General features: G+C 66.6%; 69 protein-coding genes (1 of these 69 cut by a window edge). 44 read left to right on the forward strand and 25 right to left on the reverse strand.

The genetic code is table 11. The features are described from left to right. Together V7778_RS10135 and V7778_RS10140 are read right to left on the reverse strand one after the other, a co-directional pair. Positions 1 to 305: the beginning of a TonB-dependent receptor gene (locus V7778_RS10135; RefSeq protein ID WP_442920713.1), read on the reverse strand. Its footprint begins 1,843 nt before the window's first position; the window shows 305 of its 2,148 coding nt (coding positions 1-305); its start codon is at positions 303 to 305; its stop codon lies off the left edge, out of view. Positions 306 to 404: 99 nt separating this feature from the next. After that, the gene (locus V7778_RS10140; protein ID WP_335554748.1) at positions 405 to 776 is read right to left on the reverse strand and encodes a DUF2946 domain-containing protein; all 372 of its coding nucleotides are present in this window, start codon (positions 774 to 776) and stop codon (positions 405 to 407) included. A 241-nt stretch (positions 777 to 1,017) separates the two neighbouring features. Between V7778_RS10140 and V7778_RS10145 the strand changes: the two genes are divergently transcribed. From V7778_RS10145 to V7778_RS10160, 4 genes are all read left to right on the forward strand, one after another. After that, a complete protein-coding gene (locus tag V7778_RS10145) occupies positions 1,018 to 2,625 on the forward strand; it encodes an ATP-binding cassette domain-containing protein (RefSeq protein WP_335554752.1) in 1,608 nt (535 codons plus the stop codon). Positions 2,626 to 2,664: 39 nt separating this feature from the next. Then, positions 2,665 to 3,708 carry a lipopolysaccharide heptosyltransferase II gene (waaF, locus tag V7778_RS10150; RefSeq protein WP_335554754.1) on the forward strand — a complete coding sequence of 348 codons (1,044 nt, stop codon included), beginning with the start codon at positions 2,665 to 2,667 and terminating at the stop codon, positions 3,706 to 3,708. 12 nt (positions 3,709 to 3,720) lie between these two features. Continuing rightward, positions 3,721 to 4,734: an ADP-glyceromanno-heptose 6-epimerase gene (rfaD, locus tag V7778_RS10155; protein ID WP_335554757.1), complete on the forward strand. Its 1,014-nt coding sequence runs from the start codon at positions 3,721 to 3,723 to the stop codon at positions 4,732 to 4,734. 265 nt (positions 4,735 to 4,999) lie between these two features. Continuing rightward, on the forward strand, positions 5,000 to 6,145 hold the full coding sequence (locus V7778_RS10160) for a sensor histidine kinase (RefSeq protein WP_335554760.1): 1,146 nt from the start codon (positions 5,000 to 5,002) through the stop codon (positions 6,143 to 6,145). Positions 6,146 to 6,155: 10 nt separating this feature from the next. On the opposite strand, the gene V7778_RS10165 is transcribed toward V7778_RS10160, so the two are convergent. Continuing rightward, a complete protein-coding gene (locus V7778_RS10165) occupies positions 6,156 to 6,572 on the reverse strand; it encodes a putative quinol monooxygenase (protein ID WP_335554763.1) in 417 nt (138 codons plus the stop codon). Positions 6,573 to 6,702: 130 nt separating this feature from the next. On the opposite strand from V7778_RS10165, the gene V7778_RS10170 reads away from it, so the two are divergent. Beyond that, positions 6,703 to 8,334: a M28 family peptidase gene (locus V7778_RS10170; RefSeq protein ID WP_335554766.1), complete on the forward strand. Its 1,632-nt coding sequence runs from the start codon at positions 6,703 to 6,705 to the stop codon at positions 8,332 to 8,334. 11 nt (positions 8,335 to 8,345) lie between these two features. Here V7778_RS10170 and V7778_RS10175 read toward each other — a convergent pair whose 3' ends face one another. Beyond that, entirely contained in the window at positions 8,346 to 10,283 is a 1,938-nt protein-coding gene (locus tag V7778_RS10175; protein ID WP_335554769.1) for a hybrid sensor histidine kinase/response regulator, read from the reverse strand. 107 nt (positions 10,284 to 10,390) lie between these two features. Here V7778_RS10175 and V7778_RS10180 point away from each other — a divergent pair, with 107 nt between their 5' ends. The 4 genes from V7778_RS10180 (at position 10,391) to V7778_RS10195 (ending at position 13,411) form a co-directional block, all read left to right on the forward strand. Further along, complete coding sequence (locus V7778_RS10180) at positions 10,391 to 10,558, forward strand: hypothetical protein (protein WP_335554771.1); 168 nt, start codon at positions 10,391 to 10,393, stop codon at positions 10,556 to 10,558. A gap of 135 nt (positions 10,559 to 10,693) precedes the next feature. Continuing rightward, positions 10,694 to 10,882, forward strand: coding sequence for a hypothetical protein (locus tag V7778_RS10185; protein ID WP_335554774.1), 189 nt, complete (start codon positions 10,694 to 10,696; stop codon positions 10,880 to 10,882). 320 nt (positions 10,883 to 11,202) lie between these two features. Further along, the gene (locus V7778_RS10190; protein WP_335554777.1) at positions 11,203 to 11,682 is read left to right on the forward strand and encodes a chemotaxis protein CheW; all 480 of its coding nucleotides are present in this window, start codon (positions 11,203 to 11,205) and stop codon (positions 11,680 to 11,682) included. 22 nt (positions 11,683 to 11,704) lie between these two features. Then, positions 11,705 to 13,411: a methyl-accepting chemotaxis protein gene (locus tag V7778_RS10195; protein ID WP_335554780.1), complete on the forward strand. Its 1,707-nt coding sequence runs from the start codon at positions 11,705 to 11,707 to the stop codon at positions 13,409 to 13,411. A 116-nt stretch (positions 13,412 to 13,527) separates the two neighbouring features. Here V7778_RS10195 and V7778_RS10200 read toward each other — a convergent pair whose 3' ends face one another. Then, entirely contained in the window at positions 13,528 to 14,544 is a 1,017-nt protein-coding gene (locus V7778_RS10200) for a porin (protein WP_335554783.1), read from the reverse strand. Positions 14,545 to 14,959: 415 nt separating this feature from the next. Here V7778_RS10200 and V7778_RS10205 point away from each other — a divergent pair, with 415 nt between their 5' ends. From V7778_RS10205 to V7778_RS10310, 22 genes are all read left to right on the forward strand, one after another. Further along, positions 14,960 to 17,851 carry a TonB-dependent receptor gene (locus tag V7778_RS10205; RefSeq protein ID WP_335554785.1) on the forward strand — a complete coding sequence of 964 codons (2,892 nt, stop codon included), beginning with the start codon at positions 14,960 to 14,962 and terminating at the stop codon, positions 17,849 to 17,851. A gap of 75 nt (positions 17,852 to 17,926) precedes the next feature. Continuing rightward, positions 17,927 to 19,279, forward strand: coding sequence for an MFS transporter (locus tag V7778_RS10210; protein WP_335554789.1), 1,353 nt, complete (start codon positions 17,927 to 17,929; stop codon positions 19,277 to 19,279). Between the two features lie 67 nt (positions 19,280 to 19,346). Further along, positions 19,347 to 20,297: a glycoside hydrolase family 43 protein gene (locus V7778_RS10215; RefSeq protein ID WP_335554794.1), complete on the forward strand. Its 951-nt coding sequence runs from the start codon at positions 19,347 to 19,349 to the stop codon at positions 20,295 to 20,297. Positions 20,298 to 20,313: 16 nt separating this feature from the next. Beyond that, positions 20,314 to 21,387 carry an aldose epimerase family protein gene (locus V7778_RS10220; RefSeq protein WP_335554797.1) on the forward strand — a complete coding sequence of 358 codons (1,074 nt, stop codon included), beginning with the start codon at positions 20,314 to 20,316 and terminating at the stop codon, positions 21,385 to 21,387. A 5-nt stretch (positions 21,388 to 21,392) separates the two neighbouring features. Then, positions 21,393 to 22,271 (forward strand): SMP-30/gluconolactonase/LRE family protein, encoded by an 879-nt coding sequence (locus V7778_RS10225; protein ID WP_335554800.1) that lies wholly within the window; start codon positions 21,393 to 21,395, stop codon positions 22,269 to 22,271. Between the two features lie 242 nt (positions 22,272 to 22,513). Then, positions 22,514 to 24,256, forward strand: a complete 1,743-nt coding sequence (locus tag V7778_RS10230) for an IlvD/Edd family dehydratase (protein ID WP_335554803.1) — start codon at positions 22,514 to 22,516, stop codon at positions 24,254 to 24,256. Between the two features lie 120 nt (positions 24,257 to 24,376). Continuing rightward, positions 24,377 to 25,369, forward strand: a complete 993-nt coding sequence (gene araD1, locus V7778_RS10235; RefSeq protein WP_335554806.1) for an AraD1 family protein — start codon at positions 24,377 to 24,379, stop codon at positions 25,367 to 25,369. Next, positions 25,366 to 26,937 carry an aldehyde dehydrogenase (NADP(+)) gene (locus tag V7778_RS10240; protein WP_335554809.1) on the forward strand — a complete coding sequence of 524 codons (1,572 nt, stop codon included), beginning with the start codon at positions 25,366 to 25,368 and terminating at the stop codon, positions 26,935 to 26,937. Before araD1 ends, V7778_RS10240 begins: the two co-directional genes overlap by 4 nt. A gap of 35 nt (positions 26,938 to 26,972) precedes the next feature. After that, positions 26,973 to 27,740 (forward strand): SDR family NAD(P)-dependent oxidoreductase, encoded by a 768-nt coding sequence (locus V7778_RS10245; protein ID WP_335554812.1) that lies wholly within the window; start codon positions 26,973 to 26,975, stop codon positions 27,738 to 27,740. A gap of 172 nt (positions 27,741 to 27,912) precedes the next feature. Next, the gene (locus tag V7778_RS10250) at positions 27,913 to 29,832 is read left to right on the forward strand and encodes a glycoside hydrolase family 97 protein (RefSeq protein ID WP_335554815.1); all 1,920 of its coding nucleotides are present in this window, start codon (positions 27,913 to 27,915) and stop codon (positions 29,830 to 29,832) included. Between the two features lie 17 nt (positions 29,833 to 29,849). Continuing rightward, on the forward strand, positions 29,850 to 31,391 hold the full coding sequence (locus V7778_RS10255) for an alpha-N-arabinofuranosidase (protein ID WP_335554818.1): 1,542 nt from the start codon (positions 29,850 to 29,852) through the stop codon (positions 31,389 to 31,391). Between the two features lie 143 nt (positions 31,392 to 31,534). Then, on the forward strand, positions 31,535 to 32,551 hold the full coding sequence (locus V7778_RS10260) for an arabinan endo-1,5-alpha-L-arabinosidase (RefSeq protein WP_335554821.1): 1,017 nt from the start codon (positions 31,535 to 31,537) through the stop codon (positions 32,549 to 32,551). Then, complete coding sequence (locus V7778_RS10265) at positions 32,548 to 34,893, forward strand: glycoside hydrolase family 127 protein (protein ID WP_335554823.1); 2,346 nt, start codon at positions 32,548 to 32,550, stop codon at positions 34,891 to 34,893. Before V7778_RS10260 ends, V7778_RS10265 begins: the two co-directional genes overlap by 4 nt. 346 nt (positions 34,894 to 35,239) lie before the next feature. After that, positions 35,240 to 36,202 (forward strand): ABC transporter substrate-binding protein, encoded by a 963-nt coding sequence (locus V7778_RS10270; RefSeq protein ID WP_335554826.1) that lies wholly within the window; start codon positions 35,240 to 35,242, stop codon positions 36,200 to 36,202. An 8-nt stretch (positions 36,203 to 36,210) separates the two neighbouring features. Beyond that, positions 36,211 to 37,749, forward strand: a complete 1,539-nt coding sequence (locus V7778_RS10275; RefSeq protein ID WP_335554829.1) for a sugar ABC transporter ATP-binding protein — start codon at positions 36,211 to 36,213, stop codon at positions 37,747 to 37,749. Further along, the gene (locus tag V7778_RS10280) at positions 37,746 to 38,834 is read left to right on the forward strand and encodes an ABC transporter permease (protein ID WP_335554832.1); all 1,089 of its coding nucleotides are present in this window, start codon (positions 37,746 to 37,748) and stop codon (positions 38,832 to 38,834) included. The genes V7778_RS10275 and V7778_RS10280 overlap by 4 nt, the downstream gene beginning before the upstream one ends. Next, the gene (gene yjfF / locus V7778_RS10285; protein WP_335554834.1) at positions 38,831 to 39,814 is read left to right on the forward strand and encodes a galactofuranose ABC transporter, permease protein YjfF; all 984 of its coding nucleotides are present in this window, start codon (positions 38,831 to 38,833) and stop codon (positions 39,812 to 39,814) included. Before V7778_RS10280 ends, yjfF begins: the two co-directional genes overlap by 4 nt. Before the next feature lie 47 nt (positions 39,815 to 39,861). Next, the gene (locus V7778_RS10290) at positions 39,862 to 40,812 is read left to right on the forward strand and encodes a glycoside hydrolase family 43 protein (RefSeq protein ID WP_335554837.1); all 951 of its coding nucleotides are present in this window, start codon (positions 39,862 to 39,864) and stop codon (positions 40,810 to 40,812) included. A gap of 55 nt (positions 40,813 to 40,867) precedes the next feature. Further along, on the forward strand, positions 40,868 to 41,809 hold the full coding sequence (locus tag V7778_RS10295) for a LysR family transcriptional regulator (RefSeq protein ID WP_335554840.1): 942 nt from the start codon (positions 40,868 to 40,870) through the stop codon (positions 41,807 to 41,809). A gap of 40 nt (positions 41,810 to 41,849) precedes the next feature. Further along, entirely contained in the window at positions 41,850 to 43,172 is a 1,323-nt protein-coding gene (locus V7778_RS10300; RefSeq protein WP_335554843.1) for a DUF3422 family protein, read from the forward strand. Between the two features lie 146 nt (positions 43,173 to 43,318). Continuing rightward, positions 43,319 to 46,015: a hybrid sensor histidine kinase/response regulator gene (locus V7778_RS10305; protein ID WP_335554845.1), complete on the forward strand. Its 2,697-nt coding sequence runs from the start codon at positions 43,319 to 43,321 to the stop codon at positions 46,013 to 46,015. A gap of 28 nt (positions 46,016 to 46,043) precedes the next feature. After that, positions 46,044 to 46,739, forward strand: coding sequence for a fumarylacetoacetate hydrolase family protein (locus V7778_RS10310; RefSeq protein WP_335554849.1), 696 nt, complete (start codon positions 46,044 to 46,046; stop codon positions 46,737 to 46,739). A gap of 245 nt (positions 46,740 to 46,984) precedes the next feature. Here V7778_RS10310 and V7778_RS10315 read toward each other — a convergent pair whose 3' ends face one another. Continuing rightward, positions 46,985 to 47,770: a hypothetical protein gene (locus V7778_RS10315; protein WP_335554852.1), complete on the reverse strand. Its 786-nt coding sequence runs from the start codon at positions 47,768 to 47,770 to the stop codon at positions 46,985 to 46,987. A 131-nt stretch (positions 47,771 to 47,901) separates the two neighbouring features. Between V7778_RS10315 and V7778_RS10320 the strand changes: the two genes are divergently transcribed. Next, positions 47,902 to 48,759 (forward strand): hypothetical protein, encoded by an 858-nt coding sequence (locus tag V7778_RS10320; RefSeq protein ID WP_335554855.1) that lies wholly within the window; start codon positions 47,902 to 47,904, stop codon positions 48,757 to 48,759. Between the two features lie 3 nt (positions 48,760 to 48,762). Here V7778_RS10320 and V7778_RS10325 read toward each other — a convergent pair whose 3' ends face one another. Continuing rightward, the gene (locus V7778_RS10325; RefSeq protein ID WP_335554858.1) at positions 48,763 to 49,788 is read right to left on the reverse strand and encodes an asparaginase; all 1,026 of its coding nucleotides are present in this window, start codon (positions 49,786 to 49,788) and stop codon (positions 48,763 to 48,765) included. Between the two features lie 550 nt (positions 49,789 to 50,338). Here V7778_RS10325 and V7778_RS10330 point away from each other — a divergent pair. Continuing rightward, positions 50,339 to 50,728 carry a hypothetical protein gene (locus V7778_RS10330; protein ID WP_335554859.1) on the forward strand — a complete coding sequence of 130 codons (390 nt, stop codon included), beginning with the start codon at positions 50,339 to 50,341 and terminating at the stop codon, positions 50,726 to 50,728. Here the strand turns inward: V7778_RS10330 and V7778_RS10335 are convergent. Further along, complete coding sequence (locus V7778_RS10335) at positions 50,714 to 51,580, reverse strand: pirin family protein (RefSeq protein ID WP_335554861.1); 867 nt, start codon at positions 51,578 to 51,580, stop codon at positions 50,714 to 50,716. The genes V7778_RS10330 and V7778_RS10335 overlap by 15 nt on opposite strands. Before the next feature lie 252 nt (positions 51,581 to 51,832). On the opposite strand from V7778_RS10335, the gene V7778_RS10340 reads away from it, so the two are divergent. From V7778_RS10340 to V7778_RS10360, 5 genes are all read left to right on the forward strand, one after another. Further along, on the forward strand, positions 51,833 to 53,347 hold the full coding sequence (locus V7778_RS10340) for a dipeptidase (protein ID WP_335554864.1): 1,515 nt from the start codon (positions 51,833 to 51,835) through the stop codon (positions 53,345 to 53,347). A gap of 557 nt (positions 53,348 to 53,904) precedes the next feature. Continuing rightward, positions 53,905 to 54,999, forward strand: a complete 1,095-nt coding sequence (gene galT, locus V7778_RS10345; RefSeq protein WP_335554866.1) for a galactose-1-phosphate uridylyltransferase — start codon at positions 53,905 to 53,907, stop codon at positions 54,997 to 54,999. Continuing rightward, a complete protein-coding gene (locus V7778_RS10350; RefSeq protein ID WP_335554868.1) occupies positions 54,996 to 56,087 on the forward strand; it encodes a M24 family metallopeptidase in 1,092 nt (363 codons plus the stop codon). Before galT ends, V7778_RS10350 begins: the two co-directional genes overlap by 4 nt. Before the next feature lie 2 nt (positions 56,088 to 56,089). After that, a complete protein-coding gene (gene galK / locus V7778_RS10355) occupies positions 56,090 to 57,187 on the forward strand; it encodes a galactokinase (protein WP_335554870.1) in 1,098 nt (365 codons plus the stop codon). After that, positions 57,174 to 59,006 (forward strand): glycoside hydrolase family 2 protein, encoded by a 1,833-nt coding sequence (locus tag V7778_RS10360; protein WP_229429153.1) that lies wholly within the window; start codon positions 57,174 to 57,176, stop codon positions 59,004 to 59,006. Before galK ends, V7778_RS10360 begins: the two co-directional genes overlap by 14 nt. Positions 59,007 to 59,219: 213 nt before the next feature. Here V7778_RS10360 and V7778_RS10365 read toward each other — a convergent pair whose 3' ends face one another. From V7778_RS10365 to V7778_RS10395, 7 genes are all read right to left on the reverse strand, one after another. Further along, the gene (locus tag V7778_RS10365; protein ID WP_335554873.1) at positions 59,220 to 59,732 is read right to left on the reverse strand and encodes a hypothetical protein; all 513 of its coding nucleotides are present in this window, start codon (positions 59,730 to 59,732) and stop codon (positions 59,220 to 59,222) included. A gap of 160 nt (positions 59,733 to 59,892) precedes the next feature. Next, a complete protein-coding gene (locus tag V7778_RS10370; RefSeq protein WP_335554874.1) occupies positions 59,893 to 60,300 on the reverse strand; it encodes a VanZ family protein in 408 nt (135 codons plus the stop codon). A 75-nt stretch (positions 60,301 to 60,375) separates the two neighbouring features. Then, positions 60,376 to 60,774, reverse strand: coding sequence for a hypothetical protein (locus tag V7778_RS10375; protein WP_335554876.1), 399 nt, complete (start codon positions 60,772 to 60,774; stop codon positions 60,376 to 60,378). 652 nt (positions 60,775 to 61,426) lie between these two features. Next, the gene (locus V7778_RS10380; protein WP_335554879.1) at positions 61,427 to 62,194 is read right to left on the reverse strand and encodes an SDR family NAD(P)-dependent oxidoreductase; all 768 of its coding nucleotides are present in this window, start codon (positions 62,192 to 62,194) and stop codon (positions 61,427 to 61,429) included. Positions 62,195 to 62,243: 49 nt separating this feature from the next. Next, on the reverse strand, positions 62,244 to 62,753 hold the full coding sequence (locus V7778_RS10385) for a TPM domain-containing protein (RefSeq protein WP_335554881.1): 510 nt from the start codon (positions 62,751 to 62,753) through the stop codon (positions 62,244 to 62,246). Beyond that, positions 62,753 to 63,604: a TPM domain-containing protein gene (locus V7778_RS10390; RefSeq protein ID WP_335554882.1), complete on the reverse strand. Its 852-nt coding sequence runs from the start codon at positions 63,602 to 63,604 to the stop codon at positions 62,753 to 62,755. The genes V7778_RS10385 and V7778_RS10390 overlap by 1 nt, the downstream gene beginning before the upstream one ends. Position 63,605: 1 nt before the next feature. After that, positions 63,606 to 64,217 (reverse strand): LemA family protein, encoded by a 612-nt coding sequence (locus tag V7778_RS10395; RefSeq protein ID WP_335554884.1) that lies wholly within the window; start codon positions 64,215 to 64,217, stop codon positions 63,606 to 63,608. A 147-nt stretch (positions 64,218 to 64,364) separates the two neighbouring features. Between V7778_RS10395 and pyrF the strand changes: the two genes are divergently transcribed. Beyond that, on the forward strand, positions 64,365 to 65,186 hold the full coding sequence (gene pyrF, locus V7778_RS10400; protein ID WP_335554886.1) for an orotidine-5'-phosphate decarboxylase: 822 nt from the start codon (positions 64,365 to 64,367) through the stop codon (positions 65,184 to 65,186). A gap of 350 nt (positions 65,187 to 65,536) precedes the next feature. On the opposite strand, the gene sbcB is transcribed toward pyrF, so the two are convergent. Together sbcB and V7778_RS10410 are read right to left on the reverse strand one after the other, a co-directional pair. Then, entirely contained in the window at positions 65,537 to 66,985 is a 1,449-nt protein-coding gene (sbcB, locus tag V7778_RS10405) for an exodeoxyribonuclease I (RefSeq protein ID WP_335554888.1), read from the reverse strand. A gap of 66 nt (positions 66,986 to 67,051) precedes the next feature. After that, positions 67,052 to 68,014, reverse strand: a complete 963-nt coding sequence (locus V7778_RS10410; RefSeq protein ID WP_335554890.1) for a diguanylate cyclase — start codon at positions 68,012 to 68,014, stop codon at positions 67,052 to 67,054. A 107-nt stretch (positions 68,015 to 68,121) separates the two neighbouring features. Between V7778_RS10410 and V7778_RS10415 the strand changes: the two genes are divergently transcribed. After that, the gene (locus tag V7778_RS10415; protein ID WP_335554892.1) at positions 68,122 to 68,919 is read left to right on the forward strand and encodes a helical backbone metal receptor; all 798 of its coding nucleotides are present in this window, start codon (positions 68,122 to 68,124) and stop codon (positions 68,917 to 68,919) included. Between the two features lie 62 nt (positions 68,920 to 68,981). On the opposite strand, the gene V7778_RS10420 is transcribed toward V7778_RS10415, so the two are convergent. Continuing rightward, positions 68,982 to 69,356: an HPF/RaiA family ribosome-associated protein gene (locus tag V7778_RS10420; protein WP_335554894.1), complete on the reverse strand. Its 375-nt coding sequence runs from the start codon at positions 69,354 to 69,356 to the stop codon at positions 68,982 to 68,984. A 173-nt stretch (positions 69,357 to 69,529) separates the two neighbouring features. Here V7778_RS10420 and V7778_RS10425 point away from each other — a divergent pair, with 173 nt between their 5' ends. Both V7778_RS10425 and V7778_RS10430 read left to right on the forward strand, forming a co-directional pair. Continuing rightward, positions 69,530 to 69,820: a hypothetical protein gene (locus V7778_RS10425; RefSeq protein ID WP_335554896.1), complete on the forward strand. Its 291-nt coding sequence runs from the start codon at positions 69,530 to 69,532 to the stop codon at positions 69,818 to 69,820. Between the two features lie 38 nt (positions 69,821 to 69,858). Further along, positions 69,859 to 71,412 (forward strand): methyl-accepting chemotaxis protein, encoded by a 1,554-nt coding sequence (locus V7778_RS10430; RefSeq protein ID WP_335554898.1) that lies wholly within the window; start codon positions 69,859 to 69,861, stop codon positions 71,410 to 71,412. Positions 71,413 to 71,418: 6 nt separating this feature from the next. On the opposite strand, the gene V7778_RS10435 is transcribed toward V7778_RS10430, so the two are convergent. The 5 genes from V7778_RS10435 to V7778_RS10455 all read right to left on the reverse strand — a co-directional run bounded on the left by V7778_RS10435 (position 71,419) and on the right by V7778_RS10455 (position 76,660). After that, positions 71,419 to 72,321 (reverse strand): extracellular catalytic domain type 1 short-chain-length polyhydroxyalkanoate depolymerase, encoded by a 903-nt coding sequence (locus V7778_RS10435; protein ID WP_335554900.1) that lies wholly within the window; start codon positions 72,319 to 72,321, stop codon positions 71,419 to 71,421. Positions 72,322 to 72,352: 31 nt separating this feature from the next. Continuing rightward, complete coding sequence (locus V7778_RS10440) at positions 72,353 to 73,576, reverse strand: sensor histidine kinase (RefSeq protein ID WP_335554902.1); 1,224 nt, start codon at positions 73,574 to 73,576, stop codon at positions 72,353 to 72,355. Beyond that, a complete protein-coding gene (locus tag V7778_RS10445; RefSeq protein ID WP_335554903.1) occupies positions 73,569 to 74,291 on the reverse strand; it encodes a response regulator transcription factor in 723 nt (240 codons plus the stop codon). Before V7778_RS10445 ends, V7778_RS10440 begins: the two co-directional genes overlap by 8 nt. A gap of 49 nt (positions 74,292 to 74,340) precedes the next feature. Continuing rightward, the gene (locus V7778_RS10450) at positions 74,341 to 75,573 is read right to left on the reverse strand and encodes an MFS transporter (protein WP_335554905.1); all 1,233 of its coding nucleotides are present in this window, start codon (positions 75,571 to 75,573) and stop codon (positions 74,341 to 74,343) included. Positions 75,574 to 75,637: 64 nt separating this feature from the next. After that, positions 75,638 to 76,660 carry a CDP-6-deoxy-delta-3,4-glucoseen reductase gene (locus V7778_RS10455; protein WP_335554907.1) on the reverse strand — a complete coding sequence of 341 codons (1,023 nt, stop codon included), beginning with the start codon at positions 76,658 to 76,660 and terminating at the stop codon, positions 75,638 to 75,640. A gap of 168 nt (positions 76,661 to 76,828) precedes the next feature. Between V7778_RS10455 and V7778_RS10460 the strand changes: the two genes are divergently transcribed. Together V7778_RS10460 and V7778_RS10465 are read left to right on the forward strand one after the other, a co-directional pair. Continuing rightward, entirely contained in the window at positions 76,829 to 77,710 is an 882-nt protein-coding gene (locus tag V7778_RS10460) for an NAD-dependent epimerase/dehydratase family protein (RefSeq protein WP_335554909.1), read from the forward strand. A gap of 25 nt (positions 77,711 to 77,735) precedes the next feature. Then, a complete protein-coding gene (locus tag V7778_RS10465) occupies positions 77,736 to 77,957 on the forward strand; it encodes a hypothetical protein (RefSeq protein ID WP_335554914.1) in 222 nt (73 codons plus the stop codon). 211 nt (positions 77,958 to 78,168) lie between these two features. On the opposite strand, the gene V7778_RS10470 is transcribed toward V7778_RS10465, so the two are convergent. Next, on the reverse strand, positions 78,169 to 78,783 hold the full coding sequence (locus V7778_RS10470) for a glycine-rich domain-containing protein (RefSeq protein ID WP_335554911.1): 615 nt from the start codon (positions 78,781 to 78,783) through the stop codon (positions 78,169 to 78,171). 295 nt (positions 78,784 to 79,078) lie between these two features. Beyond that, entirely contained in the window at positions 79,079 to 80,932 is a 1,854-nt protein-coding gene (locus V7778_RS10475) for a sensor histidine kinase (RefSeq protein WP_335554912.1), read from the reverse strand. Positions 80,933 to 81,237: the final 305 nt, after the last annotated feature.

Raw genomic sequence — 81,237 nt, forward strand, 5'->3', positions numbered from 1 at the left:
TTGCCCGGCGCATCGTGGGCGGTGACGCCGGGGATGGCGCGCAGGATCTCCTGGGTGTCCTGGGCGCCGCGCGCGTCGATCAATGCGCGGTCGACCAGGGTGACGCTGGCCGGCGTCTCGCGGGGGCTCAGGCCCAGGCGGCTGCCGGTGACGGTGGGGGTGTCGAGGCGCAGCCAGCCGTTGGCGCGCGGCGCCTGGGCGGTGATCTCGACGGTGGGCAGCTCCTGGGCCCGGGCGGAGGAGAAGGCGAGTACGCCCAAGGCGAGGGCGGTCCGCACGTGGGGCGGAGAAAACATCTTGCTCATGATCGTTCCTGTGCGCCGGCGATGCGCCGCCGGCGTGTGTGGGATGGCGCGTCCACGCGCGGGCAAGCCTGCCGGCGCGGCGAACACGAAAGCAGAGAGTCAGGAACGAAGGCGGGGCGGTCCGCGCGACTGCAGCGGCGACCAGGCGAACTGCGGGGCGGGCGCGTGATAGAACAGCGGGGGATGGGTGTCGCGCCCGGCATCAACCGCGGGCAGGGAACCCGGCTGGGGCGGCGGCGCGAAGGGCGGGTGATGCTGCGGGCAGCACAGGTCGCAATGCGTCATGTCCTGCACGGCCTTGCCCGCGTCTTCCAGGCCGCCGTCCACGACCATGAGCATGCTCTTGCTGCCCATGGCGCTGCAGACTTCGAGCACGATGGTGCGCGGCTGGTCGGCGCCGATGGCGTGGGCCGCGACGGGCATGAACAGCCCGAACAGGAACGCGGCGAGGGCGGCCCATCCGTAAGGCAAGCGGTATCTGCGCAGGCTATGCATGCCGAAATTATAAGCCTCGATGCGGACCCGCGCGCACGGGTGGACAATCTGTCCACCTTGGGGGAGAGGTTCGACATCGTCCGTTTGCTCTGCTAACATCGCGCTCATTCCACCAGGAGGTAATCGTCCGATGCGCCATTGATGCCGCCGTCTGCTGACGGCCAGTTCTTCGCCTTCCCGCACAGCAGGGAAGACCGCCGGCATTCCTGGAGCATCCATGACGCATTCTTTCCTCGCGCTCGACAGCGCATCCTTCATCTTGCCCGACGGCAGGATCCTGTTCTCCGGTCTCACCGAACAATTCGACATCCGCCGCACCGGCCTGGTCGGGCGCAATGGCGCCGGCAAGAGTGTCCTGGCGCGCATGCTTGCGGGTGAGCTGGAACCGAGCGCCGGACGCTGCCTGCGTCCGGCCTCGGTCTATTACCTGTCCCAGCATGCCGGCCAGGCAGACTCCTGTACGGTGGCGGAACTGGCCGGCGCCGGGCCGGTCCTGGCGGCGCTGGAGCGCATCGAGTCCGGCAGCGCCGACCCTGCCGATTTCGAGGCCGTGGGCGAGGCGTGGGACCTCCGCCAGCGCCTGGCGCAGGAGCTGGAGCGCGCGGGCCTGCCAGGGCTTGCACCAGGCGCGCCGGCGGCGGCGCTCAGCGGCGGCCAGGCGATGCGCGTGGCCCTGGCCGGGGCCGCGCTGCGCGATCCCGATTTCCTGATCCTGGACGAACCGAGCAACCACCTGGACCGAGCGGGCCGCGAGGCGCTCGCGCAGCAATTGCTGGCCTGGCGCAGGGGCTTGCTGGTGATTAGCCACGATCGCGAACTGCTGGGCGTCATGGAACGCATCGTCGAGCTGTCCGAGCAGGGCTTGCGCAGCTACGGCGGCAATGTCGCCTTCTACGAAGCCGCGCGGCGCCGGGAAGAGGAGAGCGCCGCGCGCGAGCTGGAACAGGCGCGCCTGGCCCTGCGGCGCGACGAACAGGGACGGCGCGACCAGCGCGAGCGCCAGGCGCGGCGCGAAGCAAGCGGCAAGCGCGAAGGCAAGACCGCCAACCAGGCCGCCATCCTGCTGGGCGGACGCAAGGAGCGCAGCGAAGGCAGCGCCGGCCGCCTGCGCCTGCAGCACGAGGCCGCGCGCGAAGAGGGGATGCGGGCGGTGCGCGACGCCGCCCGGCGCCTGCGCGCGGATGCGGCGGTGCGCATCCACGCCGTGGCTGACGCGGCGCCGGCCCAGCGCCGCGTCGCCTCGCTCGAGGAGGTCGTGCTGCCTTTCGCGCGGGCGCCGCTGGACCGTATCAGCCTGGAACTCACCGGGCGCCAGCGCCTCGGCATCGAAGGCCCCAATGGCTGCGGCAAGTCGACCCTGCTGAAGGTGCTGGGCGGCGCCCTGGCCCCGCGCGCGGGCCAGGCCAGGCTGCCGGCGCGCGTGGCCTGGCTCGACCAGCGGCTGGACAGCCTGGCGCCGCAGCGTTCGACCCTGGAGCAGCTGCTGGAGCGTAACCGCAGCGTGGGACAGGACATGCTGCGCACCTGGCTGGTCCAGCTCGGACTGGACGCCCAGGCGGTCCAGCTGCCTGCCGGCCTGCTCAGCGGCGGCGAACGGCTGAAGGCGGCGCTGGCCTGCGAGCTGTACGCGGACGAGCCGCCCGAGCTGCTCCTGCTCGACGAACCCGGCAACCACCTCGACCTGGCCTCGCTGGCGGCGCTGGAGAGCATGCTCAACGCCTACCAGGGCGCGCTGGCCGTGGTTTCCCACGACAGCGTGTTCCTGGAACGGGTCAACCTGACGCACCGGCTGCGGGCCACGCCCGAGGGCTGGCGATTGCTATAATCCCGGGTTACGAACTCCTTAGAACGACGAAGAACGACGATGTTGCGCACCCTTGTCATTTCCCCCAACTGGATCGGCGACGCCGTGATGGCGCAGCCGCTGCTGCGCCGCCTCAAGGAACGCCACCCCGAGCGCCCGATCGACGTGCTGGCGCCCACCTGGGTGGCCCCGGTGTGGCAGGCCATGGGCGAGGTCGACACCGTGCTCGAGGCGCCGTTCAAGCACGGCAAGCTCCAGCTGGCCGAGCGCCGCGCGTTCGCGAAGATGCTGAAGGCGCGCGGCTATGCCGATTCCTACGTGCTGCCGAACACCCTGAAGTTCGCCCTGATCCCCTGGCTGGCCGGCATCCCGAAGCGGGTCGGCTACAAGGGCGAGATGCGCTACGGCCTGGTCAACGTCATGCACCACGACGACAAGGACGCGCCACGTCCCATGGCCCAGTTCTACGCCGCGCTGGCGGACGAACCCGTGCGCCACCTGCCGCGTCCCGACAGGCTGCCCGAGCCCGTGATGCGGGGCGACGAGGCCCAGGCCCTGGCCGCCTCGGCGCGCCTGGCATTGCCGGCCGGTCCCTATGTGGTGTTCGCGCCGGGCGCCGAATTCGGCCCGGCCAAGCGCTGGCCCTCATCCTATTTCGCCGAGCTGGCGCTGACCATCCGCGCCCAGCGTCCGGACGTGGGCATCCTGTTGATGGGCTCCCCGAAGGACCGCGCGGTGTGCGACGAGATCACGGCCGTGGCGCCGGAAGCGCACAACCTGGCCGGCTCGACCTCGCTGAGCGAGGCGATCGCCCTGATCGCGCGCGCGGCCGCCGTGGTGACCAACGACTCGGGCCTGATGCACATCGGCGCCGCGCTCGGGCGCCCGGTGGTGGCGATCTACGGCCCGACCGACCCGCGCCACACGCCGCCGCTGTCCGCGCTGGCCAAGGTGCTGTGGCTGCACATCGAATGCTCGCCCTGCCAGCAGCGCGAGTGCCCGCTGGGGCACCAGAACTGCATGAAGCAGATCCTGCCTGCCGCCGTGTGGCAGCCCCTGCAACCCATGCTCGCCGCCAGTGCTGCCGGCGTGACGCATTCTTAGAGAGGACCCACCATGATTCTTGTTACAGGCGCAGCGGGCTTCATCGGCGCAAACCTGGTGCACGCGCTGTCGAAGCGCCAGCCGTTTTCCGTCTTCGGCGTCGACAACATGTCGCGCCCGGAGAAGTTCCACAACATCGTCGACGCCGAGATCGCGGACTACCTCGACAAGGAAGACTTCATCACCCGCTTGCGCGCCGGCCAGTTCGACCGCAAGTTCACCGCCGTGCTGCACCAGGGCGCCTGCTCCAACACCATGGAGATGGACGGCCGCTACATGATGTCGAACAACTACGAGTACACCATCGAGCTGTTCGAGTTCTGCCAGCGCCAGAACATCCCCTTCATCTACGCCTCGTCGGCGGCGGTGTACGGCGGCGGCACCGTGTTCAGGGAAGAGCGCGCGCACGAGCGCCCGCTGAACGTCTACGGCTATTCGAAATTCCTGTTCGACCAGTATGTGCGCCGCCACTGGCTGGGCCGCAGCCGCGGCAAGGACACCGGCCCGCAAGTGGTCGGCCTGCGCTACTTCAACGTCTACGGCCCGCTGGAAGGCCACAAGGGCACGATGGCCTCCGTGCCTTTCCACCAGTTCCACCAGTTCCAGAAAGAGGGCAAGGTCAAGCTGTTCGGCGCCAACGAAGGCTACGAGGCCGGCACCCAGATGCGCGACTTCATCTACGTGGAAGACGTGGTCAAGGTCAACCTGTTCTTCCTCGACCACGCCGAGAAGCGCGGTATCTTCAACCTGGGCACGGGCCGCGCGCAGCCCTTCAACGACCTGGCGGTGGCCACGGCCAACGCGCTCGCGAACGAGGGTGGGGCGCCGATGGCGCTGGGCGAGATCGTGGACAAGGGACTGCTGGAGTACCTGCCTTTCCCGGACAAGCTGAAAGGGAAGTACCAGAGCTTTACCCAGGCGGATATCTCGGCGCTGCGGGAGGCGGGGTATGCGGAGCCGTTCACCGATGTGGCGAACGGGGTGGCGAAATATATGGAATGGTTGAAGGCGCAGCCGGTGCGCTGATGATCGTGAGGCCGCCTTTGGGCGGCCTTTTTACTTTGGTGGTGTGCCTGCAAGCTTGGGTTCCGGCGAAGGCCGGAACAATGCCGCTGGCATTGTTCCGCCCAAGTTGCACGCCTGGCCACGAGCCTCTGCGCTCGCCAAGAGCGTTGCACACGAGAACTTTGCATCCCATCCGCACGCCAATACAGTCACGCGCCGCGCCCCCGCCCCCTGATGTAGACTCTGCTCATATTCGTTGTTCATTTTTCAACTACGGAACCGCCGCGTGAATGCCAACCTGACCGGACACCTGTCGCCAGACCAGGAAGACCTCTCGCCCGCCACCCGGGCGATACTGGCCATGCGCACGCAGATCCTCACGGCCTGGATGGCGAACGTGCGTGGCACGGTGCGGCAGGCGCGCAAGCTGCCGGTGCCGATCCTGGAAAACACCATTCCCGCCTATTTCGACACCCTGGCCACCTTGCTCACGCCCGGCTACGCGGCGCGCGCGCACAACGACCTGGGCGCCGTGGCCAGCGAACACGGGGGCGAGCGCGCCCGCATGACCGAATACGACGCCACCGACGTCATCCATGAGCTGCAGATCTTCCGCGACACCTTGTTCGCGGAGCTCGATCGCAACGGCGTGGCGCTGTCGGCGGAGGAGCGCAGCGTGGTCATCGCCAGCATCGACGCCACCATCCGCGAAAGCGCGAATTCCTTCGCCGTGGTGCAGGCCGCGCTGCGCGAGCAGTATGTGGCCGCGGTCGCGCACGACCTGCGCACCCCGCTGTCGACCGCGCAGATGGCGGCCCAGATGATCGAACATCTGTCCGGCGACGAGGCGGTCAAGCGCTACGCCGGCAAGATCGTCGCCAGCACCCAGCGCATCGATGTCATGACGCGCGAAATGCTGGACCGGATCTCGTTTTCCAAGGCCGGTCCCTTTCCTTTGCACATCGCCCAGGTCGACATGGCCGACGTGGCGCGCGAGGTGGCGCAGTACGCGCAAAGCTTCCATTCGGTGGAACTGCACCTCGAAGTCGACCCGGTCGTGGGCTGGTGGTGCCGCGAATCGATGCAGCGCGCCATCGAGAACCTGGTCAACAATGCGATCAAGTATGGCGCGCGCGAGGAACCGATCCGCCTCAGCGTGAGCACGACCATCGAGCGCGTGCAGGTGCTGGTGCATAACAAGGGCGCGCCGATCGCGCCCGAGGACAGCGAGAGCATCTTCCAGCTGTTCCGGCGCGCGGGCAACCACGATGCCGGCGAAGGCTGGGGCGTGGGCCTGTCCTATGTGCGGCGCGTGGCGGAGGCCCACGGCGGCAGCGTCCTGATGTCCAGCTCCGAGGAGGAGGGAACCAGCTTCGTCATCGACGTCCCCACCGATGCGCGTCCCTTTGCGGGCGCGCCGACCGCGGCCTGATCTGTTCCGCTCACGCGCTGCGCTTGCCCATCAGGCCCTGGCCGCCCACCGGCTCGGTCTCGAAGCGCTCGCCGAAACCGGCGATCAGCGGGCGTCCCTTGGCGATCGCCGCCTGCACCGAAGGCAGCGCAAGCGAGGCCTTGTGGCTTTCGCGGCTGTCCCAGGTCTCGGTGATCCACAGCGCGTCCGCATCCTGCAGGTCCTTGGCCACGACATAGCCCAGGCAGCCCGGCATGGCGGCTGTGCCTTCGAGGAGGATGGCGACGAGGGCGTCGCGCTGGCCCGGCTGGGCGCGCATTTTTCCGATCAGTCCGTACATGCGTGAGGATTCCTTGGTGGCGGGAGCGGCGGGCGCGCCGGGGGTGGCATGCGCCGCCAGCGGCAGGCTAGCCAGCGCGGCCACCGCGCTGCGTCGGGAAACGGCCATGGCGCGTCCTTGATGAAAAGTTAATGGTGGTAGCAGTATAGGACGCCGCGCGCATGCAGCCAAGACTTGGCGTAAACATATGCACGCTGGGGTAAGATGGCCTTTTGACGACTCTTTTGCGAACCCTGCGATGCGACTCCGTTCTTCCGTCCTGGCCCTCAGCGCCGCTGTCCTCACCCATTCCGCCCACGCCCAGCAAGCGGCCCCGAAGGTGTCGGAAGCCGCCTTGCGCGCCCACCTGTCCTTCCTGGCCGACGACCTGTTCGAAGGCCGCGGCACCGGCCAGCGCGGCGGCGACCTGGCCGTGCGCTACCTGGAAACCCAAGCCGCGCTGATCGGCCTGCAGCCCATCCCCGGTGGCGGCTACCGCCAGCCGGTCAGGATCGAAGGCACCCGGCTGCTGCCGGGCAGCAGCGTCAGCTTCGAGACCGGCGGCAAGCGCCTCGTCCCGGAGCCCGGCAAGGGCATCGTGTTCGGGACCGCCAGCGGCAAGACCGCCCTGGCTTTCGACGCGCCCCTGGTCTTCGTCGGCTACGGCGTCGTCGCCGACGAGGAAAAGTGGAACGACTACAAGGGCCAGGACATGAAGGGCAAGATCCTGGTCATGATGGTCAACGACCCGCAGCCGACGAGCGAAGAGCCGAACCGCTTCGCCGGCAAGGCCTACACCTGGTACGGCCGCTGGCTGTACAAGTTCGAGGAAGCGGTGCGCCAGGGCGCGGCCGGTGCGCTCCTGATCCACACCCTGCCGTCGTCCTCCTATCCATGGAGCGTGCCGGCCAACGGCTTCTCGCACGAGCGCTTCCACCTGGCCGGCGCCGGCAACCCGGTCGAGGGCTGGCTGCACGAGGACACGGCGCGCGAACTGTTCGCGGCCAGCGGGCATGACCTGGACCAGCTGCGCGCCCAGGCCGAGCGGCGCGACTTTCGCCCGGTCGACCTGAAGATCGGCGCCCGCGTCGAACTCAAGTCCGCGGTGCGCCAGGTCGAGCAGTTCAACGTGGTGGGAATCGTGCCGGGCACCGACCCCAGGCTCAAGGACCAGGCCGTGGTGTATTCCTCGCACTGGGACCACCTGGGCACGGACGAGGGCGCGGCCGCCGAAGGCAAGAAGGACCGCATCTACAACGGCGCCATCGACAACGCCTCCGGCACGGCGGCGCTGCTGGCGATGGCCGCCGAGGCGGTCAAGAAGCCCACCCGCCGCAGCCAGGTCTTCCTGTGGCCGGCGGCCGAGGAGCAGGGCCTGCTGGGCAGCGCCGCCTACGTCAGGAACCCGGTGGTGCCGCTGGCGCAGACCGCCGCCGACCTGAACCTGGACAGCCTGAACTTTGTCGGCCGGACCAGGGACATCGGCGTCGCGGGCGCCGAGCGCAGCAGCCTGTACGAGACGGCGGGGGCCGTGGCCAGGCAAATGGGCCTGAAGCTGGCGCCCACCATCCCCGACCTGTCGGGCGCCTACTTCCGCGCCGACCACTTCAACTTCGCCAAGGCGGGCGTGCCGGCCTTCAACGTCGGGTCGGCCGTGTTCTCGGGCGACGGCCATTTCGAGTTCGAGCACGGCCAGGACGCGTCCAGCCAGAAGATGGTCGGCTTCAAGCAGCATTATCACCAGATCAGCGACGAGTACCGGCCGGACTGGGACTTGTCGGGCATGGTGCAGCAGGCCCAGTTCACCCTCAACCTGGGCTATGCCGTGGCCAACGCGCAATCCATGCCGACCTGGAAGAAGGGCGATGCTTTCAGCCGGGTGAAACGCTGATCAAGCGCTGATCAAGCGCTGACGGAGCCGCTGGCCGCGGCTTGTTCCAGGATGCGGCCCAGGCTCGCCATGTCCACCGGCTTGACCAGGTGGTGGTCGAAGCCGGCCGCCGCGCTGGCGCGCCGGTCCTGTTCCTGGCCGTAGCCGGTGACGGCGACCAGCAACGCGCCCCGCGTCCGTGGATCCGCGCGCAGGCGGCGCGCTAGTTCGTGGCCGTCGATGTCGGGCAGGCCGATGTCGAGCAGGCACACGTCCGGCGCGAAGCCGGGCGCGCGCTCCAGGGCCGCGGGCGACGCGTTCTCCACCAGCACCTCGTGGCCATGGGCGGCCACGTACATCGACAGGACCTCGGCCGCGTCCTGGTTGTCGTCCACCACCATCACCTTGAGGCGGCGCGCTTCAAGCGCGGCGGCGGGCGCGTCGTCCTGCCGCGTGGCGGTGCGCTCGGCGCAGCGCGGCAGGGTGATGGTGAAGCTGCTGCCCAGACCCGGGCCGGGGCTCGCCACCGCGACCTGCCCGCCGTGCAGCTGCACCAGGCTGCGCACCAGGGCCAGGCCGATGCCCAGCCCACCCAGGGCGCGATCGGGTGTGCGTTCGCCCTGCACGAACATGTCGAAGGCCCGTTCCAGTTCGGCGGGCGCCATGCCGATGCCGTTGTCGCTCACGCGCAGCCGGACCGAGTCCGGGGCGGCGTCCAGCTCGGCCTCGATATGCCCGCCGTCGGCGGTGAACTTGACCGCGTTGTGCAGCAGGTTGCCGGCGACCTGCACCAGGCGCTTGCGGTCGCCCATCACATACGCCGGCGCGGGCAGCAGCCGGACCTCCAGCCGGTGGCCCTTGCGGCGCACGGATTCCTGCACCTGCTCGGCGGCGTCGGCCAGCACCTCGTTGATGTCGAGCCGCTGCTTGGCCAGCGTCACCAGGCCGCGCGTGACCCGTGACACGTCGAGCAGGTCGTCCACCAGCCCGGCCATGTGGCGCGCCTGGCGCGCGATGATGGCGCTGATCTGCTTGATGCGGGCCGGGTCGAGCCGGTCCTGGCCCAGCAGCTGGGCGCCGGAAGCGATCGGCGCCAGCGGATTGCGTAGCTCGTGCGCGAGCATGGCCAGGAATTCGTTCTTGCGCTGGTCGGCCTGGCGCAGCGCTTCCTCGGCCTTGACGCGCTCCGTGACGTCTTGCAAGGTGCCGCGCAGGGCGCCCACGCTGCCGTCCGGGCCGGCGATGGTCTCGCAGCGCCAGTCGATCCAGATGCGCCGGCCGTCGGCATGGTTGACCTCGAGTTCAAGGCGTCCGCTGCCGCCGGTGCGTACGAGGTCCTGGCACAGGCGCTCGATGCGCAGCCAGGATTCCTCGGGCAGCAGGCTGCCGCGCTGCGCGGGGAAGGGCGGGACCGCGCGCCCGAAGATGGCCGGCACCGAATCCGAGGTCGTGAAGTCGCCGCTCGCCAGGTCCCAGTGCCAGGTGCCGAAGCGGGCCAGCACATGCGACTCGCGCAGCTCGCCTTCCTTGGCCGCCAGCGCCTGGCCGCGTTCCTCCAGCAGGCGCGACGCGGTGCCGATCGCTTCGGCCACCTCGGCCGTCTCGCGGACTCCCACGTCGCGGTTGAAAGGCGCCGGTTCGCCCTTGCCGAGGGCGATCGCGCCCGCCCGCAGTCCGTTGACCGACAGCGCCAGGCGTCCGCCGATGCGCCAGGCCAGCCACAGGCCGATGGCGAACAGCAGCGCCAGGCCGCTGAGCAGCAGCGCCAGCGGTTCCAGCAGCGACTGGATCAGGAAGCTGCCCGGCACGCCCACCGCCACGCCCCAGCCGGTCGGTTCCGAGCGCGCGTAAAAGGTGAGCACCTGCTCGCCTTCCCGGGTGGTGGCGGAAAACACGCCTTCGCGCGCGCGCCCGATGGCCGTGCGCAGGCTGTCCGTCACAGGCAGGCCGATGAAGCGCGCGGCGTTCACGTTGCGGCCGAAGATGACCCCCCCTGGTGTCGAACAGCGAGGCCACCGCCCCCTCGGGCACCGACTTCGGCGCGAGCACGTCCGCGAAGTAGTCGGCGCGCAAGCCGATGCTCAGCACGTACTCGATGCGGCCGCGCACCAGCACGGGCACGTCGATGCTGACGGTCGGCTCACGCCGCACGGCGCCCTTGAACACGTCGGCCACCGACGGCTTGCCGGTCGCGAAGACCTTGTCGATCTGGGGAGAATGGTCGAGCGGCAGCGGGACGCCGTAGTCGACCGCCGTGTTCATCAACTGCTGGCCGCGCCGGTCGCGCACGACCGCGTTCATGCCGGCGCCGCTCAAGGACAGCGCCTGGCGGGCCTGCAGGTGCGCGCGCGCGAAGTCTTCCTGGGCGAGGGCGTCGACGATGGAGAGGGTCTGGGCGATGGCCCGTCCCTGCAGCAGCTTGCCCTCGACGGTCTGGACCAGGGCGCGCACGGTCTGCATGGTGTTCTTCTCGAACTGGGCGCGCGCCTTCTGGTACTGGTGGAAGAACAGCAGCGAGGCGCCGACGATCCCGGGCAGCAGCGTGGCCAGGACCAGCCACAGCAGGTAGGCCCGCAGCGGCCTGCGGGGAAGCGGAGCGTGGGAGCCGGTCACATTCTTATCCAGGAGGCACTGAACGGGGAGATTCTACGTGCTATCGGACAATCGGCTGTTTCAGTAGATCCGCGGCCTTGTCTGGATGGCCACAGATGGGCTTAAGTCTTTGCGCCACGCCGGCTCGACCGTTGCAGGCACGCCATATGGCCCAGTAAAAAAGGGGAATATTTCACATGCCTTTCCATTCCGCCATCGATTCCGCGGCCGCTTCGCCGTAATGTATCTTGCCAGGTAACAAGACGTTACATTTCGCAGTTCACAGTTGGAGCAAACATGGAATCGGTTAAGTCGGCGGAAGAACAGGAAGTACTCTCGTTCCGCCTTGGAAAAGAGGAATACGCGATCAGCATCCTCAAGGTGCAGGAAATCCGCGGCTACGATGCGCCGACCCGGCTGGCCAGCGCACCGGCCCACCTGAAGGGGATCATCAACCTGCGCGGCGCGATCGTGCCCATCGTCGACATGCGCATCAAGTTCGGCCTGGGCGAGCCTTCCTACGACTCGTTCACGGTCGTGATCATCCTGAACATCGCCCAGCACGTGATCGGCATGGTGGTCGACAGCGTGTCCGACGTGGTCACCCTCAGCGACGACCAGATCCGCCCGGCGCCCGACATGGGCGCGAGCGCCGAGACCAACTGCGTGCGCGGCCTGGGCACGGTGGGCGAGCGCATGCTGATCCTGCTCGACATCGACAAGCTGATGCAATCCGACGAACTGGGCCTGGTGGCCGAACTGCGCAACGCCGCCTAAGACAACAAAGGAAGAGAACAAGATGAACCTCGCCAACCTGAGCATCGCCAAGCGCCTGAGCCTGGGCTTCGGCATCGTCTGCACCATGCTGATCGCGATGATCGTGATCAGCAACGCCATGCTGGCCCGCGTCAACGAGGGCACTGCTGAAATCGTCAATGGACGCATGCCGAAGATCGAAGTGACCGGCAAGATGCAGGCCGACATCAACGATATCGCCATCGCGATCCGCAACATGATGCTGACCGACGATCCGGCCGACCGCCAGGCGCTGACGGAGGAAATCATGGAGCATCGCCGCAGCATGACCGGCATCCTCGCCGAGCTGGACAAGTCGCTGGCCAATCCGCGCGCCAAGGAACTGCTGGCGCAGATGAAGGCCGAGACGGCGAGCTATGTGAGCGGCCAGGACCGCCTGATCCGGCTGATCGGCATCGACGAGCTGGACGCCGCGCGCGCGCTGCTCAAGAGCGAGCTGCGTCCGCTCCTGCTGCGCCTGAAGAAGGTCACGGCCGACCAGACCGCGCTGCAGAAGCAGATCGCCATGGATGCGGCCGCCGAAGCTGCCGCCACCTACCGCAACACGGCCATCCTGATGTGGGGCCTGGGTGCGCTGGCGCTGGCGCTGGCCGCCGCCGTGGCCTGGTGGATCACGCGTTCGATCACCCGTCCGGTGGCGAAGGCGCTGGAAGTGGCCCGCACCGTCGCCTCGGGCGACCTGAGCAGCCGCATCGAGGTCAGCACGCGCGACGAGACCGGCCAGCTGCTGCAGGCGCTCAAGGACATGAACGAGAACCTGGCGCGTACCGTCGGCACGGTCCGCACCGGCACCGACACCATCGCCGTGGCCGCGGCCGAAGTGGCGGCCGGCAGCCAGGACCTGTCCTCGCGCACCGAGCAGCAGGCGAGCGCGCTGGAAGAGACGGCGTCCTCGATGGAAGAGCTGACCTCGACCGTCAAGCAGAACGCCGACAACGCGCGCCAGGCCAATGTGCTGGCCGAAGCGGCATCGAACGTCGCCGCGCGCGGCGGCGAGGTGATCGGCCAGGTGGTCGGCACCATGGGCGAGATCAACGCCTCGGCCGGCAAGATCGGCGACATCATCGGCGTGATCGACGGCATCGCCTTCCAGACCAACATCCTGGCGCTGAACGCCGCGGTCGAAGCGGCACGCGCCGGCGAGCAGGGCCGCGGCTTCGCGGTGGTGGCGAGCGAGGTGCGCAACCTGGCGCAGCGTTCGGCCAATGCGGCCAAGGAGATCAAGGCCCTGATCGGCGAGTCGAGCGACAAGGTGTCCAGCGGCAGCAAGCTGGTGTCCGAAGCCGGCGCCACGATGCAGGAGATCGTCGAGAGCGTGCGCCGCGTGACGGACATCATGTCCGAGATCACCGCTGCCAGCCAGGAGCAGACCGCCGGCATCGAGCAGATCAACCAGGCGGTGGCGCAGATGGACGAGGGCACGCAGCAGAACGCGGCCCTGGTGGAGCAAGCCGCCGCCGCCTCGAGCCAGATGCAGGACCAGGCCGCGCTGCTGGCCAAGGCGGTGTCGGTGTTCCGCATCGGCGCCGAGCCGGCAGCGGCGCCGGTGGCCGAGGCGCCCGTGCAGGCTTCGCTGCCGGCCGCAAAGCCCGCAGCGAAGCCGTCCGTGAAGCCGCCAGCGGTGCGTCCGGCGATCGCCAAGCCCAAGGCCAAGGCGAGCGTGTCGTCGGAAGGCTGGGAAGAGTTCTAAGACCTAGGGTCGGCGGCGGAGCCGCCGACCCTACGATGGCGTCAGCGTTCCGTACCCACGAAAAAAAACGGCAAGCCCTCGGGCTTGCCGTTTTTGCGTTCTCGGGAAGCCGAAGCTTAGAACGAGTGGCGCACGCCCACGTTGAACACGGTCGGATCGGCGCCCAGCGCGGTCGCCGGCGGAGCGAAGGTGCCGCCCGCCGAGCTCAGACCGAATGCCGCCAGGCTGTTGTTGCGGACCTTGCCGTAGCTGCTGTACAGGTTGGTGCGCTTGGACAGGGTGTAGGTGTAGGCCAGCGAGAAGCCATTGCCGCGCGCGCCCGATTCGATGCGCTGCTGGTGCACCGAGGCGTAGAAGCGGTTCGGACCCGCGGTGTAGGAGCCGCCGACGGTGGTGAACTTGAACTCGTTGTTCGGCCCGGTCAGGTCGGCCACCAGGTAGGCGGCGCGCAGGTCGAAGGCGCCCAGGGTGTAGCCGGCGCCGAAAGCGTATTCCTTGTCGTCGCCGGTAACCAGGCGCTCGACCTGCTGGTAGCCGGCGCCCAGGTACAGCGGGCCGTTCTTGTACTCGATCGCCGCGCCCATCAGGTCGCCCGACGGGTCATTCGAGCGCTCGCCCGCGCTATACGAAGCCAGCACGGTGACGCCGCTTACCGCGTCGCTCTTGTAGTTGACCGAGTTCGATAGGCGGCGGGTCATGCGGCCGGTGCCGAAGCCGCCCAGCGTCGAGCCGTAGAAGCCGTGGCCCAGCGGGTCAGCCGAGAGGGCTACCGCTGCGATCGGGCCGTATTCGCGGCCAACGGTGAGGGTGCCGAAGGCGCCCTGCAGGCCGACCACCGCGCGGCGTTGGAACAGGCCGGCGCTGTCGCCGGCGCCATTGTCGAGTGCGACGCCGGCCTCAAAGTTGAACAGCGCCTTCAGGCCATTGCCCAGGTCCTCGGTGCCACGGAAGCCGACACGGCTGGTCGACTGGGTGCCCGAGCTGACGACGAAGCGGTTGTCTTCGCCCGGTGCGTCAGTGTCCTCGATGCCGATCGAGGCGTCGGCGACGCCGTAGATCTGGACGCTGGTTTGCGCCTGGGCGAACAGCGGCAGGGTCGACACGAGTGCGGCTGCAAGAATCTTGAACTTCATGGATGTTCTCTCCAATAGTTGGTTTTGATATTGCCTATCGATCATGACATGAAGGATGGCGGTTGTCATTGTTCCGCCTGAGAGAGGGCGGACTGAGTTGCGAAAAAGAAACCACTGCCCGTACCTTAACAGCAGTGCAATTGCTTGACCAATAATCCTTGGCACTATGCCTATGCTAATTGTGTCTCCTCAAAACGGGCGTTGCAAATCGTATACAGAGTGGCTTACTCCAGCCTTTCTAGCGATAGCGCTAACATCATTATACTCGGCTGTCGATACTTAAATCGGTATCGGAACGGCGGAAAAATTGATTGGATCGTTCTCGGTGCAGCGCCTAACATTCCTCTCGAGCATGTAAAAAAAGCAGCGGCGAGTAGCCAGCGCCAGCGCACCAAAATAACGACAGAGGAGACGTATGAAACGCTTAGCATCGGGCCAAGCTGCGCCCACCCGTACCTTCATGTTGCGCGCCACCGTCGCCGCACTCGCCGGCGCCGGACTGATGAGCGCCGCCACGGTCGGCGCCCAGGAGATCTCCCCCGCCGCGGCCGCCGAAACGACGGAGCCGAGCGACACGCAGACCGTGGTCGTCACGGGCGTCAAGGCATCGCTCATCAAGAGCCTGGCGATCAAGCGCATCAGCGACCAGGTCGTGGAATCGGTCGTTGCCGAAGACATCGGCAAGCTCCCCGATAACAATGTCGTCGAAGCGCTGCAGCGCGTGACGGGGATCCAGGTCACCAACCGCGCCGGTGGCGAAGTCGGCGCCTTGTCCATCCGTGGCCTGCCCGACGTCCAGACCACCTGGAACGGCCGCAACATCTTCACCGCGTCGGGCACGCAGGTCGCGCTTCAGGACATTCCCTCGACCCTGGTTCGCCAGATCGACGTTTACAAGACGCGCGACGCCAGCCAGTTGGAAACCGGAATTGCAGGCCAAATCGATGTCAAGTCGCTGCGGCCCTTCGATTTCAAGGGTTCGCAAGTGTCGATTTCGGCGCGCGAGACCTATCTGGATCCTGCGAAAAAGTGGAACCCGCAGCTCAGCGCCATGTTCAGCAACCGCTGGGAAACCGGCATCGGCGAAGTCGGCGCCCTGGTCAATCTGGCGGGTACCCAGACGAAGTACCGCAATGAAAGCGTGACGCCGGGTGCCATGGTGCCGTTCACCAGCCCCAACGCCGCCGAAGTGCCGGCAGGGTATACGCCTTTGCAGCGCATCTTCGACAACAACATCTGGGCGCCCGGTACCCGTACCGGCTTGCCGATGGCAGCGGGTTCGACGCTGAATTTCAACGGCCAGGCGTATCCTTATTACCTGGCGCGCGACGCCGTTTTCCAGAGCGACGTCCAGGGCGAACGCAAGCGTCCCGCCGCGAATATCGCCTTGCAGTGGAAGCCGAACAGCGATGCGGTCTACACCTTCGAGTCGATGTACAACGGTTATCGCGACAAGGCCTTCAATCAGCTGCTGTTCAGCTTCGTCGACTGGTGGGGCGATCTCGGCAGCAACCCTGCGGGGACGATCACGACCTTCCCGGGAACGAACGTCATCAAGACCCGCACAGTCAACAACGTCTATGGTTTCAACAGCGGCGACTACACCACCTCGAAAACCGATTCCTTCGTGTACGCCCTGAACGGCAAGTGGAATATCGGCGACCGGCTGAAGCTGGACGGTGATCTGTCGTACCAGACGAGCGAGTTCGACACGCAATTCACGGCCACCCGGATCGATCGCGTCGCACCGTCCATCGATGTCGACTTCAATGCCGGCGGCGATACGGCATTCCGCTTCAATAACAATGCCGACCTGGCCGACCCGAGCAAGTGGAATGTGGCGGAGTTCTACGATAACGCCAACCGCAACAAGGGCAGCGCCTTGACGGGCACTCTGGGGGGCGTCTTCGATGCCGACTGGGGTGCGCTGCAGACGCTCCAGTTCGGCCTGCGCCACGACGTACGCAAGGCGTCGGAGGCCAACCGGACGCAATCGGCCTTCCTGGGCCGCAACCTCGCCTCGCTGGGTCCGCAGTATTCCATTACGAACTCGAACTTCGGCACGGACATCTCGGACGTTCCGCGCTCATGGGTGGAGCCGAACGCCTACACCATCCGCGACCATATCGACGAATGGCGACAGCTCTATAACTCGGTCAACGGCAACTTCCTGACGACGGACAAGCTGCGCCTGCAGAAGACCTTCGAGATCGAGGAGAAGACGAGCAATCTCTACCTGATGGGGAATTTCCAAAGCGAGCTGTTCGGCAATCGCCTGCGCGCCAATGCCGGCGTGCGCTACACCAAAGTGGATACCGACATGACCTTCTACAAGGTCGATGCCACCACCAAGGCGGTCACGCCGTCCGGCGCCAGCAAGTCGACCAGCAAGTTCCTGCCCAGCCTGACGCTGACTTACGACCCGACCCAGGACGTCGTGACGCGCTTCAACTTTGGCAAGACCCTGCGCCGCCCGAACTTCGGTGACCTGAATCCTGTCCTGCAACTGGCTGACGACGTGTCGCGGGTGGGGTATGGCTCGGGCACCGGCGGCAATCCGGACCTGAAGCCGACGCAGTCGACGAACTTCGATCTGACGGGTGAGTGGTACTTCCAGAAAGACAGCGCGCTCTACGGCACGCTGTTCAAGCGCAAGATCGACGGCCTGGTCGTGCCCCTGCGCCGCAAGATTCACGTCGAACCGGCGGACGATCCGTTCCGCGACTCGACCTCGGGCGGCGACCATACGAACGGCTATGACTACGTCATCAACTCGCCGGTCAACGCTTCCGACGGCACGATCAAAGGTGTCGAGATCGGCTTGATCTACTTCCCGAAGTGGCTGCCGGGCCCGCTGGACGGTCTGGGCTTCCAGGGCAGTTATACCCGACTCAGCTCGTCGCAGAACGTTCCTGAGGCTAATAGTGCCGGCGAGATCATCGCTCAGCTCGAGACGCCGTTCTTCGGGGTGTCCGACCGCTCGTATAACGCCACCCTGGCTTACGAGAAGGGCCCGGTCAGCGCGCGCTTGTCCTATGTCTGGCGCTCCGGCTTCCTGGCCGCCAACGAAGCCGCCTTGTTTGCCAATCCGATCGGTATCTGGCGTCATCCCGAAAAGAGCGTGGACATGCAGGTTTCCTACAAAATCAACGACAGGACCTCGGTCGATATCGCCGCTATCAATATGACGAACGAAATGCAGCGGCAGTACTACCACTTCGGCAATGCGGGTAATCAAGAGCTGACCAATTTCGGTACGGTCCAGGTCGGACGTTCGGTCTCGGTCGCCTTGCGCTGGAAGATGTAAGGCAAGGCAGCAAAGCAGGGGCACTGCAGGTAGTATCCGGCAGTGCCCCGAATCGTTTGGAAGGGACCGCGAATCATGCAAACTCAAAAACTCTCCACCCTCGAAAAAGTGGGATTCGGCGCCGGCGACATGGCGCTCAACGTGGTGATCTCGTCGATGATGCTGATCATCACCTTCTTCTACACCGACATCTACGGCCTCCGGACCGCCGACCTGGCCGCGCTGTTCGTGGCGGTGAAGGTGGTGGGGGCGATCGCGGACCTGATCATGGGGCAGATCACCGACGGCGTCCTGACCCGCTGGGGGCGCTACCGCCCGTGGCTGCTGCTGCTCGCGGTGCCTTATGGCCTGAGCGTGTTCCTGGTGTTCAGTACCCCGGACTGGAACTATGACGCCAAGCTGGTCTGGGCGTATTCGACCTACATCCTGATGACCCTGATGACGGCGGGCGTGGGCATTCCCTACATTTCCCTGATCAGCGGCCTGACCTCGGACCCGCAGGAACGCCTGTCGGCCAATGGCTACCGCCTGTTCTTCGCCAAGATCGGCGCGTTCATGGTGACGATCATCGTGCCGGTACTGGCCAGCTGGTGGGACGGCGCCAACCCGGCGGCCGGCTACCAGGCCGCGATGGCGGTGATGGCGGCGATGGGCGTGGGCCTGTTCCTGTTCTGCTTCTTCACCACCACCGAGCGCGTGGTGCACAAGGTGGAAAAGCAGCCGCTGATGGACCAGGTCCGGGTGCTGCTGCAGAACGACCAGTGGCTGATCCTGTGTGGCGTCTGCGTGACCGGCACCATCGGCTACGTGATCCGCGGCTCGGTGGCGATCTACTACGCCAAGTATTTCCTGGGAGGCGACACCGCCACCGTCTCGGCCTTCCTGTCGACCGGCGTGGCGGCGGCGATCCTGGCCATGGTGGTGTCCACCTGGACCACCAAGTTCTACTGCAAGGTCAAGCTGTTCCGCTACACCCAGCTGATGGTGGCGGTATTGAGCGTGATGATCTACGTGCTGGTCCAGCCGGGCGACATCATGCTGGCCTTTATCCTGTACTTCGTGCTGTCGCTGGTGGTGGACCTGCATGCGCCGGTGTTCTGGTCGGCCATCGCCGAGACCATCGACTACGGCCAGGTCAAGACCGGCAAGCGCGTCTCGGGCTTCGCCTTCGGCGGCATCTCGGTGTGCCAGAAGGCCGGCATGGCGATCGCGGGCGGCATGGTGGGCATTCTCCTGAATGTCTTCGAGTACCAGCCGAACCAGGAGCAGTCGGCCCTGGCGCTGCAGGGCATCGCGCTGATGCTGTCGGTGATTCCTGGCGTGTTCCACTTCCTGATGGGGGCGCTGATGTTCAAGTACCGCATCAGCGACGATTATTACGACGGCGTAAAGAAGGACATGCGCGCGCACGGATACGTTGCGACGTGACGCAGGTGCGGATTGAACGCGGCGGCCGGCGCTCCGGTGATAGGCAAACTTTGAATCGAGACTAACCATGCAAGAAACCGTCCTGAAACCCCTGATCGAACAACGCGCCGACCCCTACATCTACAAGCACACCGACGGCTACTACTACTTCACCGCCTCGGTCCCCCTGTACGACCAGATCGAGCTGCGCCGCGCCGCCACCATCGAAGGCCTGGCCACGGCCCCCACGGTCACCGCCTGGACCAAGCCCGAGACCGGCCCGTACTCCGAACTGGTCTGGGCCCCGGAGATCCACTTCAACCAGGGCGCCTGGTACGTCTACTTCGCCGCCGCCCCCAGCCGCGAGATCAAGCACAAGCTGTTCCAGCACCGCATGTACGCGATCCGCAATACCAGCGCCAACCCGCTCGAAGGCGAATGGGAATTCATGGGCCAGGTCGACACCGGCATCGACAGCTTCTGCCTGGACGCCACCACCTTCACCCACAAGGGCCGGCTCTACTACCTGTGGGCGCAGAAGGACTACGAGATCGAAGGCAACTCGAATCTCTACATCGCGCCCATGAAGACCCCCTGGCAGATCGAGGGCAAGCCGATTCTGTTGAGCAAGCCAGAATACGATTGGGAAACCATCGGCTTCCGGGTCAACGAGGGGCCCTCGGTCCTGCGCCGCAACGGCAAGATCTTCATCAGCTACTCGGCCAGCGCCACCGACCACAACTACGCGATGGGCCTGCTGTGGGCCGACGAGGACGCCGACCTGCTGAACCCCGCATCGTGGACCAAATCGCGCGAGCCGGTTTTGCGAACCTGCTACGATCATGGCATCTACGGCCCGGGCCACAACAGCTTCACCTATGCCGAAGACAACGACACCGTCATGCTGGTCTACCATGCGCGCACGTATACCGAGATCGTCGGCGATCCGCTGTGGAATCCGGACCGCCACACCTTCGTGAAACCGCTGCGCTGGGACGAGGCAGGCATGCCTGTCTTCGGCCGGCCGTCCACTTATTAAGAAGGACAAGAACAACGTGCACACCGCTGCCCAAACCGCTGCCCAAGCCGGCATCACGCAAGCGCCGTTCGGCCAGCTGCCCGACGGCACGCCCATTACCCGGTTTACGCTCACCAATGCCAGGGGCATGGTAGCGAAGATCATCGACTTCGGCGGCATCATCACCGAGCTGTACGCGCCGGACCGCAACGGCAAGCTGGCCGACGTGGTGCTGGGTTTCGACACGCTCGAGCCCTACCGCGGCGACAGCCCTTACTTCGGCGCCCTGATCGGCCGCTACGGCAACCGCATCGGCAAGGGCCGCTTCGTGCTCGATGGCCGCGAGGTCCAGCTGCCGGTCAACAACGGCGACAACCACCTGCACGGCGGCCCGGAAGGCTTCCACAAGGTGAAGTGGAAGGCCACGGTGGAGGGCGCCAGCCTGCGCCTGGCTTACCGCAGCGCGGATGGCGAAGAAGGCTATCCGGGCAACCTGGACGTCACCGTGGTGTACACGCTCACCGACGACAACGAGCTGGTGGTGCGCTTCCATGCCGTCACCGACGCGCCGACGCCGGTCAACCTGACCCAGCACAGCTACTTCAACCTGGCGGGCGAGGGCGACATATTGGGGCACGAGCTGCTCATCGACGCCGACGCGTTTGTCGCCATCGACGCCGAATCGATCCCGACCGGCGAGCTGACCCCGGTGACAGGCACGCCCTTCGACTTCCGCCTGCCGCGCCCCATCGGCGAGCGCATCGGCCAGCCGGACAAGCAGCTGCGCCATGGCCTGGGCTACGACCACAACTTCGTGCTGAACAAGCCTGATGGGAAAGCCCTGACCCGCGCCGCGCGCGTGGTCGAGCCGCAATCGGGCAGGGTGCTGGAACTCTGGACCGAGGAGCCGGGCGTGCAGTTCTACAGCGGGAACTTCCTCGACGGGTCGCTAAAGGGCAAGGGGCAAGCCTATCAGCACCGCACGGGCTTCTGCCTGGAGCCGCAGCATTTCCCGGACTCGCCCAATAACCCGTCCTTCCCGAACGTGATCCTGCGTCCGGGCCAGGTGTACGAGACCGAATCGCGCTTCCGCTTCGCGGTGGAGGAGTGAATTCGATGGACCTGCTCATCGACGGCAGCCATGAGCTGGGCGAATGCGTGCTGTGGTGCGAGCGCACGGGGCGCCTGCTGTGGACCGATATCCCGGCCGCCACCCTGTGGTCGCATTCGCCGTCCACGGGACGCACCACCAGCTGGAAGATGCCGGAACGCCTGTGTTCCTTTGCCCTGACCGGCAGCGACGACCGCCTGCTGCTGGGACTGGCCTCGGGGCTGGCCTTCTTCAGCTTCTCGAGCGGGAAGGTCACGCGCATTTGCGAGGTCGAATCGGATATTCCTGCGACCCGCCTGAACGATGGCCGCTGCGACCGCCAGGGACGCTTCGTGTTCGGCATGTTCAACCAGGATGAGAACCCGAAGCAGGCCTTGGGCGGTTTCTACCGCCTGAACCTGGACCTCACGCTGGAACGCCTGCCGATCGGGAACGCGGCCATCGCCAATTCGATCTGCTTCAGTCCCAATGGGCGGCGCATGTATTTCGCCGATTCCGCGACGCGCGAGATCCGCTTCGCCGACTACAACCCGTGCAGCGGGGAGGTGGGCGATACGCATACCTTCGTGGCGGCAGACGCGGCGCCGGGGGAACCGGATGGATCCTGCATCGATGCCGAGGGCTATCTGTGGACCACGCGCTGGGGCGCCGGCAAGGTGATGCGCTTCGCCCCGGACGGCCGCCTGGACCGCGTGCTGGAACTGGCCGCGCCGCAGCCGAGCTGCCCGGCCTTCGGCGGGCCGGATTTCTCCACCTTGTATGTCACCTCCGCGCATCTTGGCATGACGGCCAATGATCGCGCCGCCGCGCCGCTCTCCGGCGCGCTGTTCCGCCAGTCGCTCGACGTCCGCGGCCTGCCTGAAAACCGCTTCCTCCACCGGTAGGGTTGGCGGCTCCGCCGCCGACGCGTTCAACGCACGTGTGCACGCTTGCGCCCGTGCCGGTTGAACGCGTCCGCGGGAAACCCGCCGACCCTACTGTATTGATACGAAATCCGATATCAATGATGCCTAAAAATTGATTGGAAAGTTATCTAGCCACATTTTAGACTTCCTCATCGCTGATCGGGAGACACCAGGGTGGTGACAAGCTGCCCTAGGCCGAAGAATAACGAGGAGAACTACGAATGTCCGAGCAAAAGAAGAAAACCCCCTTGCGTTCCGCCGCGTGGTTTGGAACCCAGGACAAGAACGGCTTCATGTACCGGAGCTGGATGAAGAACCAGGGCATTCCCGACCACGAATTCCAGGGCAAGCCGATCATCGGCATCTGTAATACCTGGTCCGAACTCACCCCCTGCAACGCCCATTTCCGCAAGCTGGCCGAACACGTCAAGCGCGGCATCCTGGAAGCCGGCGGCTTCCCGGTCGAATTCCCTGTCTTCTCGAACGGCGAATCGAACCTGCGCCCGACCGCCATGCTGACCCGGAACCTGGCCGCGATGGATGTCGAAGAGTCGATCCGCGGCAATCCGATGGACGCCGTGGTCCTGCTGGTGGGCTGCGACAAGACTACCCCGGCCCTCCTGATGGGCGCGGCCAGCGTCGACCTGCCGACCATCGTCGTCACCGGCGGCCCCATGCTCAACGGTAAGCTGAACGGCAAGGACATCGGTTCCGGCACCGCCGTCTGGCAGCTGCACGAGCAGGCCAAGGCCGGCCAGATCACGATGCACGAATTCCTGTCCGCCGAAGCCGGCCACTCGCGCTCGGCCGGCACCTGCAACACCATGGGCACCGCCTCGACCATGGCCTGCATGGCCGAGTCGCTCGGCACCTCGCTGCCGCACAACGCCGCGATTCCGGCGGTGGACGCGCGCCGCTACGTGCTGGCCCACATGTCGGGCATCCGCATCGTCGAGATGGTGCACGAAGACCTGAAACTGTCGAAGATCCTCAAGCGCGAGAACTTCGAGAACGCGATCCGCATGAACGCGGCCATCGGCGGCTCGACCAATGCCGTGATCCACCTGAAGGCGATCGCCGGCCGCGTCGGCGTGCCGCTCGAGCTGGAAGACTGGACCACCATCGGCAAGGGCACCCCCACCGTGGTCGACCTGCTGCCTTCGGGCCGCTTCCTGATGGAAGAGTTCTACTACGCCGGCGGCCTGCCGGCCGTCATTCGCCGCATGGGCGAGGGCGGCCTGATTCCGCACAAGGACGCGCTGACCGTCAACGGCAAGACCCTGTGGGAGAACTGCCAGGACGCGCCGATCTACAACGACGAAGTGATCCGCAAGCTGGACAACCCGCTGATCGCCGATGGCGGCATCTGCATCCTGCGCGGCAACCTGGCGCCGCGCGGCGCCGTGCTGAAGCCTTCGGCCGCCTCGCCGCACCTGATGAAGCACCGCGGCAAGGCCGTGGTGTTCGAGGACTTCGACCACTACAAGCAGCGCATCGTCGATCCGGACCTGGACGTGGACGAGAACTCGGTCCTGCTCATGAAGAACTGCGGTCCCAAGGGTTACCCGGGCATGGCCGAAGTGGGCAACATGGGCCTGCCGCCCAAGCTGCTGGCCAGGGGCATCACCGACATGGTGCGCATCTCGGACGCGCGCATGAGCGGCACCGCCTACGGCACCGTGGTCCTGCACGTGGCGCCGGAAGCGATGGCCGGCGGCCCGCTGGGCATCGTCCAGGACGGCGACATGATCCAGCTGGACTGCTACAGCGGCGCGCTGAACGTGGAGCTGTCGGACGAGGAGATCAAGGCCCGCCTGGCCGACCGCGCGGAGAAGACCAAGCCGGTCCAGCACAGCGGCTACCAGCGGCTCTACCTCGACCACGTGCTGCAGGCGGACGAAGGCTGCGACTTCGACTTCCTGGTGGGCAGCCGTGGTTCCGCCGTACCCAAGCATTCGCATTAATCCGGACGCTGGCTGAACGCGTCGGCGGCGGAGCCGCCCACCCTGCGCAGGGTCGGCAGCTTCGCTGCCGACGCGTTCAACGCACGTATCCCGACACCAAAACCCAAAGGAGACCGGGCCATGCTGCTCGTACAATTTCTGACCGAATCCAAGGAGCGCCGCGTCGGCATCCTGCACGACAACATCATCCGCGTCGTCAACGGCTACGCCACCACCCTGGACCTGGCGCGCGCCGCGATCGCGACCGGAGCAGGCCTGGCGCAACTGGCCGACAGCTCGGCCGGTCTTGAGACCTTTCACTACGACGATGTCGCCAAGTCCGGCCGCATCCTGCCGCCGCTCGACCACCCGGACGCCGCCCACTGCTACGTCACCGGCACCGGCCTGACCCACCTGGGCAGCGCCGACACCCGCGACGCCATGCACAAGAAGATCGGCGGCGACGTCGAGACCCTGAGCGACTCGATGAAGATGTTCCGCATGGGCGTCGAAGGCGGCAAGCCCGCAGCGGGCACCCCTGGGGTGCAGCCGGAATGGTTCTACAAGGGCGATGGCTCGATCGTGCGCGCCAGCGGCCAGGACATGGAGATGCCCGACTTCGCCCTCGACGGCGGCGAAGAGCCGGAAATCGCCGGCCTTTACCTGATCGGCGACGACGGCCAGCCTTACCGTCTCGGTTTCGCGATCGGCAACGAGTTCTCGGACCACGTCACCGAACGCCAGAACTACCTGTATCTCGCCCATTCGAAGCTGCGCAACTGCGGCGTCGGCCCGGCCTTGCTGGTCGGCGAACTGCCGGCCCACGTCGAAGGCGTCTCGCGCATCTATGGCAAGGATGGCCAGGTGCGCTGGGAGAAGGCGTTCGTCAGCGGCGAGCAGAACATGTCGCACACCATCGCGAATCTCGAATACCACCACTTCAAGTACGGCCTGTTCAATCGTCCGGGCGACGTGCACATCCACTTCTTCGGTACCGCGACCCTGAGCGTGGCCGACAACATCGTGGTGGAAGCCGGCGAGACCTTCGAAGTCCAGTCGCCCACCTTCGGCCCGGCCCTGCGCAACAAGCTGGCCGTCCACGCCACCCCATTTGCGAAAGTGAAGACCTTATGAGCATTACCGGAGAAGCCATCATCGGCGGCGCCCAGGAACGCGGCGCCGGCGGTTCGTTCAAGGCCTGGGACCCGACCCGCCGCGACTACCTGGAGCCCGCCTTCCACATGGTCACGCCCGACCAGATCGACCGCGCCTGCCGCCTGGCCGGCGAAGCCTTCGACACCTTCCGCGCCACCAGCGACCAGGAACGCGCCCGGTTCCTCGATACGGTCGCCGAGCAGATCCTGGCCATCGGCGACGAACTGATCGAGCGCGCGATGGCCGAATCCGGCCTGCCGCGCGTACGCCTGGAAGGGGAGCGCATGCGCACCGTGAACCAGCTGCGCATGTTCGGCACCTTGCTGCGCGAAGGCTCCTGGGCCGACGCCCGCCTGGATACCCCGCTGCCGGAACGCGCGCCGCCGCGCCCGGACCTGCGCATGCGCCTGATCGGCCTGGGCCCGGTCGCCGTGTTCGCCGCTTCGAACTTCCCGCTGGCCTTCTCGGTGGCCGGCGGCGATACCGCATCAAGCTTCGCGGCCGGCTGCCCGGTCGTGCTGAAGGCCCACTCGGCCCACCCCGGCACCTCGGAACTGGTGGCGCGCGCCGTCACCAAGGCCGTCCAGCTGTGCGCACTGCCGGCCGGCGTGTTTTCCCTGCTGACGGGCACCGGCAACGGCATCGGCCAGGCCCTGGTCGGCCATCCGGCGATCCAGGCGGTCGGCTTCACCGGTTCGCGCTCCGGCGGCACCGCCCTGATGGCCGTGGCCGCGGCGCGCAAGCAGCCGATTCCGGTCTATGCCGAGATGAGCAGCATTAACCCGGTGTTCCTGATGCCGAACGCGCTGGAAAACCGCGCCGAGGAAATCGGCAAGAACTTCGCCGCCTCGCTGACCCTGGGCGTCGGCCAGTTCTGCACCAACCCCGGCCTGGTGCTGGCGGTGGACGGCCCCGGCCTGTCCACCTTCTGCAAGGCCGCGACGGAAGCACTGCACGCCACCCAGGCGGCCGTCATGCTGAACCAGAACATCGCCGACAGCTACCGCAAGGGCGTCGACGCGCTGGCGAACAATGCAGCGATCACCACCCTGGCGCGCCTGGACCATGACGAAGGGAAGGGCGCCGCCGCGCTGTTCCGCGTCAGCGCGGAAGAGTTCCTGACCCGCCACGAGCTGCACGAGGAAGTCTTCGGCCCGGCCTCGGTGCTGGTGGTGTGCCAGAGTCTTGATCAGCTGCGCGAGGTGGCGGAAGTGCTGGAAGGCCAGCTGACCGCGACCCTGCAGATCGATCCGGACGACTACGCGGATGCCAAGGCCCTGCTGCCGGTCCTGGAGCGCAAGGTCGGCCGCATCCTGGCCAACGGCTACCCGACCGGCGTCGAAGTGTCGACCGCCATGGTCCACGGCGGCCCCTTCCCGTCGACCGCGGACGGCCGCAGCACCTCGGTGGGCACCGGCGCGATCAGCCGCTTCCTGCGCCCGGTCTGCTACCAGAACATGCCGGCCGAGCTGCTGCCGGAAGTCCTGCGCGACGGCAACCCGCTGGGCACCTGGCGCCGCCGCGACGGCGCGTTGACCAAAGAGTAAAAACGGCCGCACAATAAGAACAGATGGAGACAAGTATGAGTCAGTTGGCGAAGTATCCCAGCTTGCAGGGCAAGCGAGTATTCGTGACCGGCGGCGGCACCGGCATCGGCGAGGCGATCGTGAGCGCCTTCGTGGAGCAGGGCGCCGTGGTGGCCTTCGTGGACATCGCCAGGCAGCCGAGTGAAGCGCTGTGCGCGAAACTCGCCGCGGCGGGCCACGACGCGCCGGTGTTCCGCTATTGCGACATCACCGACATTCCCGCGCTGCAGCGCACGGTGGCCGAGCTGGCCGCCCAGCTGGGCGACTTCGACATCCTGGTCAACAATGCCGCCAACGACCAGCGCCACGACATCAAGGATGTCTCGCTCGACTACTGGAACGAGCGCATCGCCATCAACCAGCGCCCGATGTTCTTCACCATCCAGGCGGTGCTGGAGGGCATGAAGAAAAAGGGCGGCGGCTCCATCATCAATTTCAGTTCCATGTCCTGGCACGCCAAGGGCGCGGGCTACCCGGTCTACGCCACCACCAAGGCGGCCGTCATCGGCCTGACCCGCAGCCTGGCGCGCGACCTCGGCCCGTTCGGGGTGCGCGTGAATACCGTCACGCCGGGCTGGGTCATGACCCAGCGCCAGATCGACCTGTGGGTCGATGCGGCGGCGGAAGAGGAGATCAAGAAGGCGCAATGCCTGCCGGGCAAGCTGATGCCGGAGGACGTCGCCAACATGGTGCTCTTCCTGGGTGCGGACGACAGCAAGATGTGCACCGCGCAGGACTTCGTGGTGGATGCGGGTTGGACTTGATCCGGTAGTGTTTTTCTGGTTTGGCGCGATGCCAACCAGTGCAGCATCCGTCTAGTCGTCCCCGCTCACCCACCCGTCATTCCCGCGCAGGCGGGAACCCAAGTGTGTTCGATCTGCATGCAAACTTGGGTCCCCGCCTGCGCGGGGATGACGGGGTGTTTTGGAGTCCGCCATGAACGCAACCCGTCACACCCTGCTGGCCGCCATCGCCCTGCTGTGCACCCAGGCCCACGCCGCACCGCTGACCAGCCCCGACCGCCACATCAGCGTCGACGTCGCCATCTCGACCGACGGCGCGCTGACCTACGCCATCTCGCGCGACGGCAAACCGGTCATCCTCGCATCCGCCCTCGGCCTCCAGCTGAAGGGCGCCGACCTGTCCAGCAAGCTGAGCCTCGCCGCCAGTTCGCCGGTCAAACCGGTGCGCGACACCTACGAACTCGCCACGGCGAAGAAACGCAAGATCAGCTATAGCGCCAACGAACAGACCCACACCGTGCGCAACGCGGCGGGGCATGCGATGGACGTGACGTTCCGCGCCTCGAACGACGGCGTCGCCTTCCGCTACGTGGTGCGCGAGCCGAAGCTGGCCGTCAAGCAGTTCGTCTCCGAGGCCACCAGCTTCGCCTTCGATCCCGCAAGCAAAGCCTGGCTGCAGCCGATGTCGGTCGCCCAGACCGGCTGGAGCAACACCAACCCGTCCTACGAGGAACACTACCAGCGCGAGATCCCGGTCGGCACGCCGTCCAAGCTGGGTGCAGGCTGGGTCTTCCCGGCCCTGTTCCGCACGGGCGACACCTGGGTGGCCCTGACCGAAGCCAACATGGACGGCAGCTTCCACGCCTCGCGCCTGGCTTCCGAGTCGCCGAACGGCGTCTACCGCCTCGCGCCGCCGGCGGCGCCCGAGGTCTTCACGAACGGTGCGCTGCTCGCCAGCGTGAAGGGCGAACTCGTCACCCCGTGGCGCATCGTTACCCTCGGCTCGCTCAAGACCCTGGTCGAATCCACGCTCGGCACCGACCTGGCCGCGCCAGGCATTCCCTTCGCCAAGGCGCGCGTCCAGCCCGGCCATGCTTCCTGGAGCTGGGCGCTGCTGAAGGACGAGGGTACGGTCTTCGACACCCAGAAGCAGTTCGTCGACTTCGCCGCCGACATGAAATGGGACTACACCCTGGTCGACGCCGACTGGGACCGCAAGATCGGCCTCGACAAGCTGCGCGATCTGGTCAGGTACGCGGACGGGAAAAAAGTCGGCATCCTGGTCTGGTACAACTCGTCCGGCGCCTGGAACAAGACCGAGTACAGCCCCAAGAGCGCGCTGCTCACGCCAGGCCAGCGCAAGAAGGAATTCGCCCGCCTGCGCGAGCTCGGCGTCAAGGGCGTGAAGATCGACTTCTTCGCCGGGGACGGCCAGTCGATGGTCGCCTACTACGTCGAGCTCTTGAAGGACGCCGCCGATGCCGGCCTGCTGGTGAACTTCCATGGCGCCACCTTGCCGCGCGGCTGGTCGCGCACCTATCCCAACCTGATGACGGTGGAAGCAGTCCGCGGCCTGGAATTCACGACCTTCGAGCAGGCCGACCAGGACGCGGTGCCCGCCCACGCGGCCATGCTGCCCTTCGCCCGCAACCTGTTCGACCCGATGGACTTCACCCCGATGGTGTTCGGCGACATCCCCAAGATCAAGCGCTCCACCCGCAACGGCTTCGAGCTGGCCGAGTCGGTGCTGTTCCTGTCCGGGATCCAGCACTTCGCCGAGCGTCCGGAAGGCATGGCGAGCGCGCCCGGTCACGTGAAGGCGCTGCTGCAGGACCTGCCGCGCAGCTGGGACGACGTGCGCTTCATCGACGGCTATCCGGGCCGCTACGCCATCATCGCGCGCAGGAGCGGCGACAGCTGGTACGTGGCGGGCATCAACGCCGACGGCGCCGAGCGCAAGGTGGAGCTCGACCTGTCCTTCCTCGGCGGGCGCACCGGCAGCTTGATGACCGACGGCGACACCGAACGCAGCTTCACGCAGGCCCCCATCAAGGCCGGCAAGTCAACGATCAGCATCAAACCGCAAGGCGGCTTCATCGCCGTATTCAAGTAAAACACCAGGAGACACGCATGAACGTATTCAAGCCCACCCTCGTCGCCTTGGCCATGGCCGCACTGCCGGCCTTTGCCCAGGTGAGCGTCACGGTCGACACCACGAAGCCCGGTCCGGTCATCAACAAGAACGTCTACGGCCAGTTCGCCGAGCACCTCGGCACCGGCATCTACGAGGGCCTGTGGGTCGGTCCGCAATCGAAGATCCCGAACACCCGCGGCTGGCGCAACGACGTGGTCGGCGCGCTGAAGGAACTGAAGGTGCCGCTGGTGCGTTGGCCGGGCGGCTGCTTCGCCGACGAATACCACTGGCGCGACGGCATCGGCGCCCGCAACAAGCGTCCGGTGAAGGTCAACACCCACTGGGGCGGCGTGGCGGAAGACAATGCCGTCGGCACCCACGAGTTCTTCGACCTGGTCGAGATCCTGGGCACCGAGGCCTATGTCAACGGCAACCTCGGGTCCGGCACCCCGCAGGAGATGGCGGAGTGGCTCGAGTACATGACCTCGGACACCAAATCGACCCTGGCCGAGCAGCGCCGCAAGAACGGCCGCAAGGAGCCGTACAAGGTCGCCTTCTTCGGCATCGGCAACGAAGCCTGGGGCTGCGGCGGCAACATGAAGCCGGAGTACTATGCCAACCTGTACAACCACTACGCCACCTTCCTGAAGACGCCGCCGAATGCGCGTCCGAAGATGATCGCCAGCGGCGGCAACGACGACGACACCAAGTGGACCGAAGTGCTGAGCAAGGAGGCCGCACGCGGCACCGACGGCATCAGCTTCCACTTCTACACCCTGCCGACCGGCGTGTGGGAGAAGAAGGGCGCCGCCACCGGCTTCCCGGAATCGGAATGGTTCTCGACCATGCAGCAGACCATGCGCATGGACGGCCACATCCGCCGCAACGTGGCCATCCTGGACAAGAACGATCCTGAGAAGAAGATCGGTTTCTATGTCGACGAATGGGGCACCTGGTACGACGTGGAGCCGGGCACCAACCCGGGCTTCCTGTTCCAGCGTAATACCATCCGCGACGCGGTCGTGGCGGCGGTCAACTTCAACATCTTCCACGCCCACGCCGAACGCGTGCGCATGACGATGATCGCCCAGATGGTCAACGTGCTGCAGGCGATGATCATCACCGACAAGGAAAAGATGCTCTTGACCCCGACCTACCACGCCTACAAGATGTACATCCCGTTCCAGGATGCGACCTCGCTGCCGGTGGCGGTGGACAACGACGTGGCCTACTCGAGCAACGGCAAGTCGGTGCCGGGCATCAGCGCCTCGGCTGCCCGCGGCAAGGACGGCAAGACCTATGTCGCTTTGGTGAACACCCACCCGACCCGCGCCAGCGACATCACCCTGAACGTGGGTGGGCAGAACGTGACCGGTGTCTCGGGCCAGATCCTGACCGCCGACGCCATGGACGCGCACAACACCTTCGAGAAGCCCCAGGCAGTCAAGCCGGCGCCGTACAACGCGAAGGCGGCTAATGGCAAGCTGACTATGAAGGTGCCGGCGAAAGCGGTGATTGTTGTGGCGGTTGATGCTTAATAGTTAGCTTGTAGACCGTCGTCCCCGCGCAGGCGGGGATCCAAGTTTGCTTGAGCTATCGAGACGCTAAACTTGGGTCCCCGCCTGCGCGGGGATGACGGTTTTACAGCTAACAACGTTTTCACTTGAACCAGGATAGCGCGATGTCTTTAATTACTCGCATTGGGGCAGCCGTGGTGGCTCTCGCCGCAGCACTGCCGGCCTTCGCCGCCCAAGTCAGCGTCCACGACCCCGTCATGGCCAAGGACGGCAACAAGTACTACCTCTTCAGCACCGGCCCCGGCATCACCTTCTACAGCTCGGACGACATGAAGAGCTGGAAGCCAGAGGGCCGCGTCTTCCCCGGGGAACCCGCCTGGGCCAGGAAAGCCGCCCCGACCTTCAACGACCACATCTGGGCCCCGGACATCTACCACCACGACGGCAAGTACTACCTGTACTACTCGGTCTCCGGCTTCGGCAAGAACACCTCCGGCATCGGCGTGACGACCAACGCGACGCTGGACCCGCGCGCGCCGAACTACCGCTGGGAAGACCAGGGCATGGTGCTGCAATCGGTGCCGGGCCGCGACCTGTGGAACGCGATCGACTCACACGTCATCGACGACGAGAAGGGCACGCCATGGATGTCCTTCGGCTCGTTCTGGTCAGGCCTCAAGCTGGTCAAGCTCGACGCCAGCCGCACCAGGCTGGCCGAGCCCCAGGAGTGGCACACGATCGCCCGCCGCGAGCGCCCGGCCTTCACCCCCGACGAAGAACCCGGCGCCGGCCACATCGAAGCGCCTTTCATCTTCCGCAAGAACGGCTGGTACTACCTGTTCGCCTCCTGGGACCTGTGCTGCAAGGCCAAGGACAGCACCTACAAGGTGGTCGTCGGCCGCTCGAAAAAGGTCACCGGCCCTTATCTCGACCGCGATGGCGTCGACATGGCCAAGGGCGGCGGTTCGCTCGTGATCCAGGGCGACAGCGACTGGCGTGCGCTGGGCCACAACAGCGCCTACACCTTCGACGGCAAGGACTACCTGGTGCTGCACGCCTACGAGACGGCCGACAAGTATCTGCAGAAGCTGAAAGTTCTGGACATGAAGTGGGACCAGGATGGCTGGCCGACGGTGGACCAGAAGGACCTCAACCGCTACAAGAGCAGCCTGCAAAAATGAAGACAGGGATCGCAGCTTTGAGTTTACTCGTCGCCGGCGCATGGGCGCAGGCGGCAGACCTGTTCCCGCTGGCGGACGTGAGACTCAAGCCCGGTCCCTTCCTGGACGCCCAGACCACCAACCTCAACTACTTGATGGCGCTGGAGCCGGACCGGCTGCTCGCGCCCTTCCTGCGCGAAGCCGGCCTGGAGCCGCGCAAGCCCGGCTACGGCAACTGGGAGTCGACGGGACTGGATGGCCACATGGGCGGACACTACCTGTCGGCGCTGGCGCTGATGCATGCCTCGACCGGCGACGGCGAAGTGCTGCGCCGCCTGAACTACTTCGTCGCGGAGCTCAAGCGTGCGCAGCAGGCCAACGGCGACGGCTACGTCGGCGGCATTCCGGGCGGGCGCCAGGCCTGGCGCGACATCGCGGCCGGCAAGCTGGAGGCGGACAACTTTTCCGTCAACGGCAAGTGGGTGCCCTGGTATAACCTGCACAAGGTCTATGCCGGCCTGCGCGACGCCTACCGCTACGCCGGCAACGAGGATGCGAAGGCGATGCTGGTCCAGCTGTCCGACTGGGCGCTGGGATTGACGTCGCGCCTGTCCGAGCAGCAGATGCAGCAGATGCTGCGCAGCGAGCATGGCGGCATGAACGAGATCTTCGCCGACGTCGCCCACATGACGGGCGACAGGAAGTACATGATGCTCGCGCTGCGTTTCTCGCACCAGGCCATCCTGGAACCACTGGAGAAGGGCGAGGACAAGCTGACCGGCCTGCACGCCAATACCCAGATCCCGAAGGTGATCGGCTTCAAGCGCATCGCCGACCTCGCAAAGCGTGAAGACCTGGACAAGGCCGCCAAATTCTTTTGGCAGACCGTCATCGAGCATCGCACGGTGGCCATCGGCGGCAACAGCGTCAAGGAGCACTTCCACGACCAGAAGGACTTCGGCCCGATGGTCAACGAGGTCGAGGGGCCGGAGACCTGTAACACCTACAACATGCTCAAGCTCACCCAGATGCTGTTCCAGTCGGAGCAGAAGGGCGGCTATGGCGATTACTACGAACGCGCGCTGTACAACCACATCCTGTCGTCCCAGCGGCCGGGCGGCGGCTTCGTCTACTTCACCCCGATGCGGCCGAACCACTACCGCGTGTATTCGCAGGTGGACCTGGGCATGTGGTGCTGCGTGGGTTCGGGCATCGAGAGCCATGCCAAGTACGGCGAGTTCATTTACGCCCACGAGGGCGACGCCTTGTTCGTCAACCTGTTCGTTCCCTCGACCCTGAACTGGCGCGAACGGGGCGTCAGGCTGACCCAGAGCACGCGCTTCCCGGATGCGGACAGCACACGCCTGACCGTGGACCAGGGCGGCAAGTTCACCATGAAGATCCGCTATCCGGCCTGGGTGGCGCCGGGCCGCATGCAGGTCAAGGTCAACGGCAAGGCGGTCAAGATCGATGGCCAGCCTGGCAGCTATGTGAGCGTCGCGCGTGAGTGGAAGAAGGGCGACCGCGTCGACGTCCAGCTGCCGATGACGACCCGCCTGGAGCAGATGCCGGACAAGTCGAATTACTACGCCGTCCTGCACGGCCCGGTGGTGCTGGCGGCCAAGACCCGCCTGTTCGCCGACGAAAAGCTCGACTTCCTGGCCGACGACTCGCGCATGGGGCATATCGCCAATGGCCAGATGTGCCCCCTGGAGGCGGCGCCGATGTTCGTCAGCGATTCGAAGGATTTTATTCGCAGGTTCAAGAAGGTAGCAGGCAAACCGCTGACTTTCACCGCGCCCGGGCTGGTGCATGGCGCGGACGGGGCCAGGACCGAGTTCATTCCCTTCTTCCGCCTGCACGAGTCGCGCTACACGATGTACTGGCAGCATTCGACGCCGGCCGGACTGCAGCAGCTCCAGGCTGCGAACGCCGCCCGCGAGGCGGAGCGCCTGGCGCTGGACGCCCGCACCATCGACCAGATCGCGCCGGGCGAGCAGCAGCCGGAATCGGACCACTTCTTCAAGGGGGAGGGGAGCGAGGCCGGGATCAACAACGGGCGGCACTGGCGGCATGCGAGCAAATGGTTCAGCTATGAACTGAGCGATCCGAAGCAGGAAGCGAAAGTGCTGCGCCTGAGTTTTGCGAAGGCGGATGCGGGGCGGCAGTTCGATGTGCTGGTCAATGGGCGGCTGCTGGCGCAGGTCACCCTGGCGGCGGATGCCAGGGAGGAGATCTACACGGTGGATTATCCGATTCCGGAGGCGATGCGGGTGGCGGCGCAGGGGAAGATAAGTGTGCGTTTCGTTGCGCGGCCAGGGTCGGTGGCGGGTGGGTTGTACGGCTTGCGCTTACTTCGTTAGCGATCACGCACGCGGTTTTCCGTCCGCACCATGAATACGTCATCCCCGCGAAGGCGGGGGTTAGCGATCACGCACCCCGTTTTCCACCCGCACCATGAATACGTCATCCCCGCGAAGGCGGGGACCCAAGTTTGCTGACGTATCGATAGCGGTTACCTCAGCGGTACGCACGGAAACATGGGTTGCCGCCTTCGCGGGAATGACGGTTTTGTCGCTAGCTGATGCGCAAAATTATCTGAGGGGCATATTTCGATGCCAAAATCAGTATCTACTGGTTCAAAAAAGTGATTGGATCAGTATCTCACTTTCCCCTAGTATTGAGTGACAACAATACCGGAGACAAGTGATGAGACTCACCCGCAGGAACCTCCTGGGCGCAGCCATGGCTGCATCGTTCGCAATCGCCAGCCCTGCCTTTGCCGCCAAGCCCCTCACCATCGGCTTCTCCCAAGTCGGCGCCGAAAGCGAATGGCGCACCGCGAACACCGCCTCCATCAAGGACGCCGCCAGAAAGGCCGGCGTCAACCTGAAATTCGCCGACGCCCAGCAGCGCCAGGAAAACCAGGTCAAGGCCATCCGCTCCTTCATCGCCCAGCGCGTCGACGTGATCGCCTTCTCCCCGGTGGTTGAATCGGGCTGGGATACCGTCCTGCGCGAAGCCAAGGCCGCCAAGATCCCCGTCATCCTGACCGACCGCGCCGTCAAGGTCAGCGACCCTTCGCTCTACGTCAGCTTCATCGGCTCGGACTTCGTGGAAGAGGGCCGCCGCGCCGCGCGCTGGCTGGTGGAACACGCGAAGAAGAACCCGAACCGCAGCTACAACATCGTCGAGCTGCAGGGCACCGTGGGCTCGGCCCCGGCCCTGGACCGCAAGGCGGGTTTTGCCGAGGTCATCGCCGGCAACCCGAAGCTGAAGATCATCCGCTCCCAGACCGGCGACTTCACCCGGGCCAAGGGCAAGGAGGTCATGGAAGCCTTCATCAAGTCCGAAGGCAAGAACATCAATGTGCTGTATGCGCACAACGACGACATGGCCATCGGCGCCATCCAGGCGATCGAGGAAGCCGGCATGAAGCCGGGCAAGGATGTCCTGGTCGTGTCGATCGACGGCGTGCGCGGCGCATTCGAGGCCATGTTGCAGGGTAAGCTGAATGTGACGGTGGAGTGCAATCCGCTGCTCGGCCCGCAGCTGATCCAGACGGCGCAGGCGGTGAAGGCCGGAAAGCCCGTCCCGAAGCGCATTACCGTGAACGAAGGTGTGTTCCCAGCTGAAGTCGCGGCCAAGGAATTCCCGAACCGTAAGTACTGAGGCGCGCAGTGCTCACTCCTACGCTTGCCTCGACCAACCCGACGCCGGTGCTGGAAGTCACCGGCATCCACAAGCAGTTCCCGGGCGTGAAGGCGCTTTCGGATGCGGGCCTGCGCCTGTATCCGGGCGAGGTCCACACCTTGATGGGCCAGAACGGCGCCGGCAAGTCCACGCTCATCAAAGTGCTGACCGGCGTCTACCAGCCGGAACGCGGCAGCATCGTCCTCGATGGGCGGCGGATCGAACCCCGCTCCACCCAGCACGCGCAGGAGCTGGGCATCAGCACGGTGTACCAGGAAGTCAACCTGTGCCCGAACCTGTCCGTGGCCGAGAACATCTTCATCGGCCGCTATCCGCGCCGCTTCGGCATGATCGATTGGCGGACCATGCGCAGCCAGGCGGCCGCGCTGCTGGCCAAGCTGCAGATCCATATCGACGTTGCCAAGCCGCTGACGAGCTATCCGCTGGCGATCCAGCAGATGGTCGCCATCGCCCGCGCCACCAGTGTCTCGGCCAAGGTGCTGATCCTGGACGAGCCGACCTCCAGCCTGGACGAAGCGGAAGTGCAGCTGCTGTTCTCGGTGCTGCGCGGCCTGCGCGAGCAGGGCATGGCGATCCTGTTCGTCACCCACTTCCTCGACCAGACCTACGCGATCTCGGACCGCATCACCGTGATGCGCAACGGCGAGCGTGAAGGCGAATACGCCTGCAGCGAGCTGTCGCGCCTGGCCCTGGTCAACAAGATGATCGGGGCGGCCAACGAAACGCCGGAGCAGATTTCCCTCGGCGCGGGTGAGGACACATCGGCCAACGAAGTCCTGCTGCGCACGAAGCAGCTCGCCCGCCGCGGCGTGCTGGCCCCGGTGGACATCGAGGTGCGCAAGGGCGAGTTGCTCGGCCTGGCCGGCCTGCTGGGCTCCGGCCGTACCGAGACCGCGCGCCTGCTGTTCGGCGCCGACAAGGCCGACAGCGGCGCCATCGAAGTCAACGGCAAGGCGCGCCACTTCGCCACGCCGCGCGATGCGATTGCCGAAGGCATCGGCTTCTGCTCGGAAGACCGCAAGCACGAGGGCGCGATCCTGTCGCTGTCCGTGCGCGAGAACCTGATCCTGGCCTTGCAGGCCAAGCAGGGATTGATGCGTGCCATTCCGCTGCGCCGCCAGCAGGAACTGGCTAGCTATTATGTGAAACAGCTGGGGATCAAGACGGCCAGCATCGAAACGCCGATCGGCTCGCTCTCGGGCGGCAACCAGCAGAAGGTGCTGCTGGCGCGCTGGCTGGTGACCGAGCCGAAGCTGATGATCCTCGACGAACCGACGCGCGGCATCGACGTGCGCGCCAAGCAGGAAATCATGGATTATGTGTCGACCCTGTGCCGCAAGGGCATGTCTATGCTGTTCATCTCGTCCGAGCTGCCCGAGGTGCTGCGCGTCAGCGACCGCGTGGTCGTCATGCGCGACCGCCGCACCTGCGGCGAATACCGCCGTGGTGAACTCGACGACCAGTCGGTGCTGCACGTGATCGCCGGCGGGGAGAAATGCGCATGATCGTCAAGGAACCCATCCCGGTGAGCACGCCGGCTGCCCCCGCCGCGCCGGCGCCCAGGCCTTCGCCCATCGCGTCCGCGCTGGCGCATCCGCTGTTCCGGCCCCTGGCCGCGCTGGCGGTGCTGCTGCTGATCGACTTCCTCTTGATTCCGGGCTTCTTCCGCCTCGAGATCAAGGACGGCCACCTGTACGGCAGTCTGGTCGACATCGTCAACCGCGCCGCACCCCTGATGCTGGCCGCGATCGGCATGACCCTGGTGATCGCCACGCGCGGGATCGACATCTCGGTCGGCGCCGTGGTGGCGCTGTCCGGCACCGTCGCCTCGATGCTGATCGGCGGGACCATGGTCATCAACGACGGCGTGCCCGAGTACGTGGCCCAGACCCCGATGGCGCTGGCGCTCGGCGCCGCCATGGGTGCGGCCTTGTTGTGCGGCCTGTGGAACGGCGCCCTGGTGGCCGGCCTGGGCCTGCAGCCCATCGTCGCGACCCTGATCCTGATGGTGGCGGGGCGCGGCCTGGCCCAGCTGCTGACGGACGGGCAGATCGTCACGGTCTACTACCAGCCTTTCTTCTTCCTGGGTAGCGGATACCTGGCAGGCCTGCCGTTCGCGCTGTTCGTGGTGGCGGCGGTGTACGCGGTCACCGCCTTCCTGCTGCGCCACACGGCCCTGGGCCTGTTCATCCAGTCGGTCGGCATCAACCCGGTGGCGGCGCGCCTGGCCGGCATCCGCACGGCGGCGCTGATCGTGTTCGTGTACGTGTTCTCGGCGGCCTGCGCCGGCATGGCCGGGCTGATGATCAGCTCCAACGTGAAGAGCGCGGACGCCAACAACGCCGGCCTGCTGCTGGAGCTGGACGCGATCCTGGCGGTGACCCTGGGCGGCACTTCGCTCGCGGGCGGCAAGTTCAGCCTGGTGGGCAGCATCATCGGCGCGCTGATCATCCAGACGCTCACCTACACCATCTATTCGCTGGGCGTGCCGCCCGAGGTCAACATGGTCGTCAAGTCGGTCGTGGTCTTCCTGGTCTGCATTTCCCAGTCGGATCAATTCAAACAGCTTTGGAAGAGGAGAGCGGCATGAGCGCGCTGATCCAGGGCGTGCGGGCGCTGCCCGGCATGCCGTCCTTTACCTCGCTCGTCACGGTGGTGCTGCTGGCGGCGATGCTGCTGATCGGCGGTGCGATGTACGAGGGCTTCCTGTCGCTGCAGGTGATGCTCAATCTCCTGATCGACAACGCCTTCCTGCTGGTGATCGCCATCGGCATGGGATTCGTGATCCTGTCGGGCGGGATCGACCTGTCGGTCGGCGCGGTGCTGGCGCTGGCGACCATGATCTCGGCCTGGCTGCTGCAGGTGGCGCACTGGCCGCCGGTGGCGGTGATCGGCGCCGTGCTGCTGCTCGGCGCCCTGTTCGGCGGCGGCATGGGGGCGATCATCCACGTCTTCCGGCTGCAGCCCTTCATCGTGACCCTGGCCGGCATGTTCCTGGCGCGCGGGCTGTGCTACCTGATCAGCATCGAATCGATCACCATCGAGGATCCGCTGTTCGTGGCCATGTCGCAGACCCAGCTTCCCTTCCTGGGTGGCTTCCTGTCGCCGGGCGCGCTCATCGCGCTGCTCATGCTGGCGCTGGCGGTGTGGCTGGCGCATTTCAGCTCGTTCGGACGCGCCGTGTATGCGGTGGGCGGCAACGAGCAGTCGGCGGCCATGATGGGCTTGAGCGTCGGGCGCACCAAGATCCTGGTGTACGCCTTCAGCGGCTTCTGCGCGGCGCTGGCGGGGGTGCTGTTCTCGTTCTACATGCTGTCGGGGTATGGGCTGCATGCGCAGGGAACCGAGCTGGATGCGATTGCCGCCGTCGTCATCGGCGGGACCTTGCTGACCGGGGGCTACGGCTATGTGGCGGGCGCCCTGTCCGGCGTGCTGGTGCTGGGCACCATCCAGACCCTGATTGCCTTCGATGGGACGCTGAGTTCGTGGTGGACCAAGATCGTCATTGGCGCGCTGCTGTTTGTGTTTTGCGTGGTACAGCGGGTGATGGCGTTCAAATCCAAAGGATAGCGGTTCGCACGCAGCCACCAACATAAGAATCAATCAAAGGAGACCCCATGTTCAAACCCTGCGTCCTGGCCGCGCTATTTTCCGCCGCATCACTCGCCAACGCCGCCAACCCCATCGTCAAGAACATCTTCACCGCCGACCCGGCCGCCCTGGTCGACAAGGGCCGCGTCTACCTCTACGTCGGCAAGGACGAAGCCCCCGCCGGCGGCAAGGATTACGTCATGAACGAGTGGCGCGTCTACTCGAGCTGCGACATGAAGAACTGGACCGATCACGGTTCGCCGCTGAAGTACAGCACCTTCAAGTGGGCCGGCCGCGACGCCTGGGCCTCGGACATCACCAAGCGCAACGGCAAGTACTACTTCTACTCGACCGTCGACCACGCGACCATCCCGGGCAAGGCCATCGGCGTGGCCGTCTCCGACTCCCCGACCGGCCCCTTCGTGGACGCCATCGGCAAGGCCCTGGTCTCGAACGACATGACCAGGCAATCCGCCATCCTGTGGGACGACATCGACCCCGCCGTCTTCATCGACGACGACGGCCAGGCTTATCTCTACTGGGGCAACACGGTCATGAAGTGGGCCAAGCTGAAACCCAACATGGTGGAGCTGGACGGTCCGATCCATACCGTCGGCCTGGACCAGTTCACCGAAGCCGCCTACCTGCACAAGCACAAGGGCACCTACTACCTGACCTATTCGCGCCAGTTCCCGGAAGAGACGGTCTACATGACCGGCCCGAGCGCCACCGGTCCCTGGACCTGGGGCGGCCAGATCATGGAGCCGAACGCCAACGTCAAGACGATCCACCAGGCGATCGTCGACTTCAACGGCAAGTCCTACATCTTCTACCACAACGGCAAGCTGCCGGGCGGGGGCGAGTTCCGCCGTTCGGCCGCCGTCGAGGAGCTGCGCTACGGCCCGGACGGCAAGATCCTCAAGGTCGCCCAGACCGCCGAGGGCCCGGCCGCCAACCCGTCCCCGGGCTGCAAGTGATAAGCGCCCGGCGATATGTCGGCCCAGTTGATATCCAAAATGATATTATTTTCTGATGGATACAACGAACCCGAACTGGTTTTTGAAGGCGCGCCTCAAGACGCGCCAGCTGCTGCTTCTGATCGCGCTGGACGACTACCGCAACATCCACCGCGCGGCCGAGGAGCTGCACATGACGCAGCCCGCGGCGTCCAAGCAGATCAAGGATCTCGAAGAGATGCTGGACGTGCGGCTGTTCGAGCGCCTGCCGCGCGGGATGGAGCCGACCATCTACGGCGAGACGATGATCCGCCACGCGCGCATGGCGCTCACCAGCCTGGCGCTGGCCCACGACGACATCGTGGCGCTCAAGGCCGGCCTGGCGGGGCAGGTGGAGGTGGGCGTGATCATGTCGCCGGCAATGGCCTTGCTGCCGCGCGCGATCGCGCGCATCAAGGAACAGGCGCCGCTGCTGCGCATCGGCGTGCAGGTCGAGTCCAGCAACGTCCTGCTCGACAAGCTGCAGCACGGCACCCTGGACTTCATGATCGGCCGCATCCTCGAGAAGGAGGATTCCACGGGCCTGATCTACGAGGAGCTGACCGAGGAACCCGCCTGCGCGGTGGTGCGTCCCGGCCATCCGCTGCTGGAGAACAGGCAGCTGGAGCTGAAGGACATCGCCGACCGGCCGTGGATCCTGCCGCCGCCGGGCAGCATCCTGCGCCACCGCTTCGACATGATGTTCCGCCGCGCGGGCCTGGTGCCGCCGGTGAACGTGGTCGATACGACCGCGCTGCTGCTGGTGACGGCGCTGCTGCAGCAGACCGACGCGCTGCACGTGATGCCGCAGGAGGTCGCGCAATATTATGCCTCGCTCAATGTGATGCGTATTCTACCAATCGAGCTACCCTGCAAGATGGACGCCTTCGGTATCATCAGGCAGCAGGACCATCTGCTGTCGCCGGGCGCCGACCTGCTGCTCAAGGCGGTGCGCGCGGCGGCCAGCGAAATCTACTAGCCGGCGGCAGACGCCTCCGGTCCTACCACCGGAGAATCCCTTGAACGCCATCGTCGGAGCGCTGAACCATTCCCTGCGGGTGCCGCTCGCGGCCGAGCTGCACTCGCGGCCCTTCCTGCGGCTCGACGCGCCCGAGGCGATCACCCACCTGGCGGTCTACCACGGCGTCGCATCCGGGCCGCCGCAGGCCCATTCCCAGCATCTGCTGCTGGGCGCGCTGTGCGAGCACTTCGGGGTGGCCGCGCCGCGGCCGGGCGCCAGTCACTTCTTCCACGACTTCGGCAGCTTCAGCCTGAAGTGGGAATGCCATACCGAGTTCGCCACCTATACCGTCACCTCCAGCCTGGCGCAAGACGTCGCGCCCCAGGAAGCCTTCGCCCACATGCCGCTGGCCTACCTGCCCGCGGCCTGGCTGGCGCAGCTGGCCGGGCGCCTGATGGCGGCCGCTCATGTGGCCCTGGTGAAGGGCGACGCCGACGCGTCAAGCCTGCCCAAGGTGTTCGAACGCAGCCTGCTGGCGCGCTCCTCGGTGATGCAGGGCGCGGAGCTGTGGAGCGACTTCGCGATCCAGGCCGACGGCTTCAGCCGTTTCGTCATCCGCGACATCGGCATGCGCGAACTGCAGGCGGGGCGCCTGGTGCAGCGCGTGCTGGAGATCGAAACCTACCGCATGATGGCCCTCCTGGGCCTGCCCGCCGCGCGCGCCGTGGGCCGCGAGCTGGACCGGGTGGAGGCGGAACTTGCCGAGCTGGCCGACGCCATGGTCGCCACCGACATGGCGCAGCCGGACGGAGGGAACGGGGACGAGCAGCGCCTGCTGGAGCAGATCACGCGCCTGGCGGCGCGCATGGAAAAGCTCTCCTTGGCCAACGGCTACCGCTTCTCGGCCTCGCGCGCCTATTTCCGCATCGTGCGCGCCCGCATCGAGGAGCTGCGCGAGGTGCGCATCGAGGGCACGCCCACCGTGGAGGAGTTCATGGAGCGCCGCCTGGAGCCCGCCATGCACACCTGCGAGGCGACCGGGGCGCGCCAGGAAGCGCTGGGACGGCGCATCGCCGACACCAACGACCTGCTGCGCACCCGCGTGGGCCTCGTGCAGGAGATGCAGAACCGCCGCATCCTGGAATCGCTCAACGCGCGCGCCGCCCAGCAGCTGCGCCTGCAGCTTGCGGTGGAAGGGCTGTCGGTGGCGGCGATCTCGTATTACCTGGTCGGCCTGCTCGGCTACGCCGGCAAGGCCGCCAAGGCGGCGGGATTGCCCCTGAATCCCGACCTGGCCCTGGGTGTGCTGGTGCCGGTGGTGGCCGGCGCGGTGTGGCTGGCCCAGCGGAGGGTGCACCACAAAATCGAGAAATCGCATTGATGTGTATCGAGCGCGCCCGATTTTGATAGCTCGTTATAATCGCCCGATTATAAAAAGTTGGCGGCTGTGCAACAAAAACGAGGTCAAGCACGTACCAACGTGGCAAGCCTGCCGGCCGCAACGTGATTCCGAACTGGGCGATCCTGATGAACAACGACAGCAGCTTCCTCTCCGTGGCTGTCGGCGGTATAACGCTGCCGGACCATCCGCAGGGCCGCGCATGGCCCACGTTTCCCCTTGGCGAACCCGCGTGCTGGCCGGACGGCCCGCGCGCCATCGCCGAGCTGATCGCCGGGTCGCGCTTCCCCATGCTCATGGCGCTGGGGCCGGAACTGCGCATGGTCTACAACGACGCCTACGCCGAGCTGCTGGGCGACAAGCACCCGGCCGCCCAGGGCATGCCATATCCGCAAGTGCGTCCGGAACTGTGGCTGCGCCTGCAGGAAGCCTTCGCCAAGGCGCAGGCGGGCGAATCGACCCAGCTCGAGAACGCGTTGATGGAGTTCGAGCGCAACGGCAAGCGTGAACGGCGTTTTTTCAGCGCCTCGATTTCGCCGGTGCGCCATGCGGGCGCCGTGGCGGGCGTCTACTGCGCGCTGTCCGAGACCACCTCCGACGTGCTGTCCGAGCACCGCCATGCCTTCCACCTGAAGCTGAGCGACACCCTCGGCGGCCTGGTCGACGCCGTGCACATCATGGAGGCGGCCAGCGCCATGACCGGCGAGACCCTGGGCGTGGCGCGGGTCGGCTATGGCGAGATCGACGCCGCCGGGCGCACCGTGAGCGTGGACCGCGACTGGACCGACGGCAGCGTCGCCAGCCTGGCCGGCGAATCGCGCCCGCTGGACGCCTTCGGCCCCGCCATCATCGCCCAGCTGCACACCGGGCGCACCCTGCGCCTGGACGACATCGCCCTCGACGAACGCGCCGCGCCGTATGCGGACGGCTACGCAAGCATCGGTGCACGCTCGATGGTGATCGTGCCCATCATGGAAGAGGGCCGGCTGGCGGCGATCTTCTACCTGCACGAGAAGAGCGCCCGCCACTGGGCCGACCAGGAAGTGGCGATGGCCGAGGACGTGGCGCGCCACACGCGCGAAGTGGTGCGCCGCTCGCGGGTGGAGGAGTCGCTGCGCGACGAGACCCGCATTCTCGAGATGGTCAATCGCAGCGGCCAGGTGCTGGCTTCGACGCTCGACCTGAACACCGTCCTGCAAACCGTCACCGACGCCGGCACCGAACTTTCCGGCGCGCGCTTCGGCGCCTGCTTCTACCAGAGCGAAGGCGAGGGCGAGCCGATGCGCCTGCACGCGCTCACCGGCGCCGCCTGCGAGCAGGTGCGCCAGCTCGGCGCGCCCTCGGCGAGCGGCGTGTTCCGGCCCGTGTTCAGCGGCGAAGGGCCGATGCGCTGCGACGACGTGCTGGCGGACCCGCGCCACGCGGGGCTGCCGGCGGGGCACCTGCACGTGCGCAGCTACCTGGCGATGCCGGTGGTGTCGCGCTCGGGCAAGGTGCTGGGCGGCCTGTTCTTCGGCCATCCCGAGCCGGGCATGTTCAGCGAACGGACCGAGCGCATCATCGCCGGCGTGGCCGCCCAGGCGGCGGTGGCGATGGACAACGCGCGTCTTTACGAATTCGCGCAGAAGTCGGCGCTGGAGCGCGACGCGCTGCTGCAAAGCGAGCGTGCGGCGCGGGTGAAGGCCGAGCGCCTGAGCCACGCCAAGGACGAATTCCTGGCCATGCTGGCGCACGAGCTGCGCAATCCGCTGGCGCCGATCAGCAGCTCGGCCAGTTTGCTGAGCATGCAGTTCGCGAACGAGCCGCGTATCTGCCAGACCAGCACCATCATCAGCCGCCAGGTGCGCCACATGAGCCGCCTGATCGACGACCTGCTGGACGTCTCGCGCGTCACGCGCGGGCTGGTCAAGCTCAAGCTCGGCACGGTGGATTTCCGCGACGTGGTGACGGGCGCGCTCGACCAGACCCGGCCCCTGGTGCAGGAGAAGCACCACCAGGTGACGCTGCGCATGCCGGACCATCCGGTGTACGTGAAGGGCGACCAGACCCGCCTGGTGCAAAGCGTGGCGAACATCCTCAACAACGCGGCCAAGTACACGCAGAAGGCGGGCAGCATCGCGCTGAGCTTGGACGTGCGCGACGGCGAGATGGTGCTGCGGGTGCGCGACAACGGCTCCGGCATGCCGGCCGACCTGGTGCCGAACGTGTTCGACCTGTTTACCCAGGGCGCGCGCACGCTGGCGCGCTCGCAGGGCGGGCTGGGACTGGGCCTGGCGCTGGTGAAGAAGCTGGTGGAGCTGCACGAGGGCGACGTGCGCGCACACAGCGAGGGCGTCGGCCTGGGCAGCACCTTCACCTTGACCCTGCCTTGCGTGGCGGCCTGCAATGAAGGCGGCGACCCGCGGGACGGGGCGCCGGCGGACGGCGTCGCCCTGCAGCGCAAGCTGCGCCTGATCGTGGTCGACGACAACACCGACGCGGCCGACAGCCTGGCGATGCTGCTGAGCGTGCAGGGCTATGCGGTCTCGGTCGACTACGATGCGGCCTCCGCGATCGGCCGTGCGCGCAGCGAGCGGCCGGACGTGATGCTGATCGATATCGGCCTGCCCGACATGGACGGCTACCAGCTGGCGGAACGCTTGCGCGCCCAGCCCGAGACGGCGCACACGGTGCTGGTGGCGATCACCGGCTACGGCCAGCCCAAGGACCGCGAGCGCGTGCTGGCGGCCGGGATCGGGCATCACCTGGTCAAGCCGGTGGACATGACGGCGCTGGTGCGCATCCTCGAGGCCTCGGCCGCGGCAGCCGCCGCGGCGCAGGTATGATGCTTCTTCCGCTATTGAAAGGATAAGCATGTCCGATTTCGTCATCACCGCTCCCGCCGCGCCTTCGGTGGCCGTGGCGGGTTCCACCGCCCGTTTCCCCGTGCGCCGCGTGTTCTGCGTCGGCCGTAACTACGCCGCCCACGCGCGTGAAATGGGCAGCGACCCGTCGCGCGAACCGCCGTTCTTCTTCACCAAGCCGGCCGACGCCGTGGTGCCGGCCGAAGGCGCGCTGCCTTATCCGCCCATGACCGAGGACCTGCACCACGAGGTGGAGCTGGTGGTGGCGCTGGGCGCCGGTGGCGCCGACGTGGCGGCCGAGGATGCGCTGTCGCTGGTGTGGGGTTATGGCGTCGGCCTGGACCTGACCCGGCGCGACCTGCAGGCCGCGGCCAAGGATGCCGGCCGACCCTGGGACATGGCCAAGGGCTTCGACGCCTCGGCGCCGTGCAGCGCGCTGCGTCCCGCGAGCGAGACCGGGCATCCGGCGGCGGGACGCATCTGGCTCGAGGTGAACGGGCAGCTGAAGCAGCAGGGGGATGTGAACGAGATGATCTGGCCGGTGGCGGATGTGATCAGCTATCTGTCGCGCTTTGTCACGCTGGCGGCGGGGGACCTGATTTATTCGGGGACGCCGTCGGGGGTGGGGGCGCTGCGGCCGGGGGATAGCGTACGGGGTGGTGTGGATGGGGTGGGGACGTTTGAGCTGGAGATCGGGACGCGCTAACTTCCGTGCACGCAAACTTGGGTCCCCGCCTTCGCGGGGATGACGTGCTCAAGGCAGTGGTGAACGCATATTTTTACGCTAACCGTAAAACCGTCCGTGCTCAAGGCAGTGGTGAACGCATATTTTTACGCTAACCGTAAAACCGTCCGTGCCCAAGGCAGTGGTGAACGCATATTTTTACGCTAACCGTAAAACCGTCATCCCCGCGAAGGCGGGGACCCAGGTTCTGCAGCAGACCAATCAAGCTAGCTGTTAGCCATTAACAAGCGCATCTGCTCCACCAAGCGCACCCGCGCCGCATCGATCATCTCCCCATTCGTCTTCCCCGACAAGGCCGCCTTCTCCTTCCTCCCCAAAAAGTAAGCCACCCTTTCCGCATTCGCCCCCGACGGATGCGGCAGCCCATGCAGTATCCGGTCCGCCCGCAATACCCCGCGCTCCGCCAGCCACTCCAGCCCTTCGCTCACGCTCGCCCCCATCGGGACATACAGCGCCTCGGGCAGCATCGCCGCCTCGTGTGCGAAGTAGCGCAGCATTTCCTCGCGCAGGAAGGCCTGGCGCGGCATGGCCGGCGTGCCGCTGTAGTTCTTCCCGTCGACGAACACCGGATGGCGCAGGATCGCGCTTACCTGCACCAGGGGCGCGTCGACGTCGAACAAGGTGGCGCAGCTGGCGATGCCGAGCCAGCGCTGCAGGCCGATCGCATCCAGCAGGGCCACGAAATTGGGCCGGATCGCGCCGCTGAAGGCGCCCGTCAGGCGCGCCGCGCGCAGGGCGTCTTCGTCCGAGGCGCCGGCCGCCATCTGCCGCCGGGCTTCGCGCATCGCGTTCTTCCATTGCGCGAAACCGGGCGAGATGCCGACCACCACCACGCGCGCGGCCGGGTTCACGGATTCGAAGGGAATGTAGTGGCTGCTGTAGCGGCCTTCGCGCGCCAGCAGGAAGGCCGCGGGAATCGCCTGCGGCGAGCTTACGCCGGCCAGGTCGAGGTCGCGGATCGCCTGCCGGTAGCGGTCGAACAAAAGCTCCATGGGGCCAGTCGAGAGAAATGAACGGATACGCCATTGTGCCATCGCCTGAACCGCCAGCCCGGCCGTGCGCGCGCGAAAATTTGGTAGGCTAGCGCCATGGCCGGACGCAGCGCCGGGATGGGGAAGGAAGCATGACGCAAGTGGCCTTGATCACGGTGCACGGCATGGGGGTGACGCCGCCGAATTACGCGGACGCGCTGATGGACGCCCTGCGCACCCGCCTGGGCGCGCTGGCGGGCCAGGTGGTGATGCGCTCGGTGTACTACCAGAAGATCCTGCAGGACAACCAGCTGCTGGTCTGGGACCGCACCAAGTCGCAAAGCGCGCTGCGCTACGACGACCTGCGCAAGTTCGTCCTGTACGGCTTCGGCGACGCGGCCGGGCTGGAAAACCGCAAGGAGATCCCGGGCTCGGTGTACGAACTGGCCCAGGGCGAGATCGCGCGCGCCTTGATGTCCGCGCACACGCTGCGGCCCGGCATGCCGGTCGTGTTCCTGGCGCAGTCGCTGGGCTGCCAGGTCCTGTCGAGCTACATCTACGACGCCCAGAAGGCGGCCGAGGCCAAGCCGGTGGGCGCAGGCATCTGGCGCAACATCGACCTGTGGGCGCAGCAGGCCTACGGGCGCGCCCTGACGGCGAGCGAGCGCAGCTTCCTGGCCGCGGGCAGCTGCGGCGGCCTGGTCACCACCGGGTGCAACATCCCGATCTTCGTCGCCGCCCACAAGGAAATGCACATCATCCCGATCCGTCCGCCGGCCAGCCGGTTCAAGTGGATCAACTTCTACGACCCGGACGACGCGCTCGGCTGGCCGCTGCAGCCGCTGTCCGGCGGCTACCGCGCCCTGGTCGAGGACCGCGCCATCAATGCCGGCGGCGGCGTGCTGGACACGGTGCTGAAGAGCTGGAATCCGCTCTCGCACAATCTCTACTGGCAAGACGATACCGTGCTCGACGCCATCGCGGCCATGCTGCGGCGGCTGGCGGCCTGAGGCTCAGCGCGCACTCTGCAGCGTCAATAGCGGCCGCACGTCGCCGGCCACCGCGCCACGCGCATTCTTGATGGACGGCTGGCGGTAGCGCTCCAGCAGGGTGCGCCGCGCATCGTTCAGTAGACCAAGCTGTTCCAGCACGCTGTAGGTGACGGGATGGAGGGCGCGGCTGGCGCCGTCCTGGATCTTGACCGCGATCCCGATCCCGGCCGAGCGCACGCCGATCGCCTGCACCGCGTCGGCGCCGATCTTCGCTACCCAGTCGCCGCCGCCGGCCGTCATCCAGAACAGGTCGGTGCGTTCCTCGCCCGACACCATGTCCGGCCGGCCCGTCATCGCATCGCACAGGATGCCCATTGCGCCGCCGAGCTGCGGATCGGCCGCGCCTTGCGCCAGGCGTGCATACAGGTGCGCGAGGCGCGCCAGCGGCATGGCGTAGTTGGGCGCGGAGCAGCCGTCGATCCCGACCGCCATCTGCGCGGCCGGCAGGCCCACGGTGTCCGCCAGGGTGTCGCGAATGGCCTGCTGCAGCGGATGGGCGCGCTCGACATAGCCGCGAGTCGGCGCGCCGTGCAGGCGGCACCAGGCCAGGAAGCCGCTGTGCTTGCCGGAACAGTTGTGGTGCAGCGGGGTCCAGTTGCCGTCCTGCGGCGCCGGCTGGCCAACGGCTTCGTAATAGAGCGGGGTGGCGCAGCCGCACTCGAGGTGGCTCTCGTCGAGCCCGATCTTGCCGAGGATGGAGCGCACGCCGGCCAGGTGGCGCTCTTCGCCGGAATGGCTGGCGCACAGCAGCGCGAGCTCCTCGCGCGCCAGGCCGAAGCGCGACGGACCGTCGGACAGGATGAAGGGCAGGGCCTGGAAAGGCTTGAGCGCCGAGCGCGTGAAGGTCGGATAGTGGGGATCGCCGGCCTGCCACAGCAGGCGGCCCTGGAGGTCGACGACGGCGACCGAACCGGCGTGCACATTTTCAATGGTGTAGCCGGTGTCGGCGTAGCCGCGGGTAGTGGCGGCGAGGGGGACTGGGTGCATGGGTCAAGGCTGTATGAGTAGTCGGTGCGGATACTCTACGGCATCGCGCCGCATGCAGACGCACGGTCGCAATGGTAGGGTTGGCCGGGGCGCGCAGCCGGCTCTGCCGCCGACGCGGTTCAAGCGACGCATGATCGATCACGCAAGCGTGCGTTGAGCGTGTCGGCGGCGAAGCCGCCAATCCCAGGCCTATCGCCAACGCAGCCTTTAGGTACGGGCCCTATACAAAATAAGGCATGCGCTGGAACAAGCATATACAGCTTGCGGTATGCATCCCCGAAACACGCCGGAAAACGCGTATGCACCGCATGCAGACATCGCGCCTGTGCACGCATATGCACCTCCCGTCTAGTCCCCGTTTTCCGCAATTCGTCGCGCCATTTCGCGCTTCGGTCTCACTCCGCTTGTTTGCATTCGGCGCCTGGCTACACTGTCTACATCGCCAGACAAACACAGTGAGCAGCTGGCGAAACTGAACAACGTGGGACCTGCGATCGCAAGCTTTGCCGCCAGGTCCGTTTTTTAGAATCGACCTGAAAGGAACTACATCATGCGCATCAAACAACTCGTCCTCTTCGCCGGCGCCGCCGTCTTGTCCTTCTCCGCTGCCGCTGGTCCGCAAGCCGGCACCGAACGCGTCGAAGTGGTTGGCAGCCAGCCTGCGCAAGTGCGCATGAAGCCCTTCATGTTCGACCGCGTGCAGGGTGAGTATGGGCTGGAAGATGGGCGCGTGCTGACCGTGAGCGGCACCGTCAACGGCCAGAGCCGCGTGCTCACCGCCGACCTCGGCGACGGCCCGATGGAAATCATCCACGTGGGCAAGGACAAGTTCGTGGCCGTCGACAAGGATGTGCGCTTCAGCTTCACCGGCGACCGCATCCCCGACGAAGTCGTGGTCAGCACTGCCGCCGGCAAAGTCCTGGCCTTAGCCAAGCGCTGATCCGAAGCGTCCCGCCTGGTAATCGGCGACCGCCTGCGCAATCTCGGCGCGGGTGGTCATGACGAAAGGCCCGTGCGCCACCACGGGCTCGCGAATCGGTTCGGCATGGCCGAACAGCAGCAGGGCGCCTGACTCGGTGCGCAGCTCCACTGCGTCACCGTCGTCGTCCAGCTCGACAAGTTGGTATGCGCTGATGGGATCGTCATGGCCGCCCACGACGATACTTCCGCGCACCACATACAGGAAGACCCTGCGCGGTGGCCGGACGGTGGCGCGAACATGTCCGCCTGCCCGCATGTCGAGCGTACTCATGAACACACCGGTCAGGGACGCGATGGCGCCCTGCCTGCCTTCCCATTCTCCCGCGATCAGCTGCATCGCAAGCTTGCCCTCGTCCAGTTCCAGGACAGGGATCTCGTCGCTCTGCAAGCCTGTATAGGCCGGCGCGCTCATCTTCAGGCGCGAGGGCAGGTTCACCCATAGCTGCAGGATCTCGACCGCGCCGCCCCGCGCGAGGAAGTCGCGCGGCGACACCTCCGCATGCACGATGCCGCTGCCGGCCGTCATCCATTGCACGCCGCCGGCACGGATCACGCTTTCGTGGCCCGCGTTGTCGCGGTGCGCCAGGCTGCCTTCGACGATGAAGGTCACGGTCTCGAAACCTCGGTGCGGGTGCGGCCCGAAGGGCAGGCCGCGGTTGTGCGGCGGATAGGTCTGCGGTCCATGGTGGTTAAGGAAGAGGAAGGGATCGAGCTGCTCGAGCAGCGGGTTCGGCAGCGGCCGGCGCGTCACCAGGTCGCCGATGTCGTCGCGCTGCGCCGGGTGGATGCGGTGGATGGTCTTGGCGCTCATGTCGGCTCCGGAAGGGCGGGTCGAAGAACCGTCGCGAGCGGCGGCAGTTGCGGTCGAGAAGCGCAATCGTACAGGCGTACGATGAGCATCGCAGATCGCGCATGCAAGGCGCAGCAGGTTTTTCGACGTGCCCTGAAGTGATGGTGGATGCCGCCACCATAACGCGAAGCACCGACAACGCGCGCACGCCCCCTATGCTAGACTCATTGCGCTTATGCAATTTGCAATATGCACCCTGGAGACAAGCGCCACATGGTTCGAAAAACACTGCTTGCCAGCCTGCTGCTGGCGACCGCCGCGGCGGGTCATGCCGCATCCGCCATCACCCCCGGCGAGCCCGCCGTCAAGGCCGCCAAGTACGCCGCCGCGACCTACCGCAACGACATCGTCGAGACGCTGGCCCGGCTGGTCAGCTACAACACGGTGGCCGACCCGACAGTCCCGTCGGACCGGAACCCCGTCCACATCGCCTTCAAGACCGCGCTCAAGCAGGAAGCCCAGCGCCTGGGCCTGGACTACGTCGACCACGGATGGGTCGTGATCGTGGGCCTGGGCAAGGGCACGGAACGCGTGGGCGTGATCACCCACGGCGACGTGCAGCCGGTCGACCCGGGCAAGTGGAAGAAGTCGCCCTTCGTGCTGGACCGCACGAGCGAACCGGGCAAGCTGCTGGCGCGCGGCGCCGAGGACGACAAGGGACCGATCGCCACCGCACTGTATGCGATGAAGGCGATCAAGGACCGCCAGGTGCCGCTGTCCAAGCGCATCGAGCTCTATGTGTACATGGGCGAGGAATCCGACTGGGGACCGCTGGTGGAGTTCCTCAAGACCCACGAACCGCCGCAGATGAACATCACGCTCGACGCCGAGTATCCGGCGGTGACGGCCGAGAAGGGCTACGGCACCGTGGCCGTGACCATCCCGAAGCAGGGGGCCGACACCGTGCCGGAAGGCGTGCCCCATATCGCGGAATTCGGCGGCGGCTTCTTCGGCAGCCAGATCCCGGAAGACGCCCGGGCCCTGATCGCCAACGCCACGCCGGAACTGGAAAAGCTGGTCCGCGCACGTGCCGCGAAACAGGACGGCATGCGCTATGGCTTCGCGTGGCAGGGCAAGAACCTGGCGGTGGACGCCAAGGGCGTGTCGGCCCACTCCTCGAAGCCGGAGGACGGGGTCAACGCCATCAGCATGCTGGCGGATGCCCTGGCCGTGCATGACTGGCCCAACACCACCGCCGGCGGCGTGGTGAACTACCTGAACGACATGGTCGGCACCGGTATCCACGGCGAGAAGTTCGGCAACATCGCCTACCGCGACGGCTTCATGGGGCCGATGACCTTCGCACCCACCGTCATCAAGCAGCGCGACGACGGCATCGAGGTCTCGATCAACATGCGTCGGCCGCAGGGCAAGAGCACCGAGCAGCTGACGGGCGAGGTCAACGCGGCGCTGGCCCAGTGGCAGGGCCGGCGCCTGCCGCTGGCGAACATCACGGTGCGCATCGGCGAACCCTGGATGCAGAAGAATCCACCGCAGCTGCCGACCCTGATGGGCGTATTCTCGTACTTCACCGGCATGAAGGACCCGAAGCCGATCTCGGTGGGCGGCGGCACCAACTCGCGCCTGTTCCCGAACGCCGTCAGCTTCGGGCCGACCATGCCGGGCAAGGTCTACACCGGGCATTCGGAACATGAGTTCATCACCACCAAGCAGCTGCTGCTGAACCTGCAGATGTACACGGCGGTGCTGGTCGAACTCGCGAAATAGCGGGCAGGTGGACGGGGTCATCCAAGCCAATGGCTTGGATGACGAAGGTCGACGCGTTCAAGCAGCGCTCGCAGTTCGAATCGCCTCATGCCGATGCATGCACCGGTCGAACGCGTGGACGGCGGAGCCGGCTGCCCGCCCCGGTCCTCCCTACGGCCAGCGCGGCCGGTCCTCTGTGTTTCTCCCTCCTTCCAGACCTGTCTACCTCAGCAGACCCGCTTCTGAGCCACTGCTCAGCCTGTAAGCGTTTGGCTCGCCAAAATGTGTAAATTTTTCTAATCATCGCGTAGGAATTGAACTACACTGGTGGGTGGTGTTAGCGCTACCTTCTGCGTTCTCCTAGGAGAGTCAAGCAGTTGCACGAAGGGGGGCAGGCACTCTGCGGACAGGGTCATTGACGCTCGGAAAATGCCTCGTGTCTGTACAGAAAATGTGGCGAAAACAGCATGTTAGGATCGGTTCTCACTCGCGAGGGCATCGATCGGCATGCCTCGATTCAGCGTGCCCGATTCGATGTGCTGTTCGCGCCGGACGTGACCGACAATTTACTGATTGCCATGCATAGCAAAGACCTCAAAAAACCGGACGGACGCAATCTCACTCTCTACAGCAACCAGCCGATTCCGGAGGGGCTCGTCGCGCCCAGTCCCTTCGCCGAACCCCAGCATGCGAATCCGCACCTGCGCTGGCATCCGCTACGCGGCGAATGGGTGACCTACGCGGCCTTCCGCCAGAACCGTACCTACCAGCCGCCGCCGCAATACAACCCGCTGGCGCCGACCAGGGACCCGGAGCACCCGACCGAGATGCCGGCCGGCGACTACGAGATCGCGGTGTTCGACAACCGTTTCCCGTCGCTGGCGCTGGAGTCGCACGACCCGCCGACCGTGACGGTGCCGACCGCGCCCGCCAACGGCCATTGCGAGGTGGTGGTGTTCACCCAAAGCCCGGACCGCGGGCTGGCCCACCTGCCGCTGTCGCGCATCTCGCTGCTGCTGGCCGTCTGGGGCGACCGCACCGTGCGCATCGGCGGCCAGCCGCATATCCATTACGTGCTGCCCTTCGAGAACCGCGGCGCCGAAGTCGGCGTGACCCTGCACCACCCGCACGGCCAGATCTATTCCTATCCCTTCGTGCCCGCCGTGCCGGCGCGCATGCTGGCCCAGGAGCGCGAATACTTCCTGCAGCACGGCACCAGCCTGCTGTGCGACATGGCGCGCGACGAAGCCGCCGACGGCAAGCGCGTGCTGTACCAGGACGAGCATGCGATCGCCTTCGTGCCGGCCTGCGCCCGCTATCCCTACGAGGTCTGGGTGATGCCGACCGCGCCGTGCAAGGACTTCGCCGCCCTGAGCCCGCCCCAGCGCGACGGCCTGGCGCGCGCGCTCAAGACCGTGCTGCTCAAGTTCGAGAATCTGTGGAACCGGCCTTTCCCTTACCTGATGGCCTGGTACCAGGCGCCGACCGACGGCGCCGAGCATCCGGAAACCCAGTTGCACTGCCAGTTCTATCCGCCTTACCGCACGCGCGACCGCCTCAAGTACCTGGCCGGCACCGAGCTGGCGGCCGGCATGTTCGCCATGGACGTCCTGCCCGAAACCACCGCTTACGAGCTGCAGCAGGTGGAGGTCGACCTGGAGGACGCCGAATGATGGGCGCACAAGCGCGCACCGCCGAGGTCAGCGACAAGCTGGCCGTGCTGCGCGCCGCGCTCCAGCAGGCGGGCGCCGGCGCCATCCGGCTGCGCGGCATGGACTGGTTCGCCTGGATCACCGGGGGCGGGTCGAGCGCGGTGCTGCATGCCGCCGAGACCGGCGTGGCCGAGGTGCTGGTGACGGATGACGAAGCCTGTGTGCTCACCGACGAGATCGAGGCCGAGCGCCTGCGCAACGAGGAAGTGCCGCCGGGTTTCACTTTCCACATCGAGCCCTGGGCCGAGCCCGAGCTGCGCGCCCGTTTCGTGGCGAACGCCGCCGGCGGCCGCGCGGTGCTGTCGGACCGTCCGGCGAACGGCGATCAGCCGCTGCCGCTCGGCCTGCGCCAGCGCCGCATGGTGCTCGGGCCGGCGGAACAGGACCGCTATCGCGCCCTGGGGCGCGAGGCGGCCGAGGCGATGAGCGAGGTGCTGCAGCGTGCGCATCCGGACTGGACCGAGTATGAGCTGGCCGGCGCCGGCGCCGACGCCCTGTGGCGGCGCGGCATCCATCCGGCCCTGGTACTGGCGGCCGGCGAACGGCGCCTGCCGCTGTACCGCCACCCGACGCCGTCGCACGAACGCATCGGCAAGCACGCGATGCTGGTGTTCTGCGCGCGCCGCCACGGCCTGTACGCGAACCTGACCCGCTTCGTCAGCTTCGGCGCCGCGCCCGAGGCGCAGCGCGCGCTGATGGACGTGGAGGCGACCGGCCTGGCGTCGGTGGTGCCGGGCAAGTCGCTGTCGGCCGTGTACCACGCGCTGGCCCAGGCCTACCGCCACGCCGACCGCGACGAGGCGATCCGCGAGCACCACCAGGGTGGCATCACCGGCTACCTGGCGCGCGAGATCGTCGCCACCGCCAGTACCGCCACCCAGCTGGAGCCCGGCATGGCGTTCGCGTTCAACCCCAGCTTCGAGGGCCTGAAAATCGAAGACACTTTCCTGCTCGGCCCCGACGGGCTCGAGAATCTCACGTTCGACCCGGCCTGGCCGGCGCTGGACGTACATGGCCGCAAGCGGCCGCTTTGGCTGGAGGCGCAATAACGATGCTTACGACTGACACCTTTTTTGGCGGCGCGCCCGAGGTGAACGCCTCGGCCCCCGGACGTGTCAACCTGCTGGGCGAGCACACCGATTACAACGACGGCTTCATGCTACCGGCCGCCACGCCGCAGCGCACGCTGGTGGCGATGAGCCGCAGCGGCGACGACCATTTCCACTTCTATTCGCCGACCTTCGACGCGACCGTCACCTTCGCCCGCGACGGCAGCGCGCCGCAGGGCTACGGCAGCTATATCGAAGGCTGCATCCGCCTGGTGCAGGCCGAGGGCATCGAGGTGCCGCCGCTGCGCATTTATGTCGAGACCAACCTGCCGGTCGGCTCCGGCCTGTCGTCCTCGGCCGCGCTGGAGGTGGCGACCCTGCGCGCGCTGCGCGCGCTGCTCGGCTTCGAGCTCGACGACGTCAGGCTGGCGCAGATCGCCCAGCGCGCCGAGATCGAGTACGCGCACGTGAATTGCGGGATCATGGACCAGATGGCGTCCAGCCTGGCCGACCAGGAAACCATGCTCTTCATCGACGCCCGTTCGCTCGAGCACCGGCTGGTGCCGCTGCCGCCGGATGCCGAAGTGATCGTGATCGACTCGGGCGTGGCGCGCAAGCTGGCGGCCAGCAAGTACAACGAGCGCCGCGCCGAGTGCGAGGAAGCGGCGCGCAGGCTGGGCGTGCCGGCGCTGCGCGACGTCACCGACCCCGGCTCCGTGGAAGGCCTGCCGTCGCCGCTGCGCGAGCGGGCGCGCCACGTGGTGCAGGAAAACCTGCGCGTGCTGGAAGCCGCCGGCGGCGTGAGCGCCGAGCGCTTCGGCGAACTGATGAATGCGTCGCACTTCAGCCTGCGCGACGACTACGAAGTATCGATCCCCGAGCTCGACGAGCTGTGCGCTGCCTTGCGCGCGGCGCCGGGCGTGCTCGGGGCGCGCCTGACCGGCGCCGGTTTCGGCGGCGCCTGCGTGGCCCTGTGCCGGGCCGGACAGGCGCAAGAAGCCGCCGCCATCGCGCTGGCGGCCTACAACAAGCATGGACGACAGGGCCGGATCCTGGTTCCGGTTCCGACTGACAGAAAGGACAACAATGAATCAGTTTGAATATCCCCGTCCCCAGCTGGTGCGCGACCAGTGGCTGAACCTGAACGGCAAGTGGCGCTTCTGCTTCGACGACGAAGGCCGCTACAGCATGCCGGAAGGCGTCGCCGAATGGACCCATGAGATCACCGTGCCCTTCGCGGTGGAAACCGAAATGAGCGGCATCCAGGACACCGGTTTCCACCGGGTGGTCTGGTACGAGCGCGACTTCGAGATGATGCCCAACGGCTCCCGCACCATCCTGCATTTCGGCGCGGTCGACTACATCGCGCGGGTGTGGGTCAATGGCCAGCTGGTGGCCGAGCACGAGGGCGGGCATACCCCGTTCTCGGCGGACATCACCGGCGCCATGAAGGCCGACGGCAAGCAGACCGTCACCGTGTGGGTCGAGGACGACCCGGCCGACCTGGCCAAGCCGCGCGGCAAGCAGGACTGGCTGCTCGAACCGCATTCGATCTGGTATCCGCGCACCACCGGGATCTGGCAGACCGTGTGGGTGGAACAGGTGGCCCAGACCTACATCGCCTCGCTGCGCTGGACCCCGATCTTCGAAACCTACGAGATCGGCTGCGAGGTGTTTGCCGCCGGCGACATCCAGCAGGAACTGTTCGTCGAGGTCAAGATCTGGCACGGCGAGCAATTGCTTGCGGACGATTACTACAAGCTGCTGGCCGGCGAGGCGAACCGCAAGATCGCGCTGTCCGACCCCGGTATCGACGATTCGCGCAACGAGATCTTGTGGAGTCCGGAACGCCCGACCCTGCTCGACGCCGAGGTCACCCTGCGCTGTGGCGACGTGGTGCTGGACCGCATCCGCTCGTACACGGCGCTGCGCTCGGTCTCGATCAACCGCGACCGCTTCATGCTCAATGGCCGTCCCTACCAGCTGCGCCTGGTGCTCGACCAGGGCTACTGGCCGGAATCCTTCATGACGGCGCCCTCCGACCAGCACCTGAAGCGCGACGTCGAACTGGTCAAGCTGATGGGCTTCAACGGCGTGCGCAAGCACCAGAAAATCGAAGACCCGCGCTTCCTGTACTGGGCCGACCGCCTGGGCCTGCTGGTGTGGGAAGAGATGCCCTCGGCCTACCGCTTCAGCTCGCGGGCCATCACGCGCATGGTGCGCGAATGGACCGAGGCGATCCAGCGCGACTACAGCCATCCCTGCATCATCGTGTGGGTGGCCTTCAACGAGTCCTGGGGCGTACCGAACCTGACCCTGACCCAGGCCCACCGCAACGCGGTGGAGGCCTTGTACCACCTGACGCGCACCCTCGATTCCACGCGCCCGGTGATCGGTAACGACGGCTGGGAAGCCTCGGCCACCGACATCCTCGGCATCCACGACTACGATGCCGATCCGGAAAAGCTGCAGGCGCGCTATGCGGTCACCGATCCGGTGCGCACCCTGTTCGATCAACGGCGTCCGGGCGGCCGCATCCTGACCCTGGACGGCTTCCCGCACCGCGGCCAGCCGATCGTGCTGACCGAGTTCGGCGGCATCGCCTACGACCAGAAGCAGGATCCGGAAGCGGACAAGACCACCTGGGGCTACACCCGCGCGCACACCTCGGAAAGCTTCCTGGTCTCGTACCGGCGCCTGCTGCAGGTGGTGAACGAAACCTTCATGTTCAGTGGTTTCTGCTACACCCAGTTCACCGACACCTTCCAGGAGGCGAACGGGCTGCTGAACGCGGACCGCACGCCGAAGCTGCCGCTGGAAATCATCAGCGCGGCCACGCGCAACGTCAGCCTGCAGCCGCGCGATCCGGAGGAAACGGGCGATCCGGCCATGCCGGCGGGGACGCAGTCGCATCCCTGAACGGCCGGGGCCCTCGCGGCCCCTTGCCGCGCCCGGAGGCATGAGCGGAGGGATGAGCGGAGGCATGCGCGGAGGCGCGGGGTGACCCACGGCCACCTAGAACGGCCCCGTCTGTCGTACGACCTTCGTCGGCGGCAGGCGGGGCCCTTGTACCTTGCGCAGCGAGGGGGCGCGGCCGCCTGGCTTGACCGGACGGATGCACGCTGCCGAGCGCTAACGGTGGATGGCGCCGCCGTCCACGTGCACCCGGTCGCCGCTGCGGAAGTCGGGAATGCTGTCCTGGGTGAGCACCTGGGTGCTGCCGTCGTCCATGCGCACGGTGATGCGGTAGGCCTCGCTGGAACCGGTGGCACCGGCCGCGCCGCTGCTGCCGGCGGCGCCGGTGGCGGCGGCCGCCCTGGGCACGGTCTCGATGGCCAGCACGGTGCTGTTCGGCGTCCTCATGGCGCCTTGCTTGAGCTCGGCCTGGGCTTGTCCGCTGCTGCCGGTGGCGCCGCTGCTGCCGCTCGCGCCCATGGCCCCGCTGCTGCCCGGGCTACCGCTGGTGCCGGCGCCGTAGTCGCCCTTGTCGCCAGCACCCGCCTGGGCGCTGGCGGTCGAGCTGCCCAGGGTGCCGCCGCCGGTCTCGCCGGCCGCATCGCTGCTCTGCATGCCCTTGCAGCCGGACAGGGCCAGCGCCACCGCCAGCATGCCCGCCAGGACCACGCTCTGTTGTCTTCCATTCATGATCTTGCTCCTTGTTCTTTGGGTTCAGTGGGTGCGTGACGATGCAGCGTGCCACGCTGTTAAGAGGCACGAACTCGGCAGGCGTTCCAGCTGGCTCGGGTTGGAGCGGGACTGGATCAAGAAGAAGGCGAACGCACGGAACTCGGTCCGCGCATCCGGATCACTGTTGTGGTACGGCTGCGGCCTTCGGCAGGCAGACGGCGAGGAGAGTGGAAGCGATGGTGGCGGCGCTCACGTCGATCATCCAGTCGCGGATGTCGCCCGAGCGGTAGGGCAGGAAGCTCTGCACCATTTCGTCGAAGGCGCCCATCAGGGCGATCGCCAGCACGGCCTTGAGCGCGCGGGCGGCGGTGTTGCCGCTGCTGCCCAGGAACCACAGGATCGCCAGGAAAGCATAGGTCAGGCCGTGCAGCACCAGGCCCGTCAGGTACAGGCCGACCTCGGCGCGGGCGCCCGGGATGGAGCCGGCGATGACCACGCCGGCAAACAGGACGAGCGCGATCGAGCGGAAGGCAAGCCGGTACTTCGGATCGTGCAGGAACGGGAGCAGGGCAGGCAGGGCAGGCATGGCGGGCGTGGCGGGCAGGACAATAAAACGCCTAGCTTAGCACGCCGTCCAGCCTGTTGCCCACGCTGCCAGCACTCAAATAGTCAGTGCGGAAACGCCGTTATCGTAGTGGGCGTCGAAGCAGGCTTCGCAGTCCGCGCAGAACAGATGGGCCATGCGCACGCTGCTCTGGCGCAGCACGAGCTTGAGATGGGTGTGCCGGCACTTCGGGCAGACTTCGCGCACGTTGCCGAAGGTCAGCAAATTGAGTGGCACAGTGTCGCCGTCGAGCTGGTCGACCACGACATGCGGATTCAGTTCACTAAGGATGAGATCGCCAGCCTGGTGATGGCGCCGGCCAGGCGTAGGGTCGTTTCCGGGCGAAGGCGATGGGGTGTGGGTGGCACGTAGATTCATAGGACAAGCTCCCTGTATCGTTTCGTCGACGCCGTTCCTGTCTGCTACTGATGAGAGAATCGGGAGGGCGAGCTTCATGATAGCCAAATCGGGAGCGGCTTCAAGCTATACCGCAACTTTTTTTCCGCATGTTTCTCATCAGCAGAAAAAAATGCCCGCCAGCAAACGGCGGGCACAACCCAAGATCGGGCCAAGAGACGCGTAAGCGGTTGGTGTGCTGCGCCCCTGGCGCACCACACCTGCTGCAATCACGCATATCGGTTGCGTGTACTGCAGGTGAGTTCAAGTATAGGGATGGATTGTGACCAATCCATGACCAGCATCAAACGTGCGGAAGTCGACGAGAACCAAATCTAAGGTATACGGTCGAGCTGTGAGGGCGGTCGGGGACCCATTGCCGGCAGCCGCACCCGTAGGCTTGGCGGCTACGCCGCCGACGCGCTCGAGCAGGGTACGAGGCCCAGGAATGCAGGACGTGGCGGCCATCCACCGCGTTGGAAAAACACGCTGCGCAACCCAGCCTCATCGGCTTGGCCACACGCCAGAGCAAAAAAAAGCCCGCATTGCGCGGGCTTGAAGACTATTTTCTTGGAGGAGAATAGTGGAGACAGGTGCCATTATGTTGCGTCGCCGAATATGCGTCCAATTTAGAATACGGATACCAGACATTCGATTCGGAAATATCTTACAGGCACCTCACACGCGCCTACCCACGCTCCTCCATATTTTCCTACTCGCGTACCGGCACCGTGTAGTTCAGCGCCATCCGGCCGCCGTCGGCGTACAGGGTCTGCCCGGTCATGTAGGAAGCATCCTCGCTGGCCAGGAAAGCGCAGATCGAGGCGATTTCCTCCGGCTCGCCACAGCGCCCCAGCGGGGTGCGCGACAGGATGGTGCGGCGCGCCTCCGGGCTGCCGAGCACGGCCTGCTTGGCCAGTTCGGTCAGGATCGTGCCGGGGCCAATGGCGTTCACGCGGATGCCGTACTGGGCCAGGCTGATCGAGGCGACGCGGGTCAGCTGGTTGACGCCGCCTTTGGACACGACATAGGGCACCTGGTTCGGGATGGTCAGCTCGGCGTTGACGCTGGACATGTTGATGATGCAGCCGCCTTCGCCGCGCTTCACCATCTCGCGCGCCACGGCCTGGCTGCACAGGAACATGGATTTCAGATTGATGCGCAGCACGCGGTCGAAGTCTTCCTCCTGCAGGTCGAGAAAGTCCGCGGCGTGGGTCACGCCGGCATTATTGACCAGGACGTCGACGCGCCCAAAAGCGTCCAGGGTGGCCTGCAGCAAGGCGTCGACCTCGGCCTTCTGGCTGACGTCGGCGCGGAAGAAGCGCGCAGCGTCGCCCAGCCGGGCGGCGGCCTCGGCGCCTTCCGGGCGCAGGTCGGCCAGCATGACGCGCGCGCCTTCCTGCACCAGGCGCTGGGCGCAGGCCAGCCCGATACCCTGGCTGGCCCCGGTGACGATGGCGATCTTCTGTTGGAGTTTCATGGCGGCCTTTCGCAGTGTCGGAAAGCCGCCATTGTACATAGTAGACACTTCAGAGCATCAGCGGCTTGTCAGGCAATTCGTTCGGCCGGGCGCCCTCGGCAGGGAAATGCTGGCGCAGCAGCGCGTTGACCTGGCCGATGGCGTCCAGGCTAGCTTCGTGGAACTTGCCCTGCTTAAAACCGTCCGTCATCGTGCGGCAGACGGCCTGCCAGGTGGCGTGGTCGATCTTGCGGTCGATACCGCGGTCGGCCACGATGTCGACCTTGTGCTCGGCCAGGTTCACGTAGATCAGCACGCCGCAATTGTCCTCGGTGTCCCACACGCCGCAGTCGGCGAACAGGGCGATGGCGCGCTGGCGGTTGGTGACGCCGTCCCAGGCGCAGTCGAAGGGCAGGGCGCGTTCGACCACCAGGCGCACTTCGCCGCGGTGGGTCTGCTCGCCTGCCGTGATGGCGTCGGCGATCGCCTTCAGGGTGTCGTCGGGGAAGGCGCGCTTGGCCTCGGCCTTGCTGCTGCTGAGGTGGCGCCATGCCCGGCTCAGTTTTTCTCCAAAGCTCATTACCAATCTCCCGAAGCGCCGCCGCCGTCGAAACTGCCTCCGCCGCCGGAAAATCCGCCGCCCCCGAAACCACCGCCGCCGCCGAATCCCCCGCCGCCGCCGCCGCGGCCCATGCCGCCAATGATGTTGCCGAGGATGAAGCCGGTCGTGGCGCTGCCCAGGCCGCTATGACCCCAGCCCGGCGCCAGGCGCGAGCGGCGGCGCGGGCGGAACATCGAACGCAGCAGCATGAAGCCGAACACGATCGCCATGATGCCGAACAGCGAGAAGCCGCCGCCATCGTCCGCCGCCTGGCGCTGCGGCAGCTGTTGCTGCGGCGGTGCGGGGAAGGCTTCCTTGTCGAGCAGGGTGGCGATGGCGCCCGCGCCGGCCACCAGGCCCTCGTAATAATGGTTCTGGCGGAAGTGCGGGGCGATCACGTCCTGCAGGATGCGTTTCGATTGCGCATCGGTAAGCACACCTTGCACGCCGCGGCCGGCCTCGATGCGCAGGCGCCGCAGCGCGCTCGGGTTGTCGCGCGCCACCAGCAGCAGCACGCCGTCGTCCACGCCCTTGCGGCCCAGCTTCCAGGCGTCGGCGACGCGGATGCCGTACTGTTCGATCGCTTCCGGTTCCGTGGATTTGACCAGCAGGACCACGATCTGGCTCCCGGTCTTGGTCTCGTACTCGGCCAGTACCGCTTCCAGGCGCTGGCGCTGGGTCGCATCCAGCATGCCGGCCTGGTCGGTGACGCGTGCGCCCAGCGGCGGCACTTCCTTGAGCTGCGCGAAGGCCGGGCCGGCCAGCGCCAGCATCAACGCCAGTGCCAAGAGATGGGCCAGGGCCCGGACGGTGCGCAGCGGGCTTCGCATCTTACTTGCCGAAGTCCACGGTTGGCGCGGTCGAGATCGCTTTTTCGTTCTCGACGGTGAACGAAGGCTTGGTCTCGTAGCCGAACACCATGGCGGTGAGGTTGTTCGGGAACTTGCGCACCGTGACGTTGTAGTCTTGCACCGCCGCGATGTAGCGCTGGCGCGCCACGGTGATGCGGTTTTCCGTGCCTTCCAGCTGCGACTGCAGGTCGCGGAAGCTGGTGTCGGCCTTCAGGTCCGGGTATTTCTCGGACACGGCCATCAGGCGCGACAGGGCGCCGGACAGTTCGCCTTGCACCTGCTGGAACTTCTGGAAGGCTTCCGGGTTGTTCAGCACTTCGGGCGTGATCTGGAAGCTGGTCGCGGCGGCCCGGGCGCGCGTCACGGCCTCGAGGGTTTCGCGCTCGTGCGAGGCATAGCCCTTGACGGTATTGACCAGGTTCGGAATCAGGTCGGCGCGGCGCTGGTACTGGTTCACCACTTCGCCCCAGGCCGCCTTGGTGGCTTCGTCCTTGGTCTGGAAATCGTTATAGCCGCAGCCGGTGAGCAGGGTGCCGGCCATCACGAGAAGGCCGAGGAACCGGGTCCAGCGGGAAAGGAGGGAGTGCGTCATGATGGCTTTGTCCATACAAGTTGTTGAATAGTCAAAATATACATGAAACAAACACAGGCTGGCGCGTCCTGCCGTCTGCGGATGAAGCCGCGATGGCTGCCGGGTACAATATTGGGTTTGCAATGACATCCCAACAAGAGGCCCGACGTGAATTTCATCAATAAACTTTCCGCAGCTTGGACCCGCAACAATTCGCTGCTGTGCGTCGGGCTGGATCCGGATCTGTCGCGCTTTCCAGCCCACTTGCAGGGCCAGCCGGACGCCATCGTCCAGTTCTGCAAGGCCATCATCGACGCCACCGCCGACCTGGCCTGCGCCTTCAAGCCGCAGATCGCCTACTTCGCGGCGCTGGGCGCCGAGGACCAGCTGGAGGAAATCTGCCGCTACCTGCGCACGACCTATCCGCACATCCCGCTGGTGCTGGACGCCAAGCGCGGCGACATCGGCGCCACCGCGCATCAGTACGCGCGCGAAGCCTTCGACCGTTATGGCGCGGATGCGGTGACCGTGAATCCTTACATGGGCTTCGATTCGGTCGAGCCCTACATGGACTGGGCGGACCGCGGCGTGATCGTGCTGTGCCGCACCTCGAACGCGGGCGGCTCGGACCTGCAGTTCCTGGACGTGGGCGGGCAGCCGCTGTACCAGCACGTGGCGCGCCTGGTGGCCGAGAAATGGAACCGCAACGGACAGTGCGCGCTGGTGGTGGGGGCGACCTTCCCGGAAGAGATCGCGCAGGTACGCAAGCTGGTGGGGGACATGCCGCTGCTCATTCCTGGCGTCGGCGCGCAGGGCGGGGACGTGGAGGCGACCGTCAAGGCGGGGCGCACGGCGGATGGGGCCGGGATGATGATCAATTCGTCGCGGGCGATCCTGTATGCGCAGCCGCTGGCGGGTGAAGACTTCGCGGCGGCGGCGAGGAGGGTGGCGATGGAAACGCGGGATGCGATCAATGCGGCGCGGGGCTGATCCAGTGTGAGAGGTGCCACGACGGAACTTGGGTCCCCGCGAAGGCGCACTGCTGTCCGGGATAATTTCACCTAGCTGAAAATCGTCATCCCCGCGAAGGCGGGGACCCAAGTTTGCGTGAGTAGCTACAACAAACGTTAACAACCTGCAACGAACTTGGGTTCCCGCCTTCGCGGGAAGTCGTAGGCGCCGGTGGCGCGTATGACGAGCTAACGGTTAAAATTTGCTCCCGGCAGCACAAATATTGCTAATTCTGCTACAAACCCTCTGCAAAGGCAGAGGTATCGCTTATCCCGGACAGCAGTGCGCGAAGGCGGGGACCCGAGTTCGTTGAACAGCCACTACCTGGATCAGTACCTCGCCGGCGCCACCATCTCCACATAATCATACAGCGCCCCCAGGATCTCCTCGGCCCGCTCATCGGCCGTCTCCGACAGCGCATCGATCTCCCCGAACAGCTGGTCCACCGTCCTGGCTCCCGCCGCCCCGTCGAACAGGCGCGCAGCGCGGTGGTCTTCCCAGCGCTGCTGCTCCTGCTCCGACAAGGTCTGCGGGAAGTTGCGGGCGCGGTAGCGGAACAGCAGTTCGCTCAGGCGCTCGTCCTCGAAGCTGGGACGCTGGCCCGCCAGCGCCGCCGGTGATTCCCGGCGCAGCGATTCCAGCTTGCGGCGGTCGCCGGTGCTGACAAAGCCGCCGTACAGGTCCTCGTCCACGTCCACCTCGGCCGCCGACGCGGGCTTCTGGAATACCTGCGCCCACACGGCCTTCATGTCGCGCCCGCCGGCCGCCAGCGCGGCATGCGCGCGGCCGCGCTCCAGGTCGATCTCCCAGCGGGCCGCCAGGGCCGGACTCAGGGTCTTGAGGTTCCCGACCAGCATCGGCGACTTGTTCAGGTGCACGCTCTTGATCGGCAGGCGCGTCATCCCCTCGGGCATGTCGGCGCTGCGCGTAAACATGCGGGTGCGGATCGTCTCCACGTCGAGCGTGAACAGCTCGGACGGGTCGTGGCGGCAGTCCCAGACCAGGATCTCGTTCTTGTTGGTCGGATGCTGGGCCAGGGGCCAGACCAGGCCCAGGCAGCCATACTCCACCGGGAACATGCCCGAGACGTGCAGGAAGGGCTGGCGCTGGGACGGGTCCAGGTGCAGCCCCATCTCGGCCGCCACCCGGTCCTTGCGGCGCAGTTCCAGGCAGAAGTCGAACAGACGCGGCTGCTTGGCGCGGATCAGGCGCGCCAGCGCGATGGTGGCGCGCACGTCGGACAAGGCGTCGTGCGCGGCGTCGTGCGACAGGCCGTTGGCGGCGGTCAAGTGCTCCAGGCGGAAGCTTGGCTTGCCGTCCTCGCGGCGCGGCCACTCGATGCCCTCGGGGCGCAACGCGTACACCATGCGCACCACGTCGAGCAGGTCCCAGCGCCCGCAATTGTTCTGCCACTCGCGCGCGTAAGGGTCGATCAGGTTGCGCCAGAACAGGAAGCGGGTCACCTCGTCGTCGAAGCGGATCGTGTTGTAGCCGACGCCGACCGTGCCCGGTTCGCTGAAGGCGGCTTCGATGGCCTGCGCGAATTCGTGCTCGGGCACGCCTTGTTCCAAACAATGCTGGGGCGTGATGCCGGTGATCAGGCAGGACTGCGGGTCGGGCAGGAAATCGTTGGCCGGCTGGCAGTACAGCATGATCGGCTCGCCGATCTCGTTCAGCTCGGCATCCGTGCGGATGGCGGCGAACTGGGCCGGGCGGTCGCGGCGCGGCGTGGCGCCAAAGGTTTCGTAGTCGTGCCAGAGAAAAGTATGCGTGCTCATGCGTGTTCTTGTTGTGTTGTGCGGTCCGGCGCCATGGTGGCACAGTTCGCGCGCGCCGTCAGCCGGTCAGAAGCATACCCGGTCGCGGCCGGCTTCCTTGGCGCGGTAGAGCGCGGCATCGGCGGTGGCGACCAAGGCGCGCTCGTCCTCGCCCGGCGCGAGGCTGGCGACGCCGAAGGAACCGGTCATGTGGGGCAGGGGCAGGCGCATGTCCGGGAATACCACCGCTTCGCGCAGGCGCTGGCACAGGCGCTCGGCCACCATGGTGGCAAGCTGGGCGCTGGTATCCGGCAGCACCGCCATCATTTCCTCGCCACCATAGCGCACGGCAAAGTCGGAAGGACGCAGCGCGCTGCGGATCACGCTGGCGGCGGTGGCCAAGGCGGCGTCGCCGGCCACGTGGCCGTGGGTGTCGTTGAAGCGCTTGAAGTGGTCGAGGTCGATCATCACCAGCGACAGCGGGCTGCCGTCCTGGCTGGCGCGCGCCACCAGCTTGGGCAGCATCTCGTTCAGCCAGGCGCGGTTGTACAGGCCGGTCAGGCCGTCGTTGAGCGAGAGCTGGCGGTAGAACTCGCCCAGCTTCTGGCGCCGGCGCAGGAGGGCGTTGGCGGCGCGGATGCGGAAGGACAGCAGGCGCAGCAGGTTGCGCGCCAGGACGTTGGAGCGGTCGATCAGTTCCCACACCAGTTCCGGCTCGACGATCAGGAGTTCGCTGTCCTCGACCGCGGTCATGGCGGCCAGGTTGACGGCGTCGTCCAGTACCGCCTGTTCGCCCGCGCTCTCGCCCGGCAGGATGCGGCTGGTGCCGCTGTCGTCGCCCGCATGGGCGTCGGGCGCGACTTCCAGCTGGCCGGACAGCACGATATACAGCCGCGCCCGGCCGCCGTCGGCGATGCGGCGGCCGCGCGCCGCCCGCACCACCGCGCAGGATGCCAATGCGGCGGCCACGGCGGGATCGAATTCGCCGCGGAACAACTGCAGGTCGCGGGCGGTGTAGCGGGAAGCACCGAAGGTGCCGATGTGTTCCAAGTGATCCTCGAGCTGTCTAGACGTCCTTACAATCAAGGAATAATAACGCATTGCAACTGCGCTGCGGTGGGTGGCGTTTCATAAACAACAGTGGTCCAATAGCGCTTATGACAACGTTGATTCCCTACCCGAGCGACGCCCTGGGCGTCCAGCACCCGCCCGCGCCCGGGGCGCGCATCGTTTCCCTGGTGCCTTCGATCACCGAGCTGCTGTGCGACCTGGGCCTGGCGCCCCAGCTGGTCGGCCGCACGGGTTTTTGCATCCACCCGCGCGACACGGTGGCCGCGATCCCCAAAGTGGGCGGTACCAAGGATGTGAATATCGAGAAGATCCGCAAGCTGGCGCCGACCCATGTGATCGTCAATATTGACGAAAATGAAAAACCCACTGTGGACCGGCTGGCCGAGTTCGTGCCGCACATCGTGGTCACCCACCCCCTGGTCCCGCACGACAACCTGGCGCTGGCGCGCCTGGTGGGCGGCGTCTTCGGCGTGGCGGACCGGGCCGAAGCCTGGTGCGCGGACTTCGAACGCGAGCTGGCGCTGCTGCGCGCGCGGCCGCCGGGCCCGCCGCGCACGGTGCTGTACTGCATCTGGCAAGACCCCTGGATGAGTATTTCGAAGGACACGTATATCGCCGCGATGCTGGCCGAGCTCGGCTGGCGGATCCCGGACCTGGGCGGTGCACGCTATCCCTGCTTCGACTGGTCGGAACAGCTGGTCGGCCAGCTCGACGCGGTGCTGCTGTCGACCGAGCCCTACCGCTTTACGGAGGCGCATGCGGATGCGCTCGAAAAGCAGATCGGCATTCCGGTATTGCTGGTCGATGGCGAGATGATGTCGTGGTACGGCAGCCGCGCCCTGGCGGGCCTGCGTTATTTACGTGAACTGAGCTACGCGAACTGAGGACGATGCTGGAGGGCGGGAACGCCTAGCGCACGCCGGGGAGGCGTGCGCTGGGAGAGGGATCAGGAATCCGTCAGGTGCTTGTCGGACAGTGGATCGTCGACGACCGGGGAGGTGTGCTTGTTCTTGTCTTGCAGGCGGCCGAGGGCGCTGTCGAGCGCACGCGCCAGCTTGCCGCCCGCATTTTGCACCGCCTGGTGCAAATCGGCCGCGTGCTCGTGCACGACCACGGGCGCATAGCCGGCGACACGCGCTTCCATCATGCAGGACTGGCCGCCGTCGGCTTTCTTTTCCTTGACTTCATTACTCAGGTGCACGTCGACACGGGTGACCTGATCGCTGAAACGTCCAATGGAGGAGTTCACGACGTTTTCCACGTGCTCGTCCAGGCCTTGGTGCTTGTCGATGGTGTTGTCGGTATTGACATTGATTTGCATGAGTTTGCTCCTGTTGTCACGTTGATTACATCTTACACGCGCCTGTGAATTCGCCGCGCCCGCTCCGCGCAAGCCATGCGCCGCAGGGACGTTGTATTTTCTCGACTGCAACAATTCGTGAGTCTTCGCAAGTTTTTGATTCATACAATAAGCGCTTTCACTTGAGCGCTAACATGGCAAACGTATTCAGGCATCCCGGCACCGGACGCGAGGCAATCGTCGACGCCCGTTGCGTGCCATGCGTCCTGCTCGCGAGCGTTGCCTACCTGGGGTACAAGGGGCTCTGGGCGCATGCCCTGATGGGCGGCCTCATCCTCCTGGTCCCCGTCTTCCTGTGCTGCGCTTCCCTGCTGAGTTTCACCTTGCCGCTCGTCTCGGTCGCCTACGCGATCGTTATCCAGGATCTCCTGGCCGCCGACTACCTCGACCGCGGCTGGGTCGAGATCGGCCGGGCCGGACATTAAGGCGCTCCGGCGCAGCTCCCTCTCTCCGAAAGACCACCGTGTTATCCAATCTGAAAATCGGCACCCGTCTCGCGCTTTGCTTCGGGATCGTGACCGCGCTCATGCTCGTCATCTCGGCTCTCGCACTCAGCCGGCTAGGCACTACCGCCGGCGCCGTCGACGCCGCCACCGCGATCCGGCAAGATCAGCTTGCACCGCTCTACGAGATCCGCGAATCGCTGGCGCAGACCGGCATTACGGCCCGCAACAGCTTCATCGTGCAGGACGAAGCCCAGGCCCGGGGCGAGCTGGCCATGCTCGACCAGCAGCGCCAGGCCTACCTGGGGCGGCTCGACGCGCTGGAGCCGGTGCTGGGCGGCAGGCCGGAGTTCGACAAGGCCAGCAAGGGGCTGCGCCAGATGGCCAAGGAGCTGGCGCGCCCGCGCCAGTTCCGCGAAAGCGGCCGGATGGAGGCCTTCTCGGCCTTCCTGATCAACGAGTGCAGCCCCTTGCGCCGCCAGATCGTGGCGGACCTCGACTTGGCCATCAAGGCGATCGAGACCGACATGAACCAGGCCGGCGACAACATCGCCACGGTGGCGGCCCAGTCGCGCTGGATCCTGGTTGCCATCTCGGCGCTGGCCCTGCTCACGGCCGCCACCCTGGCCGTGATCGTCACCATCAGCGTCACCCGTCCGATTGCCCGTGCCTGCGCCTTCGCCGAGGCGGTCGAGCGCGGCGATCTGACCGTGCAGCTGAACTCGCGCGCGAAGGATGAACTGGGTTCGATGATGCGCACCCTGCACGGCATGCGGGTGGGCCTGGCCTCGATCGTGCAGGAGGTGCGCCAGGGCGCCTCGTCGATCTCGGCGGTCACCGACGAGATCGCGGGCGGCAACCGCCACCTGTCGGAACGCACGGCCTCGCAGGCGTCCTCGCTGGAACAGACCGTCGCCTCGATGGCGACCCTGACTGGCACCGTGCGCAGTAATGCCGACTCGGCCCAGGCCGCGCGCCAGGCGGCGGCAAGCGCTTCCTCCGTCGCGGCCAGCGGCGGCGAACTGATGGACAAGGTGGTCGACAAGATGAACACCATCGACGCCGCCTCGGCGCGCATCGTCGACATCATCGCAGTCATCGACGGCATCGCTTTCCAGACCAACATCCTGGCGCTCAACGCGGCGGTCGAAGCGGCGCGCGCGGGCGAGCAGGGACGGGGATTCGCGGTGGTGGCGGGCGAAGTGCGCTCGCTGGCCCAGCGTTCCGCCGTCGCCGCCCAGGAAATCAAGGCCCTGATCGGCGAATCGGTGACCGCCATCGGCCAGGGCTCGCAGCTGGTGGGCCAGGCCGGCCAGACCATGGCGCAGATCGTCGCCAACGTGAACCGGCTGGCGGGCACCATGCAGCAGATCGCGGACGCCAGCCACGACCAGGCGGGCCGCGTGCACGAGATCAACCAGGCGCTTGGCCATGTGGATGGGTTGACCCAGCAGAATGCCGCGCTGGTACAGGAAGCCGCGGCCGCGGCGCACGCGCTGCATGAGCAGTCGCAGCACCTGTCGGGTCAGGTCGGCAAGTTCCGCACCGCCCCCGCGGCCCTGTCCCTGGCCTGACAAGTCTCATTTGCGGTGCTGGCTGAAGAACTGCCACACCAGCTCATTGGCATCGACGTCGCGCGTGGTCTTCCCGATCGGCAGGCCGATATTGAACGGATCGGCGCCGGGCCAGGTATGGCCGCCGTCCTTGACCGTCACCAGCGCCACCTTGTGGCCGGCCTCGCCCTGTTCGAGGTAGCGCACCTCGGTGCCGTCGCGCTTGTCGGCATCGATCACGCGCGATTGCGCGGGCAGGGCGGCCAGGCCGTTGCGTGTCGCCCAGTAGCGCTGGCTGTCCTCGGCGGACAGGTAGCCGGTGCCGGTCGCCTTGCCGCCATAGGCCACCACCTGGTCGGCGGTGCCATGGATCAGCATCACGCCGACCTTGCCCGTTTTCTTCGATGCTTCCTCATGCTGGACCAGCGGTTCCGGCGTCGGTCCGCCCACCGAGGCCACGGCCGCGAACACGTCCGGCAAATCGGCCGCCAGGCGCAGCGCGAAGAAGCCGCCGCGCGACAGGCCGGTGGCGTACACGCGCGCCGCATCGATGCGGTAGGCCTGCTTCAGCTTCGCCAGCAGCGCCGCGGTGAAGCCGACGTCGTCGGTTCCCCCCAGGTAGGGCATGTCGAAGCCCACGTTCCAGTCCGACTTGACGCCCTGCGGGTAGACCACGATGAAGCGATGGCGGTCCGCGGTCCGGTTCATCTGGCTGTACAGCATCTGCTCGGCCATGCTCATGCCGCCGCCGTGGAAGTTGAAGACGACCGGGAAGGCGCGCTGCGGCTCGCTGTCATAGGACGCGGGGGTGTAGACGATGTACTTGCGCTTTTCTTCCTTGTGGACGAGTTTGCCGACCTGGGCGAACGCGGTGTTGGCGGCGCCCATGCAGGCGCAGGACAGGGCGAGTAAGGTGATCATGAATTTCATGGACGTGCTCCGGGTGAATGGAGCGTCCAGCTTAGCCAGGCCTTGGTGAAATCGCGGTGAAATCCGGACGGATTTCCACGCGATAGCTGGACGGGCCTGGATGGAAGGCGAGCTCCCAGCGCAGGGCCCGGGCGATGCGCGCGAGCAGGTCCTGTCCATGCGAGAAGCCCTGCACGCGCCTCGGGTCTCCCGGCCTCACGCTGTTGGCGATCACCAGGCGGCCTTCTGTCCAGGAGATGTCGAGCCGCGCCTCCGGGCCGCCGTGGAAGAGGGAGTTCCCCACGCAGTTGTTGACGAGCAGTGCGGCCAGGTGAGGGTTACCGCTGACGTCGAGCCGGGCCGGCAGGTCGATGCGCCAGCGGCTGGCGTCCCGGCCGCCTTGCTCGAGCACCCGCAGCAGGCATTGCTCGATGCACGCGCTCAGGTCGAAGGTTTCGCTGCCGACCTGCTCGGCGCGGGCCAGGGCGAACAGGACATCGACCGTGTTCCTCATCTCGGCCAGGCTCGCGCGAAGCTGCGCGGTTTCCGCGCCGCCGGGGACGGGCGCCATGGCCAGGATGTTGTTCATGATGGTGAGCGGCGTGCGCAGCTCGTGGCCGACGTCGCGCGTGAAATCGTGCTCGCGCCGGAGGGCGGCCTGCAGGGCGCTGAAGCTCGATTCCAGGCGTTCGGCCAGGTAGCCGATTTCGTCAGGACGGCCGCGCGCGCTGAAGGCGATCGCGGCGCCCGGCCGCAGGGCGCGCGCTTCGGCGGCCAGGGTCTGCAGCGGCAACACGAGGCGCCGCGCCAGCAACCAGGCCAGCAGCAGGGCCAGGCCGACCAGGCCCAGCGCCACGAAGATCAGGACGCCGCCCACGTCCTGGATCACCTTCGAGACCACCAGCAGGGGCGCGACGTCGGCCAGCAGGTAGATGCGCCTCGACCCTAGATCCAGCGCCAGCAGGTGATAGTGCCGGCCGGCGCCGGCGAACACCTCGGCGCGCCGCGCCGACGGCCCCGCCGCTTGCCGCACCACGGCGGGCAGGGCGGCATGGCTGGTGTAGATGGCGATCAGCTCGTTGCGCGCAGCGGGTAGGCTGCCGTGCAGTGCGACGTGGCGCGTCACGGCGCGCGCCTCGCGTTCCAGCAGGCGCCCGACCAGCATGTCTTCGGTGACGTAGGCGATGACGACCGCCAGGCCGGTGTAGCACAGGCAGATCAGGACCGTGAAGCCGGCCAGCGCGGAAAACAGGCCCCGCCGGATCGTCCTAGCCACCCTGGCGTACCGCGTCAAGGCCGACGGTCGGGTCCAGGTCCAGCCGGTAGCCCAGGTGCAGGACGGTGGCCAGCAGATTGCGTCCGGCGGCTTGCTCGAGCTGCTTGCGCAAGCTGTAGATGTGCGACTTGAGCGCGTCGCTGTCGGGCGGATCGTCGCCCCACAGCGTCCGCACCAGGCTCGAGCGCGCCACCGCTTGCGGGTGTTCCCTGCACAGCTGGAGCAGGATCTTGAACCCGGTCTGGGTCAGCGCCAGCGGTGTGTCTCCGTACAGGGCCCGTTTTTCGCGGGGCAGCAGGGTCAGGGGACCGAGCCGCAGCTCCTGGCGCAGGTGCAGCTGGCCGCGCCGCGCCAGCGCCTCGCAGCGCAGGGCGAGCTCGCGCAGGTCGAAGGGCTTGGTGAGATAGTCGTCGGCGCCGTCGCGGAAGCCGCGCGCCTTGTCCTCGAAGGCGTCGCGCGCGGTCAGCATCAGCACCGGCAGGTTGCTGGGGGCCTGCGCCTTGATCGCCCGGCAGACTTCCAGGCCGTCGATGTCGGGCAGGTTGAGGTCGAGCAGCACCACGTCGTAGGCGTTGCGGGTGGCCAGCTCGATGGCGAGGCGGCCGTTGTCCGCATGGTCGCACTGCCAGCGCAGGCCGTCGAGGAAGCCCGCCACCTGGCGCGCAATCGTCGGGTGGTCTTCGACCAGCAGTACGCTCAGCGAGGTTTGGTTCATCGATCGGGCAGCCGTGACAAGGGAGCCCGATTGTAACGCGGCCGCGGCGCTAGGCCCTGGTCTTTTGTCCGGCCTTGTGGTGGGGAAAGCGGTCCATTTTCGAGAGTACCGGGAACAGCAGCGCCCACAGGCCCGTGACGGCGAGGGTGGCCGCGCCGCCCAGCAGGATCGCGCGCACCAGGCCCAGCCAGCCGGCCGTCACGCCCGATTCGAACTCGCCCAGCTCGTTGGAAGCGCCGATGAACACCGCGTTCACGGCGCTGACGCGGCCGCGGATCTCGTCCGGCGTCTCGTACTGCACCAGCAGGTGGCGGATGTAGACACTGACCATGTCGCCCGCGCCCAGCAGGAACAGGGCGCCGAGGGCGACCGGGAAGCTGCCGGTCCAGCCCAGCGCCAGGGTGCACAGGCCGAACACGGCGACGCCGCCGAACATCCAGGCGCCGACGCGCCGTGTGATGGGGAAGAAGGCCAGGGCGATCGAGCACAGGGCCGCGCCGGCGCCGGGCGCGGTGCGCAGCAGGCCCAGGCCGGTCGGGCCAACCTGCAGCACGTCGTGGGCGTAGGCGGGGAGCAGGGCGGTGGCGCCGCCGAACAGCACCGCGAACAGGTCGAGCGAGATCGCGCCCAGCACGATCGGGCGCGAACGCACGAAGCGCAGGCCTTCGAGCAGGGTATGCCAGCTGACCGGCGCCTTGTTCACGGTCTGCTGCACGCTGCGCGTCGCCGACATCAGCAGCACCGCCAGCGCCAGCAGGCAGCTCGACGTCATGTGCACCGTCTGCGGGCCGAACACGTAGAGCAGGCCGCCGATGATCGGGCCGGCGATCACGGCCACGTGGAAGGTCGAGGAGCCGAGCGCCACGGCCTGGCTGAAGTCGCGGTCAGGCACCAGGTTCTTCAGCACCGCCTGCGAGGCCGGCATCATGAAGGCGCGCGCGCTGCCGAACAATACCAGGATCGCGAACACCGGCCACACCACCTTGCTGCCGCTGGCCGTGAAGGCCACCAGCATCAGGCTGCACAGGAGCTGGGCGGCCATGCAGGCCACCACGATGAGGCGGCGGTTATAACGGTCGGCCACGTGGCCGGCCCACAGGATCAGGACCAGGAAAGGCGCGAACTGCGCCAGGCCGATGAGACCGAGGTCGAACAGGCTGCCGGTGATCTGGTAGACCTGCCAGCCGATCGCGACGCTTTGCATCTGGACCGCGAGGGTGCCGAGGAAGCGCGCGGACAGGTAGAAAGAGAGGTTGCGGTTGCGCAGGACGGCGAGGGACATGGAGCGTGCGGAGATGGCGGGACGAACCTGCCATTCTGCACGAAACCACCACTGCGCGCCGGCCCTACGCCAAATCCGCTTCCGACGTAAACGCGTCGGCGTAGAACTCCTCCGCCGGCAGCCCGCACTTCTCCGAATAATCGCTGCGCGCCGAATCGACCATGATGGGCGCGCCGCAGGCGTACACCTGCCAGCCCGACAGGTCCGGAATGTCCTGCATCACGGCCGCGTGCACGAAGCCGGTGCGGCCCTGCCAGTCATCCTCGGGCAAGGCGTCCGACACCACCGGCACGTAGCGGAAGTCCGGCAGCGTGGTTTCCCAGGCGCGGCACAGCTCGTCCATGTACAGGTCCTGTGGACGGCGGCCGCCCCAGTACAAGCGCACGGGACGCTCGGACTTCAGGTGCATCAGGTGCTCGACCAGCGCCTTGACCGGCGCGAAGCCGGTGCCGGAAGCCAGCAGCACGATCGGCTTGCTGGATTCCTCGCGCAGGAAGAAGGTGCCGAGCGGGCCTTCGAAGCGCAGGATGTCGCGTTCCTTCATGGCGCCGAACACGTGGTCGGTGAACAGGCCGCCCGGCAGGTGGCGGATGTGCAGCTCGAGCGGGCCTTCGAAGGAGGGCGCGTTGCCGATGCTGTAGGCGCGGCGCTTGCCGTCCTTGAGCAGGAACTCGATGTACTGGCCGGCGCGGTAGGCCAGCGCCTCGTTGGCCGGCAGCTGCAGGGTGACGATGGCGACGTCCGGCGCGGCCTTGCGAATGCCCGCGATCCGGGTCGGCATCTTGCGCACCGGGTAATCGCTGCTGCCGCCCACCTCGCGCGCCTCGATCACGAGGTCGCCCTGCGGCACGGCGCAGCAGAACAGCGACACGCCCTGGGCCTTTTCGAGCTCGCTCAAGGCGCGCTCCTGGTGCGGCTTGTGGCCGACGGCGCCCTCGAGCACCTTGCCCTTGCACGAGCCGCAGGCGCCGTTCTTGCAGCCGTAGGGCAAGCCGATGCCGGCGCGGATGGCGGCGGCGAGGACGGTTTCGTCGTCCTCGCAGGTGAACTGGTGGCCGCTCGGCTGGACGGTAACTTGGTAGGTCATGCGATGTCGTCGGTTATGCGCCTGCTGGTGCAAGCTGTTGATCTGATGGGCTTTTATAGGTAAGGGCGCTATTTTACACCGGCCCCGCCGGGGCCGGGGGACGCCTCCCGCGACGCTGTGCTAGAGTACCGGGCCTTGCTCAGTCCTCACGTGTCCCGACGCTCCGCCATGACCCAGCCTCCTGTCTTCGACCGTCCACGCCTGCTCATCGTCGGCTGCGGCGATGTGGGCATGCGCCTGCTGCCGCTGCTGCGCGGGCGCTTCCGCGTGTTTGCCCTGACCAGCCAGCCGGAGCGCCGCGCCGCGCTGCGTGCCGCCGGGGCGGTGCCGGTGGTGGCCGACCTCGACCGCCCGCATACGCTGGCGCGCCTGCACGGCCTGGCACCCTGGGTGCTGCACCTGGCGCCGCCCCAGCAGGACGGGCCTCAGGACCTGCGCACACGCCGCCTGGTCGCCGCGCTCGGCGGCGTGACGCGCATGGTCTACGTCAGCACCAGCGGGGTCTATGGCGATTGCGGCGGCGTCCTGGTGGACGAGCGGCGCCCGGTGGCGCCGCGCAATGCGCGCGCCCGGCGCCGGGTCGATGCCGAGCGCGTGCTGCGCGCCTGGGCCATGGCCAGCGGCGCCCGGCTGGCGATCCTGCGCGTGCCGGGCATTTACGCCCAGGACCGGCTGCCGCTCAAGCGCCTGGAGCAGGGCACGCCGGCCTTGCGCGCGGAAGAGGACGTGTACACCAGCCATGTGCACGCGGACGACCTGGCGCGAATCGCCATCGGGGCGCTGGTGCACGGCCGGCCGGGCAGGGTCTATCATGCGGTGGACGATACGCGCATGAAGATGGGCGAGTATTTCGACGCGGTGGCCGACGCCTTCGGCATGGCGCGCCCGCCGCGTTTGCCGCGCAGCGAGCTGGAGACGGTGGTGTCGCCAGTGCTGCTGTCCTTCATGTCCGAATCGCGCCGGCTGGACAACACGCGCATGAAGCGCGAGCTGCGCGTGCGCCTGCGCTATCCCGACGTGGCCACGGCGCTGCGGCTGGCCGTACAATGACGGCCCCGACGGAGAAACCACGATGATGACCTACGAAGAATACCTGGACGAAGTCACGACCCTGATCGCCGAAAAATACAATCTCGACGATGCCGCCGCGATCAAGATCGTGGTCGACGCCCAGAGCGCCGGCTACTTCGTGGCCCACGACGACAAGCCCGCCATGCGCACCCTCGACCGCGCCCACGCCGACGCCCGCAGCTTGTACCAGGCCAGCGCCTTCGCCAAGCCGGGCCGCCGCAAGTAACGGGCAGGCGCACGCCGGCTTTCGTTCCACCTCTCATTCTCGGCGCCACCATCGTGCTGCGCATGCGCGAGGCCAGCGGCTAGCGCATCCGCGAACTGCGCGCCCTGATGCCGAAGGCCGAGGGCGGGCACGCGCCTGCTTGGGACCAAAAAAATCCGCGGGCGGCGCGGCGGAAGCTGTCCGCCGTACCGGCCGCGGGAGGATGGGCGAATCAGGCCCCGAGCACCGCTTTGCCTGGCGAGGCGCACCAGGCGGTCTGGTTCGCCGTGGCCAGGGCCTTGCCCGGAGCGGCGCACCATGCGGTCTTCACGGCGTCGGCCAGGACCTTGCCGGGCGACGCGCACCATGCGGTATCGCTGCCCTTGGCCAGGGCCCTGCCCGGCGCGGCGCACCACGCGCTGTCACTGCCTTGCGCAGCCTGCTTGCCCGGCGCGGCGCACCAGGCCGGATCGCCGGCTTCGAGCCGCGGCTTGCCGGGAGCGGCGCACCAGGCTTCCTGGCCGCTCGAGACCACGCCGAATTCGGCGGCGACCAGTTCGCGCATGCGTTCGCCCGCGCGTACCTGTTCGCCCTCGACGGCCCGCTCGCCGATGCCGACGTACGGATAGTGATGCAGGAAGTAGCCGAACGCCTGCGCGCAGTCGCGTGCGTACTTCATGGTGTCGAGGATGTGGTAGTGCCAGAAGGTGTCGACGTCGACCGTCGGCGATGCCTGCTCGTCGGGGTATTTCTTCATCAGGAACAGGAAACGCCGGTATTCCGCTTCGACAGCGTTGGCGCGCACTTCGGACCAGCCTTCGCCGGATTCCACGTGCATGAGTTTCATCTTGATCGGTGTGAGGTCAAGTGCTTCAAAAGCTGCAAATTCAGTTTTCGTCGACATCGTGTTCACCTCTATTGTCAGTATTTTGATGGTGGGTACTGCGGATCCCTGTTGTTGGTTGAAGCGGTACGGCGATAGTCCTCCTGCATGCGTGGATGTGAAACAAGACCAGACGGCGTCTTGATGGGTGACAGCGATAATCATTTTCCTGCGGGCAGTCAGTGGAACTGTTGAGCTTGCTCAAGCAATAACAGCTGTGTTTTTTAAACCACAACTTCCTGCAGGAATTATTTGTCTGCTAAGCGGCAACCGCCTCTGCGTCCGCGCGGGCGAGGCCGCCGTCCAGCACGCTGGGGCCGGTCACCGGGATCGTGACCACGATGGTGGTCCCGGTCTCGGGGCCGCTGCTGACGGAGAACGAACCGCCCAGGATGCCGACTCTTTCCTCGATCCCGACCAGGCCGAAGGAGCCGTTGCGGTTGCGGCAGCCCGGCTGCATGCCGACGCCGTTGTCGCGGATGGTCATGGTGAGCATGTCGGCGTGCCGGCGCAGGTCGATCCAAACCCGGGTGGCATGCGCATGGCGCGCCACGTTGTTGAGCGATTCCTGCAGGATGCGAAAGAAGGCGGTGGCGCAGTGGTCGTCGATGCGGTAGTCGCCGTCGTCGTCGAGCAGCTCGCAGGCGATGCCGGTGCGTCGCGAGAAATCCGCCACCTGCCAGTCGACCGCCGCGCTCAGGCCGAGGTCGAGCACGTTGGGGCGCAGGTCGTTGATGATCTGGCGCACGCTGCGGATGGTGACGTCGATCTGGCGCACCGTGGCGTCGGCGCGCGCATGCAGGCGCCGGTGTCCGCCGCGGGTGCGGTTGGCCAGGAACTCGGCCTCGATCTTGAGCGCCAGCAGGCTCTGGGCCAGGTCGTCGTGGATCTCGCGGGCGATGCGCTTGCGTTCGCCTTCCTTGATCTGCTCCGCGTGCGCCGCCAGCATGCGCAGTTTCTCGTGGCTGGCCTGGAGCTTGGCCTGGCTGGCGCGCAGCTCGCGCGTCATGTCCTCGGCCATGCGCAGCGCATTGCGGCGCGAGAAGGCCATGGTCTGGAACAGGGCGTAGAGCAGGGCCGTGCTCATCCCGCCGGCGAAGCCGGCCAGCCACGGGTAGTACATGTCGAAGCTGGTGTACAGGGCGGAGCGGGCGATGCTGAAGTCGGCCCGCCACAGGCGCTGGTTGAACTCGATCGGCAGGCTGGTCGACATCACGCTGTCGTCGTCCGGCGGCAAGGGCGGGTGGAGATGCTCGGCCGTGGCCAGGCTGTCGTAGAGGACGGCGCGCGGCGGCGCCTCGCCCGGCTCCGGCGGCACTTCGGTGAGGTCGGTCAGCACCAGGCGCGTGCCCTTGACCGGGAATTCGTCCAGGATGCCGCCCACCAGCCGGGCCACGCTGAAGCCGATGCCGGCCGAGCCCATGTAGGCCTGGCGCCGTTCCGCCACGGTGCCGGTCGGCATGCCGCTGCGATACACCGGCAGGCGCAGCGCCTGGCTGCTCTGGTTCGGCCCGGGCTGGAGGGCGATGCGCGTGCCCGAGGCGCTCAGCACGTTGGCGTCGCGCGCGTGGGCCAGCACCTGGCGCGTGTAGCCGCGCGCTTCCAGGTCCATGCCGAGCTTTTCCAGGGAAGGCTTGAGGCGCGGCTCGATGTAGAGCAGCACCGTGTAGCTGTCGCGGCCGGGCAGCGGCACCAGGGGCGGGGCGTCGCCGCGGATGCCGAGCGCTCGCATGCGCCCGCGCAGCTCGCGGTCGATGTCAGCCAGGCCCGCGGGGTCGACGGTGCGCGCATAGTTGATGACCTCGATGCCGGGAAAGTTGGTGGCGATGTCGAGCTGGTTGACGTATTCGTGGAATTCGTCGGCGCTGGTGTATTCCGTGGCGCGGAACAGCCCGGCCGTGCCGCGCAGCACATCGCTGTAACTCTTGATACGGGCGTCGATCGTGTACTGGGCGGCGCGCGCCATGGTGCGGAAGCGGGCGACGGCGTCGCTCTCGATGGCTTGCGAGGTGGCGTAATGGGCGCCCGCGCCGACCACCAGCGACAGGAGTGTTCCTGTCAGCACGGTCGCCGGATTGGCGAACAATCCGGCAGGGTGGCGGTCTGGCATCATCGGGTGGGCCTCGCAACGGAACAGTTACTTAATGCGCGTCAATATTGTTACGCTAAGCAATGTCGTCGGAGCTGATACCTATCAAATCCGATAGGTTTTGCAGAAATACAACGGTTATTGTCTTTTCTGTACGGCCGTGCGGTGGTATAGAGCGGTTTCGCACGCGAGTGCTTGGGCGGAGCAGAAAAAAAGGCGCTGTCACCGCTGCGTGTGGAATTTGAACTGTCGAGCTTTGTCGGAATCCAAATCGCATTCTCACCGACCAGTGGAGCAGCGATGGAAACGAAACGCTTTGGCAGGTGGCT

The sequence above is a fragment of the Massilia sp. DD77 genome, assembly GCF_036961685.1.
Lineage (GTDB): Bacteria > Pseudomonadota > Gammaproteobacteria > Burkholderiales > Burkholderiaceae_D > Telluria.

Excerpts from the sequence above, each read along its gene's own strand:
- V7778_RS10145 (WP_335554752.1), top strand. The coding sequence starts at position 1,018 with ATGACGCATTCTTTCCTCGCGCTCGACAGCGCATCCTTCATCTTGCCC.
- waaF (WP_335554754.1), top strand. The coding sequence starts at position 2,665 with ATGTTGCGCACCCTTGTCATTTCCCCCAACTGGATCGGCGACGCCGTG.
- rfaD (WP_335554757.1), top strand. The coding sequence starts at position 3,721 with ATGATTCTTGTTACAGGCGCAGCGGGCTTCATCGGCGCAAACCTGGTG.
- V7778_RS10165 (WP_335554763.1), bottom strand. The coding sequence starts at position 6,572 with ATGGCCGTTTCCCGACGCAGCGCGGTGGCCGCGCTGGCTAGCCTGCCG.
- V7778_RS10170 (WP_335554766.1), top strand. The coding sequence starts at position 6,703 with ATGCGACTCCGTTCTTCCGTCCTGGCCCTCAGCGCCGCTGTCCTCACC.
- V7778_RS10180 (WP_335554771.1), top strand. The coding sequence starts at position 10,391 with ATGCTCAGCACGTACTCGATGCGGCCGCGCACCAGCACGGGCACGTCG.
- V7778_RS10185 (WP_335554774.1), top strand. The coding sequence starts at position 10,694 with ATGGAGAGGGTCTGGGCGATGGCCCGTCCCTGCAGCAGCTTGCCCTCG.
- V7778_RS10190 (WP_335554777.1), top strand. The coding sequence starts at position 11,203 with ATGGAATCGGTTAAGTCGGCGGAAGAACAGGAAGTACTCTCGTTCCGC.
- V7778_RS10195 (WP_335554780.1), top strand. The coding sequence starts at position 11,705 with ATGAACCTCGCCAACCTGAGCATCGCCAAGCGCCTGAGCCTGGGCTTC.
- V7778_RS10200 (WP_335554783.1), bottom strand. The coding sequence starts at position 14,544 with ATGAAGTTCAAGATTCTTGCAGCCGCACTCGTGTCGACCCTGCCGCTG.
- V7778_RS10205 (WP_335554785.1), top strand. The coding sequence starts at position 14,960 with ATGAAACGCTTAGCATCGGGCCAAGCTGCGCCCACCCGTACCTTCATG.
- V7778_RS10210 (WP_335554789.1), top strand. The coding sequence starts at position 17,927 with ATGCAAACTCAAAAACTCTCCACCCTCGAAAAAGTGGGATTCGGCGCC.
- V7778_RS10215 (WP_335554794.1), top strand. The coding sequence starts at position 19,347 with ATGCAAGAAACCGTCCTGAAACCCCTGATCGAACAACGCGCCGACCCC.
- V7778_RS10225 (WP_335554800.1), top strand. The coding sequence starts at position 21,393 with ATGGACCTGCTCATCGACGGCAGCCATGAGCTGGGCGAATGCGTGCTG.
- V7778_RS10230 (WP_335554803.1), top strand. The coding sequence starts at position 22,514 with ATGTCCGAGCAAAAGAAGAAAACCCCCTTGCGTTCCGCCGCGTGGTTT.
- araD1 (WP_335554806.1), top strand. The coding sequence starts at position 24,377 with ATGCTGCTCGTACAATTTCTGACCGAATCCAAGGAGCGCCGCGTCGGC.
- V7778_RS10240 (WP_335554809.1), top strand. The coding sequence starts at position 25,366 with ATGAGCATTACCGGAGAAGCCATCATCGGCGGCGCCCAGGAACGCGGC.
- V7778_RS10245 (WP_335554812.1), top strand. The coding sequence starts at position 26,973 with ATGAGTCAGTTGGCGAAGTATCCCAGCTTGCAGGGCAAGCGAGTATTC.
- V7778_RS10250 (WP_335554815.1), top strand. The coding sequence starts at position 27,913 with ATGAACGCAACCCGTCACACCCTGCTGGCCGCCATCGCCCTGCTGTGC.
- V7778_RS10255 (WP_335554818.1), top strand. The coding sequence starts at position 29,850 with ATGAACGTATTCAAGCCCACCCTCGTCGCCTTGGCCATGGCCGCACTG.
- V7778_RS10260 (WP_335554821.1), top strand. The coding sequence starts at position 31,535 with ATGTCTTTAATTACTCGCATTGGGGCAGCCGTGGTGGCTCTCGCCGCA.
- V7778_RS10265 (WP_335554823.1), top strand. The coding sequence starts at position 32,548 with ATGAAGACAGGGATCGCAGCTTTGAGTTTACTCGTCGCCGGCGCATGG.
- V7778_RS10270 (WP_335554826.1), top strand. The coding sequence starts at position 35,240 with ATGAGACTCACCCGCAGGAACCTCCTGGGCGCAGCCATGGCTGCATCG.
- V7778_RS10280 (WP_335554832.1), top strand. The coding sequence starts at position 37,746 with ATGATCGTCAAGGAACCCATCCCGGTGAGCACGCCGGCTGCCCCCGCC.
- yjfF (WP_335554834.1), top strand. The coding sequence starts at position 38,831 with ATGAGCGCGCTGATCCAGGGCGTGCGGGCGCTGCCCGGCATGCCGTCC.
- V7778_RS10290 (WP_335554837.1), top strand. The coding sequence starts at position 39,862 with ATGTTCAAACCCTGCGTCCTGGCCGCGCTATTTTCCGCCGCATCACTC.
- V7778_RS10295 (WP_335554840.1), top strand. The coding sequence starts at position 40,868 with ATGGATACAACGAACCCGAACTGGTTTTTGAAGGCGCGCCTCAAGACG.
- V7778_RS10305 (WP_335554845.1), top strand. The coding sequence starts at position 43,319 with ATGAACAACGACAGCAGCTTCCTCTCCGTGGCTGTCGGCGGTATAACG.
- V7778_RS10310 (WP_335554849.1), top strand. The coding sequence starts at position 46,044 with ATGTCCGATTTCGTCATCACCGCTCCCGCCGCGCCTTCGGTGGCCGTG.
- V7778_RS10315 (WP_335554852.1), bottom strand. The coding sequence starts at position 47,770 with ATGGAGCTTTTGTTCGACCGCTACCGGCAGGCGATCCGCGACCTCGAC.
- V7778_RS10320 (WP_335554855.1), top strand. The coding sequence starts at position 47,902 with ATGACGCAAGTGGCCTTGATCACGGTGCACGGCATGGGGGTGACGCCG.
- V7778_RS10325 (WP_335554858.1), bottom strand. The coding sequence starts at position 49,788 with ATGCACCCAGTCCCCCTCGCCGCCACTACCCGCGGCTACGCCGACACC.
- V7778_RS10330 (WP_335554859.1), top strand. The coding sequence starts at position 50,339 with ATGCGCATCAAACAACTCGTCCTCTTCGCCGGCGCCGCCGTCTTGTCC.
- V7778_RS10335 (WP_335554861.1), bottom strand. The coding sequence starts at position 51,580 with ATGAGCGCCAAGACCATCCACCGCATCCACCCGGCGCAGCGCGACGAC.
- V7778_RS10340 (WP_335554864.1), top strand. The coding sequence starts at position 51,833 with ATGGTTCGAAAAACACTGCTTGCCAGCCTGCTGCTGGCGACCGCCGCG.
- galT (WP_335554866.1), top strand. The coding sequence starts at position 53,905 with ATGCATAGCAAAGACCTCAAAAAACCGGACGGACGCAATCTCACTCTC.
- V7778_RS10350 (WP_335554868.1), top strand. The coding sequence starts at position 54,996 with ATGATGGGCGCACAAGCGCGCACCGCCGAGGTCAGCGACAAGCTGGCC.
- galK (WP_335554870.1), top strand. The coding sequence starts at position 56,090 with ATGCTTACGACTGACACCTTTTTTGGCGGCGCGCCCGAGGTGAACGCC.
- V7778_RS10360 (WP_229429153.1), top strand. The coding sequence starts at position 57,174 with ATGAATCAGTTTGAATATCCCCGTCCCCAGCTGGTGCGCGACCAGTGG.
- V7778_RS10365 (WP_335554873.1), bottom strand. The coding sequence starts at position 59,732 with ATGAATGGAAGACAACAGAGCGTGGTCCTGGCGGGCATGCTGGCGGTG.
- V7778_RS10370 (WP_335554874.1), bottom strand. The coding sequence starts at position 60,300 with ATGCCTGCCCTGCCTGCCCTGCTCCCGTTCCTGCACGATCCGAAGTAC.
- V7778_RS10375 (WP_335554876.1), bottom strand. The coding sequence starts at position 60,774 with ATGAAGCTCGCCCTCCCGATTCTCTCATCAGTAGCAGACAGGAACGGC.
- V7778_RS10380 (WP_335554879.1), bottom strand. The coding sequence starts at position 62,194 with ATGAAACTCCAACAGAAGATCGCCATCGTCACCGGGGCCAGCCAGGGT.
- V7778_RS10385 (WP_335554881.1), bottom strand. The coding sequence starts at position 62,753 with ATGAGCTTTGGAGAAAAACTGAGCCGGGCATGGCGCCACCTCAGCAGC.
- V7778_RS10390 (WP_335554882.1), bottom strand. The coding sequence starts at position 63,604 with ATGCGAAGCCCGCTGCGCACCGTCCGGGCCCTGGCCCATCTCTTGGCA.
- V7778_RS10395 (WP_335554884.1), bottom strand. The coding sequence starts at position 64,217 with ATGACGCACTCCCTCCTTTCCCGCTGGACCCGGTTCCTCGGCCTTCTC.
- sbcB (WP_335554888.1), bottom strand. The coding sequence starts at position 66,985 with ATGAGCACGCATACTTTTCTCTGGCACGACTACGAAACCTTTGGCGCC.
- V7778_RS10415 (WP_335554892.1), top strand. The coding sequence starts at position 68,122 with ATGACAACGTTGATTCCCTACCCGAGCGACGCCCTGGGCGTCCAGCAC.
- V7778_RS10420 (WP_335554894.1), bottom strand. The coding sequence starts at position 69,356 with ATGCAAATCAATGTCAATACCGACAACACCATCGACAAGCACCAAGGC.
- V7778_RS10425 (WP_335554896.1), top strand. The coding sequence starts at position 69,530 with ATGGCAAACGTATTCAGGCATCCCGGCACCGGACGCGAGGCAATCGTC.
- V7778_RS10435 (WP_335554900.1), bottom strand. The coding sequence starts at position 72,321 with ATGAAATTCATGATCACCTTACTCGCCCTGTCCTGCGCCTGCATGGGC.
- V7778_RS10445 (WP_335554903.1), bottom strand. The coding sequence starts at position 74,291 with ATGAACCAAACCTCGCTGAGCGTACTGCTGGTCGAAGACCACCCGACG.
- V7778_RS10450 (WP_335554905.1), bottom strand. The coding sequence starts at position 75,573 with ATGTCCCTCGCCGTCCTGCGCAACCGCAACCTCTCTTTCTACCTGTCC.
- V7778_RS10455 (WP_335554907.1), bottom strand. The coding sequence starts at position 76,660 with ATGACCTACCAAGTTACCGTCCAGCCGAGCGGCCACCAGTTCACCTGC.
- V7778_RS10460 (WP_335554909.1), top strand. The coding sequence starts at position 76,829 with ATGACCCAGCCTCCTGTCTTCGACCGTCCACGCCTGCTCATCGTCGGC.
- V7778_RS10465 (WP_335554914.1), top strand. The coding sequence starts at position 77,736 with ATGACCTACGAAGAATACCTGGACGAAGTCACGACCCTGATCGCCGAA.
- V7778_RS10470 (WP_335554911.1), bottom strand. The coding sequence starts at position 78,783 with ATGAAACTCATGCACGTGGAATCCGGCGAAGGCTGGTCCGAAGTGCGC.
- V7778_RS10475 (WP_335554912.1), bottom strand. The coding sequence starts at position 80,932 with ATGATGCCAGACCGCCACCCTGCCGGATTGTTCGCCAATCCGGCGACC.